We start from the raw sequence: 115,343 nt of genomic DNA, 5'->3' as shown, positions 1-115,343 counted from the left end.
CAAAGAAACCCTCAGTACGATACCCACGTCGTCCGGGAACCGTTGGCGGAAAACTCCCTTGGAATGATTGGCGTAACGCCTCAACATGGCGGAAAGTCGTGCAAATCACGCTCTTGGCGATCAACATTTATATCGGCATTACCTTCTATTACTGGGTACGCTATTACGAAACTGGCGGTGCGACGCTCTATCTTCCGCGTCCAGGAGGCATCGAAGGCTGGCTGCCTATTGCGGGGTTAATGAACTTAAAGTACGCCATTGAAACGGGTGGATTGCCTCCTATTCATGCCGCAGCAATGTTTCTCTTAGCTTCCTTTATTATCATCAGTTTATTACTGAAAAAATCCTTTTGCTCATGGCTATGCCCGATAGGCACAATATCGGAATACATCGGGAAAATAGGACAGAAACTTTTTCGTTTTCAAATCAACGTACCTAAATGGCTCGATATCCCCTTAAGAGGACTGAAATACCTACTATTAGCCTTCTTCCTCTATATCTCGTTATCCATGTCGGCGCAAATGATCCAATACTTTATGATGTCGCCTTATGGGATCATCATCGATGTCAAAATGCTGGATTTCTTTCGCTATATTAGTAGCGCCTCACTCATCACGGTTTCGGTTCTTGTTGTCGCTAGCCTATTTATTCGTAACGCGTGGTGTCGTTATTTCTGCCCTTATGGCGCATTGCTGGGAATATTCTCTCTATTTTCGCCGGTTAAAATTCGCCGAAATGTAGAAAGCTGCATTGATTGCGGAAAATGTGCCAAAAATTGCCCGTCACGTATTCCTGTTGATCAATTAATCAACGTCAGAACGGTAGAATGCACGGGGTGCATGACGTGCGTTGAATCTTGCCCAGTGGCATCAACATTGGCTTTCTCATTACAAACGCCGATCAAAAAACGCCAAATTCCCTTATCGGGAATGATGATGGCCATTTTGACCCTAGGTATTTTATTCGCCACTATCGCGGTTGCGGCTTACTTAGGCGTTTGGGATAGCCCTGTACCGGATAACTACTGGTTTCACATCATACCGAATGCCAAAGGAATAGGTCATTGATTTAAAATTAAAAACTAAAAATGCCCCACGGCACAAAAGTGAGTGGGGCATTGGCTGCTTCATCATGGTTATGATGGTAAGTATTTTAATATTTCGCTAATATTTATTTTCTTATGTGCAGCTTATTGCCACATCAATTTACCGCGTTTTTGACCATGTTTAGCAATTGGCGGACATCCTCTGGGCGGGTATCACCAGTAGTTTTGTCGATAATAGAACTGTAAATATGCGGGATGATTTTCTTCACACCCGCGTCGAGGGCGACTTGCAGGATCTCGGCGAAATTTTCTAAATCAATACCGCCCGTTGGCTCTAAAGAAAAATCAAACTTCGCGCAAGCTTCTGCGATAGCTTTGTATTCCTCAATATACTTCAACCCCTGCATATTAAAGAACTTCACTGAATCTGCGCCCATATCTTTGAGCATCATAATGGCGGTTTCAATCGGCACAATGCCATCTGGTGCTTGAGCGCTTAATGGACCTGTTGAGATTTTCACCATACCCACGGTGCCTGTTGGGGAAATTAACGCATTGACGAACGTTTCATTCTGACCCAGTAGCGCACGGCTAATCGGTGCACCTGTAAATACTTGATTCACATGCTGTGGTTGAACTTCTTTTGAAATCAGAGACACCATGGTGGACTGCTTAGGGTCGCCAGCACCTAAACCGACAGATAACGCATTGTGTACTTCCTTGGCGTACACCTTCATATCCGCAATGGCACTTTCAAGATCAGGATAATTTTTGGATAACACCCCTACCACCACAAAACTCTCCGCCGCGGCATAAATCTCTTTTGCGTTTTGATGGCTCCCCGCTAGGACGTTCAGGCACACACGGTCATGGTAAAAATTTGGTGACAACTTCATGTTAAATTCCTTCTACTAGCGTACGAATTTGCTGCGAAATGACGTCAAGTTGCTCGGTACTGACGCTGCGAATGTCGGCCTCAACCTTACCTTCATTGGCTTTGTACTCACGAAAATAAATCGCGGTATTGCCTTGCTTCAGCTCATCCATGATTTGGTAGGTGGTTTTACCAAGCGCTTTTTCATCGAAACTGATCTCGGCTCTGGCGATATCACGCCCAGCGGCATCCCAAACAATACGGGCTGAAATACCGGCTATCGCATTTAAATCTTTAAGGAATTTATCCATACGGCTAACCATCTGTGCCCCAGTTTCTTTGGTGGCGGTAAGGTACTGCTCGATAGCCAGTGTTAAGCCCAAAATACCTTCTTTACCAACTTTCATCGCACGGCCAATGCCTTGAGATTGGCGTTTAACCCATTCAACATACTGTTTTTTACCAACAACCAAGCCGCTGGTCGGCCCTTCAATCGCTTTGGCACCACTGTAAATCACAAGGTCGCCCCCCGCTTGGTAGTAGGCAGTTAAATCTTCTTCCGCGGCCGCATCCACGATCAACGGAAGCTGGTGGGCATGCGCGATTTTGGCGGCTTCCGCCACAGTTAACATGCTCTTTTGTACGGTATGGTGGGATTTGATGTACAAAATGGCGGCGGTTTGCGGGGTGATTTTTGCTGCTAACTGCGCAGCGCTACATTCATTCGCAAAACCGGCTTCAACCACTTTACCGCCACCTAACGTGACCATCGTGTCCACGGGGGCGCCAAAGTTCACGTTATGCCCTTTTGGTAAAATAATTTCACGAGGAACGGATTTGCTGGAGGAGTGCAAGTTAAGCAGCAAATCCTCATCATCTTGTACAATCACCGCCGCCACCGCTTGAGCAATACCTGCAGAGGCACAGGAAACCACAACCGCAGCTTCAACATTGAGCAGTTGAGCGATGTACTCCCCGGTTTTGTTTACTAAGTCTTTAATTTCAAAATAATGGTTCAACCCATACGTTACACGCTCGATCACTTCAGGCGTTGGGGTAGAAACGCCTAAGATGGTCATACGACCGGAGGCATTAATAACGTGTTTTAACTGATATTTTTCATAGATTGATTGCATGTTCAGATTCGCCTTGTGCAGGAATAATGTGCTTTCCACCAACGATGGCAGCAACAGGAACAAAACGATGGGTACCGATGCGATGCTCGCCGTCGGCATCCGTCAGCTCGGTTGCCTCTTCTTTGAGGTCAAATAGCGTGATGTCAGCATCAAAGCCCGGTCTTAAATAACCTTTAGCAGGAAGCGACAGTAAATCTGCGGCTTTCTCAGTGACACAGCGTAAAATTTGTTCGGCGCTAAAGCCCATGCACAGGAATTTCGTCATCACGAATGCAAGGCTATAAACAGGGCCATTCACACGGTTACGGTGATAGATGTCTGAGCTGATAATGTCTGGATAGGTGCCAATTCGCATGGCTTGCTCTGCGACTTTGAAGCTAAAGCTTTCACCGCCGTGACCCACATCGAGGATCACACCACGGGCGAGGGCGCGGGCAATAGACGGTTTTAGGTATCCATCATCCCCTAAAATTTTATTTGGTTTGCCATTAAAGCAGTGAGTAATGATGTCCCCACGGGTGAGTAAGTCAGCGACTTCATCAATATTAGGCGGGTTATTTCCAATGTGTACCATTAATGGAAGATGGTGCTTTTTCTGCATTTCTTTGGCTTTAACCAAAGGCGCAATACCATTCTCACCAACTACACTTTTGCTCATACGCGCTTTCATGCCCACCACAAAGCTGGGATGGCGCTCAAGTGCGGCTTGAAAACTCGCATCGTCGATATTGTCCATGTTGGACAGCTCATTCTGAGCAATAATGCCAATGCGCGAAATATTCAGCAGAGAGAAGACATTAGTTTTGGATTGAGTGGTTAGCCGATAAAACCTGTCAATATCATCAGCACCCACACTACCCGCATCAACCAGTGAAGTGACACCGCCAGCAGCACCAGCGAGATCTGGTTCATCGAAGTAAATCGGCGACTCGGCAAAACAGTGGGCGTGAGAATCAATCCATCCAGCGCTAACATACAGCTTTCCTTCAAGATTAATGATTTTCTCAGCTTGCTGATTGTGGGAAAGCTCAGGACCCGCTGCTTCGATTTTTCCATCTTTGATTAGGATATCGATAATTGAACCATCGATACGCTTGGCGTGTTTGATTATTAGTGAGTACATAATATCCCTCTGTCATACTCGTCATACTTCAAACCGCAGTGTTGTTGGCTGCTCTTTCGCTACCCTAGTCACATACTTATGTATGCTCCTAGGGATATCGTCGCTTGCCGCCTAGCTGCAGCTTGAATTATTTAGAGTATGCTCAAGTGTTTGTTCTAAACGCTATTAAACTGCGAGTGGGAAGAAATACCCAAATAACATTGCGCCTAAGATAGCGCCACCGGCGACTGGTTTTTGCCATACATAGAAAATCAGTGAACCAATCAGTGCGCCAATACCAATCGGAATAGACGCGGCCATTGCGGCAAGGATAATCAATGGACCCAAAAAACGACCTGACGTGTTACCTGCGCCCATCATGACGTCCGCACCAAACGTTGAGTTCGCTTGTGCAATGGTAAACTTACGGGCGAACACGATAATTAAGCCGATAAGCACACCAAGGAATAAACCTGTGATCAGGGAAATCCAGAAGTTGGTGACTAAAATATCCCAGCCTGCGGCTAAAAATAGGGCGGGAACCCCTAAACCAATACCGGTTTGTAGCGCACCACCGATATCCAAAATCCCCACTAGTGACCCTTCGATAATTCGCGCAAACAGGAAGCTTGCACCAAAGGCGGCGACAGCACCGTAAACCCCAGTATCTAGCCCAGCGCGTAACATGGCGACGAAAGCTACTTCGTTAAATGCGCCAAACCCGTACACGACGTACATATGGGTACCCGCGAAGATCCCTGCAGATAACAGACCAACAAAGATAGGGAAAGACCATTCCGCGTACCAAAAGTCTTGTTTATTAATTTCAGTTGTCATGATTATTTCCCGCTCAGCAGTCCGTGGACATATTCAAGCCACAGTGGTTTGTCTAAGTTGAAAGAGGTGATCATCTTCAGGTCAAACTCGCGGAAGAAGCCACTGAGAACGAACAGCAGAACAACGGTGATCATCATGGTACGAGTGATACGGTTCCAGCCATTGTCATCCACGCCTTTACCAATCAAGATCCCTAACACTAAACCTGGGATAGCGTTACCCATGATTAATTGGGCGCAACCACCAAATAAGGTTGCCCAGAAACCGGAACGACGACCTGCGTCCATCGCGGCTAACCAGAAAATCACGGGCATCACGGTGTTAACCAGTAAGTTAGCCGCCGGAACCAGTACGTTGATCGCGGTGGTTTGTAGCGCGGCGGGTACTGCGGACGCCGTGGTATTTAAGAAGGCGACCACCAATGCCCCGATAATGGCACAGGCAATCGCCATTTTTTTCGGGTTATGCAGGGTATCTGCCACACTGCGGTTTTTAGTTAATAGAGCAGCGGCACCCCAGTTAGGGATGATGCGGTGATCAACGTCTTGGGTGAAGGCACCCGCAGCGACCGATGATGCCCATGCGTTGAAGAAGAATCCTAAGCCGAATGAGAAGTGTGATGCAGGGTCGCCCTCACACGCGTTTAACTCACCAAGGGTGCGGAATGCGCCCATACCTTGAACGGTTGGCGCGTGGAACATACGTGCCGCCCCTGCGCCTAAACCAAAGCCGCAGAGACCGCCGATAATGAGGGACATGCCCAATATTTCTAAGAAAGATGCAGTTTCACTCATGGAATTTACTCCAGACCTGATTGCTTTTATTGTTCTGTAAATGGAATTTCGTTGACAGAAAGTAAGGTAACATCCAGCGAAACGTCGAGAACAACTCGGAAATGTTCACGTTTGCGTGGCAAAAAGAGAAAAAGAAACTTTTCTGTCCGCGAATGAGAGTGAGCACTAACAACCTCAACATCCTTGGGTTCTATCCGCAGAATGATGTCGGTACTGTTCTTAAGTACGGTTTTTTGAATCGAATTTAAGGCGTCAGCAATCGCTTTTTGCTTTGTGTCGCCTTGCCCTGTCACCCGTACAGTCGTTTCGATAGATTTTTTCATTAAGCGTTGCCGTATTTTTTATTAAAAGCTTTAACTAAGCGCTCGCCTAACTCTTCCTTGTCCATAAAACCGAAACCTAAAACATTGCAACCTTCAGCAATGGCGGTTTCTCCCTCTTCAATCGAACGCATCCCATAACGCGCTTTGTAGCCATATTTGGTTTGAGCTGTAATGGCGCCTGCACCACCGCTACCACAGAATGAAATGCCAAGATCAGCTTGTTCTTGGTTCATCACATCCCCCAGTTTCATGTCAGCAGCGACACCGGGAACAACGATGGCTTTTCCGCCGGCAGCTTCAACGCCCACAGCCACTTTTTGCCCTTTACCTAAACGATCGCCGATAACAATAACTATCTGTTTCATAAAATATTCTCCAAGACCGAATGCTAAAAATAAGGTGCTAAAAATTAATCATTAGAACGGGCAACTTCAAAGTGAACTGAGAGCAAATAAGTCTCTTCTGGCGCAAGCCCTGGCAAGGTATCGACAACGCGTTGCGCTAATGCAATGGAGTGACCCGAGATTTCATCAAATAAACTGATATCCACTTCCGGTAAGGCTTCACCGGTTTTGGCTCGAGCGACCATGGCACGTAGATGAGACTCCAGCATTTGTTGCTGTACATCTGTGGTGTAGCAACCCTCCAGTTTGAGCCAGTCAGTAATCACTGCTAGCAGTTCTTGTGTGACCTGATGGATATCAAGATCGTCTTCTAACATTTTGAAAACTACAACTGATTCATTCATAACTGTTTAAAATCCAAGGTAATATTTCAAATCAAATCACTTTTTTCTTCATGACTAATACCTTAATCGCTTCTTGAATAATTTTGCAGACAGGGAATTTCCAGTTCAAAGTGGAAATATTTTGGAAGTGAAACTGGAAGGGTGGCGATTAATTTTCGCTCTAAGAGGAAGTTAACTGGAAAAACTAACACATTCAGAGGGTGAATTGGGATGATTGGATAATGAGTAATATAATAAATTTATTATATTTCAATTTATTAAAGACATTTTTGGAATAGTGGAAATAGCTCTTAGGTTAATAAATAAAAGTGGAAATGAATTTGTGGAAATCTATATAGAGTGGAAATCTTCACTTCCACTTACGTTGGTTTACGCATGAAGTGGACAATTTGGACTAAAAATCATTTGGTGGAGTTGTGGTTAGGATCACGTAAATAGTTCCCACCTCCCTTTTTCCACAAGGAGGTGGAAGTAAAAGGAAACTACAAAATTCGCGCGAGACTATCTTTGGCGATAGCTTGGAACTCATTGAAATTTTTGACATTCACAAGACGGCGGGTGGTTTTCTCTTTGACGAAGGTGACAAACAAATCATAAATCGCCATCGCTTCTTCATAGTCAGTTTTGCTGATTGCCAATAAGAAAATCACATAGGCGTTCTCTTTGGTCTCTTTGTTCCACTCGATGCCTTGCGGGGCAAGGATAGTGGTCACGATGGTTTTATTGGCAAGTAACCCTAAAGAGTGAGGAAGGGCGATCCCTTCGCCCAGCAATGTCGAGACAATCGATTCCCGTTCTTGCAATGAAGGATAAAAATCTGCGGTGACATAGCCTTCTAATTGCAGTTTCTGGCAGACAGTTTTGAACAGCGTCTCTTGGCTAATTTTTTCATTGATAACCATAAAGAAACGTTCATCGAAGAAGCGTTCAATAATATAGGGACGGGTCTGATCCACCATCGCTAAGCGACCCACTTGTTCGAGCTGGTAGGGGGTTGGAAAGGGTGCAATTTTAATAACGGGTTTATTTTTCTCTGAGATCCGTACGGTGGTGATCACAAAGTTTTCTGCGACTTCATCCAACGATTCATACTCTTGCAGCGTTAGCCCCCGGCTAAATTTGAGCTGCGGAAATTCACGCATAATTTTGGATTCCACCACGCGAAAGGTGGAGTTACCCGCATCCGTGACCACTAACACTTCCGTCTGGCGTGCGGAACCTGCCCCATAATTTCGTTCAAGGCTAACCCCAATGTGCACCGCTAAGTAACCCAGTTCATCTTCATTAATGGGATGTGGAAGCAGCTGCTTACTGGCACTGGTTAAGGCGCTTAACGTGACATCATAAGCAAATGGATAATACTGTTTAATGTCTGAAAGCAGCGGGTTTGGGGTGGAAATATGGTATTGAAGGCGAGTCATTAAGGCTGAAAGATGGGTATTCAGATCTTTCTTTAGCTTTTCATCATTCCGCAAATCATAGTTATACAACTCATTGATATAATTTAAGATATATTCAGATAACTCATTGTGATGATGATGTTTTTGTGTTGATGCATGCTGGTTACTAATACGCTGCGCGATGATTTGGTCGTGTAAAAAGCTCAATTCAGCTGCGGATAAATCATTACCAAGGAAGTAAATTAGCCCTTTAGAAATTTCATCACTGGCTTGAGTAATGATTTCTTCTAACTCTTCGTTGTTGACGCTGGCAGTGAGTTCATGGCCGCGGGTAATACGCAAAATGGTGACGGCGCAGTTAAATACAAGATAAAGATGGCCTTCATTGCTGATACGAATATCAAAGCGATTCAAACTGTTATGAACCACTTTATCGATATAGGTTAAATCGAGATTGTCCAGACTTTCCGGGGTGAATGTGGCGAGGTCGGGAGTGATTTGCTCGCTAAACTGCCGCCAGAGTGCTTCAGTCATACAAGCACGAATAGCCCACTCACTACCATTTAAGCGGATCCCTTGATGGGGGATGCTCTCCAATTGCACTTGATAGCGATGAAGATGCTCACGAACGGCTCCCATATCTTGCTGAATGGTACTGCGGCTAACAAACCACTCTTCGGCAATATCATCGAGCTTGACAGGTAGGGACAGCATTAGCAGCTTGAGTAATAGGGCATCAATACGCTCTTTGCTGGTGCGTGGGATTTGGCTGTTTTTATCATTAAGTTTGGTAAATGTAGAAAAAACTTCATCATTTTCGATTTTTAATCGATACCCCCGCCCGCGTTCATACATAATATGAGCGCTATGATCTTTGATTAATTCGTTGATTTCATTGATATCTGAACGAATAGTGCGGGTGGAAACGGAAAACTGTTTCGCTAATTCATCTTGAGGGACAACCTCATTGAGGATCCGAGAGAAAATTTGATTGTGTCGCTGCAAAATGAATAAAGCCACAAGAACCCCTTTAAAATCAAAAAATAAAGTTCGGAGTTAAAAACTGATGGTTTTTTAACTGTCTTATGGCTGGACTCTAACACAGTGGTATCAGGATAGCGGAAATAGAAATGATGAAATTTGCGAATCTATTCGCAAATTTTGCGCGATCTACGGATTAAATTCACTTTTTCCGCCCCTGAATAGAATTAAAACGATTCACCTAAATCAATTAACAAACCTCTAAATGCTCGGTCGCTGGTGAGCGTTAGGGAATTTTCATCTTGGATAAATAAACCATCGTTACAGCTCATTGATAAAGATTGCGATTCTTTTCCGCTAACCTGTAAACCACCATGAATGGATTGCAGGTAGGCATTTTTACCTCGTAATACGAGGGCTTTCGACTCATTAGGTTCAAGATAAATCTGGCTTATCCAAATTTTTTGGCGAAGTTGTAGGCTATTATTGTCCCCATCGGGTGACGCGATAAGCTTGTTATCTTTCTCCGCTAATGCCAACTTTTGGGGAGGCATAGATTCCTGTTGTGGGCACGCATTTAGCCACAACTGAAGCCGTGTTAATGGCGTTGTCTCACTGATATTGTGTTCACTGTAGCTCAGGTCAGGACGAGGTGAAAAACTGACGCATTCCCCTGCTTTTGCACTGACGGTATTACCTACGTTATCGCGGTATTCAGCTTGGCCTTGCAGGATGATGTTCACAATATCAACATGAGGATAAACTCTTGGTTGAAAAGCATTATCTGGCGCAAGCACTTCTTGATTTAGCACTTTTAGGGTTTTAAAGCCCATTAAGTCTGGATCAAAATAGTGACCAAACGAAAAAGTATAGCGTGCCTGTAACCAACCGTAGTCTGCTTTCCCACAATGGTTAACTGATCTTAATTTCATCATAATGGTTAACCCTCACTCAAAATATATAGCTAGTAATATATTGTTATAATAAATATCTGGACGTTGAATTGTTAGCCAGTTAATCTGTTTCCATCATTCAAATTTCCTGAAAGAGATACATCATGAGCAAAGAGAGAGCATTAACACTTGAGTCGTTAAGGGTGATGGATGCAATCGATAGGCGTGGCAGCTTCGCGGCAGCGGCGGAAGAGCTGGGTCGCGTTCCTTCGGCATTGAGCTATACCATGCAGAAGTTAGAAGAAGAACTTGATGTTATTTTGTTTGACCGTTCAGGACATCGAACTAAATTTACCAATGTGGGGCGCATGCTGTTAGAGCGTGGGCGGGTGTTACTTGAAGCCGCCGATAAACTCACCTCGGATGCGGAGGCGCTGGCTAAAGGTTGGGAAACTCACCTGACGATTGTGTGTGAAGCGCTGGTTCCGGCAGAGTCTTTATTCCCGCTGGTGGATAAACTGGCTGAGAAATCCGACACCCAACTCTCTTTAATTACTGAGGTGCTAGCAGGGGCATGGGAGCGACTCGAATCCGGGCGTGCGGATATTGTTATCGCACCAGATATGCATTTCCGTTCATCCTCTGAAATTAACTCCAAAGTGCTGTATACCCTGAACCATATTTATGTGGCAAGCCCAAACCATCCTATTCACCAAGAGCCCGAGCCGCTTTCTGAAACCACACGCGTGAAATACCGAGGTATTGCGGTGGCAGATACTGCCCGTGAGCGCCCAGTGATCACCGTGCAACTGCTGGATAAGCAGCAAAGATTGACGGTATCTAGCATCGAAGATAAGCGCAAGGCGCTGATTGCAGGGCTAGGAGTGGCGACAATGCCATATTCGCTGGTGGAGCAAGATATTAAGGAAGGGCGCCTGCGAGTGGTGGGGGCGGAGTTTAGTCATGAGTCGAATATGATTATGGCGTGGCGACGCGATAGCATGGGAGAGGCAAAGTCGTGGTGTCTCCGAGAAATTCCCAAATTATTTAGAGGGTGATCTCGTCATACTTTAAGTTGTAGCTGTGTTGGTTGATCTCGTCATACTTTGCATTGTAGGGGGGTTGGTTGCTCTCGGCTACTCAAGTCACATACTTATGTATGCTCCCCGAGATATCCTCGTTGACCGCCTACCTACAAGACAAATTATTTAGAGGGTGATCTCGTCATACTTTGCATTGTAGGGGTGTTGGTTGCTCTCGGCTACTCGAGTCACATACTTATGTATGCTCCCCGAGATATCCTCGTTGACCGCCTACCTACAATACAAATTATTTAGAGATCACTCGTAACCTATTCTTTAATTCTTTTTTAAAGCGAAAAGCGAAAATAAAAAGAAAGCAACGATAAAAGCAAAAAAAAAGCACCTCGGACAAGAGGTGCAAAGGCATTTAACTTATGGAAAAGGATGTTGACTTGAGGGTACTATTGACTCCCTGCCTATAGGTCGCTATAGGCGAGGAGGTTGGAGCTCATTACCATTTTTTATTTAATAAATGGTCGATACTGAATTTGCCTGGGCCAGTCACTGCTAACAGAATGTAGCCGCCTGCAATGGTCATATTTTTCATAAACATCAAGCTGTTTGGCTCAACGCTGAAGTTCGTGTGGAACAGCATCGCAGTTAAGAATGTGAACACTGCAGTGAAAATTGCGGTTGTGCGTGTTAACAGACCGAATAACACCGCCAGACCACCACCTAACTCAAGTAAAATTGTCAGTGGTAGTAAAAAGCCTGGGACGCCCATTGCTTGCATATATTGCTGAGTGCCTTCATATGCCCCACCTAATTTACCGTAACCTGCAACGATGAACAGAATTGGCATCATAATACGTGCTAATAAAATAGCTCCACTTTCTAAATTTTTCATTGAGTCTCTCCAGATAATACGGTCATTAAATATAAATAAAGTGCGATATTTATCGCGTTATAAGCTAAGTTTCAGCACGAAAAGGCTAGAAATCTTGGATGTGCGTATCTTATTACTTAGCTCATTCAATAAAAAGCTAAGCTTATTAACAAAGATAGACAAAAAAATTGAATGTGTGTGATTGAGTATGAAAAAAAAGTGCCCAAGGGCACTTTTATCTATCATATTGACAAATAATGACTATTTTTATCTTAAGGAGATGGGTTATTTCTGACTTGAACTGTTTAAGCTGCTTCTTAGGGTACGAATAAGTCCCCAAGTTGCAATGGCTTTCTTGCTCAGTGAAATAAATCGATTGGGGTGTTTTAAGGTAAAAATAGAGATAAGACCCGTCGCAGCGATAACAATTGGGCGAAAGGTCATCAGGGTTTGCCAAGCGCGGTCATAAGGCGCTGTGGCTTGTAGCCACTCTTTCTTACTGGCCGATAACTGGATGCGCTGCAGCTCAATATCAGAGACTAAGCGTGACTTTCTTTCTGCAAGTAACTGACGTTTACTTTTGCTCATCATCGGTTCCTGCCAGTGCTTTAGCGTCATTACGAAGTTGTTCACGGGTTGCGCTTAGTAGCGTGGACTGTTTCGCTTTTTTTAACGTCCAAATAGCAAAGATAATCGCGAGTAAAATCAGTGTTCCGGTCGTGATAGCGAAAGCTTGATAACGATAGACGGGATCCACAGACCAAAAAATAAGCCCGATAAGGCACATCAGACCAAATGCAGAAAATAGAAGAGTCAGCCCTGCAAGTAATAATAACTGAACAAGGTTGAGTTTCTCTTCTTCTAATTCTACTGCAATAAGTTGAATGCGGGTTTCAACCATATTAACGGTGATACCCGCAATTCTTTGCAGAGAATCTAGAACCCGCTTAGCGGGTCCTTGACGTGGCGACTGTTCCATAAGCGATGATTAGCGCTTGCTGAGCAGCATGCCTAAGACTACACCGACGGCTGCACCGATACCCACGCTTTTCCATGGATTTTCACGCACATAGCAATCTGCTTGGCCTGCAATTTCTTTGGTTTGCTCGGTGATTTTATCACTGGCTTGACCGAGTTTAGCTTTTGAAGAGGAGAGGGCTTCACGGGCTTTAGCCTTTAAGTTTTCGATCTCTTCTTTTGATTTATCTTGAGTACTATTCAGAATGGATTCGAGAGAGTCTGCGAGTGATTTAAGTTCAGCACGTAGATCTTCAGAAGAATGATTGGACGACATAGTAGAACCTCCTATCAATAGAAAAATAACGCAATACCTTAATAACGTATGACCTTAATAGCCTATGACATTAATAATAGTACAATAGCTTTTTTTAGCTTAAGTGCAATCACTAATTGGCATAGATTTCGAATTGAGATAGAGGAAAGCGGGAATTGCGATACATTCCCGCTGTTCGATTTGATTCAGTGACGGCTATTTATTTGCGGGCGAATTTTTTCTTGATGACAACACCAATGCTGCCGATCAGACCCAAAATTAATAACCCAACTGGAATAAGCATCAAGACATTCATAATTTGATGCTCATATTGCTGGAAAATAGGGCTTTTACCGAATCCATAGCCGATAGCGGTCAAAATTAGCACCCAAAGGAGCCCACTTAACCAGTTAAACAGTTGGAAACGCCCATTTTGCAAGCCCGCAAGCCCTGCGATGGTTGGTAGTAATGTTCTGACAAATGCAAGGAATCGACCAATCAGTAGCGCAGCTAAGCCGTGACGATGGAATAGCCCATAGGCACGCTGGTGATAGTGTTCAGGGAGGTGTGATAACCAGCCTTTGACAATTTTTGTATTACCTAGCCAGCGACCTTGGATATAACCCACCCAGCAACCAATACTGGCGCCCGCAGTTAAAATCACTAAGGTTAATGGGTAGCTAAGAGCACCTTTTGCGATGAGTACGCCAACAAGGATCAGTAAACTATCACCGGGTAAGAATGCAGCTGGGAGCACGCCGTTCTCCAATAATAGGATCATGAACAGCATAAAATAAATCGACCATATCAACGATGGGTTAGATAAGGTTTCGTAATCTTGGTGCCAAAGGGCGAAAAAAAGTTCTCTAACTAATTCCATTAATGTTTCCTAAACGGCAATCACAGCAACAAACATGTTGTTGAGCAGAAATGGATTAAGTAAATGCCGGAAGAAAACGACTGTTTCTTCGGGCTGTTAGTGTAAAACCCGATCACTTTAACAAAACAGAAAATAACTAAACAGTAAATTTTAAGCTTATTTTGAGAATTCATTTAAATTGCGGCTGATTTTTACATTTTAGGTTCTTAACCACTGCCTTTCTAAAATAACAAAAAATGGGAATGGCGCTGAATAAGAGGATTTAATCTGACTATTTACCAGTTTATTTACGTTTAGGTAACGAAAAATAGCATGAACATATTGGTAGCTAATCATTGCTTTTTAAGATTAATTACCTTATTGTGTGCACATAGCAAAGGGGAGTAACTTCTTCTGTCGGATTATCGTCATTACGATGCACACAATTGCATCCGGTAACCGAGCACCACAATTTCCTTATCTTAGGTGATCTGTGTTGTAAGTGAGACCTTGCCAGAAGGCGAGGTTTGCTCATCGTTTACAACCGTATAGTGATTACTTAGGGTGAAAACAGTTTAAGCGGCTGATGTCTTCTGGATATCAGCCGTTTTTTGTTTTTTAAAGGAATCAAAATGAACTCTGTTGGAAATCCCGTTTTATGGGGCAGCTTTGCTGTCATGATCCTTGTGATGTTACTCATCGATATGTTTTGGCAAGGTAAACATAAAGGTCAGGCGATGTCGATGAAGCAAGCGGCGGGCTGGAGCATCTTGTGGGTGACTCTATCGCTGATTTTTGCGGGCGGCCTGTGGTGGTACTTTAATGATACCGTTGGACCTGAAGTCGCGAACACGCAAACTATGGCGTTCTTAACCGGTTATCTGTTAGAAAAAGCCCTTGCCGTGGATAACGTGTTTGTTTGGTTAATGCTATTTGGTTACTTCGCTATTCCAGCAAACTTACAGCGTCGTGTACTTGTTTACGGGGTACTTGGGGCTATCGTCCTGCGTACCATTATGATTTTTGCAGGTAGCTGGTTAGTCACGCAATTTAGCTGGATCCTCTATATTTTCGGTGCGTTCTTACTGTTTACGGGGATCAAAATGGCGTTTGCTAAAGAAGATGATTCACCGATAAATGAAAAGCCATTAGTTAAATGGGTTCGTTCACATTTACGGATGACCGATGAGTTACACGGCGAAAAATTCTTTATTAAAAAGAATGGATTGCTGTTTGCTACCCCATTAATTTTGGTTTTAATCTTAGTGGAAATCAGTGATGTTATCTTTGCGGTAGACAGTATTCCCGCTATCTTTGCTGTGACCACTGACCCGTTTATCGTATTAACGTCTAACCTGTTTGCAATTTTAGGCTTACGAGCAATGTACTTCTTATTAGCCGGTGTTGCTGAGAAATTCTCAATGCTTAAGTACGGTTTAGCTATTATTTTAAGCTTTATCGGCGTGAAAATGTTGCTGATGGATATTTTCCATATTCCTACTGCGGTTTCGTTAGGTACTGTTGCTGCAATTTTAATTCTGACGCTGGTGGTTAATACCATCGTGAATAAGCGCAACGAAGCGAGAAAATTGATTAAGTCATAATGCTGTTGAGATGGAAAAATCCGCGTCACTGAAGCGTGATTATCTGGTCGTGATTTAACCGATCGTTAAATCTTATTCGTAGTAATCGATACAATTTTAAAAAACACCTTGGATTTATCTGAGGTGTTTTTTTATTTTAACTATCTGAAAACCCTCACTCATTTTCTATGTCCTCTGTTTCCTATAAGAAACAAAACTCTATTACGATCACAGATATGTAAAATTAATGTTAACTGTAATCAATCATTGTGTATATTTTGAATAATAGCCTTTTCAGGAGATTAATATTCCTTATACTGGCTCGGCAAACACATTTAATTCCTAAAAAAGATAAATTATAAAGGTCTATTATGGATACAAATAAAGCAGGGTTATGGCGAGTAATTAGTCAAGGTAGTTTGGTCAAACAAATCCTAGCAGGCTTGATTGCAGGTATCTTATTGGCATGGTTATGGCCGTCGGCAGCAAAAAACGTAGGCTTACTGGGTGACCTGTTCGTTAGTGCGTTAAAAGCCGTTGCCCCAATACTTGTTTGGGTGTTGGTTATGGCGTCCATTGCTAACCATCGCCAAGGGCAAAAAACCAGCATTCGCCCAATTTTAGTACTGTATATTTTAGGGACATTCTTCGCGGCTGTTGTGGCGGTGATTGGCTCATTTATGTTCCCATCAAGCTTGATTTTAGCTGTAGGCGATACGCAATTAACGCCTCCGGGTAATATTGCTGAAGTGCTTAAAGGCTTACTGATTAATATTTTCGCTAACCCAGTCGATGCACTGATCAAAGGGAACTATATCGGTATCTTGGCATGGGCGATTGGTTTAGGTATTGCATTGCGTCATGCCAATGAAACCACCAAAACCATGATCCACGATTTTTCGTTAAGCGTGACTCAGCTGGTTCGTGTGGTTATTCGTTTAGCGCCATTAGGTATTTTCGGTTTAGTGTCTTCAACAATTGCGACAACCGGTTTTGAAACCTTAAAAGGTTACTTCCACGTATTGGCGGTATTACTGGGCTGTATGATTATTGTGGCATTAGTGGTTAACCCGCTGATTGTTTACTGGAAAATCAAACGTAACCCATACCCATTAGTGTTCGCTTGCTTACGTGAAAGTGGCGTAACCGCCTTCTTTACCCGTAGCTCCGCAGCTAACATTCCGGTGAACATGGGGATGTGTCGCCGTATGAATCTGCACGAAGATACCTATTCTGTTTCTATCCCGCTAGGTGCAACTATTAACATGGGCGGTGCTGCGGTAACCATCACCGTATTAACACTGGCAGCGGTGCATACACTGGGGATCCCTGTTGATATCCCGACGGCGCTATTATTAAGCGTGGTTGCGGCGGTTTGTGCGTGTGGCGCATCTGGCGTGGCAGGCGGTTCATTATTACTGATCCCACTGGCATGTAATATGTTCGGTATTTCGAACGAAGTCGCGATGCAAGTGGTTGCAGTGGGCGTGATGATTGGCGTACTGCAAGACTCTGCGGAAACAGCACTGAACTCTTCAACGGACGTGCTTTTCACTGCGGCGGTATGTTTATCGGAAGACGATAAACTGGCTCAAGCGGATGCTGAGTTATCTCAAAATCAAGACTAAGCTTTCACGTCTTTCAAAAAGAAAACCCGCTGAATTAGCGGGTTTTTTTTATGGGGCAGTAAAACTTACAGCTGATAAGCCACTTTCATACCTTGTTCAATGGCACGGCGGGCATCTAACTCGGTAGCCACATCTGCCCCTCCAATCACATGAGGGTGAATGCCAATTTCTTCGAGTTGCTCTTTCAATGGGCGATAAGGTTCTTGTCCAGCACAAAGGATGACATTATCAACGGTAAGGCAGATATTTTCATCTTGATAGCGAATATGCAGCCCATCATCATCCACATTCATATATTCGACACCATTAAACATCTGAACGCCGCGTTTCATTAACGATAAGCGGTGTACCCATCCTGTGGTTTTTCCAAGCCCTGCGCCGACTTTGCTGTTTTTACGCTGCAATAAATAGAGGTGGCGAGGTGTTGGTTCTAACTGTTTTTTCGTCGGGAAAAGCCCGCCTCGCGTAGTGATGGCGGTATCGATATTCCATTCATGATTAAATTTATTATCATCTAAACTGCTGCTGATCCCTTGCTGAGTAAGGAGTTCTGCAATATCGAACCCAATCCCTCCAGCGCCAATAATCGCGACATTTTTACCGACATTATCGGGCTGTTTTAAAGCCTCAAGATAGGACATGACTTTGCGATGATCAGCGCCAGCGAGGTTGATAGCGCGGGGGATAACGCCTGTGGCGATAATGACTTCATCAAATTGCGTTAAATCATTTGCTTGTGCAAGCTGCTCGAGTCGAACCTCTACATTGAGCAGTTGTAGTTGTCGCGAAAAATAACGCAAAGTTTCATAAAACTCTTCCTTGCCAGGGATCTGTTTAGCGAGATTAAATTGTCCACCAATTTGGTTGCTGCGTTCAAATAGCGTGACTTGATGGCCTCGTTTGGCGGCATAGATTGCACAAGAAAGCCCCGCTGGACCCGCGCCGACAATCGCCACTTTTTTAGGTTTATCTGCTAATTCATTGGGATAGTCCATCTCGCGTACTGCTTGTGGATTGACCAAGCAGCCTGCCAGTTTGCCATTAAAAATCTGGTCAAGGCAGGCCTGATTGCAGCCAATACAGGTGTTTATTTCATCAAAGCGACCATCTTGGGCTTTCAACACAAACGCTTCATCGGCAAGGAAAGGGCGCGCCATGGAAACCATATCAGCTTGACCGCTAGCAATGATTTGCTCCGCTACAAACGGGTCATTGATGCGGTTGGTGGTAATTAGCGGAATATTCACCTTGCCCATTAATTTTTCCGTCACCCAGCTGAAGGCTTTGCGGGGCACCAACGTCGCAATGGTCGGTACTCGGGCTTCATGCCAGCCGATCCCCGTATTGATCATGGTGGCACCCGCACTTTCAATCTCTTTAGCCAATAGCTCGACTTCATCCCATGTTGATCCCCCTTCGACAAGATCAAGCATGGATAAACGATAGATAATAATGAAATTTTTCCCAACCGTTTGGCGAATACGTTTAACGATTTCTAGCGGAAAACGGATACGATTTTGGTAGCTTCCACCCCATTCATCAGTTCGATGATTGGTGCGGGATGTAATAAATTGGTTGATTAAATAACCTTCCGATCCCATCACTTCGACCCCATCGTAGCCTGCTTGCTGGGCAAGTTTAGCGGTGTTCACGAAGTCATCGATGGTTCTCTGGACTTCATCGGCAGTTAATTCGCGAGGGGGAAATGGGGTAATTTCGGATTTAATCGGGCTAGGCGCTACCAACGCTGGGTGCAGGGCATAACGACCTGCGTGCAAGATCTGCAACGCAATTTTGCCATCCGCCTGATGCACCGCATCGGTGATTTGCTGATGAAATGGCAATTGGTCTTGATGATTCAATATAGCGCCATGAGGTGCTAAAGCCCCTTCAGGGTTCGGGGCTATCCCGCCGGTAATAATCAGGCTGACCCCATTCTCTGCACGAAGTCGGTAAAAGTGGGCAAGGCGCTGGCTTCCTTGAGGATGCTCTTCTAAGCCGGTGTGCATTGAACCCATCAAAATACGGTTTTTAAGAACGGTATGCCCCAAATCAAGTGGGGTAAAAAGATGTGGAAAATTGCTCATATTGGCTCCCATTTGGGACTATTAATAACAGGTCAGATGAGTTAACTGTAGCCTAATGGACAATTGAATTAAGAATAATGTTAAAAAATTGTGATTTTTATCATATGTTTTACGAGGAATAATTAAACTTACAGGACTATTTCTTTTGTTTTATTTTTCTGTCATAAAAAATGGTTACAACAAAGAAGAATGGTTATTTACATCATAATTTGATGGTTTTTCACTCCACACAACCGAGTTATTCAGGAAATACGCCGATGAAAGAGATTTGCCAAGCTGTCACCTTAGAAGGCAACCATGTTCGATTAGAACCATTAACCCATCACCACGATGCTGTTTATGCTGAGATTATTGAACGAGATAAGCTGCATCACCTGTGGTATACCTCGGTACCTGAACCGGAAAATGTCGCGAAAGATGTCGACATGCGCCTTGCGCGTTTTGAGCAAAAAGAGATGGTGCCATTCGCGATTATTGACAAGCGGACAGGCAAAGCCGTTGGTATGACGTCGTATATGCGTATCGATCAAGGGGTTCGCCGTGTAGAAATCGGGGCGACATGGTATGGGACGGAAGCGCAGCGCACACCGATCAACACAGAAGCTAAGTACTTGTTATTAAAACATGCATTTGAAGAGTTGGAGTGTGTTGCTGTGGAGCTAAGAACGCACTTTTTAAATCATCAAAGCCGCAAAGCGATTGAGCGCTTAGGGGCAAAACTTGATGGGATTTTACGTAACCATATGCTAACTCGTACGGGGGAGCTACGAGATACCTGCGTTTATAGCATCTTAAATAATGAGTGGCCGGCAGTGCGTCGTCACTTAGAATGGCAGATGACAAAGCCTCGCTAAGTCAAAAAATAGCCCACGGGATGTAGGCTATATAATTAATATTTAATTAAATCAGTTAATTATAAATATTCGTGTATTGGTTTGGTCATATACACGTTATTTGGCATTTTTTCCGTGGTGGTGTAGCCAGCAGGGCTGTTGATCAGCGCTGGTATACGATTAACCAAGTTTGCGCAGGTTAATTCCACAGTTGCTGGGTTATTCACTTCAATCGCCGTATCTGGCTCACCAATTAGCTGCCAACTGTTTTTGTCGCACTCATCCGCCGTTAAAATTTTGCCGATACATTCGGTTTCTAAGGTGACGCCTTCTGCCGTTTCAGTGATTACCACCGCAGATAACCCTAATACATCGCCTTTTTTCACCGTCATTTTTAAGGTGTCTGAATAGATATCTTCTTTGGCAATTTGCGGTACGCAGCGCTGAGTTTGATTGGTAATAGTCAGACCTAAGCGGCTACACAGCCAACCATTTTGTGTCCACATGTACGGTGGCGCATATTCACCGCTCTCGATTTTCTCAGCGATAACCGCGTATGGCAGGTCGTTATAGTTACCAATTTGCTGATTGAATTCGTCAACAGTCAAGCCTGCACCGTGACCTTTTGCCAGGGCGATGCCGTAATCTTCCACGTTGTAGCAGCTAGAGCCTTTGATTTTGACCAGTTTGTGCATAGAACCCGCCAAGGTATCGATAAGCACGCCCCAGAACATATCTGGGTAGCCGCTGCCCGCTAAAGTGCAGTTATTCGCTTTCGCTAAAGCATCGAGTTTTTCAGTAATTTCAGGGGAAGAGTTCCACGGATAGAGAGCTTCTTCACCTGTTGAGATTGCATTCACGCCATGGCGAGCGAAAAGGGAGAATGCATCTTCTAAGTCTGCCATGGTGCTGAGGGTCGCAATAATCCCCACGTCAGGTTTTAAGGTTTCTAGGGCTTTATCGGCTTCATTCAGTGGCTGGATTTTTACGCCAGTTGGTGCTGTTCCCGCGATTTCACCAATGTCTTTGCCAATCACGGCAGGGTTGATATCAAAAGCCGCCACAACTTCAGCACCGTGTTCTTGTAGGTAACGGATGAGAAATTTGCCCATCTTTCCACAACCATATTGAACTGCACGTACTTTTTTCATCATTATCGTCCTATAACTGTTTGTCTAATATCATCATGTTCTATATGAAGTATAAAATTATTGTTTTATATCAATCAATTGAACAAAGAATGCTTAATAAATTAGAATGGGAAAACTCAATTTTTACGCCCGATTATTTACTATAGGGTAGTTGTTAACGCAGGTTTGTTCATAAATGGCGTTCTAATAAAGAATGGAATCCTAGATTAAAATCCGATAATTAAGATGGGAATGATGGCTTTTGATGATGTTATGCCATTGAATTATAGGCTGATGCTATGGCTTGGATACAAATTCACCATATAGTTTTGAAATACTAGACCTTCACCAAAACAGCACGTATAATCGGCACCACTTTGGCCCCTTAGCTCAGTTGGTTAGAGCAGGCGACTCATAATCGCTTGGTCACTGGTTCAAGTCCAGTAGGGGCCACCAAATTTTAGCTGTTAAATCAGCGCATTAAGCCACTTCGAAAGAAGTGGCTTTTTTGTGTCTGAAGCACGGGTAAAAACTACCGCCCAACAAACCCTCTTCCCGTAAACTCTTCAATCAACCGCTCGCCCTCATGCCATTCGCCATATCCTGCATCGGTATTTAAATGCTCGCCGCCTTTAACCAACATAAGCTGGCTGCCCCACATTTCGGCAAGCTGATGGGCTTTTTCGGCGCCAAGATGTGGATCATTATCGGTATAAATAAGCAAAGAAGGACTTGGAAGCTTTTTATTGGGTAGTGGTCTCTGCTGTTGAATATCGAGTAGGGCAGAAGGGGAATCAACATCCGCGGGGGTGGCGAGGATCATCGCTTTTACTCGATGGGTGGGAAATTGGCTCGCCCATTGCGCCACACAAACAGCTCCGCAACTGTGTCCAATCAATACCAATTCACCCTCTGTATTTTGAACTACCTCGTTTAGGCACTCTATCCATTTATGGTTAGGGGCGTTCCAGTCATCCTGAATGACTCGCACAGTATTATGGTATTTTCTTTCTATAAAGGATTGCCAATGTTGAGAGCCGGAATTGGTATAGCCGGGAACAATAATAAAAGTGGTCGTCATCTTGCTTCTCAGGTTGTCTGGGAAAATTTAATCTTAATCTGTACGAACTAAAGTTAGCTAGCAATTTATCGGCTAGCGTTAAATCAAAATGTTATTTAAGTAAGCCATTCGGAATAATACGAAATAGCTTCTGATGGTTTTGTTTTTAACGCATTTAATGCGTTTTTCATGAGTTTGTAATGACTTAAAGTCAAATTATCTAAGGTAGGAAGAGTTTAAATTTAACTTATAGAAATATTACTCATATAAAGGATAATGCTTCACTAGATAATGAATTTTCGGGCTTCAATGCATTTCATCTGATTTGATAAAGGCTCAATGAATGCATTTGAGCCTTTTTGTTTCTTTTTACCTAAAGAGCATTTGCCATTCTAATTTCCTACCTAGCTATTTTCCCAATCCACCCCAGAAATAATCACTATGGTAATTATATTTGAGTGTGAAATAGTACCTTAATGAAACACTGATTAGATCAGAATATATTTTATTCACATTGAATAATTCTCATTAGGCATAACAAATGAGACTGAGTTCTTATTTATTAGGGAGTATGGCGAGCTGAGATAAATTTGAATTAATAATTTTCTTTTTGGCGTATATAAATTTTGCATTGAAAATACAAAAAACTATTACGCTGAATAGTGGTAATTGGATAATTACAGATAATAATACACGTCAAAGATGTAACGAATTGCAAAAAAGTAATGTCCGATATATGTGAAAGAAATGTTGTTAAGTATGAATCAATGACACATTATCTGTAACTAATTGATTTTTACAGTATCGGAATAATCGTAATATGAGTAAATGTATCAAAAAATAACTGCCTATTGAACTTCTTATTTTCGATAGGTGATGGCGACTTTACAGCTTTTAAGTGTAATTATAGTATTTGTGTGAACCAAAGCTCAAAAGGCAAAAAGATTTAATTAACGTATTTATAAATATATCGTGGTTTTACCTAAGTATATTTAACTATGTCTCGTATCTGAAATTTAAGACTCTATTGTAATTAATAATTAATTACAGGACTTCTTATTACCTTTTTTCTTTAAATTACGACTTAATTGAGGATTTACCAAATGAAATTAAATAAAACTCTTATGGCTATCGCAGCAACGACATTAATTAGTTTTGGTGCAAACGCAGCACCAGTTAACCACGGTAATGGTAAAGTCACTTTCACTGGTAGCATCATCACAGCACCTTGTTCTATTGACCCATCTTCTATTGACCAAACTGTAGATTTAGGTCAAATCGCTGATGTGGTGTTAAAAAATGGTGGTACTTCAGACGGTCAATCTTCACCAGTTATGTTCGATATTAAATTAATTGACTGTACTGTCGAAACAGGTGATTCCGTGAATATTACATTTTCAGGCGCGGCCGCTACAAATGATCCTAAATCACTATTAGCTATTACAGGTACTGCTGCAGGTGCAGGTATCCAGATCGTAGATAGCAACAATGACCCAATCGTATTAAATGAAGTCACTAAATCTGAGCACAAACTGCAAGGCACAACTAACACCCTGCAATTTGCTGCATACGTAAAAGGTTTAGGTAGCCAAGGTAAACCAGAAGCTCCGGTTGATATTGTTGCGGGTGAATTCCAAGCGGTAACTGATTTCGTATTGTCGTATAACTAATTTAATGGATTAGTTATTAACGGTAAGCTGAAGTAATGAGACTAATCATTACTTCAGCTTAGAAAATTTATTAAAATTTAAGGGCATCGTAATGAAAAAAGTTAATAATAAAATTATGTGTTCTGTGTTTTTAAATGTTAATAAAAAATAAAGTCATGAAAAAACTCATCACGGTATCTTTATTGTTGCTGAATCCATTAATTGCTCTCTCTGAAGAGGCTGTGGACTTCAATATTAATATATTGAACGCAGAAGATAGAGAAAATATTAATTTGGCAGTTTTTTCACAAGATCTTTATATTGTTCCTGGCATTTACCCCTTTAAACTAAGTATAAATAACGCGTATATACCTGAGCAGAAAATAACTGTTGTGAGTTATGAAGAAAAATCACAAGCGTGTTTAACGGATGAAATTGTCGAGAAATTTGACTTAAATTCAGAAGCTGAAAGTGTATTACAGTGGAATACTATTGATGGCTTAGAGTGTTTAGATATTGTTAGCTTAGAAGGAATATCAGTAACACCTAATTTATCAACCGGAACATTAATTATTAATATTCCTAAAAGCTACCAGGAATATTCAGCCAACGACTGGGAATCAGCATCTCGTTGGGAAGATGGCATTAAAGGTATTATTTTTGACTATAATCTGACCTCACAATATAACCGTAGTTTAGGTGATAACAAATCGAACAATACTTTTTTCCTTTCAGGATTAGGGGCCGTCGGCGCTAACTTTGATAGCTGGCGTTTACGAGGTTTTTGGCAAGGTTCATATAACCATGCGCAGAATAGTCGAGTTGATGATGCTCACGAGATTAAATGGACCAATATTTATGCTTATCGAGCTATTCGCAGCTTAAAATCGAAATTAACCCTCGGTGAGGATTTTCTGCAAACAGATTTGTTTGATAGCTTCAAGTTTATTGGGGTTTCATTACGTTCTGACGACAATATGTTGCCACCAAGCTTACGTTCATATGCGCCAGAGGTAACGGGTTTTGCAGAAACGAACGCGGTAGTCAAAATTAGCCAAGATGGACGCGTTATTTACGAAAGTTTAGTTCCTGCGGGTCCATTTAGAATTCAAAATTTAAATAGCGGTATTTCAGGGACGTTACAAGTCAGAGTTGAAGAGAGCGACGGGCGTGTTTCGGAGTTTGAAGTTGAAGCTGGGAATATTCCTTTTTTATCTCGCCCAGGTTCTGTGCGCTATAAAGTGAGTGCGGGTAGACCAACAGATATGGATCGTCATGTCATGGGAGATGCTTTCACGCAAAGCGAGGTTTCATGGGGTATTAGCAATGGTTGGTCAGTTTTTGGTGGTGCGCTAAATAGTAGTCGATTTAACTCTTTTGCTGCTGGTGTTGGACGTGATTTATTTCGATTTGGTGCAATTTCGTTCTCATTCAATCATTCAATCGCCGCACTGATAGATGGGCCGACCTTAAAAGGCAAAGCATTTAAAGTCGATTATTATAAAAGTTTCGAAGGAAGTAATAGTCAAATTCAATTATCCGCTTACCGTTTTATGGATCGTGAATTTATGACGATGAGTGACTTCCTCACTTATAATGACCAAAAAGATATTATGTATGCAGGACACAATAAAGGCTCTTATTCTGCATCACTAAGTAAAAACTTTACTGATTGGCGTTCATCCATAAATTTAAATTACACGCACCAAACCTATTGGAACCGCCCAAATAGTTATCGCTATAACATGACGTTCTCGAAGTATTTTGATACTAGCAAGTTTCATAATATCGGTCTGTCTATCAATATGTTTAATAGCAAAATGCAGGGTTATCAAGATAATGGAGTTTATATCAGCCTTTCAGTTCCATTAGCATCAGGAACTTATGTCAATTATTCAACGTATAACGGTAAGAATGATAATACGAATAAAGTGACAATGAATGAGCGTCTTGAAAATAAAGATAACCTTTCACTTTCTGTCGGTAATAATCGACATAGCGGGATATTTAGTAGTTATTATAGCCACAAAGGTAATATGAATGACTTTAATACCAGCTATAACTATATAAGTAATAACTCTATGTCATTGTCTGCGAATGTTCAAGGTGGCATGACATTGACGGGGTACGGAATAGGCATGCACCCAGTTACATCAACGGGTGGAACGCGAGTTTTTGTTGATACAAATGGCGTTAAAGATGTTCCTGTCAAATATAATGGTACACATTTACGCTCAAGTGGTTCTGGAAAAGTCGTTGTTCCTGATATTAATAGCTACTATAAGACAGACGTTGTTGTTGATATTAATAAATTACCTAAGAATGTTGAGATTGCGGATTCCGTAACACAAACCACACTCACTGAAGGTGCAATAGGTTATCGTAGTTTTGATGTTATTTCTGGGATCAAAATGATGGTGACGTTGAGATTACAAGATGGAAGTTACCCACCATTTGCTGCGGATATTAAAAATAATTCAGGCAAGACAACAGGTATTGTGGGTGACCAAGGTGAAGCTTACATCGGTGGAATAAGACCGGGTGAGACAATGAAAGTATTATGGCAAGGTTCTGAATGTACGATTACATTCCCACAAAATATTGAAGAGCACAATATTTACGACAAACTGCTCTTACCATGTAATTAATTAATAATAATCTTAAAAGAAGGCTAATGTTTATGATGAAAAAATTATCCGTATTATTACTTAGCTGCTTCGTGACCGCGAATGCTTATTCTGCAATTTCAATGGACAGAACGCGTATTATTTATAATGGCGATAGCAACTCTGTTTCATTAACGGTAAGTAATAAAAATAACCAACTGCCTTATTTGGCACAAGGTTGGTTTCAAGATGAAAAAGGCGAAAAGTTAACCTCTTATTTTACGATTTTACCGCCAATCCAAAGAATTAATGCGGGGCAAACAAGCCAATTGCGTATTGAAGCTTTACCAGACATAGTGAAATTACCTCAAGATAGAGAAAGTTTATTTTTCTTTAATTTAAGAGAAATTCCACCTACAAGTAAAAAATCTAACGTACTGCAAATTGCATTACAAACACGCGTGAAGTTGTTCTATCGTCCAGCTTCTTTAGCGGTTGATTCCACTCAAATGAAAAATGCGCCGTGGCAGAATAAATTAGTGTTAGTCAAAAAAGATGGCGCTATTTATGCCAAAAACCCAACGGCTTACTACGTGGTATTAAACAACATTAGAAAAAGTGCTAACTCAGAGAAAGCAAAAAGCTTTGTTGCTGTAGACGTTGCGCCATTTGCTGAGCAAAAACTGTCAATTACCGCAGATCAATTAGGTTCATCGCCAGTGATTAACTATATCAATGACTACGGCGGTCAGGTTGATGTTCCGTTTGTCTGTTCTGCAACAGAGTGTCACGCGCAAGCGGCTAACTAATCCCATAAGCAAATGAGAGAAATGGATAAATCGAATGTTTAAATTTAAGAACCTGTTTTGTCTTAGTTTACTGTTTTTTTTATCTGTGACTGCATTTGCGGATGGGAAGTTTGTGACCGTCAGAGTGAATGTTTTATCTGGCGGATGTGTATTGAATGATAACGAAGATATCTATGTGGATTTTGGCGATGACATTGTTATTGGGCAAATTGAGTCAGGTAAATACACAGAGGAAATTCCTTATAGTTTAAGTTGTGATTCGCGATTTGATGAGCTGTATATTGCTTTTGAAGGCGTTAAAGGGGAAACCTCAAACAGCCTGAAAGTCGCGGATACACCGGGTTTGAATATCAAACTGTATATTGATAACAAACCTATGGATATCGGTTCTCAATATGAGATTGATAACATCCAATATTTGCCTTCTTTAACCGCAGAACTGGCACTGGCTAATGGGATAAGACCTGTTGGGGGTGAATTTTCTACTGCTGCAACACTCACTGTAGGATATCATTAAGGTATTATCTTATGAAAAAGCTCTTGTTATCATTCGTTTTATTTCTGGCATACGCAAGTACCGCACAGGCTGTCAAAGTGAACTTTAGAGGAAATTTGATAGAGGGTACGCCATGTGTCATCAATAATAATCGCCCGATTGAGGTGGATTTTGGTGATGACTTAGTGGTTTCGTTAGTGCCAACTAAAGATGGTACAAAATATATAGAAGATATCGATTTTGAGTGGGAATGTGACAACATCTCTTCAGGAACGGATGTCGTTTTTAGTTTTGAAGGCTCCCGCTCTTCCTTTGATAATGATTTGCTGAGAATCAATGAGCAAAAAGATATCGCTCTACAAATTTATTATGATTCAAACACATTAAGAGTGAACGATACGTTTGTATACACCTATGAATCGGACTATAGAACGCCTGATCTGAAGGCGGCATTAGTAAAAAATAGCTCAAGTTCTGCTCGTGTCGACCCGGGCGAATTTACCGCTAGCGCAACATTAACGGTTGCTTATCCATGAAGATAATCTTCTTTACTCTATTACTTTATTTCTCTGGGAATGCGTTCGCGGATGAGGTGAATTTTTCTGGAGTATTGAGGCACGCCATTCCTTGTATCGTCAATGGTGGCGAGGAGCTTGTGGTGCCATTTCATGAGGTCAATGATAAAGACCTTTATCGTCAAAGAGATATCTCCGAAGTCTTTGAAATTACACTCTCTGAGTGCGAATTTTTACCTGATTTTTCATTTTCGATGTCATTTACGGGGATCAGTAACCCGAAAATTAAAGGCTCGTTACGAATTGATGGTGACCCCGGTGATCTGGGTTATGCCATCGTGTTAAGTAGCGATAATGGCAATGTGGATATTAATAGCCAATACCCTATCGTTGGAATGAATGGCAATAAATTCCCTAGCGTGATCCCACTTAAAGCTTCCATTTTGGGGGAAGAAGACGCAATCAAAAATAAAAGTATTAAACTCGGGGATTTTAGCGCCACCACTACTTTTAATATCTATTACGAATAACTCGGTTGTTAAGGATATTATGAAAAAACTTATTCTTATCTGTTTGTTAGCGATATCGTCCTTTCAATTTGCGCGGGCTGAATTTGCGGCGCAAGGTGAGCTTGTTACTGACCATGGCGCATGGATGGATACGCGATATATTTTACGTGGAGATTTACAGCACGATAATCGCCCGATGGCTGTTCAAACGACAGGTAGTTGCCCTTGCGATATAGAGTTAGGATCATGGGGAACCTATGCAGATGGTGGGTATGGTGCAGGTAGCTCACACATTGTTAACTTTGATACTCACTCAGTGAGATTAAGAGAACGAAGTTCATGGGATGAAAGCCCAGTTACGTTCAGTGAAGTGGCTAGAGCATTAGAAAAAGATAACGTTTTAAATAGGCAAATTCCGGGACGTTGGCAGTTTTATCCGAGAAGGCCTGGAGTTGGATATTGCTTCAATTTAGGTATTTTGTATCGACAAAAAATGCAGCGTGAGCAAACCGCAGATAACCCAATAATTCTTTGTTCACCGTTAGACCCTGCTATTACTAACTGTGATATTGAAGGTCCAGACTATATCGACCACGGCACATTATCCAATAGCTCGATGAATGGTCATACAGTGAGAGAAAACTTTACGATCAGCTGCACAAATCCAACGGATGTTAAAATTTCTGCTGTCGCAGGATTAGATAACGATAACTTCATTTTTATGGCTGATGGGCTAGAGTCTGAAATTAAAGTCAATGGTGCGCCATCAACTGTACTTTCGGTAGATTCGTTTGTGAAACAAACTTTTGATGTTTCCAGCACATTAAGAAAAACCAAAGATCTCGCTCCGGATGAGTATTCAGGTATTTTCCTGTTATCGGTTGAGCTCCCTTAGTATTCAAGCATAAAAGACAATGGCAGGGTTTTGGTCAATACATCGAGACTAAAACTCTGCCATTTTTTGATCTGAACTCAGGTTATTTATACGTAGAAGCGCGAGAATAGAGCCTTAGTCACCAGAGGGCATTTGAGTGAAAAACGGCATACAGTTACGTATCAAAGGAAAGGTTCAAGGGGTTGGATTCCGACCTTATGTTTGGCAACTCGCCCATCAATGTGCCTTGAACGGAGACGTCTGTAATGATGGCGAAGGTGTACTGGTTCGCCTACTAGAGACTGCGGATATTCCTTTATTTACCCAACTTTTATACCAACATTGCCCACCGCTTGCACATATTGAGTCTATTCAATCCCAGCCTTTTCAATGGGATGAGTTACCAGAAAAATTCACGATTCGCCACAGTGGCGCAGGACGCATGGATACTCAAGTTATTCCCGATGCTGCAACTTGCAAAGCCTGCCGCGACGAACTGTTTGACCCTGCGAACCGTCGCTATCATTACCCATTTGCAAACTGCACCCATTGCGGTCCCCGTTTTACGATTATTCGTCAAATGCCCTATGACCGACCCAATACCTCAATGGCGGCATTTCCTTTATGCCCTGAATGTCAGCAAGAATATGAAAACCCAGCAGACAGACGTTTTCATGCTCAGCCAAATGCTTGTGCAGCTTGTGGTCCAGAAATCCAACTGTGTGACAAGAATGGCAAGATTCTAGCGGTTCACCATCAAGCCTTAGAACAAACGGCAGCGGATTTATTGAATGGCAAAATTGCTGCTATTAAAGGGCTTGGCGGTTTTCATCTTGCTTGTGATGCCACTCATTTCCATGCAGTTGAACAATTACGTCAACGCAAACACCGTCCCAGCAAACCTCTGGCGGTAATGATCCCGTCCATCGACTGGCTAAAAGCTCAAGGGGTTGATGTTACTGAAGGTTTACGTGCGTTACTTGACAGTGCGGCGGCGCCGATAGTGCTTATTCACGGATGGGAAAATAGCGTATTAAGCGAAAATATTGCGCCACATCTACGAGAAGTCGGGGTGATGCTACCTTCCAATCCGCTGCAACATTTGCTGATGGCGCAGGTGAATAAGCCATTAGTGATGACTTCTGGGAATGCATCGGGCAAACCCCCCGTACTCGCGGAACAAGCGGCTTTCACGGATTTAGCGAATATCGCAGATATTTGGCTGATGCATAATCGCGATATTGTTCAACGGGCGGATGACTCTTTAGTGCGTTACCATGCCGGAAAAGCGGAAATGTTACGCCGAGCCCGAGGTTATGTGCCAGATGCCATTGGCCTTCCGGCGGGCTTTGAAAACTCACCGTCTATTTTGGCGCTAGGTGCGGATTTAAAAAATACCTTTTGTCTTCTTAGAGATAAAAGCGCGGTGATGAGCCAGCATTTAGGTGACTTAGACGATATCGATATTTACCAACAATATCAGCAATCCATTGCACTGTTTGAGTCGATTTATCGATTTAAACCTGAATATTTAGTCGGGGATATGCACCCCAACTATGTGAGCCACCGTTACGGTAATTCGTTAAGTGAGCAGCTGAATATCCCGATGATCCACGTTCAGCATCATCATGCCCATATTGCGGCGGTGATGGTGGAACATGGTATCCCGTTAGGTAATGAAAAAGTGATTGGTTTGGCACTGGATGGTCTCGGTTTCGGTGATGATAAGCGGCTGTGGGGCGGTGAGTGCTTACTTGTCGATTATGCCTCTAGCCAACACCTTGGCGGATTACCACCAGTTGCTATGCCGGGTGGGGATTTAGCGTCTCGCCAACCATGGCGTAATTTATTGGCTCATCTAGAAAAATTTGTGCCTGATTGGCAAGCGAAGCCCATTGCTTCGGAGCTTGCTCCTTTTGCTTATCCACTATTACAAAAAGCGATTGCTAAAAAGCTTAACTGTCCAAGCGCTTCGTCGGCCGGACGATTATTTGATGCTGTCGCAGCTGCGTTAGGGATCTGCCCTGCGCAAACCAGTTGGGAAGGCGAGGGTGCTTGTCAGCTAGAAGCGTTAGCATTGCAAAGCTCAGTTCAGCAGCATCCTGTCACAATGCCGGTGGTGGGTAATCAATTGGATCTAACCACTTTCTGGCATGAATGGCTGGCTTATGGTGCACCGAGAGCTGAACGTGCCCATGCTTTTCATCAAGCATTAGCGCAAGGATTTGCAGATTTAGCATTGCAACAAGCGAAATTGCACAACATTCAACACGTGGTGCTGTCTGGTGGTGTTCTGCACAACCAATTATTACGTCATTTACTAATAGAGAAATTGCAGCCTCTTGAGGTATTGCATGCTCGTCAATTACCGATGGGAGATGGTGGACTTGCATTGGGGCAAGTTGCGATCGCTGCCGCAATATTGAAGAAAAATAACCAAGAATAATAGTCAGGCTTTATTTGTTTTAATTAGATATATATTAATAAATACATTTATCTTTATTTATTTTTGATATTCATTCGTATTTAATTTAATTGATATTAATTCTTATTTGTTTTCACCATAATGGTCATTATTGGAATAATTCGTTACTCGAAATTCGGTTAATTATACTTGTCTATAAAACCTTACGAGTGGTTTTTATTTTAACATCATGATATGGCAACGTTTTGTTATCGTTTTTAACATTTTAACTCTCATTTTTTTAAATAAATTGAAAACAGCATGAAAAGTTAAATAATCTTTTAACTCGTCACTGAATCGATTTTTCTATCATAAATTTAAAAAAGACCAAATTTCTTATTGGCTCTTGATGAAGATCAAGTGATTAAAAAGCGGTAGGACTAGGATCTCATTTATATTTACACATCAGGTAATTCTAATAAGGCCTCAGCTTATTAGGTGTAATTGGTGAAGCGATTTTGAATACAAATAATACCTAAATTCTTATTCACATTTCTAATATGTGGGGGATTTTATTTATTTTTTGAATGCAAAATCGTAAAGAAAAATAGCCTAATAAATAGGCTCTAAGCCACTCATAATAGGAAATAGAAATGGCAGGAGATAACTCTATTCTTTCTCCCCATGGCATTAATCGCCGTGACTTTATGAAGTTGTGTACAGCGCTTGCTGCGACAATGGGGTTAAGTGGAAAAGCCGCCGCTCAAATGGCTGATGCGGTGAGTGATCCAGAACGTCCACCCGTCATTTGGATTGGTGCTCAAGAGTGTACAGGATGCACAGAATCGTTGCTGTGTGCGACTCACCCAACCCTAGAAAATTTAATTCTCGATACCATTTCTCTCGAATATCACGAAGTTCTCTCTGCGGCTTTTGGTGAGCAAGTTGAAGAGAACAAGCATAATGCTATTGAAAAATATAAAGGTAAGTATGTTTTAGTGGTCGATGGTTCGATTCCACTGAAAGATGATGGCATCTACTGCATGGTGGCCGGAAAACCTATCGTTGAGCATATCCGAATGGCTGCTGAAGGTGCGGCTGCGATTATTGCTATCGGATCTTGCGCTTCTTGGGGCGGGGTTGCGGCAGCTGGGGATAACCCTACCGGCGCGGTTGGCTTAAATGAAGTTATCAAAGATAAAACCGTTATCAATATTCCAGGTTGTCCGCCAAACCCACATAACTTCTTAGCAACAGTTGCCCATCTGATCACCTATAACCGTCCACCAGCATTGGATAGCAAAAATCGTCCAATGTTCGCGTACGGTCGATTAATTCATGAACACTGTGAACGCCGTCCACACTTTGATGCGGGGCGCTTCGCAAAAGAGTTCGGTGATGCTGGTCACCGTGAAGGTTGGTGTTTATACCATTTAGGCTGTAAAGGGCCAGAAACTTACGGCAATTGTTCAACCTTGCAATTTTGCGACGTTGGCGGCGTGTGGCCAGTGGCTATCGGGCATCCATGCTACGGCTGTAATGAAGAAAATGTGGGCTTCCACAAAGGTATCCACCAATTAGCGAATGTGGAAAACCAAACACCACGTTCCGAAAAACCGGATTTGAATAACAAAGAAGGTGGACAAGTTTCTGCAACTGCCGTGGGCTTAATCGGTGGTGTGGTCGGTTTGGTGGCGGGTGTCAGTGTGATGGCTGTACGTGAGTTAGGGCGTCAAAAGCGTCAAAATGATACCAACTCACGGGGAGAATAACCGTGGATAGACGAAATTTCCTTAAGCTCTCAGCAGGGGGAGCGCTGCTTGCAAGCACCACTTCACCGAGCTTGGCGGGAGCGGAAAATAGACCGCCAATTCCGAATGCGTTGGGTATGTTGTATGACTCGACACTCTGTGTCGGTTGTCAGGCGTGCGTCACCAAGTGTCAGGATATTAACCATCCTGAGCGCAATCCTGTTGGGCCTCAAACATGGTCAAACAATGACAAACTGACGCCATACACCAACAACGTGATTCAAGTTTGGAGCGATGGCTCAGGCTTACATAAAGATCAGGAAAAAGACGGTTACGCCTACATTAAAAAACAGTGTATGCATTGTGTTGATCCTAACTGCGTCTCTGTTTGCCCTGTTTCTGCGCTCACCAAAGATCCGAAAACAGGCATCGTGCATTACGACCCAGATATCTGTACGGGTTGTCGTTATTGCATGGTGGGCTGTCCATTCAACATTCCTAAATATGCTTATGACGACAAATTTGGTGCAATTCATAAATGTGAACTGTGTAACCAAAAAGGCGTAGAGCGCTTAGATAAAGGCGGTTTACCGGGTTGTGTTGAAGTGTGCCCAACGGGAGCTGTGATTTTTGGTACCCGTGAAGAGCTTCTCGCTGAAGCGAAAAAACGTTTATCCCTGAAAGTGGGCGAAGAGTACGGCTTCCCTCGCCAAACAGTCCATCACAATGATCCAAATGTGATGCCAGCACCAAAATACCAGCAGCATATTTACGGTGAATTGGAAGGCGGTGGTACTCAGGTCATGGTGCTTTCTGGCGTGCCATATCAAAATCTGGGACTGCCAGAGTTAGACGAACTGGCAACGGGTGCACGTTCTGAGAATGTTCAGCACACCTTGTATAAAGGCATGGTTTTGCCTCTCGCGGCATTAGCGGGACTGAGTTTCTTAGTGTATCGCAATACCAAGAATCATGATTCTCATGACGATAAGTCTCATGACCATAAAACGCATGATGACCAAAATCATGACGACCAAAATCATAAGGACAAGGGGGACGACGCTAATGGCAACGCATGATAAAGAGCAGCCGCTAGGTGGGCGTTTAGTCAGTTGGCCAGTGATTGTCTTCGGACCGTTTGTCATCTTGTGCCTGATTTTGATTGTAAAACGTTTAGTCTTTGGGCTGGGTTCAGTTTCTGATCTGAACGGTGGATACCCATGGGGGATCTGGATTGCCTTCGACTTACTGATTGGTACTGGTTTTGCTTGTGGTGGATGGGCACTAGCGTGGGCGGTGTATGTCTTTAACCGCGGTGAATATCATCCGTTAGTGCGTCCTGCACTGCTGGCAAGTCTGTTTGGTTATTCTCTCGGTGGTTTGTCCATCACCATCGACGTGGGTCGCTACTGGAACCTGCCTTATTTCTATATTCCAGGATACTTTAATACTAACTCCGTGCTGTTTGAAACCGCGGTGTGTATGACTATCTACATCGGTGTGATGGCGCTGGAGTTTGCCCCTGCAATTTGTGAACGTTTTAATTGGAAAGTGTCATTAAAACGCCTGAATAAAGTGATGTTTTTCATCATCGCATTGGGCGCGTTACTGCCAATGATGCACCAATCTTCCATGGGTTCACTGATGATTGCTGCAGGGCACAAGGTTCATCCGATTTGGCAAAGCTATGAAATGTTGCCGTTATTATCGCTACTGACCGCCTTCATTATGGGGTTCTCCATTGTGATTTTTGAAGGCTCCTTATTGCAGTCAGCGTTAAAAGGGCAAGGGGCTGATGAACGGCCTCTGTTTGTTAAGTTAACCAATATCCTTCAAGTATTCTTAGTACTGTTCTTGGTTTGCCGTTTCGGCGAACTGATTTACCGCGGCAAGATGCACTATGTGATGGCGATGGATTTCTACGCCATGATGTTCTGGATTGAGACTGCATTAATGGTGATCCCGCTGATTATCTTCCGTATGCCATCTCTGCGTACTGACTCAAGATGGTTATATATCAGTGGATTAAGCATGTTACTGGGTTCTGCGCTATGGCGTATGAGCTACTCACTGATCGCCTTCAATCCTGGCGGTGGATATGACTATTTCCCAACCGCAGAAGAGATATTAATTTCCATCGGTTTTGTGGCCATCGAGGTGTGCGCATACATCTTGTTAGTTCGCCTACTGCCGATTATTCCAGCAATAAAAAAATCTAATTCAAATCCTTCTCAGGCCCGAGGTAAAGCATGAGCCAACGTATAACTATCGACCCGGTAACTCGTATCGAAGGTCACTTACGCATTGATTGCGAAATCGAAGATGGAAAAGTCACTAAAGCGTGGGCATCCGGCACCATGTGGCGTGGTATGGAAGAGATCGTAAAAGGGAAAGATGCCCGCGATGCATGGATGATCATGCAGCGTATTTGTGGGGTATGTACTACGGTTCACGGGATCATTTCTGTGCGTACTATTGAAAGCGCACTAAATCTTGAAGTGCCTGTTAACGCACAATATATCCGTAATATGATTTTGGCGGCGCACACTATCCAAGACCACATTGTGCACTTCTATCAATTATCTGCGCTGGACTGGGTAGATATTACTTCAGCACTGAAAGCTGACCCAAACAAAGCGGCGAATATGCTCAAAGGGGTCTCAACATGGTCGCTAAACAGCCCTGAAGAGTTCACCCGCGTTCAAAACAAAATTAAAGATCTAGTTGCCAGTGGTCAGTTAGGTATTTTTGCCAACGGCTATTGGGGTCACCCAGCGATGAAATTGTCGCCTGAAGTGAACTTAATTGCGGTGGCTCATTACCTGCAAGCATTGGAATGCCAGCGTGATGCTAACCGCATCGTGGCTCTGCTGGGTGGTAAAACACCGCATATTCAAAACTTAGCGGTGGGCGGTGTTGCTAACCCAATCAACCTTGATGGTCTTGGGGTGCTTAACCTTGAGCGCTTAATGTACGTGAAATCCTTTATTGACCGTTTAGGGGATTTTATCGAGCAAGTATACAAAATCGACGCGGCGGTGATTGCATCGGGTTATCCAGAATGGTTAGAAATGGGTAAAGGTGCCAAACACTATATGTGTGTGCCTGAAATGCCAATGGACAACAAAAATGGCAGCTTCTTGCTACCGGGTGGTTATCTGGAAAATGGGGATTTCAGTACTTATCGCCCAATCACTAGCCACACTGACGAATACCTGATTAACGGTATTAAAGAGAGCAGCAAGCACGCTTGGTACAAAGATAATGAGCCGCAAGCCCCTTGGGAAGGTACCACTATTCCTGACTACACTGGCTGGGAAGATGACGGTAAATACTCTTGGGTTAAAGCGCCAACTTTCTATGATAAAACCGTGGAAGTGGGCCCATTAGCTGACTTGCTATGCAAACTGGCAGCGAAACATGAACCAACTGAAAAACACTTTAATGATGTCGTCGGTTTATATCAAACCTTAACGGGTAACACGATCACCAAAGACCAACTCGAATCAACATTAGGTCGCATTATCGGTCGTACTGTTCGTTGCTGCGTATTAAACGAAACCCTGTCGATTCAATGGCAAGCACTGGTAGATAACATTGGTAAAGGCGATCACACCACTTTTATCAAGCCAAACTTCCCACAAGATACGGTGATCAAAGGGGTTGGCTTCGGTGAAGTCCCTCGCGGCCTGTTATCCCACTGGGTTGTCGTAAAAGACGGTAAAATCGAAAACTATCAAGCCGTTGTTCCATCCACATGGAACTCAGGCCCACGTAATTTCAATGATGAGCCGGGTCCTTATGAGCAAGCGCTTGTGGGAACTACGGTGGCTGACCCATCTAAACCATTGGAAGTCGTCAGAACGATCCATTCCTTCGACCCATGCATGTCTTGTGCTGTGCATATCGTCGATACAGAAGGCTCCGAAGTGACCAAGGTGAAGGTGCTGTAATGCGTATATTAGTCTTAGGTGTTGGTAATATTTTGCTGAGTGATGAAGGCATCGGCGTGCGCATTGTTGAAGCACTCGAAGAACGTTATCACTTACCAGAATGTGTTGAGGTATTGGATGGTGGAACGGCAGGTATGGAGCTGATTGGCGCCATGGCGGATCGTGACCATCTGATTATTGCGGATGTAGTGCTGTCGAGTCAGCAGCCTGGCAGCATTTTAGTTCTGCGCGATGCTGAAGTACCCGCGCTGTTTACCCGTAAAATCTCACCCCATCAGTTAGGGCTTTCCGATGTGTTATCGGCGTTGCACCTAACCGATGAGTTTCCAAAGCGTCTGACACTGGTGGGGATTGTGCCTGAATCGCTAGAACCGAATATCGGTTTAACGGCGACGGGGCAAGCTGCATTAGAGCCTGCACTGCAAAAAGTGATCGAAGTGCTACGTAGTGAAGGGTTAGAGATTATCGCAAAAGAAGAGTGTCTCCATGCCTAATGAATCCATGCCAAAAGAAATCCAAGGTTACTCTCAAAATCCGCAGCCTCTGGTTCAGGCTGCTTTTGAACGAGTTGCCCAGCAATCGATGCATGATTTGTCTTTCTTGCATCCGACGATGGGCATCTATGCCAGTGCATTTTCGTTATTTGAAAATCAATGGGTAGGGGCGGTTATCACCCCTTGGATGTTGAGTGCGATCATCCTGCCGGGTCCTGACCAATATTGGGAGCATCGTGTTGTTGGGGAGAAACTCGGTTTGATTCTCCCTTATGGCGAAATGACTTACACCGTTGGGGAACTGGAAGGACTAACTCAATATTTGGCGTGTTCATTAATGTCGCCATTAGACAGAAAGCTAACTGCAACGCAGGGTGAGCATCTGGCTGATGACTGCGCGCGGATGTTGCTCTCTTTACCTGTGACGGATCCTAATGTCCCTAAATCACCGGAACGTCGCGCTGTGTTCGCTCGTTATCTGGGAGACCAATAATGCATGAAGTCTCTTTATGCCAAAGTGCTGTCGAGATCATTGAACAGCAAGTAAGACAGCATCAGGTGAAAAAGGTGACCGGCGTTTGGTTGGAAATTGGCGCGCTCTCTTGTATTGAAGAGAGCGCCCTTCGTTTTTGTTTTGATATCGCGTGCCGCGGAACTGTGGCACACGGTAGTCAATTGCATATCCTGTATCGTCCTGCTCAAGCATGGTGTTGGGATTGTAGTGAAAGTGTTGATGTTCACACTCACGACGCCGCTTGTCCTAAATGTCACGGTTTTAATCTTAAAGTTGAGAACGGTGACAGCCTGCGAATCAAAGAATTAGAAATCGAATAGATTTTTGATCTAAGAACCTTTTGTGTGATTTAGAGCGAAAATTGTGAATTGACCTTGCGGTGAATCAACCTATTTTTCTGATGTTGCACTAAGCTAACTTCATCACTCACTTATGGAGTAATCATTATGTGTAGTACTTGTGGCTGTGCTTCGGGAGAGCGCAGAATTGAAGGTGATGAGCACCAACATCACCATGATCATGACCACCACCATGGACATGATCACCATCATTCTCATGAGCATGATCATCACCACGATCAACATTCTCATGGGCATGACCATCATGACCACGACCATCATCACCATGACCACAGTCATGCGGAAGAACATAGTGGTAAAACGGTGATTATTCATCACCATTATTACCACCAAGGTGATGTGAACCACTACTATCAATCTGAGCCCGAAACCTGTGGCGTGAAGATTGAAAAACATAAGCATAAACATAAGCACGAGCATCCGCATTCCCATGAACATGCTCATGATCATAGCCATGAAGCGGAATCCACTTTTGCCCCTGCAGGTGACCACCATGACCTCGATTATGGTCAAGGTGAAGCGGGAACCCATGCGCCGGGTATCAGCCAAAAACGCATGTTACAAATTGAGATGGATGTTCTGGATAAAAACAACCATCTAGCCGAGCATAACCGCGAAGATTTTGCGGCAAAAAATATTTTAGCATTGAATCTCGTGTCGAGCCCTGGCTCCGGTAAAACCACCTTACTGACTGAGACCTTGTTGCGTCTGCGTGACAAATTGAACTGCGCGGTGATTGAAGGGGATCAGCAGACCACCAATGATGCTCAGCGTATTCGTGAAACGGGCGTACCTGCCATTCAGGTTAATACTGGTAAAGGCTGCCACTTAGATGCGCAAATGGTGCATGATGCGGTTGACCGTTTAGGTTTGGATGAGAACAGCCTGCTATTCATTGAAAACGTTGGGAACTTAGTCTGTCCGGCGAGTTTTGATCTGGGGGAACGTCATAAAGTTGCGGTGCTGTCTGTCACTGAAGGTGAAGACAAACCCTTAAAATACCCGCATATGTTTGCGGCATCAGACATTATGATCCTCAATAAAATCGACTTGCTGCCGTACCTGCATTTTGATGTCGAAGCATGCATTGCCAATGCAAAACGGGTGAATCCGAATATCCAAGTGATTAAAGTCTCTGCCACTAGCGGTGAAGGGATGGATGCTTGGTTAGCATGGCTGGAGACTCAGCTATGTGCTTAGGAATACCGGGTAAAATCGTTGCGGTGGGCGAAGATGTCCACCAATTGGCGCAAGTTGACGTCTGTGGAGTAAAACGCGACGTGAATATTGGGCTAATTTGTGAAGGTGACACGGCGGATCTGCTAGGTCAATGGGTCTTGGTACACGTTGGCTTTGCAATGAGTGTGATTAACGAAGAAGAGGCTCAAGCCACCCTTGATGCGCTAACGGCGATGAGCCAGTTAGACCATGAAGTGGGGGACTTTACAGGGCTAAATTCGGGAGCAACAGATGCAGTACGTCGATGAGTTTCGCGACCCTGCCTTGGCAAAAGCCTTATTGGCGCATATCCGCAAGCGTATTGCGGATATCCCAAGAGCCAAGCAGCGCCCATTGCAGTTAATGGAAGTGTGCGGTGGTCACACCCACGCTATCTTTAAGTTTGGTATCGACCAGCTTCTTCCTCCTGAAATTGAATTTGTGCACGGACCAGGCTGCCCTGTCTGTGTACTGCCGATGGGACGTATTGATGGCTGCATTGAAATTGCTGAACGTCCTGAAGTGATTTTCTGCACCTATGGCGATGCGATGCGTGTGCCGGGTAAAAATGGCTCTTTACTGGACGCGAAACGCCGCGGGGCGGATGTGCGGATCGTTTATTCACCTTTAGACGCGTTAAATCTTGCCCAGCAACACCCTGAACGTGAAGTGGTGTTTTTCGGTTTGGGGTTTGAAACCACGATGCCGAGTACCGCACTGACACTACAACAAGCGCGTTTACGCCAAGTGAAAAACTTTTCGGTATTTTGCCAACATATCACTATTATCCCAACCCTTCGTAGCCTGCTTGAACAGCCTGATGTGCGAATTGATGGCTTCCTTGCGCCGGGGCACGTCAGTATGGTGATTGGGGCTCATCCTTATCAATTTATTACCCAAGAATTCCATAAACCGCTGGTAGTTACAGGGTTTGAACCCCTCGATATTTTGCAATCTCTTGCCATGCTGGTGGATCAAATTGCGGATGGTCGCTGTGAGGTAGAAAACCAATATAAGCGCATTGTGGCGGATGAAGGCAACTTGCTGGCACTGAAAGCCTTGGATGATGTGTTTGAACTGAAAGCCACCAGTGAGTGGCGCGGATTAGGCGAAATTGCGGGTTCAGGTGTGCAGTTAACTCTTGATTACCAAACCTTTGATGCGGAGCTGCGTTTTAATATCCAGCCTCATCAAGTGTCGGATGACCCTCAAGCACGTTGTGGTGATGTGCTTACGGGGCGCTGTAAACCAAATGAATGCCCGCTGTTTGGGCAACGTTGCACACCACAAACGGCATTTGGCGCGTTGATGGTCTCTTCTGAAGGAGCCTGCGCCGCGTATTACCAATATCGTCGGGAGGCGTAAAATGAGCTCGGATTCTAAAAACGTGGTTACTATGGCTCATGGTAGCGGTGGCCTAGCCATGCAGCAGTTGATTGAACAGCTGTTTTTACAGGCTTTTGCTAACCAAGCTCTCGATGAACGTGAAGACCAAGCGCGCCTTTCTCTCGCAGACATGACGGCATTAGGCGACCGTTTAGCATTCAGTACCGATAGCTACGTGATTGACCCTATTTTTTTCCCCGGTGGCAATATTGGGAAACTGGCGGTTTGCGGTACGGTGAATGACGTAGCGGTTAGCGGTGCTGTTCCAAAATACCTCTCTTGCGGTTTTATCCTTGAAGAAGGTCTACCACTGTCAGATTTGCAAACCATTGTGGAATCCATGGCGGCAACCGCTAAAGCGGCGGGAGTGCAGATCGTGACAGGGGATACCAAGGTTGTACAGCGTGGCGCGGCGGATAAAGTGTTTATCAATACGGCAGGCATTGGTGTGATCCCAACCGAAATTCATTGGGGCGCTCAGCAAATTCAAGTGGGAGATAAAGTGATTGTCAGTGGAACACTGGGCGATCATGGTGCGACCATTTTAAACTTACGTGAACAGCTCGGTTTAGAAGGGCAACTCAGCAGTGATTGTGCGGTTTTAACCCCGATTATTGAGCCTCTACGTGATATTGACGGTGTTCGTGCACTCCGTGATGCTACTCGTGGCGGTGTGAATGCCATTTTGCATGAGTTTGCTCAGGCCAGTGGCTGCGGTATTTCCATCAACGAAGGGGATTTACCCGTTTCTTCCGCCGTTCGTGGCGTATGCGAATTATTAGGCCTAGAACCGCTTAATTTTGCCAACGAAGGCAAATTAGTGATTGTGGTGAAACCTGAAGCTGAACAGCAAGTTTTAGCCGCACTACATCAACATCCATTAGGCGTTAATGCCAAAACCATTGGCAGTGTGACAGAAAATAAACAGGTGAAGCTGGTGGGCATTTTTGGTGCTTCCCGACTGTTAGATTTGCCACATAGCGAGCCATTACCTCGAATTTGTTAGTTATTTGTACCCTAAAAACGGTACCTGAAAACGGTACCGAAATGAAAAAATCACCGATTAGAGGGATATATGATTAAAAAATTAGCGGTTGCCATGTGTTTAATGGGATTAACCCTGCAAGCACAAGCAGCTGAGCCCGCATCATCGACACACACTTTACGACTTGCCATTGGCGCAGAACCTACAGAAGGTTTTGACCCAATGTTGGGTTGGAGCCACGGCAGTTATTTGCTTCTGCATAGCCCACTCTTAAAGCAAAAAGCAGATCTGTCTTGGCACAGTTATATGCTCGAAAGCTACACGCATAATGCAGATGGTAAAGAGTGGATACTGACCTTGAAAAAGGATCTGAAATTCTCGGATGGCTCATCGTTAACGGCAAAAGATGTGGTATTCAGCTACAACAATGCGGCGGCGAGCGGCGGTAAAGTGGATATGGGTAACTTCGCGAAAGCAGAAGAAATCGACCCGCTGACCGTTAAAATCACGTTATCCTCTCCGCAAAGTACGTTTATCAATGTGTTGGGATCGTTAGGGATCGTCTCTGCGGATAAGTATGATGCAAAAACGTATGCTCATAACCCGATTGGGGCAGGTCCATACCGTTTAGTGGCTTTCCAACCGGGTCAACAACTGATTGTTGAGCAAAACCCATACTATGCCGGCCCTAAAAATGATTACGACAAAATGGTGTTTGTGTTCCTTGATGAAGATGCCGCATTTGCTGCTGCACAGAGTGCTCAGCTTGAGGTTGTACGCATTCCACCAGCAGTGGCAAGCAACGCCAATAATGTCCCTAATATGAAGCTGATTGAACGTTACAGCGTGGAAAACCGTGGGATCTCCTTCCCTATTCCACCTGCTGGCGAAAAAGATGCGCAGGGTAACCCAATCGGTAACGACATCACCTCCGATGTGGCTATTCGTAAAGCCATTAACTATGCATTAGACCGCAAGCTGTTGGCAGAATCTGTTCTTGAAGGCTTTGCTGTTCCGGCTTATACCGGTGTCGCTGGGTTACCTTGGAATAACCCTAAATCGTCATTCAAAGATGGGGATTTAGACAAAGCGAAAGCGATTTTGGAAGAGGCCGGCTGGAAGCTGAATAAAGACGGCTTGAGAGAGAAAAATGGTAAAGTGGCGAAACTCACTCTGTGGTACGCCAGTGGGGACACAACTCGCCGCGATTTAGCTCAAGCGATCCGCTCAAGCTTAAAACCGCTCGGTATTGAAATGGATTTGAAATCAGGCAGTTGGGAAACGGTTGAATTGCATATGCATGCCAATCCGACCCTGTTTGGTTGGGGCAGCCTCGACCCAATGGAGTTAGTCCATAACTACAGCAGCAAAGCCGCGGGTGTCGGCTTCTACAATGCGGGTTACTATAAAAACCCAGCGGTGGATGAAATTATCGAAGAAGCGCTACGCCAACCAGACCAAGATGCCGCTATCCCGTTATGGCAACAAGTGGACTGGAACGGCAAAGTGGGTGTGGGCATCCAAGGGGATGCGGCATGGGCTTGGTTGATGAATGTTCAGCATATTTACTTATCAAATCAATGTGTTGATTTAGGTAAAAGCGCCCCCGAAATTCACGGTTCCTGGTCTGTGTTGAATAACGTCGATGAATGGAAGTGGACTTGTAAGTAATGCGAACGACCTTTGGGCTTTTATTGCGATTTATCTGCTTATTAACGGTAACCGCGCTGGGGATTTTTATCCTGCTAAGTTACTCGCCGATTGATCCGATCAAAGCCTATATTGGTAACGACTTGATGCATGTGCCCCCTGAGCAATACCCGCTGATTGCGGCGCGTTGGGGGCTTGATCAACCGCTCTGGATGCAGTTCTGGCGCTGGTTTTCACAAATGCTTCAAGGGGATTTGGGGTATTCGATGCTATATAATACCCCTGTTTTACAAGTGATTTCTGACCGTATTGTTCCTTCACTGGCATTGCTCGGCAGTGCGTGGGTATTTTCCGGTGTGGTCGGGTTTGGGCTTGGGTTAGTCGCTGGGCGCTACCTAAACCGCTGGCCTGACAAAGTTATTTCGGCATTTTGTTATCTACTCGCCTCAATCCCTGTCTTTTGGATAGGTTTATTGCTGCTTTCCCTGTTTGCGGTTTCCTTAAAATGGGCACCAATTTGCTGTGCATGGCCGATTGGCCTCGATGAACAGACCGCCACATTTTCACAAAAAATTCAGCATTTAATTTTACCGGTCATTGCCCTTGGCATGTTGGGCGTGGGCACCATTGCCTTACATACCCGCGCAAAAGTGGCTGAAGTGATGAACAGCGAGTTTATTCATTACGCACAAGCGCAAGGGGATAAAGGCTGGTCAATGATGGGCTTCCATGTGCTTAAACACGCTATTACGCCTGCGATTTGCTTGCAGTTTGCCTCTGTTGGCGAGCTTTTTAGTGGCGCATTATTAGCAGAGAAAGTGTTTGCGTACCCGGGGTTAGGGCAAGCCACCATTGATGCTGGCTTACGCGGAGATGTGCCGCTGTTAATGGGGATAGTGATGCTGTGCGCTGTGCTGATTTTCTTCAGCAATACAATGGCAGATTTGCTATTAAAACGGGTGAATAAGGGAGTGATAAGAGAATCATGACTTATAATCCGAATCGCGCTCTGATCAAACTACTCCTTTCATTAAGTTGCCTGATTTTATTAGGTAGCTACGCCTTTTGGCTGCTCTCTTCTGATATTGAAATGAGCTTGCTTGATAGGCGACAAGCGCCGTCATTGTTGCATTTATTTGGAACAGACAATTTAGGGCGCGATTTATTTGAACGTACATTTCAAGGGCTAGCCACCAGTTTACAAATTGGTTTAACCGCCTCGATCACCAGTGGCATTATCGCCTTGGTGATGGCGGGGTTATCTTCGCTCAATAAAAGCATGGATTATGTCGTGCGCGGCATTATTGACGCGTTACTCGCTCTACCACATTTACTGTTATTGGTACTGATTTGCTTTACGCTAGGCGGCGGGAAAATGGGCGTGATTTGGGCGGTAGCATTAACCCATTGGCCTAAATTAACGCTGATTCTACGTTCTGAACTGCTGCGGGTTCAGCAAACGGATTACATTATGTTATCCCATCGTATTGGCAACAGCGCATTTGAGCGTTTACGCTACCATTACTTACCGATGTTGCTTCCTCAATGGATGGTCGGGACATTATTGATGTTTCCGCACTCCGTGTTACACAGTGCCGCATTAAGTTTCCTCGGGTTTGGGTTAGCACCCCATGAGCCATCGCTGGGCATTCTGCTTTCTGAAGCGTTACGTTACTTGAGTACCGGTGCGTGGTGGATGGTGGTTTTCCCCGGTGCGGCATTGATGGGGTTAGTTCTGCTATTTGACCAATTTGCGAAATCGGCTCAACAATTGTGGTTAAGGGGAGCAACATGCTGAAATTTGAAAATCTGACCATTGATGTGGCGCAATATCGTTGGTTGGGCAAAAAGCAATGGTCTCCATTACTGCAAGATATTTCGCTAGATATTCAACCTGGTGAAATGGTGGCGCTGATTGGCGGTAGTGGTGAAGGTAAAAGTTTATTGCTACAAAGCGCATTAGGATTATTGCCAGACAATATGCGCTGTAAAGGGAATATCGAACTGAATGGTCAAGCCCTGACAGAGAAAACCAAATCCCAGTATCGTGGGAATTCGTTGTGTTACGTGCCTCAAGGTGTGAGCGCGTTAAATCCATTAATTCAGATTGGTCCTCAGCTAGAACGCGCCGCGGTACTTAGCGGGAAGCATATAAAAATGCACGATGTCGCACGACATCTACAAGAGTACAGTTTGCAATCGAGCCTTGTGAATCACTACCCAAGCCAGCTCTCAGGGGGAATGGCTAAAAGGGTACTGGCGAGCAGCGCCACGCTTTCTCGCGCGGAATATATTCTCGCTGATGAGATCTCTTCATGGCTGGATGACGAACATGCGGTGCAATTGCTCGATAATATTAAATCTCTGTGTCGCGATGGTCGCGGTGTGTTATGGGTGACTCATGACCTTTCTATGGCGGTGCGTTTCGCCGATCGCGTGGCACTACTGCGTAATGGTGCGCTTGAAGAAGTACTGAGTAGTCAAAAACTCAAACAAGGTGGTGGCGGACAATGGATCCAATCTCTATGGAATGCTCTGCCGGAACATCAATTTATGATGTTGGATGAATGGAGGTAGCCAGATGCTAGAGATTCAAAATCTGCGTATTGAGCAAGCGGGTAGGGCACTGTGGGATAACCTGAATTTGTCATTGGCAGATAATGAACGGCTTGGCATTTCCGCTCCCAGTGGATTTGGGAAAACGACGCTGGGACGTGTACTCGGTCAGTGGCAAAAGCCCACTGATGGGCAAGTTTTATTGAATGGTGAACCTGTTCCTCATCGCGGTTATTGCCCTATTCAGCTAGTCCCGCAGCACCCAGAAAAAAGCTTTAATCCTTATCGTACCGTAGGTTCCAGTGTTCGTGATGCGTGGGAACCGGATGCCCAATGGTTAGATTACCTTTCTATTAAACCGCAATGGTTAGAGCGGCGCCCCAGCGAGTTATCGGGCGGAGAACTAGCACGGGTAGCTTTACTTCGTGCTCTCGATCCTCGTACTAAAGTGTTGATCGCCGATGAAATCACGGCTCAATTAGATGCCCATCTTCAAAAGGAAGTGTGGCAGCATTTGATCCGTATTTCACAGCAACGCCCCCTCGCGATGATTATTTTTAGCCACAATAAAGCGCTGCTGGAAAAAGTGTGTACCAAGGTGTGGACGGTGGATCCACAATAGCGGTATTAGTGGTCTCGATATTGATTGGATTTCTCTAGAAACAAGTTGGAAGAGCTGTTCAAGGCATTGCCGCCGCGGCGCTGATCCCTGGGGCGTTATCCATTATTACTCAAGCATTTAGTAATGATATCGAGCGAATTAAAGTGATTGGTATCTGGTCAGCAGTTAGTGCGTTATCACTGATTATTGGCCCTATTTTAGGCGGCTTTTTGGTGGATACCTTTGATTGGACAACCATTTTTATCATCAATATTCCGATTGGCTTGTTGACTTTGGTATTGGGTGGACTCGGGATCACGGAAAGTGCCGATCCAGATAAGGCGGCATTAGATCCGGTTGGTCAGTTGTTGAGTATTGTTGCTCTTGGTGGGATCACTTATGGGTTAATTGAAGCCGGGGATCTCGGTTGGGATAGCCCATGGACTCTGGGAAGTTTAGCGCTTGGCGCTGTGGCATTATTGAGTTTTGTTGCCGTAGAGCTGAAGGTGGCTCGCCCCTTATTACCGTTGTATCTATTCAAGAAAAATCCTGATTTTTTTCAATACAATATGGCATCATTTGCCCTCGGGTTTGCTACCTACAGTAATGTGTTTTTTATCGCGCTGTTCTTACAGAAAGGGCAAGATTGGGGGGCGTTTGAAGCAGGCTTACGGATGGCGCCAGAATTTATCGCAATGGCATTGTTTTCATTCGGTTTCGGTCTGCTTTCTCGGCGATACAGTGTCCGTAATATTATGATTATTGGTTTTCTGCTGATAGCTCTGTCGTCCATGCTTTTAACACGAGTTAATGCTGATACCGACTATTTCCCTATTGCGGCCACGTTATTTATTTTGGGGGCGGGCATGGGAATGGCAACACCGGCAATAGGCGCATTGGTGATGTCGAGTGTAGAAAAAGCCTATTCAGGGATGGCATCTGCGGTGATGAACGCATTGAGACAAACAGGTATGACTCTGGGGATCGCCTTACTGGGTACGCTAATGATCCATCGAGCCGTTGATTTATTGCTGAGTAATCAAAAGGTTAATTTACATCTTTCTGATGAGCAGATTGTCGAATTAGTGAATCATCATGGGGTTTTTTCGTCGACGATAATTGAGCAAGCAACCCGCTCAGCCTTTGTTTCGGGTTTTAATTTAGCGATGTTTGGTGGAGCATTAGCCATTTTGCTTTCATTAGCGTTAATGTTTAAACGCTAGCAAAAATTGAGAGTGAGTGACCGATAAAAAAACACCTGCCGAAGCAGGTGTTTGATTTTGTAGATTTGAAGACGTTTACGGCTTATTCGTCTAAGAAGCTGCGCAGAACTTCTGAGCGGCTTGGGTGACGTAATTTACGCAGCGCTTTCGCTTCAATCTGACGGATACGCTCACGGGTAACATCAAACTGTTTGCCCACTTCCTCTAAGGTGTGGTCAGTGTTCATGTCGATACCGAAACGCATACGCAGGACTTTCGCTTCACGTGCGGTTAAGCCAGCCAGAACCTCATGAGTTGCCGAACGTAAGCTTTCTGACGTTGCAGAATCTAATGGTAACTCTAATGTGGTATCTTCAATGAAATCGCCTAAATGTGAATCTTCATCATCACCAATTGGCGTTTCCATGGAGATTGGCTCTTTCGCAATCTTCAGTACTTTACGGATTTTATCTTCCGGCATTAGCATGCGTTCTGCCAGTTCTTCTGGCGATGGCTCACGGCCCATCTCTTGCAGCATTTGACGAGAGATACGGTTCAGTTTGTTGATGGTCTCAATCATGTGAACCGGAATACGGATTGTACGTGCTTGGTCAGCGATAGAACGGGTAATAGCCTGACGGATCCACCATGTTGCATAAGTTGAGAACTTATAACCACGACGGTATTCAAACTTATCAACCGCTTTCATCAGACCGATGTTACCTTCTTGAATCAAATCAAGGAACTGCAGACCACGGTTGGTATATTTCTTCGCGATAGAAATAACCAGACGTAAGTTTGCTTCAACCATCTCTTTCTTCGCACGACGAGCCTTAGCTTCACCGATAGACATACGACGGTTGATGTCTTTAACCTGTTCGATTGTCAGGCCAGTTTCTTCTTCGATTTGACGCAGTCTTTGCAGACAACGCAAAACTTCTTCTTCCACTTCCAGCAGTTTTTCAGACCACGGCTTGTTCATCGCTTTTGCTGCGGTTAACCAAGTTTCGCTGGTTTCATTGCCACTGAATAAGGTGATGAAGTTCTTCTTAGGCATTTTGCACTGTTCAACACACAGCTTCATGATGGTACGTTCTTGCAAACGAACTCTGTCCATCATTTCACGCATGTTGTTGACCAGATAGTCAAACTGCTTAGGTACTAAACGGAACTCTTTGAAAACTTCGGATAATTGCTCGATAGCTGCCGCAGTTTTCGCATCGCTACGACCATATTGTTTAATATGGGTGCGAGTTTTTTCATATTGTTCGCGAAGATCAGAGAATTTCTGACGCGCTAACTCAGGATCGATGCTGTTATCGTCATCGCTATCGCTGTCATCGCCGTCTTCATCTTCTTCGTCTTCGTCGTCTTTATCTAACTCTTCTTGTGGAAGTTCAGAACCTACGTGGGTTGCTGTAGGGGCTAAATCTTCTTCCGCATTTGGGTCAACGAACCCAGTGATGAGATCAGATAAGCGGCTTTCGCCAGCTTCGACGCGGTCATACTGTTCAAGTAAGTAGGTGATAGCCTCAGGATATTCAGCAACAGAGCACTGAACCTGATTAATACCATCTTCGATACGTTTTGCTATGTCGATCTCACCTTCACGGGTAAGAAGTTCGACAGTCCCCATTTCACGCATATACATGCGCACTGGGTCAGTGGTACGGCCGATTTCACTTTCAACACTGGACAATACTTGAGCTGCAGCTTCAGCCGCATCTTCATCCGTGTCGGAAGTATTTTCAGCCAAAATTAAATCATCGGCATCAGGTGCTTCTTCCATGACCTGGATGCCCATGTCATTAATCATCTGGATGATATCTTCAATCTGATCCGAATCGACGATATCTTCCGGCAGATGGTCGTTTACCTCAGCATAGGTTAAATAACCTTGCTCTTTACCCTTGGTGACGAGTAGCTTAAGCTGTGACTGCGGGTTTTGCTCCATAAGACGGTATCCACACTTCTGAGTATTTAAATTGGTGTCGGTCGGCGAAACTAACGGCCAACAAGAACATTTAAAGGGACATTTGACTACGCGCTACGCCCTTTATATTTCGTAGCATTTACAGGCATTTGCCTTGTTATTTGCGGCACTTAAGCCGTTCTGTATACTATTTTTTGGATGCTTTACGTTTTCACTCGTGAAAGAGTGATTAGACGGACTTCTTCGCGCTCTTCAGGTGTCAGCCTTTGTGTTCGTTCTTTCGCTATCAGATAGTCGAAACGCTCATCGAGGGCGCTATTAAATAGATGATTTAGAGCATCTATAAAGGTATTTTCCGCTATTTCCTCTATTTCTATATCGTTCCATGTTGCGAGTTTTTCAAGTTGTTTCGCGAAATTATTATCGCGATAACGTTCTAGCAACTGCCCAGTGGTCATTCCGGGGGTGGAACGGCAAACTTCAACCAATTCCTGAAATAGAGAAAGCCCCGGCATTTGGATATGGGCAATTCCCTCTAGCGAGGGAACAAGCTCCGAAAAGTTCGGATTTTGCACCAACAACGCGATAAGTATACGCATTGTTGTTGGTTTCAGTTTGGGTGCCTGATAGTTAACTGGCTCAGTACTCTCTCTATCAATCATAGCAAGAACTTGGGAAATATCCGGTATACCAATGAAATTTCCTAGCTCTTGTGCCATATAGAGGCGCAGAGTTTCACCCGGAATCTGTTTTATCAATGGGATAGCAAGTTTACTAATTTTTGCTCGACCCTCTTGGGTTTTTAAGTCCACTTGGGGAACTAAAGAGTCAAACAAAAAGGTGGAAAGACTTTGCGCATTTTCCATGCGTTGCTCAAAGGCGTCTTTTCCTTCTTTGCGTACCAATGAATCTGGGTCTTCGCCATCAGGTAAAAACATAAAACGGAGTTGGCGACCATCGGTTAGATAGGGAAGGGCGTTTTCAAGTGCACGCCAAGCGGCATCTCTTCCTGCTCTATCTCCGTCATAACAGCAAATTACGGTATCTGTTGAACGATAGAGCAATTGAATATGCTCAGAGGTTGTAGAGGTGCCAAGTGATGCAACCGCATAGCGGATGTCATACTGTGCGAGTGCTACAACGTCCATATAGCCTTCAACAACAAGTAATTTTGCAAGCTCACTACTATTTTGCGTGGCTTCATAAAGGCCAAAAAGTTGGCGTCCTTTATGGAATATATCGGTTTCTGGGGAGTTTAAATATTTTGGCAATGCATCGCCTAACACCCGTCCACCAAATGCAATTACGCGACCGCGACGATCCCGAATAGGGAACATGATTCGCTCTCTAAAGCGATCATATACGCGACCATTATCATTAGTGACCAGCATACCCGCTTCATCAAGTTGCTGACGGCTTTCTGGATTCACTGCAAATTTCTTTAAAAGGTTGTCCCAGCCTGCGGGCGCAAAACCAATCGAAAAATGCGAGATAATATCTGCACTTAAACCACGTTGGCTTAAATAATCTTTGGCTTTATTGGCCGATGGATGATTTAAGGCAGCGCAGTAAAACTGATTTATTTTTTCCATCAATTGGTACAAATTTTGACGCTGATGGAGTTCAATTTGGCTGGTTCCGGTTCCTTTTTCGTAAGGAACATCCAGACCGTGTAATGCGGATAACTCTTCTATTGCTTCGACAAAATCTAATTTGTCGTAATTCATCAGAAAATCGATGGCGTTACCATGGGCACCACAACCGAAACAATAGTAAAATTGTCTCTCACCATTGACAGTAAATGATGGTGTTTTTTCGTTATGAAAAGGACAGCAAGCGTGATGGTTCTTACCCTGTTTTTTTAACGGGACTTTTGCATCGACTAAATCAATGATATCGGTTCGAGCGAGTAAGTCATTGATAAATGAACGCGGAATTCGTCCAGCCATAAGCCTCTTTTTCGCCTGTTGATGAACGATAATAAGCCGCGCTTCCGTTAGGAAAGCACGGCCTTTAACTGCTAACTACTTACTTGTCTGTATTGGCTGCGATTAAAATCGCAATCAATTAGTACAGACGAGTACGGCGTGCGTTTTCGCGAGCCAGTTTTTTAGCGTGACGCTTTACAGCTGATGCTTTAGCGCGTTTACGTTCAGTCGTTGGTTTTTCATAGAATTCACGACGACGAACTTCTGCTAAAACTCCTGCTTTTTCACAAGAACGTTTGAAACGACGCAGTGCTACGTCGAATGGCTCGTTTTCACGTACTTTAATTACCGGCATGTGCCTCTCACCTCAATAGAAATCGGTTTGTTGCTGGTTTTTGTTCACCAGCCGTCATTTAAAATGGTGCGGAATTTTACTTCAATGAGTACGGGTTTGTAAAGTGCCGTATAAAATTGAATCACGCAAGATCACCTGTTTTGCCTCAGCTTTAATCAATAAAGTGAGAAAAACCAGATAATAATGAGAATTTGCCACACGAAATTTTTATTACAGGGGTCTGATTATAGACTATACAACTTGGAAAGTCAGCCTTTTGCTGGGATTAATTGTGGGATTTCATGACTTTTTATTACGCAATGACGCAAATTTAGGCGCGATGGTGCAAATTTAGTGATAGACTTGCCCTCATGCAACAAACAAGGGTAGTGCAATGCGTGTTTTAGGTATCGAAACATCTTGCGATGAAACTGGAATCGCAATCTATGATGATAAACTGGGTCTACTTGCGAACCAGTTATACAGCCAAATTAAAGTTCATGCTGATTACGGCGGTGTCGTACCCGAATTAGCCTCTCGTGATCATATCCGCAAAACAGTACCGCTGATTCAAGCGGCACTCAAAGAAGCCAATTTAACCCGCGAAGATATCGATGCCGTTGCGTACACCGCAGGTCCCGGTTTAGTGGGTGCATTGATGGTGGGAGCGACGGTGGGTCGTGCGCTGGCGTTTGCGTGGGATGTACCTGCGGTTGCTGTGCATCACATGGAAGGGCATTTGCTCGCTCCTATGCTGGAAGAAAAAAGCCCAGAGTTCCCATTTGTGGCATTGCTAGTGTCTGGTGGTCATACCCAGCTAATTAGCGTGACGGGCATTGGTGAATATGAACTTCTCGGTGAATCCATCGATGATGCAGCAGGCGAAGCATTCGATAAAACGGCGAAATTACTCGGTTTAGACTATCCGGGGGGGCCTGTGTTATCACGCATGGCGCAGCAAGGCGTTGCAGGGCGTTTTGTTTTCCCTCGCCCGATGACTGACCGTCCGGGGCTGGATTTCAGTTTTTCCGGCTTGAAGACGTTTGCGGCAAATACGATCCGCGATAATCCTGATGATCCTCAAACTCGCGCTGATATCGCTCGTGCTTTTGAAGATGCAGTTGTGGATACGCTCGCGATAAAATGTAAGCGCGCGCTTGAGCAAACTGGCTTTAAACGCTTAGTGATGGCCGGTGGTGTGAGTGCTAACCGTACTTTACGCGCCAAAATGGAAGAAGTTTTGAAACAGCGTGGCGGCGAAGCATTTTATGCACGCCCTGAGTTTTGTACCGACAATGGTGCAATGATTGCTCTCGCGGGCTTAATTCGCTTAAAAGGCGGTGCAAATGCAGATTTAGGCGTGACCGTTCGTCCTCGCTGGCCGCTTGCAGAGTTGCCACCGTTAGATGAAGGCGCTGTTAAATAATTAATTATGTTTTGAACATAATTAAAGTGAGGGCTAGCGTATTACGTTAGCCCTCTATTTTTTAATGTAAAATGTTTTTAGTGCAAGATAGTCACTGCATCTTCTAAACGAATGGAACGATCTTTAACGTGATTTGCGGTCTCGGTGCTCTGCTCAACGAGTAAGCTGCTTTGTTGAGTGATGGATTCCAGTTCACTGACGGCTTGTGTGATATCAGAGATCCCAGAGGCTTGCTCCGTTGTAGCATGGCTAATATGGGTAATTAGCTGTGTTACGTTTTGCACTTGATCCACAATCTCTTTCATTGTGTTCCCCGCCGCGTAGACTTGGTCTTTACCGGAGCTCACTTTCTTCTCACAGTTATTGATAAGTTCGCGAATATCGTTCACTGCACTGGCACTGCGGCTCGCTAAGCTACGAACTTCATTGGCGACGACCGCAAAGCCTTTACCTTGCTCACCGGCTCTAGCGGCTTCCACGGCAGCATTCAGTGCCAAAATATTGGTTTGGAATGCAATATCTTTAATCACATCGGTGATGGAGTTAATTTTACTGGTGCTATGGACGATTTCATCCATGGTGGTGACGACCGCATCCATCATTTCTCCCCCATTAACGGCCGTTTCACTGGTTTCGTTCGATAGCACATCGGCTTTATGCGTGTTGTCCGCATTCATCTTAACGGAGACCGCCATTTGATTCATGGTAGCGGCGGTTTGCTGCATATAGCCTACGGTACGCTGTGTATGACTATCGAGTTCACCACAATCGCTCACTAACGATTGGCTTCCTTTACGGACGTTATCTACTTGCTCAGAGACATCGTTAATCAGCCAGCGACACACTAAGCCTAGCTGGCCAATGGAGCGCAGTATCTGCCCAATTTCATCAACGCGGTTCATGTGATCAATGCTATTACGGTTACCTCGCGCTACGCTTAATGCCTGAGACATAATATTTTCGAGCGGCTTCGCAAAACTACGTTCTAACATCACATTACCGAGTAGCAGGGTTATTAAGGTGAATAAGCTGGTCAGTAGTAGTGCATTGCCGGATAGACCCGATAAACCCGCCATCGCCATCCACAGAACAAATAAGCTGCTGGAAATTAAACGGCAACGCCAGCGAACAGATAGGGTTGAAAGTGAGAATCGGCGGCGTTTTGGCAGCACGATCCCCTTATAAATTCGGCGATTGCTACGATTTTCGACTAGAGTTTTATACAGCGGCTCAACCGCGGCGATTTCCTCTCGGGTCGCGCGTAGACGAATGGACATATAACCGGTGATGACACCTTTTCGCTGCATAGGGATGATATTAGCGCGAACCCAGTAATGGTCGCCATTTTTACGGCGATTTTTGACGATCCCAGTCCAAGGCTCTCCCATTTTTAAGGTACGCCACATATCCGCAAAGGCGGCTTTAGGCATATCTGGATGACGAATAATACGGTGTGGTTGCCCCATTAATTCATCGAGGTCATACCCGCTGACTTGCACAAAAAAATCATTAGCGTGAATAATATTCCCTTGAAGGTCGCTTGTGGTCATCAAGGTGATATCTTCATCTAAGATATGCTCATTTTGGGTTACATAAGGAGTTCTGCTCATTTTATATTCACTTTTATAGTTAAGTTTTCCTTTATATAGTCGACAGTTTTTAATTATTCATTAGTAATAAATTTGCAATCTTTTAACTATTTTTTAAAAGTGTGCGCTAAGTTATACGTAGGTGTAAATACGTACAAAAATAAGTGAGATTTTGTGAGTGAGCGAAGTAAAAAATAGGGGGAATTTTTGATAATAGAGTGGGTTTTGGCTGAATGTAAAAGGCGGGTTAGTCACAACAAAAAAGGCTAAAAATTAGCCCTTATTGTTGGTGATTTTTATAGCTCATGTTTAGTGATTATTCATCATGATCGTCACGTTGTTCTTGAGCAATCTCTTTGGCGGTCTTTTGTTTTTTGTTTTTCAGTTTTTGCCAAATCCGGCTCTCTTGCCCACGCCATAAGCGTTGGATATTTGCATGATGACGGACTAACACTAAGCACGAGAGCATGGCTACAGGGAACGTGAATTCTGGTTTAAACCACCACACATAAAATGGCGCCATTAGAGCACTGACAATCGCCCCAAGGGATGAGTAGCCACTGAGCAATACGGTGAGCAGCCAAGTGCCTGCCACCAAACCTGAAAGATCCCAACCGATTGCCGCGATGGATCCAAATGCGGTAGCAACGCCTTTTCCACCTTTAAAGTGAAAGAAAACCGGATAAATATGTCCAAGGCAGGCTGCAATCGCGACCAAGCCAAGATAGAATGGTTGCACATTTAAATAATAAGCAAGCCATACAGGGATCATCCCTTTCAGTACGTCACAGACCAGTACTGAGGCAGCGGCAGCTTTGCCACCGACGCGTAAGACGTTAGTTGCACCGGGGTTACCAGAGCCGTGTTGACGAGGGTCGGGTAATCTTGCCAGACGGCAGATCAAAATAGCACTCGATATTGATCCGCAAAGATAGGCGAAGATTATCATGCCAAGCGCGATAGCACTCATAACTAACTCCAAAAACGGTTTAAGCTATTTATATGTAATTCACTTCAGTCTTGGATAATACGCATATTTTTCCTGAAGTGGTATCAATTCAGCACATAAACGAGAAAATGACGTGATGGATATCGTATTTATTGAACAATTATCAGTCATCACCACCATTGGTGTATATGACTGGGAGCAAGATATTGAACAAAAACTTTTGCTCGATATCGAAATGGGATGGGACAATAAACAGGCCGCGATGAGCGATAATGTTGAATTATGTTTGAATTACGCTGAAGTTAGCGAACGTGTTGTTAGCTATTTAGAACAGAATAAATTTGGGTTAGTTGAAAGAGTTGCAGAAGAGGTTGCTCAACTGCTGATGAATGAATTTTTCACACCTTGGGTACGTATTCGAGTGTCTAAGCCAGGGGCTGTTGCTCGTGCTGCCAATATGGGCGTATTGATTGAACGTGGTACAAAAACCAGTTAGTGGGGATTGTTGCGTGGATGTTGGCGGTTGAAGTACCGCCAATATTTTCAGTTATTTTAAATCATTACTCTTTGTATTTTTAGCCACTCTTCAACTGCTTGAATACGCTGCTTAGTCAGTTCCTCTCGGATTTGTGCGCCTTGGAAACCCTGCTCAATAATCGATTTCACCGCGACCGCTTTGGCTATCTCATAGGATTGACGTAAAAATATCCCTTGAGGATAAGCTTGGTTTTCTAACCCTCCGCGACCTCTGGCATCAGCCTCACTCACTAAACTAAGCTGAGAAATACGCTCAGGTTTACGCCAGCTATCTAATCCATCAAAGATCCCCACAATATCGGCAGCGCTGAGCTTGTTAATCACATGGATCATATCGTGATATTTTGCAGCAAGGCAGGCGAGGTCTTTAGTGCTGGTTGGGATCTTATACCGCTCACACATGTCGATGATCAGGGGGATCCCTGCTTCTCCATGCTGCGGATGACTCGGCCAGACCGCTTTAGGCGTAAGTCCTTTACCTAGGTCATGGCATAACGCAGCAAAGCGCACATCAATATCTTTCGATAATGTTGCCACCACGCGCATTACCATCAAAATATGGATCCCTGTGTCCACTTCCGGATGCCATTTTTCAGGGGCTGGTACGCCGAATAGGTTATCAATTTCAGGAAATAGAACGGCAAGTGCGCCGCATTCACGTAAAACTTCAAAGTAAACTTGCGGTGAATTGGACATTAGCGCTTTGTGCGTTTCTGTCCAGACGCGCTCTGGAGTGAGATGGGATAGCTCTCCCGATTCCGACATGGACTGCATCAACGCCATGGTTTCTGGGGCAACTCGAAAGCCTTGAACATAATAGCGAGCGGCAAAACGTGCCACACGCAATACGCGCAATGGGTCTTCCAAAAAAGCATCAGAGACATGGCGCAGAACGCGATTTTTGAGATCACGCACACCATGATGGGGGTCGACCAATTCCCCTGTATCGCTTTGAGCGATAGCGTTGATGGTTAAATCTCGGCGCAGTAAATCATCTTCGATAGTGACGTCTGGCGCGCTATAACAGCTAAACCCTGTGTAGCCAGAACCGATTTTTCGTTCCGTTCTGGCAAGGGCATATTCTTCATGAGTCTTTGGATGCAAAAAGACAGGAAAATCTTTGCCTACCTGTTGAAAGCCTTGGGCTAGCATCGCCTCTGGCGTGGTACCCACCACCACATAATCTCTATCTGAGATAGGTAATCCAAGTAATTTGTCACGTACCGCTCCACCGACGAGATAGACTTTCATTTAGGCTCTCTTACATCCAACCATCATTACGTTTTTTACGGCGTGGAATAATGTGAGGCAGAAGTAGCCCTAAAATTAAGCCTGCACCCGCCACGCCACCACCGTACATAAACCACTGTAAAATTAACTCACGGCGACGATCATCCAGATTCACTTCAGCAATGTCTAACTTTTTACCCGCTTTGATGAGTTCGTTTTTCAGTTTTTCATTTTCTGCTTTGAGCTGACGCACTTCACTATCATTATCAGCCACTTTTTGCTGCATGTCTGCGGTGCGGGTATTCCAAGTATTGTCAATGTTATCTAACTGTTGACGAAGCTTTTGATTTTCAGCTTCTAACTGCGGAATTCGGCTTTTCATACTTGGGATGTCGCTAAGCTGATCCGTTGGTATCCAAACGGTGCGGCCTTTGCCATCTTTAATTTGAGCAAATTTATTATCCACTGAAATCAGTTCAACGGATTCACCTGCGTTTAGCGAGCCAACAATGCGGTAGTTGGTGCCTGGGCCACTACGGACATAAGTCGATAAATCTTCAGAAACGTAGCGTGTTTCAGCGTTTGCTGTGATTGAAAGGCCTAACCCCATGATTGAAACAAGTAAAAGTGGAATTTTTCGCATAGTGTTTTTATCTTTTCACGGTGAATGAGTGTCGTATTAATTAAATACTAATAAGTAAAGCCTATTGGTGCAAACGTTAAAGCATAGAGTTGTGTAAATGTTGAATGAGAATGAGAACCTTCCTAAGTCACTGGATAATACAATTTTTAAGCATGTTATTGAAACAACCCTCTAAGGGAATTTATATTTGTAGAATTTTTGGTTTCCGTGCGGTTTCTTTTCTCTGCTTTCAGGGATTGGGGTAATATGGATGCAGTAAAATTATTAAATAAGGAAATGTATGAACCACATAGAAGTTGAACTCAAGTTAGCGGCTCAGAGTTCTGCTATTGATGCTGTTCGTCAGTGTATTTCGACGCTTTCACCACAACATTCTGCGCCTCGCAAGCTGACTAATATCTATTTTGATACGGCACAAAGACAACTACGCCAATGGGATATGGGGTTGCGTATTCGGGGTTGTGATGGTCGTTATGAGATGACGATGAAAACGGCTGGGCAAGTGATTAGCGGATTACACCAGCGCCCAGAGTTCAACGTGGAAATTGATTCCCCTGAAATCAATCTTGCGGCATTTCCAGCAGAAATCTGGCCTGAAGGAACGGATATCGCGCAACTAGAGGATGAGTTGGAAGTTTTGTTTAGCACTAATTTCACTCGTGAAACATGGTTGGTGAAATTCGAAGATAGTGAAATTGAAATTGTTTTCGACCAAGGGGAAGTCTCCGCGGGTGCGAAAGATTTACCGATTCAAGAATTTGAATTGGAACTAAAACAAGGCTTTGTAGCTGACGTACTGAATTTAGCGAAGAAATTCGCAGATATTGATGGTCTGAGTTTATCCTCCCTGAGTAAAGCGGCACGAGGTTACTCATTATTGGCGAGTGAGCCTGTGCCTTTAGTGCGTCCTGAATCTGTGTTTGATTATGAAGAACAACCGATTGAAAAGTCACTGTTGCACATGCAGCAACTTTGCCAGCAACATGAACAGTATTGGCTAGCTGGTGGTGAACATGCGCGTCATGGGCTTAGTGAGTTTTTACGCTTTGTTCAGGCTTTCTTAGTGCATTACCAAAACTCTGCACCGCATTTTGTTCACGATCTCCCTCTGGAACAATTACGTTTGGATGTGACTGATGAAACGGTCAGTGCAGAAGGCTTTTGTTACAGTAGCCAATGGCTAAAATGCAAACTAGCCTTTATTCAGTGGTTAACCGCCTTAACATATACCGATGTCGAATAGGTACTGAATCTATGCCGCTTTCTTCTGAGCTTTTGCAGAACCAACACCAACGTATTATTCAGCTGTTTACGGAGCAATCTTCTGAGCTGCTTCCGCTAAATGAATCTGAACTGAATTTTCTCGCATTCAGTGATTTTGCGTTAAAACAGGTTCTCGCTAATTCCCGATTTTTACAGCATATTCGAATACTGCCCCCGGTAGGTGATGAATGGGCTCGCTATGGGGAATGGCTGAAAGAAGCGCTAGCATCGGTGACGGATGAAGATCATTTGATGCAGGTCTTACGCACTTTTCGTCATCATATGTTAGTGCGTATCGCTTGGATGCAAACCTTAGAATTATGTTCCCAGCGCGATACTATTGTGCAACTTAGCGAACTGGCTGAGGTATTGATTGTTGCAGCGCGAGACTGGCTATACAAAACCTATTGCCTCTTGTGGGGAACGCCGTGTGATCGTACTGGAAACCCGCAGCCACTACTAGTGCTTGGGATGGGGAAACTGGGCGGAAGGGAATTAAATTTTTCGTCTGACATCGACCTGATTTTTGCTTATCCCGAAAATGGAGTTACTCAAGGGGGACGTAAAGAGCTGGATAACGCGCAATTTTTTACGCGCCTAGGGCAGAAGCTGATCCGCGTTCTTGACCAAGTCACCATTCACGGTTTTGTGTATCGCGTTGATATGCGTTTACGCCCATTTGGCGATAGCGGCCCATTGGTCTTCAGTTTTTCTGCTTTGGAAGATTACTACCAAGAGCAAGGGCGTGACTGGGAGCGCTATGCCATGGTCAAAGCCCGTATTATGGGGCCTGACAGCATCCATTATGCGGATACCTTGCGTAAATTATTACGCCCGTTTGTCTACCGTCGTTATATTGATTTCAGTGTTATCCAATCCCTACGTAATATGAAAAATATGATTGAGCGAGAAGTTCGCCGTCGTGGATTGGTCAATAACATCAAATTAGGCGCTGGCGGTATTCGCGAAATTGAATTTATCTCCCAAGTTTTTCAGTTGATCCGAGGCGGACGAGAACCCGCGTTACAGTCACAATCTTTATTTACTGCATTACAAGGCATTGAAGAACTTGCATTATTACCAGCACAGCAAGTTACTCAACTGCAAGACAGCTATATCTTCCTACGTCGGTTAGAGAATTTATTGCAAAGTATCGATGACCAACAAACCCAGACATTGCCCGATGATGCTTTAAATCAGGCGCGTTTAGCGTGGGGGATGGGATTTGCGAATTGGGCTGATTTTTATCAGCAACTGAGTGCAAAAATGGCAACGGTACACCAAATTTTCGCAGAGCAAATTGGTAGCGATGGTGAGGAAGACAAAGTGGAAGAGTGCCATGAAGCGTACATTACGCTCTGGCAGAGTGAGCTTTCCAAAGAGGAGCTGGCAAGTTATTTACCGTCAAAAGATGAACTCGTCGCAGAAAAAATAATCCACGGAATTAACCTGTTCCGCCATGATCTTAATAAGCGCACTATTGGCCCCCGTGGTCGCGATGTTCTTGATGAGTTAATGCCAAAGTTGTTGGCAAAAGTGGGTGAGCGCGAAGATGCAGAGCGAGTGATTGAACGCATCACGCCATTATTGCTGAGCATTGTTAGTCGAACAACTTATTTAGAGTTGATGCTCGAATTTGACGAAGTGCTAACTCACGTTATTCGCTTATGTGCGGCTTCGCCAATGATTGCCGAGCAGTTAGCTCGTCACCCGCTTTTGTTGGATGAATTACTCGACCCGCAGTCCTTGTATCAGCCATTACCGCTCACCGCCTACCGCGATGAATTACGCCAATATTTAATGCGTGTGCCTGAAGATGACGAAGAGCAGTTGCTAGAAGCGCTCCGCCAATTTAAACAGGCACAGTTATTACGTATTGCCGCCGAAGATATTTCGGGGGTGCTCCCTGTGATGAAAGTGAGTGACCACTTAACGTATTTGGCTGAAGCGATTATTGATGCAGTGGTGCGTCAAGCATGGCAAATGATGGTCAAGCGCTATGGGGAACCCGATCACTTAGCTCAGTTCGATGAAAAACAGTACGGATTTGCGGTACTGGGCTATGGTAAATTAGGTGGCTGGGAGCTGGGTTATAGCTCAGATTTGGATTTGGTTTTTCTGTTTGACTGCCCGATGAATGCGGTGACAACAGGGGATCGTTCTATTGAGGCTCGTCAATTTTATCTGCGTGTTGCACAGCGTATTATTCATCTTTTTAGCACCCGCACGGCTTCTGGGGTATTGTACGAAGTGGATGCTCGCCTAAGACCTTCCGGTGAATCGGGCATGTTGGTCAGTACAATCCAATCTTTCGATGACTACCAAAAAAATGATGCATGGACGTGGGAGCACCAAGCGCTGATCCGCGCTCGTATGGTGTTTGGCGACAGTTCGCTACAGCAAAAATTCATGCAAATTCGCCATGAAACCTTATGTCTGCCGAGAGAGCCAGATGTGCTTCGTGAGCAGGTGCGGGATATGCGCCTGAAAATGCATCGGCATTTGGGAAGCCATCAGGAAAATGAGTTTGATTTAAAAGCCGATCCGGGCGGGATCACTGACATTGAGTTTATTGCTCAATATTTAGTGCTGCGTTTTGCGACAGAGAATCCGGCTTTAACTCGCTGGTCAGATAATGTACGCATCTTTGAATTAATGGCGCAGTACGATTTTATGCCAGAAGAAGAGGCTTATGGCTTAACACAAGCGTATGTGACGATGCGTAATGAATTGCACCATCTTGCATTGCAATCTTTACCAAGCCGCGTAGAGAGCCAGCAATTTGCGACTCAGCGAGCGCTGGTGTTAGCCAGTTGGCGAAAATGGCTGGAGTAATTGATTAGGTAGCAAATTATTTAGGCGATATCGTGCAATATGGTAGTATTGGCGGCAATTAATTGTAGATTTTCTTTTCATAACTGGAGTGCGGGATGAAAGTAACCCTTCCTGATTATAAGCAAGCAGGTGTCTTGGTTGTTGGTGATGTCATGTTAGATCGCTACTGGCATGGACCTACAAATCGTATTTCGCCTGAAGCGCCGGTTCCGGTTGTTAAAGTGACCATGGTGGAAGAGCGTCCAGGCGGCGCGGCAAACGTGGCAATGAACATTGCGTCACTGGGCGCAAATTCTCGCTTAGTGGGGTTAACGGGGATTGATGATGCGGCAAAAGCGCTGACCGAGAACCTGAATGGCGTGAATGTACGCTGTGACTTTGTGGCCATTCCTACACACCCAACCATTACTAAGTTACGTGTTTTATCCCGTAACCAGCAGCTGATCCGCCTCGACTTTGAAGAAGGGTTCGAAAATGTGGATGCGCAGCCAATGTTAGAGCGCATCGAGCAAGCCCTGCCTCATATTGGCGCGTTGGTGCTGTCTGACTATGCGAAAGGTGCATTAACCGAAGTTGAAAAGATGATTGCGCTGGCGAATAAAGCGGGCGTACCTGTTCTTATCGACCCGAAAGGCAACAATTTTGAGCGTTATCGTGGCGCGACGCTATTAACGCCAAATATGTCTGAATTTGAAGCGATTGTAGGTCGTTGCAAAGATAATAAAGATGTTGAAGAAAAAGGGATGCAGCTCCTGGAATCTTTGGAGTTATCCGCACTGTTGATTACTCGCTCAGAGCAAGGAATGAGCTTGATCCGCCGTAATGAAGCACCTTTACATTTACCGACTGAAGCACAGGAAGTCTTTGATGTTACAGGGGCTGGCGATACGGTCATTGGCGTATTGGCGGCATCAATTGCATCAGGTCGCCCATTACATGAAGCTTGTGCATTAGCAAATGCCGCAGCGGGTGTTGTGGTTGGCAAATTAGGGACTTCAACAGTTTCCCCTATCGAATTAGAAAATGCTATCCGTGGTCGCGCAGAAAATGGTTTCGGCGTAATGACCGAGAGCCAGCTGAAGCAAGCAGTGGCCGATGCACGTGCTCGTGGTGAGCGTGTGGTGATGACCAATGGTTGTTTCGATATTCTGCATGCAGGACATGTTTCGTATCTAGCAAATGCACGTAAATTGGGTGATCGCCTGATTGTTGCGGTAAACAGTGATGCATCGACTCGCCGCTTGAAAGGGGAAACTCGCCCAGTTAATCCATTAGACCAACGTATGATTGTGTTGGGTGCATTGGGTGCTGTGGATTGGGTTGTGCCATTCGAGGAAGATACACCGCAGCGTTTGATCTCCGAAATTCTGCCTGACATCTTAGTAAAAGGTGGGGATTATCAACCAGATGAGATTGCTGGTAGCAAGGAAGTGTGGGCTGCTGGTGGACAAGTGATGGTACTGAATTTCGAAGATGGTATTTCAACCACTAATATTATTAAAAATATCATGAAAACCAAATAATTAGATTTTAATTGGTTTTAGCAAAAGCCTAGCTTTTCGTCTGCATTTAACTGCGTACAGAAGTTAGGCTTTTTTGTTTGTGACTGAATCAATCTTCTTGTTTTTCTTCAATCACTTTTTCATCTGAAAAACGGGCTTCAAGTGCGCTAACGCGTTGCTCCATTTTCATCAGTTTTTCGCGAGTGCGCAGCAAAACTTGTGTTTGAATATCAAACTCTTCACGGCTAACTAAATCTAATTTACCAAGCTGAGATTGCAGCAGTGAACGAAGCTTTTTATCAAAGTCTTCACCTAAGTCACGCACGCCTTTTGGTAATGCACCTTGAATTTGGCGGGCAACTTGTTCAATTTTTTTCGGATCGAGCATTCGCGGGTCCTTCAGTTTCAAAATAACGTCAGTTTCAAAATAAATAATGTGGGGTAGTGTAATACCTGCGGCGTTACGAATAAACCACCTTCTAACATTATTATAGAAACCTAGCCTTTCATCTTGTTTTTATTGGCGAAAAGTGTGAGTAAGTTTCCACTTTATCGTTTGCTCGTTGCACCATTGAATTATTGGAGTTATATTAATTGCGTAATCTCAGGGCGGGGTGAAAGTCCCCACCGGCGGTAACATGCATCGCGCATGAAGCCCGCGAGCGCTTTGTTATCTTTGGCATTATTGTCATGGATAGGAAAGGTCAGCAGATCCAGTGTGAATCTGGAGCCGACGGTTATAGTCCGGATGGGAGAGAATCACTGTATCTGCATGTTTGTATCTTTTAGGTACAACACTGTTCTACATATTGAATAGCTAAACGGCTAGTAGACCGTGGTGTTTATTCATTTCTCGTACTCCTAAGACTGCCCTGGTTCTGGTAACTCAAATATTGTTAATTAAAGAAGGTTTTTACCATGAATCAGACGCTACTTTCCGAATTCGGTAATCCAACCGAGCGTGTTGAAAATGCAATTGAAGCCCTGCGCCAAGGCAAAGGTATCTTAGTTCTCGATGATGAAGATCGTGAGAATGAAGGTGACTTAGTGTTTGCAGCAGAAACCATGACCACAGAGCAAATGGCAATGACCATTCGCTATAGCAGCGGCATTGTGTGCCTATGCATTACGGAAGAACGCCGTAAGCAGCTTGATATCCCGATGATGGTGGAAAAAAACACCAGCCAAAACCAAACGGGTTTTACGGTCACAATTGAAGCTGCGAAAGGTGTCACAACCGGCGTTTCTGCGGCAGACCGTATCACGACTATCAAAGCGGCGATTGCGGATAATGCAGTGCCTGCGGATATTAACCGCCCAGGTCACGTATTCCCTCTGCGCGCTCGTGAGGGTGGGGTATTGACTCGCCGTGGTCATACCGAAGCGACAATTGACTTAGCTGTACTGGCAGGTTTTAAACCCGCTGGAGTACTGTGTGAGCTGACTAATGATGATGGCACAATGGCGCGTGCGCCAGATGTGGTGAAGTTTGCTCGTGAACACAACATGACAGTTGTCACCATTGAGGACTTAGCTAGCTATCGTCTTCAGTTGGAAAAAAAAGCGAGCTAATTCGCTAAGTTTTTAAAACGCTTTGCCTATAGAGTCATCGGCCACAAAGTTGCACACCTTTGTGGCCTCTTCAAATTTTTTGATGATCATTCTCATAATTCCCCCACTGTGTTTTTTCTAAAAAAGGGTATGCTGATACTCATTATCCTTTTTGTGGAATTGAGGTCATTATGTCGACAAATAACCAACACTTAACCCATCGAATGCCTGCGGTATTTATCGGTCATGGTAGTCCGATGAACGCGATTAACCATAATTCGTACACTGAAGCATGGGAAAAACTGGGCAAAACCTTGCCTAGACCGCGTGCGATTTTGGTGATCTCAGCACACTGGTATACCCGTGGAACGGCGATCACGGCGATGATTAAACCGAAAACTATCCATGATTTTGGTGGTTTCCCTGAAGCTTTATACCAAATAGAGTATCCAGCACCGGGATCTCCAGAACTGGCTAAACAGGTGGCTGAATTATTGTCTCCGGAACCAATTCATCAAGATAAAGAGGAGTGGGGGCTTGATCACGGCACATGGGAAATTTTAGTCCGTATGTATCCTCAAGCGGATATCCCTGTTGTTCAGCTCAGCATTGATGGTACGAAACCCGCAGCTTGGCATTATGAGCTGGGGAAAAAGCTGGCGGTATTGCGCAATGAAGGGGTATTGATTATGGGCAGCGGTAACGTGGTTCATAATTTAAGAGCGATGGATTGGCAAAATGCTAATGCAGCGCCTTATCCTTGGGCGACCTCTTTTGAACAGTTTGTGTATGACAATTTACACAGTCTCGATCAGCCGCATCCGCTCACTAAAGGGTTAGATCGTGAAGATGGTAAATTATCGAATCCATCGCCGGAACACTTTTTACCTATCTTACCTATTTTAGGAACTTGGGATGGCGAAGAAGGGATAAGTACGCCGGTGGAAGGGATTGTTTCCGCATCGCTGAGCATGTTGTCAGTGCAAATCGGCTAATATTTTCGAATCAGTTTATGCTTTCAGGTTGGTTAATACTGATAATAAAAAATAAGAAAGCGGCACGAAATAGTTCGTTGCCGCCTTCTTTTTATCAGATACCCTGTTTTATCAAACTAACAAAATATTAGTCGATAATAATATGGGGGTAAAAACGTGATAAATCCTGAGTAATCAGTTCTTTATCTTCACGAATACAGATGCCCGCAGGTTGATCGTTAACTAACCAGCTTCCCACTAATGTGTAGCTGCCTTCAAATTTTGGCAGTGAGTGGAATTGCTGGATAATCATCCCTTCTTCACCATAAGGACCATCCGCAGAAGCGATTTCTTTGCCATTCTCGATGACGCGAATATTCGCACCTTCACGAGAAAATAGCGGTTTAATCACATAGCTTTCAAGCTCTGGTTTGTTACCATCCGCAAAGTAGGCTGGTAACAAGTTTGGATGATCAGGGAACATTTCCCATAACATTGGCAGCAACGCCTTATTGGAGATAATACTTTTCCAGGCGGGTTCTAACCAACGTACACCCGCATCTTGCAGCTTGGTTGAGAAGATTTCTCTGAGCATAAATTCCCATGGATACAGCTTGAACAGGTTACTGATGACCTGATCTTGTGTATCGGTGAATTCGCCTTTTTCACCCAGCCCGATTTCATCCATATACAGAAATTCGGTCGCTACGCCAGCTTCGTTTGCACAGTCTTGCAGATATTGCACCGTGCCACGATCTTCTTCGGTATCTTGGCAGCAAGCCATATGTAGCAAGCGGAAACCGTATTGATCTTTAAGCTCACCAAAACGCTCAATCAGCTGCTCTTGAATGCTGTTAAACTGGTCTGCATTTTCTGGCAGTTTCCCAGCTTCGATTTGGTCTTCTAACCAAATCCATTGGAAGAATGCTGATTCATACAGTGACGTTGGTGTATCTGCGTTATTTTCCAGTAATTTCGGTGGATTTACGCCATCGTAAGCTAAGTCGAGACGGGAATATAATGAAGGCTGCTCACTTTTCCACGAACTACGGACAAATTCCCAACAGTGTTTAGGAATTTGGAAGCGAGCGAGTAACTCGTCGCTTTCAACAACGCGTTCAACCACTTTTAAACACATTTGGTGAATTTCAGCGGTAGCTTCTTCAATTTCTTCAACTTGTGCTAGCGTGAATTGGTAATAGGCATCTTCAGACCAGTACGGTTCTCCGTACATAGTGTGGAAGTGAAAACCAAACTCATCCGCTTTTTCGCGCCAGTTAGGACGCTCTACAATAGGAACACGTTTCATTACTTATCAACCACCCATTGAACGGGAAGAGGATGAGCTGGATTTTGCGGACGAAGATGAACGTTGCGCTGTCGCTTGTTTGTTGACTGTATCACCGAAACCGCCACGAGTAATGGTGGAGGTAGTCGCTGGTTTTGGTGCCATAGCCGTTTTTGGTACGCTCATTGAACGACCGCCAGCAACGGCTGGACCATAACTTTTACCCGTCGCATCAACAAATTTACCATTTGCTGGGCTGGCTGGGTTTTTAGAGCTAAACAGTGGTTGAGATGGTGCGCTACCGCCCATCATACGGCCCATCATGTAGCCCATCATTAATGGCATCCACATGCTGCCACTGCTTTGTGGTTGAGCAGCTGGCTCACCGGCTGCTGGTGTGCTTGTACCTGCGATGCCTGCTTGAGCTGGCGCCTGAGTACACATCGCTTCACCAAATTCTGCCACGCAATCTGCTTGAGTTGCGTATTTTGGCGCTGTTTTAGCGGCTTCATTCAATGCGTTGTTATAGGCAAGGGTACATTGGTCTGCTTGAGATGGATTGGCTTGGCTACAGTCTTGCGCGTTAGTGTACAGAGACACAGTTTCATCGCTCTCTTCACATGCAGACAGCATAAATACAGCACTGACCGCCACAGCGACAGGGGCTAAACGGTATGAGCGCCAAGACTTACGGAAGGCGTTCTGATTAATATTTTTGGTACGCTTCATGGTCATGGTAATTACCTTGAATGAATAATAAGTAAGGGGGTTTGAGATGTTGCCCTTAGAATAGGGGATATAGGATAAAAATTAAAGTACAAATGCTGCACAAATAATGGGAAATGATGGATTTAGCGAAATTGATTCCATTTTTGCATGTTGTTGGTGAAATCTAATGCTGAGTAATTCCTATTTTTCTTTGATATCAATAAATTAATTATGCTGATTTTTTGACTATGGTTGTAATTAAGTTTAGTCAGAATTGACTGAATTTTAAGAATTAGATGAATAAATAATACGGTAAGTTATTCATTATTTAGAGAACAGACAAATTCGCGTTATTTCAAAATAAGCGCTTGGGTGATAGGGCTAAAAAAATAGCCCGCCATTTGGGCGAGCTATTTTCATCGACTCAATTAAATGATTATTTAATTTTTGGTGCAGTCGAGTTGCGAATAATGCTGTCAGGTGAAGTTTGGATTTCTTTACCTAAGCTGGCATTTAAACGCGCAATATCATCTTCGTTTAACGTACCACGTGCAAATTCGATGTTCAGTTGGTTAATCATATAATCGTAACGAGCGTTAGACAGGTTTTGCTTCGCTTGATACAGCGCAGTTGTTGCTGTTAACACGTCAACGATAGTACGAGTTCCCACTTGGTAACCCGCTTCCATTGCATCTAATGAGCTCTGCGCTGAAACAACAACTTGTTTATAAGCGTTGATGCTACTGATTGATGATGTCACGTTGTTATACGATGAACGAACCAATTGGATAACGTTACGGTAAACGCTTTCCAGTTGTTCGCTTGCACTTTGGAAACCATATTGTGCTTGTTCAACTTTTGAACTTATTGCTCCACCAGAATATAGTGGCAAGCTTAATGTTAAACCAATACTGTTTTGGCCATTGTAGCTGTTATTTGCGCCACCGGTACGATCGTAACCGCTACCGTGTTTATACGTATTTGCTACGCTAGTTGATGCATCTAAATCTACGGTCGGCATATGACCCGTTTCTGCTAAACGGATGTTTTCACGAGACACGTCTTGCGCTAAGCGGGCACTCAGTAAGCTCAGGTTACGTTGCTCAGCTTCTTTTAAGATAGACTCAACATCGTCTGGATTAGCAGTTTTGAAGCGGTCGATATTTAAAGAGGCTAACTGGCTATAGTAAACACCGCTGACTTGGCGAAGTTTTTCAACCGCGTTAACTAAATCATTGCGACCAGCCACTTCTTGTGCAATCACGCTATCGTAATTTGCACGGGCGTTTTGCACGTCAGTGATTGCGACTAAGCCGACGTTAAAACGTTGCGTTGTTTGGTCTAACTGGCGGTAAACCGCTTCTTTGTTGGCTTGGATGTAAGATAACGCATCAATGGCTTTCAGTACGTTAAAATAAGCCGTTGCGGTATCTAAAATAAGCTGTTGCTGGCTTGTCTGATAGGTAACATCAGAAATTCCTGCGGTTTTTTCTTGAAGATCCAACTGACGCCATTTTGACATGTCAAACACAGTCTGGGTCAATTTTAATGACGCATTAAGACCCGTGCTTTCGGTATTGCTTGCATCACGGTAACCGCTGCCATAAGTTGCCCCAGCGCCTAAACCTAATTGCGGTAACAGCGGGCTACGTGCTTCGTTGATTTTCTCAAAAGCTTGATTACGTTCAGCAAATGACTTTCTGAGTTCCGGGTTACTGTCTTTGGACTTTTGGTAAACCTGAAGTAAATCTTCTGCGTAACTATTAGCACTGAGACCCACAAAACTCATCGCAATAAAAAGGGGAAGCAGTTTCTTCATTTGGATTCCTTGATTAAACAGCAAATTATATGGAGCCTGTTGTCTAAAACTTATCATGTTACGGACGATGATAGGCTGTTGGAACGCTGAAAAGAGAGACCGTTCTCAAAACAGACCCTATTGTTGCTCATAAATTTGAATAATGGCGCACATTGTAACAGAGGTGTGGCACGGAAAACGGTAGCCTTTTGTGCCATTTAGTCTCAATTAGTTTAAACATTACCTCATCTAAGGTTAAAAAACCTTAAAAACTGATTTCATCCTTCCATCTTTGTTAGTATAAAAATGAAGGAATTAGGAGACTATCAATGAATAATAAAATCGAAAACCCGATTAAATACAGTAAAAATGATATTGAAATTATATCTAAGCGTAAATTATTTAACGGTTTTTTTCAAATGATTGAATATCGATTTAAACATCGATTATTTGAAGGCGGCTGGAGTAAAGAAATTGTTCGCGAAGTGTTTGAAAGAGGGCATGCGGGGGCAATACTGCCTTATGATCCACAAACCGATAATGTCGTATTAATCGAGCAAATTCGATTTCCTGCCTTTGAATCAAGTGAAACGCCATGGTTGTTAGAGATAGTCGCGGGAATGATAGAAGAGAACGAATCCCCCGAAGAGGTGGTTCGCCGCGAATCAACGGAAGAAGCGGGTCTCACCATTGGACGTATAGAAAAATCGATTAGCTATTTATCAAGTCCTGGAGGCACTAGCGAGCGGATTCATGTTTTTGTTGGCGAGGTCGATAGCTCGTTGGCAAAAGGCATTCATGGCTTGGCCTCGGAAAATGAAGATATTCGAGTGCATGTAGTGAGCCGAGAGCAAGCTTATCAATGGGTTGAAGAGGGTAAAATTGATAACGCGGCCACCGTGATTGCCATTCAATGGCTACAATTGAATCATCAAAAGCTGCATGAAAAATGGGTGAAACTGATTTAAATAACCATTAATCTAGTGAAGTGTGTGCTGATTAGCAGATATTTAATGGATAGTTAGGTTAAAATCAGTGACCTACGCACTTCATGGTTTAGGTGATAATACTTAGCGCTATTTTTAAGGAAAAAGGAAGACTTTGGACAGCCAGCTTAAAGTGACTGCTAATAACCCTAAAGTTATTAGAATATTACAAGTTACTGATACGCATCTTTTTGCTGATACGGAAAACACCCTTTTAGGGATCAATACTTACCGAAGCTATCAGGCGGTACTTGATGCGATTGCAGAACAAAACTTACCTGTCGATTTAATCGTCGCCACAGGGGATCTCGTTCAAGACCAATCACCTAAAGCCTATCAACATTTTGCGGCTGGGATTGAGCGTATTCCTGCACCTTGCGTTTGGCTACCGGGAAATCACGATTATCCGCCTGCGATGGTTGGCACCTTAAAAATTGCGGGTATTTCGAGTGCGAAGCAGGTCTTTATTGGTGATGACTGGCAAATTTTAATGCTAGATAGCCAACTACAAGATGTTGCTCACGGCGAGCTTTCTGATCAGCAACTGGAATGGATGAAACAGTGTTTAGATGAGCAGCCGACACGCACGACACTGATTATGCTGCATCATCATCCATTACCTTCTGGCTGCACTTGGTTAGATCAGCACAGTTTACGAAATTCACATATTTTGGCGGACTATCTTAAAAACTACCCTAATGTGAAAGCGATGCTGTGTGGGCATATTCACCAAGAGATGGATGAGAATTGGCACGGTATCCGTTTATTAGCAACGCCATCGACCTGTGTACAGTTCAAGCCTCACTGTACCAATTTTGCTTTAGATACGGTTGCTCCGGGCTGGCGCTATTTGGAGCTAACGGTGAATGAGCAAGGGGAAAAAGTGATTGAAACCCAAGTTTATCGTTTAAATACTCAGGAATTTAGCCCTGACTTTGACTCAGATGGTTACTAATGGCAACATTACTGTATATCCACGGGTTTAATAGCTCACCACTGTCTGAGAAAGCGAATAATCTGAAACAGTGGTTGGCAGAGCATTATCCTCAGATCAACATGATTGTTCCGCAATTGCCTAATTTTCCTCAGCAAGCAGCTAAGCTACTCGATGATATCCTTGCGGAACATCAGCATGAAACAATCGGTTTAGTGGGTTCCTCACTGGGTGGTTATTTCTCCATTTATTTTTCTGAGCGTTATCAAATTCCCGCAGTATTAGTGAATCCGGCGGTGCGCCCGTTTGATTTACTCAGTGACTATCTTGGAGAAAACACCAATCCATATACCCATGAAACGTATGTGTTAGAACCCAAACATATGTATGAGTTGAAGGCTCTGCATCTCGAAAAGATACGTTCGCCAAACTTACTTTGGTTATTGCAGCAAATGGGGGACGAGGTACTTGATTATCGTCAAGCCGTTGCCTATCTTTCAGAGTGTAAGCAAACGGTGGAACCGGATGGGGATCATGCATTTGCTGGGTTTGAACGTTATTTCCCGCAGATCATTCGCTTTTTGTCTCTGGTTGATAACGCAGAGAAATAGTGCGAAAACGCCAATACACTGTTATTATCAACAGTAATCTACTGATTGAATAACCCCAATCTTCTTGAATTATTTAGGGTATAGTTCAATTAATCATCTATTACCGCAGAATGACAACATGACTCAATCTAGTTATAACGCAGAGGACATTGAAGTTCTCAGTGGTTTGGAGCCTGTTCGCCGTCGTCCTGGCATGTATACCGACACCAGCCGACCGAACCATTTGGCTCAAGAAGTAATTGATAACAGTGTCGATGAAGCCTTAGCTGGACATGCCGGACACATCCAAGTGATTTTATACCCCGATCAATCCCTCGAAGTGATTGATGATGGGCGTGGTATGCCTGTTGATATCCACCCAGAAATGAAAGTCTCCGCGGTTGAGCTGATTTTAGGGCAACTGCATGCTGGGGGAAAATTCTCCAATAAAAACTATCAATTTTCGGGTGGTTTGCACGGTGTTGGTATCTCTGTGGTCAATGCGTTATCAAAGCGTATTGAAGTCACAGTGCGTCGTGATGGTCAGGTTTATCAAATTGCGTTTGAAAATGGCGAAAAAGTCGAAGATTTACAAGTCATTGGTACTTGTGGCAAACGTAACACCGGAACCAGTGTCCATTTCTGGCCTGATGAAAGCTATTTTGATAGCCCGCGTTTCTCTGTTTCGCGTTTAACTCATAACTTAAAAGCAAAAGCCGTTTTATGCCCTGGCGTACAAATTACGTTTAAGGATCTGCTCAATGAAACTGAGCAAAGCTGGTGCTATAGCGATGGGTTAACCGACTACTTGATGGAATCGGTCGATGGCTTTGAAGCACTGCCTACCAAGCCGTTTACGGGTGAATTCTCTGCTGAAGTTGAAGCCGCTCAATGGGCGCTATTATGGTTGCCTGAAGGTGGTGAGCTACTGACTGAAAGTTATGTTAACTTGATCCCAACAGCGCAGGGTGGTACTCACGTTAATGGGTTACGCCAAGGCTTACTCGATGCGATGCGTGAATTCTGTGAATTCCGTAATATTTTGCCGCGCGGAGTGAAGTTATCTGCGGATGATATTTGGGATCGTTGCGCCTATGTTTTATCGGTGAAAATGCAAGATCCACAATTTGCAGGGCAGACTAAAGAGCGCCTTTCTTCCCGTCAATGTGCGGCTTTCGTTTCTGGTGTGGTGAAAGATGCCTTTAGCTTATGGCTAAACCAGAATGTCCAAGTTGCTGAGCAATTGGCTGAAATGGCGATTTCTAGCGCCCAGCGTCGCCTGCGTGCGGCGAAAAAAGTGGTGCGTAAAAAACTTACGAGTGGCCCAGCATTGCCGGGTAAATTAGCGGATTGTAGCTCTCAAGATCTCTCCATGACAGAACTGTTCTTAGTGGAAGGGGACTCTGCGGGTGGGTCGGCAAAGCAAGCGCGTGATCGTGAATATCAAGCCATCATGCCGCTGCGCGGTAAGATCCTCAATACGTGGGAAGTCTCTTCTGACGAGGTTTTAGCCTCCCAAGAAGTTCACGATATTTCTGTCGCGATTGGTATGGATCCTGATAGCGAAGATATTTCTCAGCTACGATACGGAAAAATCTGTATCCTCGCGGATGCGGACTCCGATGGACTGCACATTGCCACATTGTTGTGTGCCTTGTTTGTGCGCCATTTCCCTAAATTGGTCAAAGAGGGGCATGTCTATATGGCAATGCCGCCACTGTATCGTATCGATTTAGGCAAAGAGACTTACTACGCATTAGACGAAAGTGAAAAAAATGCGGTATTGGAAAGATTAAGCCGTAAAAAAGGCAAACCAAACGTCCAGCGCTTTAAAGGACTGGGTGAAATGAACCCGCCACAATTGCGTGAAACGACGTTAGATCCAAATACTCGCCGCCTCGTTCAGTTAACTATCGATGATGATAATTACACAGAAACCATGTCGAAGATGGACATGCTTTTAGCTAAAAAACGCTCGGAAGATCGTCGTAACTGGCTGCAAGAAAAAGGCGATACGGCAGAAATTGAGGTCTGATCATAATCGGATGAATAAGAGTAAGGAACGTATTGAATGAGTGAAATTACTCATGACGGTGTGGAGCGTTTACCGCTTCATGCCTTTACTGAAAACGCCTATCTGAACTACTCGATGTACGTCATCATGGATAGAGCGTTGCCATTTATCGGCGATGGACTTAAACCTGTTCAGCGCCGAATTGTGTATGCCATGTCCGAATTGGGGCTGAGCAACACGGCTAAATATAAGAAATCAGCCAGAACCGTCGGTGACGTATTAGGTAAATATCATCCACACGGTGATAGCGCCTGTTATGAAGCGATGGTGTTAATGGCGCAGCCATTCTCCTACCGTTATCCTCTGGTTGACGGCCAAGGAAACTGGGGGGCTCCGGATGATCCGAAATCCTTCGCAGCGATGCGTTATACCGAATCTCGTTTATCAAAATATGCAGAAGTTCTGTTAAGCGAATTAGGCCACGGTACCGTTGATTGGGTACCTAACTTTGATGGCACATTAAATGAGCCGAAAATGTTGCCTGCCCGTCTGCCAAATATTTTATTAAATGGTACTACGGGGATCGCCGTGGGTATGGCGACTGATATTCCACCACACAATGCCCGCGAAGTGGCAAGTGCGCTGGTGGCGCTACTGGAAAAACCAAAGTTAAATCTTGATGATATCATGCAGTTTATTCCGGGGCCTGATTACCCAACGGAAGCTGAAATTATCTCTTCACCGGAAGATATCCGTAAGGTTTACCAAAACGGTCGTGGCTCAGTGCGTATGCGTGCGGTATGGGAAAAAGAAGAAGGTAATGCGGTAATCACCGCGCTGCCTCATCAAGTTTCCGGCGCTAAAATCCTTGAGCAGATTGCGAACCAGATGCGCGCGAAAAAGCTGCCAATGGTCGAAGATCTGCGTGATGAATCGGATCATGAAAATCCAACGCGTTTAGTGATCGTTCCGCGTAGCAACCGCGTGGATCTTGATCAAGTGATGACTCACTTGTTTGCAACGACAGATCTTGAAAGAAGCTACCGTGTTAACTTAAACATGATTGGCTTAGATAACCGTCCGGCAGTGAAAGGGCTGGTGGAGATCCTCACCGAGTGGATCACGTATCGTCGTCAAACGGTACGTAATCGCTTAAACCACCGTTTAGAAAAAGTATTAAGACGCCTGCATATTTTGGATGGTTTACTCATCGCTTATTTGAATATCGATGAAGTGATTGAAATCATTCGTAATGAAGATGAACCAAAAGCCGTTTTAATGTCGCGATTTAATATTAGCGATACCCAAGCCGAAGCGATTTTAGAATTAAAACTGCGTCACTTAGCGAAACTCGAAGAGATGAAAATTCGCGGTGAACAGGATGAATTAGCCAAAGAGCGTGATGAGTTACAAGCCATTTTAGGCTCAGAAGCTCGTCTGAATACTTTGATTAAAAAAGAAATTCAGGCAGATGCTAAAGCTTATGGTGATGATCGTCGTTCACCACTGCAAGAGCGTGAAGAGGCCAAAGCACTTAGCGAGCATGAAATTCTGCCATCGGAGCCGATTACGGTCGTCCTGTCAGATATGGGATGGGTACGTAGTGCGAAAGGGCATGATATCGAGCCAAGTAATCTGAGCTACAAAGCGGGGGATAGCTTCAAAGGCGCTGCCCGTGGTAAGTCTAACCAAGCGGCGGTATTCCTTGATACCACAGGACGTAGCTATTCTGTCGACCCGCTGGAATTACCTTCTGCACGTAGCCAAGGTGAGCCGTTAACCGGGAAATTAACACTTCCACCGGGGGCGACGATTGAGCATGTGCTGATGGCGCCGGAAGAGCAGAAATACTTAATGGCGTCTGATGCGGGTTATGGTTTTATTTGCACCTTTAATGATTTGGTGACGAAGAATAAAACCGGTAAGGCTTTGATGTCGTTGCCTGAAAATGCAAAAGTCATGGCGCCGATTGAGCTAAATAACGAAAAAGAAGATTTGTTATTAGCCATCACGAAAGCCGGTCGTATGTTATTATTCCCTGTGTCTGACCTCCCTCAATTATCCAAAGGGAAGGGGAATAAAATCATTAACATCACAGGGGCGCAAGCCGCAAGTGGTGAAGACTTACTGGTTTGGTTAATGGTGATCCCACCTAGAGCCTCGATCACACTCTATTTTGGTAAGCGTAAACTGAAATTTAAATCAGAAGACTTACAGAAATATCGTGCAGAACGTGGGCGTAAAGGAACATCGTTACCGCGTGGTTTACATAACATTGAACGTATTGATGTTGATTCTGTGGATACAGAGTAAAAATAACAATAATTCAAGGGCTTGGTTAAAGCCCTTTTCATAAGTTAAGGAATATTATGCTAGCGCTAATTAGAGCTATCATTGTGATCATATTTACGATTTTTGTGTGTGTAGGCGGTAGTATCTACTGCCTATTTAGCCCACGTAATCCAAGACATGTGATGACGTTTGGTCGTATGTTTGGGCGTTTGTCCCATGTGTTCGGTATTAAAATGATTGACCGCGTTCCGGCAAAAGCGAAGGATTACGGTCCAAGTATTTATATCGGTAACCATCAAAATAACTATGACATGGTCACGATGTCGAATGGTGTTCAACCAAGAACCGTTACCGTGGGTAAAAAAAGCCTTGTTTTGATCCCATTCTTTGGCTTTTTGTATTGGATCACGGGAAATATTTTGATTGATCGTGGCAACCGTTCGAAAGCGCATAACACCATTTCCCAAGTTGCTGAGCAGATTAAATCTCGTAAGATTTCAGTCTGGATGTTCCCTGAAGGAACACGTAGCCGTGGCCGAGGCTTACTGCCATTTAAAACGGGTGCATTCCATGCTGCGATTGCTGCTGGCGTACCAATTGTGCCTGTGTGTGTGTCTACCACACAGAACAAAATCAGCTTGAACCGTTGGAATAATGGTCATGTGATTATTGAAATGTTGGATCCGATTGATACCTCGAAATACTCTAAAGACCAGGTTCGTGAGCTATCGGAATATTGCCATGATTTGATGGAGGCGAAAATCAAAGAGTTAGATAAAGAAGTTGAAGAGTTGAATAAACGCTAGTCTCAATAATTTTACTAAACTCAATGATTTTACTAAGTTTACTGGTATTGACAGAGGGACGTTCATTCAAAACTTCCCTCTGTGTTATTTGGGCTATGTCATTTTCACTGTGAGACTTTTATTACCCTATTCCCGCCGTTACTTAATCTCATCCGTAATTATTACCATTCAAATTTATTATATTTCAATTATTGATACATATATTTTTAGAATTCCATGTCCTTTCGCGATATGATGGCTCGCAAATTTGTCGCAAGATAAATTATTGAATTCCAAATAGTGGTATTACCAGCATGCACCTAAAAATAATCGTATAAGTCACTAATTTATAATGATTTATTAAAATAATTTGCTGGTTTTTATTTAGCGGAGAATCTATGTTATTCAGTCGTTGCCGATCATTGCTGATTAGCGGGTTGGCTGTGTGCTTATTGCAGTTATCAACTTATGCGAGTGCAGAAGGAACGACCGCACTCCCTGTTCCACCGTTGCTAGAATCCCGTTCGGGGCAGCCACTCTTTTTAACATTACAAAAAATCCATTGGTCTTTCGATGGTAAATATTCAGCGGAAGTTTTAGGGATTAATGGTTCTTACCCAGGGCCCACTATTCGCGTAAAAAATGGTGATGATCTCAAGTTAATCTATAGCAATAGATTACCTGATGCCGTTTCAATGACGATCAGTGGGTTGCAGATCCCCGGCACGCAAATTGGCGGTGCAGCGAGACAAATTTCACCAAATGCAGATTGGTCTCCCGTGATCCCTATTCGCCAAAATGCGGCCACGCTTTGGTATCACGCGAATACCCAAGGTAAAATGGGGCAGCAAATCTACAATGGTTTACTGGGAATGTGGATCATTGATGATGATTCCACAAAAGAGTTACGTCTACCGAAACATTACGGCGTAGATGATTTCCCGATTATTATTCAAGACAAACGTTTGGATAATTTTGGCGTTCCTGAGTATCACATGGATGAGAATGGATTCCTCGGGGATACATTAGTGGTTAACGGGGTGCAAGATCCCTATATTGAAGTGTCTCGCGGTTGGGTGCGTTTACGATTATTAAATGCCTCTAACTCCAGACGCTATGTGATGAAAATCAGCGACGGTCGTCCTTTCGTGATGATAGCGTCAGACCAAGGATTGCTCACGGTGCCTGCCAGCGTTCAAGAACTTTCACTTGCACCGGGAGAACGCCGTGAAGTGCTAATTGATATGGCGAAAACGGCTGAACTGACCATTACGGCAGGGGAATCTGCTTCGTTGATGGATCGCGTTAAAGGGTTGTTTGAACCGTCGAATAATTTAATTTCCACCAACATATTAACCATTAAAGCGACGGGATTAATGTCATTGGTGACGGACGATGTTCCAAAACAATTAGTCTTGGATACAACACAAATTACCTCTTCGATTACTAACCGTGATATCCAGCTAAATGATCCTGTAGGTATCAATGGCGTGAAATTGGAGACGGGGCGTGTGGATATTACTTCTCGCCAAGGCAGTTGGGAACGTTGGAATGTGAGTAGCCAACAGCCTCAATCTTTCCACATTGAAGGTGTTCGCTTTAAAGTGATCAACTGTAATGGGCAGCCGGCTCAACCAGATAACTTTGGATGGAAAGATACCGTTTGGATTGATGGGCGCTGTGAGCTACTTGTGCAGATGCTACAACCGTCTTACAACCATTTCCCATTCCTATTTTATAGCCAAAACCTCGAAAAAGCAGATTTAGGCTCGGCGGGGCAGTTGGTTATTACACCTGAAGATGGTAGCAACTAATTGAAAGTCTGTAAAAAAGCCCGCAATTAGCGGGCTTTTTTACTTTGAAAATTAGCTTAATGCTACGCGTATACCGAATGCGACTAGCACCACGCCTAGGACTTTATCCACATATTTTTGTACTTTCGCTAGCCCTTTTCTAACGGGTGCACTTTGAATTAAGCACACTAAAATTGGCCAGTAAATCACTGCAAGACCCCAAATAATAAAGGCGAACCAGAGCTTTTCTGAGAATGTCGAATCCACATTAAGCACTTGAGTAAAAATTGCTAAGAAGAATAAAGTTGCCTTAGGATTTAAGACGTTACACAAGAAACCTTGCATAAAGGCTTTTTTGAATGTGACATGCTCATGCTGATTGGCAGTTAAGTCTACGCCTTGTGCTTTTTGCGGCATTAGGCTTTTAATCCCAATCCAGATTAAATACGCCGCACCAGCATATTTAAGAATGTTAAATAACCATGGTGTTGTGGTGATCAACACGGCAAGCCCAGCCACGCAGTAAGACATATGAAGTGCAATAGCAACGATAATACCGAGGGCGGTCATCATGGCTGCGGAACGTTGGTAACGCGCTGCATTCTTGATAATTAAAAAGAAATCTGGACCCGGTGAGATCATGCCAAGGGCGGCAATCGTCGCGACCATGATACTGGTCTGATACATAATGTAATCTCTTTATTTTAGGTTGAACTAAACTGAGTAATAAGGGACTAAAAGCGTTGTAAATATCGTTTATGCATTGACTTGAGTCGTTCGAGTATAAGGGATTGAGTGGTATTTAAGGAAGATTAAATTTAGTCGACGAAGTATGTCTGTTTCCGTATAGTGTGCACAATTTTTATATTTCGTTTCTAAGGTGGTTAGATGAATATTAGCTTAATCGCAGCAATGGCGTTCGATCAGGTTATCGGCATGGAAAATGCGATGCCTTGGAATTTACCAGGTGATTTGGCGTGGTTTAAGCGTCAAACATTGAATAAACCTGTGATTATGGGACGTGTGACTTATGAAGCGTTAGGTCGTCCTTTACCGCAGCGTGTCAACATTGTTTTGAGCAGTCAAGCAGGCACAGAAACTGGCGTTATTTGGGTTAAATCAGTTGAAGAAGCATTAGAGGCCGCGAAGGCAGTTGAAGGTGCTGATGAAATTATGGTGATTGGTGGTGGTAAGGTTTACCAACAATTCCTGCCAATGGCGAATAAACTCTATTTGACTCACGTGGATGCTGAAGTGATTGGGGATACTCATTTTCCTGCTTACGAGCCTGATGAATGGGACTCTATTTTTACTGAATATCATGAAGCAGACGAAGCGAATAGCCACGGTTTCTGCATTGAAGTTCTGACTCGTCGCGTTTAACCGTCGTTGGTCTAGTCAACAAAAATGGCACTGTTAGGTGCCATTTTGCTATCTATCATGCTGGTTTCTAGAGAAAACACTCACTCTTTGCGACGTTTTTGGTGAGATTTCTGTCTATGGAATGTTTTAGTTTCCCAGTGAAGCAGCGTTAAATCCCCTCCCCAGCAGCAACCCGTATCCATTGCATACACATGTTCTGGTGTAAATTTGCCTTCCAGTGATGCCCAATGGCCAAAGAAAATAGCGTAATCTTCAGGGAATTGACTAGGTAGAGAAAACCATGGCTTCAGTGGCGCAGGCGCTTTAGCTGGGCTCTCTTTGCAGATCATATCCAGTTGCCCATTTGGAAAACAATAACGCAGGCGGGTGAGGGCATTGGTGCTGTAGCGCAAACGCGCTAGTCCCATCAAACTTTCAGACCAATTGTTTGGCATGTCGCCATACATAGAGTCAATAAACAGCGGATAGGCATCGCTAGAAAGCACGGCTTCCACTTCGCGAGCGCACATTTTTGCGGTTTCAAGATCCCACTGCGGCGTAATACCAGCATGGGTCATGACCATTTTTTGCTCTTCATCCACTTGTAAAAGTGGTTGACGACGTAACCAGTTGATTAGCTCATCGATATCGGGCGCATTGAGTAGCTCATCAAGATGGTCTTTAGGCTTATTGCGACTGATTTTGCAGTAGATGCCAATCAAATGTAGGTCGTGGTTGCCTAACACTAGGCGTGCTGATGAGCCTAAACTTTTCACATAGCGTAAGACTTGCAATGAATCGGGCCCACGAGCAACAAGGTCACCCGTTAGCCACAATGTATCTTGCTGTGGATCGAAATTCACGCTATCGAGAAGCTCTCGCAGCTCACGATAACAACCGTGTATATCACCTACAATATATGTGGACATAATTAATTAATCAGTGTTGGGATTGCGAGACGAAATGCAGGAATATCAACATGAAAGTGATTTCCTTGATCGCTCAGCATAACGTAATAGCCTTCCATCGTACCCATTGGCGTTTCTAAGATTGCACCACTGGTATAGCGATATTCTTTGCCCGGTAGGATAACGGGTTGTTCACCCACCACGCCTTCACCTTGCACTTCAGTTTTACGGCCATCACTATTGGTAATGAGCCAGTAACGGCTCATTAGCTGTATAGGAATTCGCCCTAAATTGCGGATACAAATAGTATACGCAAAGACAAAACGAGCAATGTCGGGCTGGGACTGGCTTTCTATGTAGACACTTTGAACTTGGATGCTCACATTGGGATCATTCAGCATAGTGCCTCCTCAGATTCTCTATTCCGATAAATTACACAGATAGTTTGCCATCTTACAATAGTGCTCAACGGAGATATTTTCAGCACGCGTTCCTGGATCGATACCCAGTTCGGTTAACTGCTCAACGCTGAATAAATCCCCAAGACTATTGCGGATAGTTTTACGACGTTGGTTAAATGCTTGAGTCGTAATACGGCTCAATACTTTAATATCCTTCACTGGGTATGGATTTTCCTTGTGAGGGATCAATCTTACTACTGCAGAGTCTACTTTTGGTGGTGGTGCAAAGGCGGTAGGGGGGACTTCAAGCACAGGAACAACATTGCAGTAATATTGCGCCATTACGCTTAAACGACCAAAAGCTTTACTTCCTGGACCTGCCACCAATCGATTAACCACTTCTTTTTGCAACATGAAATTCATGTCGGAAATTTGATTGGTGAATGTAAACAGGTGGAACATCAACGGTGTTGAGATGTTATAAGGCAAATTACCAAATACGCGTATTGGCTGTCCAGCTTGTTTCGCCAGTTCACCAAAATCTACGGTCATCGCATCTTGCTGAATGATGGTCAGTTTGTCTTTCAGTTGTGGATGGACGTGCAGACGAGCGGCAAGATCGCGGTCAAGTTCGACAACCGTCATTTTATCCATGCGGCTACCAACAGGTTCAGTTAATGCACCAAGACCCGGACCAATTTCTACAATGGCTTGTCCTGGTTGTGGGTGCATTGCATCTACAATGCTGTCGATAATAAATTGGTCAGTTAAAAAGTTCTGCCCGAAACGTTTGCGGGCAAGGTGCCCCTGATGGACTCGATTATTCATGAATTCTTTTGTGTCATTTGGATAGCTAATTTCAATGCGGTGATGAAACTGCCCGCATCGGCTTGACCCGTACCTGCTAATTCAAGCGCTGTGCCGTGATCGACGGAAGTACGGATAAATGGCAGACCAAGGGTAATATTTACCGCTCTGCCGAAACCTTGATATTTTAACACAGGTAGCCCCTGATCGTGATACATCGCTAATACGGCGTCTGCATCGGTTAAATACTTAGGTTGGAAAAGCGTGTCTGCGGGTAAAGGCCCGATTAAGTTAATGCCTTGTTTACGTAAGGTTTCTAGGGCTGGAATGATGGTTTCAATCTCTTCCATTCCCATATGTCCGCCTTCTCCGGCATGAGGGTTAAGCCCACAAACATAAATGTGCGGGTTTTCAATGCCAAACTTGGTTTGCAGGTCATGATGCAAAATGGTGATCACTTCATGCAAGCTTTGTTGGGTAATTGCCTCGGAGACATCTTTTAGCGGCAGGTGCGTAGTCGCTAAAGCGACACATAATTCTTGTGTGGCGAGCATCATTACAACGCGGTCGCAGTGGCTTCTATCTGCGAAAAATTCGGTATGCCCACTAAATGGAATACCCGCGTCATTAATAATGCCTTTGTGAACAGGCCCCGTTACGATGGCAGAAAATTCACCATTCAAACAGCCATCACAAGCGCGAGCTAAAGTTTCAGTAACATACTCACCATTACGCACATCGAGTTTTCCAGCTTCTGCCGGTACACTCAGTGAAACGGGAACAATCGACAATTGTCCAGCGACAGAAGTCTGTGGCTGTTTTGCATCATATCCACGTAAGGTTAATGGTAAATTGAGTGTTTTAGCGCGTTGAAGAAGTAGGTCTGGATCTGCGCAAGCCACAAGCTCGACAGGCCATGCCTGCTGAGCAAGTTGGATCAGAAGATCTGGACCTACCCCGGCAGGTTCGCCGGGGGTGATGACGATTGGCTTATTTTGCTTGTTCATCATTAGATTGGCTTTGGCGACCATCAACGATATTCACATAAGCCGCAGCGCGTTGTTCTTGCATCCAAGTCTGCGCTTCTTCGTTAAACTTACGATTGAACAGTAAACGGTACGCTTGATCTTTCTTCGCGGCATCGGTTTTATCGACACTGCGAGTATCTTCTAACTGAATTAAGTGCCAGCCGAAACTTGAAGGTACAGGTTGGCTGATTTCACCTTTTTTCAGTTTCATCAGTGCATCACGGAATGCTGGATCGTAAACATCAGGCATATTCCAGCCTAATTCCCCACCTTTTAATGCACTACCTGGGTCTTCGGAGTTCTCTTTAGCCGCTTCTTCAAATGAAATTCTGCCGTTACGGATCTCTTGAGCCAGTTGAGTCAGTTTTTGTCTTGCCGTTGCATCATCCATAATTGGTGATGATTTCAGTAAGATATGACGCGCTTTCACTTCGGTGACAGAAATTGGCTGGTGAGTATCACCAGTAACGTCATTAACACGTAAAATATGGAAGCCTACACCAGAACGAATTGGACCGACGATATCGCCTTTCTTCGAGTTTTTCAGTTGATCAGCAAAGACCACTGGCAGCTCTTGCAGACGTGACCAACCCATGTTTCCACCTTTCAGTGCTTGAGGGTCAGCAGAGTAAGCAATCGCTAATTTACCGAAATCAGAGCCTTTTTTCAGGTCAGTTAAGATTTTATCAACTAACGATTCTGCTTTTGATAACTGTTCAGGCGTTGGGTTCTCTGGCAGTGGGATCAGAATGTGACTTAAATTTACGCCTTTCTGAGCATTCATTTGAGAATCCATTTGCTCAGCTAATGCATCAACTTCCTGAGGCAAAATGGTGATACGGCGGCGAACCTCGTTGTTACGCACTTCCGCTAACAGCATTTCCTTACGGATTTCGCTGCGGTATTTGCCCATATTGATGCCATCCGCAGTCAGGCGTTTTTCCATCTGCGGTAAGGTTAAATTGTTTTGGCGAGCAATATCCGCGATAGTCGCATTCACGGCTTCTTCAGGGATGTTAATCTGCATTTGGTTAGCCATCTGCAACATGATGTTATCCATAACCAAACGGTCGATGATTTGCTGGCGCAGGGTTTGATCATCAGGAACTTGTTGATTTGCATTACGTGCATTCAACTTCACTGTATTGATCATATTCTGGACGTCGCTTTCAAGTACAACTCCGTTGTTGACAACCGCAGCCACTTTATCCATTTGCTGTGGCGCAGCTAAACTTGCAGAGCTTGCGAACATCAGTCCCAGAATAAGCGTTCTCCAATTCTTCATAATGGTCCTATAAAATTGACTTTTATTCCGCATATGCGGGCTAATCGTGATCGTTATGTTGTTTGTTATCAGAAAGCACGTTGATAAGGAATAATACCTTGTTTCAACATCTCCTGACTACCTAAACTATGATTGTTATTTAGGCCTCTAAGTTCCACGTTGATTGACCATTTATTATCATATTCGCTGTTGAACTTCTCTTTTTGCCAACCCACAATCTTACGTTCATACCCTAAATTCACCGCCCAACAGCAGGCATTGTACTGTAATCCGACAAGCTGGCTGGCGGATTGTTGCTGTTTGGTATCGTAATAATAAGAACCGACAAAGCCCCAGTTATCACTTAATGGCCAACTTACCACGGTGCCTACTTGTGAAATACCTTGTTGGTATTCTGGTAATGTGTAGGTATAACCACCCGCAGTATCTTCACGGCGGAACGTTGCTTGAATATAGTCACGGTCAACAAAACGGTAATTCAGTTGAATCAGTCTATCAGCATCAAAGCGATATTCAGTAACGGCGTTCCCCATGGTGACGCTACCAAGGCGACGGTCATACTGTAATCCACCGCGTACGCCCCAGTTTTCATCAATGTGCCACATGGCATCAGTTGCCCACATTAAGGAGCCAGTATCACTCTTATCATCAATTTTCAGGTTTGAATTACCTGCACGTGGGCGCTCTAAATAGTAAATTTGCCCAACAGAGAAGTTGAATCGCTCTGCTAAGTTGTCATCATAAATACGGGTGGTTAAACCAGTGGTGAACTGGTTCGCAGAAGCAATACGGTCTAAACCACTGTAAATACGGTCGCGGAACAGGCCTGTATAGTCAGACTGTAATAGTGCGGAGTCGTAGTTATTTATATTGTCTTGATCTTTATACGGAATATACAAATACTGGACTCGTGGTTCTAATGTTTGAACAAAATCACTGCCTTGGAATAAGTCACGCTCAAATACCACTTTCGCATCGCTCTTAAACATTGGCAGCACGCGGGTGACATTTTTTTCTAAGCTACTATTTTTTTTGACATCAGGAATATCTTGGTCGTAATGCGTTGCCATCAGCTTGATGCTGTTGTTCATTTGCGCCCAGCCGTTAGACAACGGCATGCTGACTTCTGGCTCGATATGCAAACGTGTCGCATCTGGATTATTTTCCCCTACGCTGGTAAAGCGGGCCGCTTGAGCATAAGTATGGAAATCCAACATACCGACGTTATTTTGGTAATAGTTAAAATCGATTTGCGGTTCAGCTTTATAAGCACGACGGTTCGGGTCATCAACAAAGACTTGGAACTGCTTGTGAGACACTTTCATGTTCCAATTGGTATCCGAATAGCCGACGTTAAATTTCTGCGTGGCATAACCATCAGTGGTGCTACCGTACTGAGAGCTAAAGTCAGTAAAGTATTGGCGGTCACTTACTTTGGTGTAGTCGGCACCAAAGTTCCAGTGCTGAGCAAAGGTACCTGAGTGGCGCCAGTAGAATAACCAACGGTCATCGCTGTCACGAGCATCACGCTTACCATTTTCTTTATCTTTAATATAAGCACGATCGTGATTAATAAAGTCGAATGCTATGGTGCCCGTACCTGGTGTGATTAAATAACGGAATTCATTATTTAATTTAACGCCTCGGTGGGTCATAAATTGAGGTGTGATTGTGGCATCGTAATTTGGCGCGATGTTCCAATAATATGGCAGCGTGAACTCTAACCCGTCGTTGTTTGAATAGCTGCCCATGGGGATTAAGAAACCAGAACGGCGTTTGCTACCAATCGGTAACTGCATATATGGGCTATAGAACACCGGCACATCGGCGATACGGAAACGAGCATGCCAAATTTCTGCGACTTCCTCTTCACGGTCAATAATCACTTCAGAGCCAGCAACGCTCCACGTATTACTTCCCGGTAAACAGCTGGTGAAAGTCCCGTTTTCCATAATGGAATAGCGGTTTTCACCCCGCATTTTCATTTTTTTCGCTTCACCGCGACCTTGACGACCTACCATCATGTAGTTACCGTCATCAACGTCAGTGTTTTTATTATCTAAGTTTGACCACGCGGAAGGGCCTTTCAGGATAATTTGAGGGTCATCGTAATGAACATTCCCCGTCGCCGTCACTTCACGAACCGGTTCTTCACCCGCTTTTTGGGTTTGTGTCAGTTTAACGTTATCTGCTGTGAGAGTCTGGTTGCCCTGCTGAATATCAACGTTACCAGTATATTCGACAAAATTAGGGTATTCCCCTGTGACGTCGTTAGCTTGAATCTCAATCGGTAAGCTATTTGGATCACCAGAGATAATAGGTTTGTCATAAACAGGCACCCCAAGCATACATTGTGCTGCAAGATCAGCATGCGCTTGCTGGCTATAAATAGCCGCCCATACCATGGTGGCGATTATTGTGGGATAACTTTTCTTCATCATTAAATAGGGAGTCCGTCAAATGGGCACAGTCGGCAAACGCTCAAAGACTATCTTAGCCAACCCGTTTTCGCCAGTATAATATCAAAACTGGAATAAACGTAGTTAGCAACTTGTTAGGCTCTTTATCGTTATGCACAAAAGCAGAATGGATAGTATGATAATGCAAAATTGCATTCTGAGCATTGAAGAATTGAGGGATATATGCACTATTGGGGTAAAATTATTGGGGTAATACTCGCTATTGTCTCCGGTTTAGGGTTTTGGGGAGCATTAGCTGGCTTACTGATTGGGCACGGTTTTGATAAGGCTTCGGCTCAACGTAAGTTCGCTGGCGCCTTCAATAAGCGTGACAGACAAATTATTTTCTTCGCGAGTACCTTTCAAATATTAGGGCATTTAACCAAGTCAAAAGGGCGTGTCACCGAGACTGACATCCAGTTAGCCTCGAACCTGATGGACAGAATGCAACTGCACGGAGAAACTCGCAAAGCCGCTCAACAAGCCTTTAGAGAGGGGAAATCCCCAGACTTTCCACTGCGTGATGTTCTTAAACAATTACGTATGGCTTGTTATGGCCGTTTTGACCTTGTTCAGATGTTTCTGGAAATTCAATTACAAGCTGCTTTCGCGGATGGAACCCTACACCCTAACGAAAGAAAAGTGCTATTTATCATCGCAGAAGAGCTGGGTATCTCCAAAATTCAGTTTGAGCAATTCTTAGATATGATCCAAAGCGGTCGCCAGTTTGGTCATGGTTATTCCCAGCAGCAGTCCGGGGGCTATTATCAACAAAATAATGGGCCAACGCTGGAAGATGCCTGCAAAGTACTTGGGGTTGCCGTCGATGATGACCCAACGAAAATTAAGCGAGCGTACCGTAAACTGATGAGCGAACATCACCCTGATAAGCTCGTTGCGAAAGGGTTACCGCCAGAAATGATGGAAATCGCCAAGCAAAAAGCGCAGTCAATTCAGGCAGCTTATGATCTTGTTAAAAAAGAGAAGGGTTTTAAATAACTTAAGCTTTTAAATAATTGAAGCGCTTAAATTGCCTAAGCGCTTCAATAAGATTAAAAATCAGGTGGGCAAGTAAAATGCATTGGTGTGCCATACTCAGGGTGAGTGATATACAGCTCCTGAGCATGTAGCTGCAAACGCGGCGCTAATGCTAAAGCTTCTTCATGGGCATAAAATCTGTCACCAAGAATAGGGTGCCCTAACGCAAGCATATGCACACGTAGCTGATGAGACCGTCCCGTAATTGGCGAAAGTTTGACTCGCGTTGCCTGCTCTTCATATTCTAAAACTTGGTATTCGGTTTGCGCCGATTTCCCCGTTTCAAAACAGACTTTCTGCTTAGGGCGATTCGGCCAGTCACAAATTAGCGGTAAATCCACCAAACCTTCCGGCTTCTCCAAACGCCCCCACACGCGAGCCACATAGTGCTTTTTCGGCTCCCGCTCCCTAAACTGACGCTTAAGCTCACGCTCAGCCGCCTTATGCAGCGCCACCACCATAACACCACTGGTTGCCATATCTAAACGGTGAACAGACTCCGCTGCAGGGTGATCCCGCTGAATACGGCTCATGATGCTGTCATGGTGCTCAGGGGCTTTCCCCGGCACAGAGAGTAAGCCGCTAGGTTTGTTGACTACAATAATATGCTCGTCTTGGTAGAGTATGTGTAGCCATGGTTCCGTAGGGGGATTATAGGGTAACATTTTTTATCCTTCATTCTTCACGCTGTAGCGGTGTTGGCTGCTATCAGCTACCCTAGTCACATACTTGAGTATGCTCCTAGGGATATCTTCATTTGCCGCCTAGCTACAACGCGAATAATTTTGGCTAATAATAGAGATATAAAGTCAAAAGCCAGGCTATAAATATCTACTTTTTGTTCTTCATTCTTCACGCTGTAGCGGCGTTGGCTGCTATCAGCCAGCACCGCTAGTGCCGAGCAACATTCTCTACTGATGCGTGACAACCACTAAGCGGATAGCGTCGAGGCGCCATGAAGCTTGGTCGATGTTGGTCATCAATTGGCGACGCTCTTCCTCGATAATGTCGAGTTCTTCATCACGGATATTTGGGTTAACCGCTTTTAGCGCTTCCAAGCGAGATAGCTCCAGAGTCAGGGCTTTATCCGCCGCTTCTTTAGCATTCTCAATAATGGATTTCGCTTCTTTCTCGACCATCGGCTCAGAGAGGCGTAATACAGAATGCACCTCGTTTTGTACCGCATTGACCAACTTGCTCGCCATATGACGGTTGATGGCATTTAATTGGCGGTTAAAACTCTCAAATTCCACTTGTGAAGAGAGGTTATTGCCTTTTAAATCAATCAATAGACGAACAGGAGTTGCAGGTAAGAAACGGCTGATTTGCAGCTGTTTCGGTGCTTGCGCTTCTACCACATAAATCAGTTCGGTCAACAAGGTACCCACTGGCAACGCTTTGTTTTTCAAAACAGAAACCGCACAGCTACCCGTATCGCCGGATAATACTAAATCTAAACCGTTACGGATAATTGGATGTTCCCAGCTAATAAACTGCGTATCTTCGCGGGAAAGTGCTTGTTCACGGTCAAAAGTGATAGTGCAGCCATCTTGCGGTAACCCTGGGAAATCAGGCACTAACATATGGTCAGATGGCGTGAGGATAATTAAGTTATCGCTCTTATCTTCTTGGTTGATCCCAACGATATCAAACAGGTTCAATGCAAAGTTAACCAGCTCGGTTTCGTTATCACCTTCACCAATCTCTTCGGCTAATTTATTACCTGCTTCACCGCCATTTGAGTGCATTTCCAGCAAACGGTCACGACCTTGCTCTAACTGCGCTTTGAGTGCATCGTGCTCTTCGCGGCAGGTTTTAATAAATTCATCAAACCCGTCAGTGATAGTTGGCTCTGCCATAAACTGCAGCAGTTGTTGGTAATATTTATCGTAAATAGTTCGACCAGTAGGGCAAGTATGCTCGAAAGCGTCTAAGCCTTCATGGTACCAACGGATCAACACAGCTTGTGCGGTGTTTTCCAAGTAAGGCACGTTGATCACGATATCGCGGCTTTGACCAATACGATCCAAACGACCAATACGCTGCTCAAGCAGGTCAGGGTTGAATGGCAGGTCAAACATCACTAATTGGTTAGCAAACTGGAAGTTACGGCCTTCTGAACCAATTTCAGAACACAGTAAAACTTGTGCACCTTCTTCTTGTGAAGCGAAATAAGCTGCCGCGCGGTCACGTTCTAGCAGGGATAGACCTTCGTGGAATACCGCCGCGCGGATCCCTTCACGTTCACGCAGAACTTGCTCAAGTTGCAGTGCGGTGGCAGCTTTGGCACAGATAACCAGTACTTTTTCATGGCGATTCGCGGTTAAGAAGCCCATCAGCCATTCAACACGCGGGTCGAAGTTCCACCAAGTCGCGTTTTCGCCTTCAAATTCTTGATAAATTTGTTCTGGATACAGCATCTCTTTCGCGCGAGTTTCCACATCCTTTTTGGTACCCATAATGCCAGCGACTTTGATTGCCGTTTGGTATTGAGTTGGAAGTGGCATTTTTAAAGAATGCAATTCACGGCGTGGGAAGCCTTTGACACCATTACGGGTGTTTCTAAATAACAGGCGGCTAGTACCGTGTCTGTCCATCAGCATATGGATCAGTTCTTGGCGAGCGGCTTGACTGTCATCGCCTTCAAGATTAGCGGCTTTTAATAACGGCTCAATATCTTGTTCTTTGATAAGCTCGCTGAGCAGGTTTTGTTGGTCATTCGTCAGCTTATCACCAGAAAGTAGCAGTGAAACCGCATCAGCGACAGGGCGATAATTTTCTTGTTCAGCTAAGAATTCTTGGTAGTCATGGAAGCGGCTAGGGTCGAGGAGGCGCAAACGCGCAAAGTGGCTCTCTTGACCTAATTGCTCCGGTGTTGCTGTTAACAGTAAAACGGAAGGAATATGCTCTGCTAAGGTTTCAATCACTTGATATTCACGGCTTGGGGCGGTTTCGCTCCATTGCAGATGATGAGCTTCATCGACCACCATCATATCCCAGCCCGCTTCGACGAGTTGGTCAAAACGCTGTTTATTACGACGAACAAAATCCAGAGAACACAGGACTAATTGCTCAGTTTCGAATGGATTATCGCTGTCGTGTTGGGCTTCGCTGTAGCGGCTATCATCAAACAGGGAGAAACGCAGGTTAAAACGGCGCAGCATTTCCACCAGCCACTGATGCTGTAAGCTATCAGGGACAATAACCAGTACGCGCTCAGCACGACCTGCCATCAATTGTTGATGGATTATCATACCCGCTTCGATGGTTTTCCCTAAGCCCACTTCATCCGCCAGTAAAACCCGAGGGTTGTGGCGTTTACCGACTTCGTTAGCAATATGCAATTGGTGCGGGATCAAACTCGCGCGGATACCACGCAGCCCCGTAGATTGGTGTTTAACTTGTTCGCTTTGGAATTTACGTGCACGAAAACGCAGAGCAAAACGATCCATACGATCGATTTGACCGGCGAACAGTCTATCTTGTGGCTTATTAAACGTTAGCTTGCTATCAAGGAACACCTCTCTCAGGCTGACATCCGTTTCTTGGGTGTCTAAACGCGTTCCTGTATAGGTCAATAACCCTTTATCTTCTTGAATACTTTCAACTTTTAGCTGCCAACCTTCGTGGCTGGTGATGGTATCACCTTCGTTGAACATCACTCGGGTAATTGGGGCATCACTACGTGAGTACAGTCGATTTTCTCCAGTGGCAGGGAAAAGCAACGTCACCATACGGGCATCAATAGCCACGACGGCGCCTAACCCAAGTTCGCTTTCTGTGTCGCTGATCCAGCGTTGACCAAGAGTAAATGGCATAGGTTTAATTTAATTCCATAATTTTGATTGTTTATTTTTAGATGTTTAAGACAACTAACCGGTGTCTTTGCCCAGTGTTGATATAACGGTTATATACCAAGGGTGATGCGAAATTTTTTAATCGTTTTGCCGTTTGGCAATTATAGCTCTTTTCTCTTTCGAGTCGCGTTGCTCGAATTATGATGAGTATAGCCGATTTTCTCGCCAAGCTGTGCGTATAACAGGTCGAGATATCAAAGGGGCGTTATATTAATTCAACATTCGCTTATCGTCACCTGTTAAAAATGCGGCAATTGTAATAAGAATTGTACAATTCTCGCTGTTCGTTAGGCTTTAAAACAAAAGATTAATTTGCCCTGTCAAAATGGCGTCAAACTCATCTTGCAGAAATGGCAGAATTCCATCGGCGATAGGTTTGATTTGCTTAAGAATATAATGCTCATAGTCAGGCTTCGCAGTCACGGTCTCTAATGGCTCAGGACCCGCTTGAGTGATGATATAACTGATCCACCCCCCATTTTGATATTGTAATGGGCGCTTTAATTGCAAATTGTACTCATCGGCTTGACGTGCGGCTCGTACATGAGGTGGCACATTACGTTGATAATCTGACAATTTACGCCGTAGCCGCTTGCGGTAAATCAAGCGATCGTCATATTCTCCAGAACGGATGGCATGAATATAATCGCGAATAAATTCCCGATAAGGCTGGCGATAAAAAATGCGCGTATACAGCTCTTTTTGGAAGTTTTGAGCGAGGGGCGTCCAGTCAGAGCGAATGGTTTCTAAGCCCTTAAAAACCATCGTATCTTGGCTTAAACCCGCATAGCGTTTCTTACTACCTTGGTCTGTACCTCTAATTGTTGGCATCAAAAAGCGCCGATAATGGGTTTCATACTCAAGTTCGAGCACGCCATCAAGTTGCCACTCTTCTTTAAGATGCTGTTTCCACCAATTATTCACATGGTCACGCAGTTGATAACCCACTTTTTGAGCTTGTTCATCGGTGTGGGGATCTCGCAGCCAAACGAAGGTGGAGTCGGTATCCCCATAAATCACCTGATATCCTTGGGATTCAATCAACTGTTTGGTAATTCGCATAATTTCATGACCGCGCATGGTAATTGACGCGGTTAATCGCGGATCAAAAAAGCGGCATCCATCGGCACCCAAGACCCCCGCAAAAGCATTCATAATAATTTTGAGGGCTTGAGAAAGTGGGGCGTTTTTTTGTTGTTTGGCTTTATCACGACCTTGCCAAATGTGGCTAACAATATCGGGTAAGCAATGGGTCGTACGGGAAAACCAAGCACCGCGAAACCCTTCAACAGAGTGTTCAGATTCTGGGTGTGCAAGCCCTTCAATCATGCCTGCAGGGTCGATTAAAAAGGTGCGAATAATTGAGGGATACAGGCTTTTGTAATCAAGCACCAAAACGGAGTCATACAAACCCGGCTGAGAATCCATGACAAATCCACCGGGATTTAGCTGAAACTTTTGCTCACAGAGCGTAGGGGCAACAAACCCTAAGCGGTGTAGCCGAGGAATATATAAATGGGAAAAGGCGGCTACTGAGCCTCCCATGCGATCGGCGGCGAGCCCCGTGACCGTCGAACGCTCTTGCAAGAACGCCATTAAATCGGTTTTCTCAAAGATGCGATGCACCAAAATACAGTCTTGAATATTGTAATGGGCGAGGGCGGGTTTATCGTGAGCAAAGCGGCGGTTAATTTCATCCATGCGATCATAAGGGGTATCGATGGCTTTCCCTTCCCCAAGTAGCTGCTGAGCAACGGACTCCAAACTGAATGAACTAAAACTCCATGTTGCCGATTTTAACGCATCAATACCATCGATAATTAAGCGACCTTCAGCGGAGGCAAAAAAAACGCCTTGCTTAAAGCCGTGTTCTCGCCATTCGAGTTTTTTCCCTTGCCGACCGAGTAACAGGGGGATTCCATAGCGCTCCGCATGCTTTTGTAAGACTTGCAAATCAAACTGGATCAGGTTCCAGCCGATGATGGCATCGGGATCATATTGCTGAATCCAGTCGTTTAATTGTTCGAGTAACTGAGGGCGACTGTTTGCGTACACTAGCCGATGTTCATTGTTGAGGGCTGGACCTTGTTCAGGTCCCAGCATAAACACGACATTATCACCGCAGCCAGATAACCCAATCGAGTAAAGCTCTCCATGTTGGCTAGTTTCAATATCGAGGGAAACGGCGTGTAGTGTCGGGCGATAACCTTCACAGGGTTTGAGTTGATATTTTCCCTGATGATTGCGAGAAAACCACACGGGAGCGGTAATAAAGCGCTCCATTAAATAACGCTCACAAGGGCGAATATCGGTTTCCAGCAGCTCAACACCTAGCGTTTGGCAGTTTTTATCCAGATTTTGTAATTGACGATATTGCTGGCAATAGATGGCATAGACTTTTTCGCGTTTAAAATCCCGCAGTTCAACGGCGCGATAACTGATATCGGCTTGCCCTTCAATTAAATGGCGTACGAGCGGAAACTTGGATTCAGGTAAAAAACCGACCGCTTGCTGATAGGGAACAATAACTTTTTGCGGTTGATTATCCGTAAGTAACCAATAGCTTACCTCGACACCGTATCGGGTATCTCGCCAATGGCGGCTAAGAATAAAGCCTTTTTCAGCGGGGGTATTTGACTGAGGCATAAAGGAAACTCGCGTAAATAATCTGCAAATTAATATACGCGAGTAGTGGGAATTTATACAGTATTATTTATCGAGCTAATAATTAGAAATGCCCAATAATGCAGAAGCGTCGGTTTTGCCTTGTAACAGTGTTTCAGTATCGCCGTCATACACAATCGCGCCATCGGCAACCACTAAGCTGCGAGGGGCGATTTGTAGTGAGTCTTCAATACTATGGGAGACCATCAATAACGTGATGGATTTATTAACGCAAATGTCATTGAGTAATTGCAGCATTTCACTGCGCAGCGCAGGGTCAAGGGCGGAAAACGGTTCATCCAGCAATAAAATCGGTTGATTGCGAATGAAACAGCGGGCGAGCGCGGCTCGTTGACGCTGCCCACCGGATAATTGCGCCGGTGTTCGGTCTAAACAGTCGGTTAAACTAACTTGCTGTGCCATTTGTTCGACGTCAGCCATTTGTGATGAGCTGAGCCGTAAACTAGGTTGTAGACCTAATCCAATGTTCTGCCTAACCGTCAGATGAGCAAACAGGTTATTTTCTTGAAATAACATGGACACAGGGCGCTTAGCTGGAGGCGTAAATGTATGGTTTTCATCATTTAAGGTGATAGTGCCGCTGCGAGGAAATTGAAACCCACTAATTAGGCTGAGCAGCGTGCTTTTGCCTGCGCCACTGGGACCCATTACGGCAACTCGTTCCCCCTGAGCGACCGCAATATCAAAATGCATATTCAGGCTATCGTATTGATAATCTAGATTTTGTAATTCAATCATGAGTTTTTCCCGATAGGCGTTCGAGTAAGCTAAACAGGCAGAAACAGAGTAATAGCAATAACATTGCGGTCACTGCGCCGTCATTGGTTCGATAAGCCCCAATTTGCTGATAAAGATAGTATGGTAGGGTGCGGAACTCTTCATTTCCGAACAAGGCAACCACACCAAAATCCCCAATTGAAATCACACAAGCGAATGCCAAAGCTTGGGCGATAGGTTTGCGTAATGCACGCAATTCAATGATTTTAAATCGGTTAAAACCGGTAATTTCGAGTGATTGGCATAACGGGTTATAGCGTTGAGCCAGATCTCGCATAGGGTTATCCAGCACTTTGAGCGCGTAAGGGATCGCAAGTAAGGCGTTAGTCATGATCACCAACGGATAAGGTGTTTCGGGTATTCCAATGGTTTCATTGAAAAAGATAAAAAAGCCTGTCGCCAGCACAATGCCCGGCATCGCCAGAATAATCAGCCCGCTTAGCTCAATAGCTTGTCCAAGTTTTAATGCATTTCTTAAACGCAGTTCACGGCTACTCCACAGCAGCATTAGCGTGAGGATCACACACAGAACCCCCGCACAGAGTGCAATAAACAGCGAGGTGGACGTGGCTTGCCATAGGGCTGATTGCTGTAAAACATCCAGTAATTGACCGTTGAGTCCATCAACAATAACGGCTAATAACGGCGGGATTAATAGCAAAATCGCTGCTGCGATCACCAGCCAGTCACGTAGACGGCGAAACAGGTTATCGGCAGGATCAAACCACGATGTTTGATGGCTAAACCCAACGGAAAAAGCATGGTTAATACGTTGGCAAATAAGCATTAATCCCACGCAGCATCCCAACTGAATCAACGCAAGCAGTGTGGCACGCCCTAAATCAAAGTCATAGCTTAGTGCTTGGTAAATTGCGAGTTCGATAGTGGTCGCTGCGGGGCCGCCACCCAGAGCGAGTACCGTCGCAAAGCTGGCAAAGCAAAGCATGAAAATCAGCGCCCCTGTTGGCAACATCTGACGGCGTAAATAAGGCCACTCTAGAATGGTAAATTGTTGCCACTCATTAAACCCAAGTTGAGCGGCACTTTGTCGTTGTTCAATCGCAATATTTTCAAGGGATTGAAGTAACATACGGGTGGCGAGCGGCATATTGAAAAAGATATGCGCCAACAAAATGCCCCGCAGACCATAAGGCGAAAATTGATAATCTACGCCGAGCCATAGGCACAGTTTTGCTAGCCATCCGGTTTGCCCATATATCGACAAAATACCGAAAACAGCGACGAGAACCGGCAAGACTAAGGTCATTGCACACAGGCGGAGCAACAGTGAGCGTCCCCAAAAGCGCCGACGATACAGAGCTCTTGCAAGAAAAATCGCGGGAATAATAGAAAAAATCGCGGAAAGTAATGCCTGCCAAAATGTAAAGCCGATGACATGCCATAAATAATCGTCGTCGATTATCTCACTGAGGGAAATTTCAGGGGCGAAAAACCACAGTGCCCCAAAAGCAAGTAGGGCAACGACGATTAAAAGACCGGAGGCTATCACCCCCGGTAATAAGGTTAAATTGATTAACGACTGACGGCGGTTTGCCATAAACGCGTCCACGTTTGACGTTCTTTAGCCACTTCCGCCGCACTAAATTGCAGAGATTTAGCAGGCAGCGGTAGCACGTTATACACTTCAGGCAACGGCATATCGATAACTGGATACATCCAGTTGGTGGTCGGTAATGTGCCTTGGAATTCAGGGGTTAACATAAACTGTAAGAACTGTTTTGCCAGTTCAGGCTGCGGGCTGTGTTTCAATCTTGCGGCCACTTCGACTTGCATATAATGCCCTTCATCGAACAGTGCCGCTGCGTAGTTGTCTTTCTTATCATTTAAAATTTGATAACCCGGCGAGGAGGTGTAGCTCAGGACAAAATCCCCCTCGCCTTTTAAGAACAAGCCATAAGACTCGCTCCAGCCTTTGGTTACGGTCAGTGTTTTGGCCGCCATTTTCTTCCATGCATCGGCAGATTTATCGCCGTAGATTTTCTCAATCCACAACATTAATCCTAAACCAGGGGTGCTGGTACGTGGATCTTGGTAAATGATTTTCCAATTATTTTTGCTATCAAGCAGTTCATCCATGCTTTTTGGCGGTTGTTTGATTTTATTGGTGTCATAGATAAAGGCGAAATAGCCATAATCATAAGGAATGAATGTTTTGCTTGTCCATTCGATAGGTAATTTAAGCGCATCCGTTTTGATATCGGCAGGGGCAAATAATCCTGTTTTTTCTGCGGAATCGAGTAAGTTGTTATCTAACCCTAAGATAATGTCGGCTTTGCTTTTGGTCCCTTCCATACGTAGGCGATTCAGTAGTGCAACACCATCCCCTAGAGAAACCAGTTTTAACTCACATTCGCATTGTGCTTCGAAATTCTTTTTGATTTGCGGGCCTGGGCCCCATTCCGCAGCAAAGGAATCATAGGTATACACCGTCAACGTTGGTTTTTCGGCAGAGGCGAATGCAGCGAAACTTAAGGTGGTTAAAGCAATGAGTGAGGTAAAGAGTTTATTTTTAGTCATTGTAATTCCTGCGTAAATCATAAAAAAACACAGGATTTGAGGAGGGACCGATACAATAATTTGTAGGCGGTAGCTCAAATCCCTACGCCGGTATTAGCCGGATCAGGTTCTACGGGTTATTTCTCAGCCCAAATTGGCACCCCGTTGAGACGCAGACTATTGTAATTACTTCAGACATATCTGCAAACTGTATTGATATAGGTTTACCAGTTTGGGTATGTGTGAAACAATTAGGCATCTTTCAAATTTGGTTATTGAGGTAGTCTAGTGATCGATGATGATGGCTACCGCCCGAATGTAGGAATTGTAATTTGTAATCGGCAAGGCCAAGTCTTATGGGCTCGCCGTTATGGTCAGCATTCTTGGCAATTTCCTCAAGGTGGGATTAACCCTGGGGAATCGCCAGAACAAGCGATGTATCGTGAGTTATACGAGGAAGTCGGACTACAGCGTAAAGATGTAAGGTTACTTGCATCTACCCGTAATTGGTTACGCTACAAATTACCTAAGCGTTTGGTGCGTTGGGATACAAAACCTGTTTGTATTGGACAGAAACAACGTTGGTTTTTACTTCAACTCCAATGTAATGATGCCGATATAAACGTGCAGCGCAGTAAATCGCCAGAATTTGACGGCTGGCGGTGGGTCAGTTATTGGTATCCTGTTAGGCAAGTGGTCTCTTTTAAGCGCGAAGTTTATCGCCGCGTGATGAAGGAATTCGCTCCCGTAGTTATGCCTTTGCAGGAACAGAAATTACCACAACGACCTGTTTTTAATAATCGTAGGCGCGGAGTTAAGTAAGCCTATGTTGACGCGTTTACGTGACATTGTCGAAAAAGTCGCGATGGCGACCAGTCTGACTCAAGCTCTTGAAGTTTTGGTCAATGAGACGTGCAAAGCGATGCGTACCGATGTGTGCTCGATTTACTTAGCCGATCATCCTCGCCAATGTTATTACCTAATGGCAACCCGCGGGCTGAAAAAGCCTAGCGGGATTGCTATTCGTTTAGGGTTCGACGAAGGGGTTGTTGGCGCAGTGGGTCGACAATCGGAAATGTTGAACCTCGCCGATATTCGCGAACACCCGCAATTCAAATATCTTCCCCAACTCAAAGAAGAACAGCTCAAAGCCTTTCTCGGCGTGCCTGTCGTTTATCGACGCCAATTGCTGGGCGTGCTGGTGGTTCAACAGCGAGAAAAACGGTTATTCAGCGAAACCGAAGAATCCTTTATGGTCACGCTATCGATGCAGTTAGCGGTGATATTATTCCAAGCGCAAACAAAAGGTATTTTCGGGCAATATCGGCAAAACCGTTTCAAAGCTATTCCTGTTTCTCAAGGAATTTCGATGGCTTATGGTTGGCAAGATACCTCCCAACCTTCTTTAGACAATGTGTATCAAGCGACCACATTAAATATTGATGAAGAGCATCAACGCTTGGTGATTGCGCTGGAAAGTGCGGCAGCAGAATTTCGTCGTATTAGTAAGCGGTTTATGGCGAGCTCATCTAAAGAAAGCGCAGCTATTTTCGACCTGTATAACCATTTACTTAATGACCCTCAACTGAAAAAGCGGTTATTTACGGCGATTAATCAAGGTGCGGTGGCTGAATGGGCGGTGAAAACCGTCATCGAAGATTACGCTTTGCAATTCTCACGTTTACGTGACCTCTATTTAAGAGAGCGCGGCTCCGACCTTCGTACCTTAGGGCAGCGCTTATTATTTCATCTCGATGATTCACTGATACCAACCAGCCAATGGCCAGACCGTTTTATCTTAGTGGCTGATGAGCTAAGTGCGAGCGTTCTTGCAGAATTACCACTTGAACAATTAGCGGGGGTGATTGTGCGCGATGGTGCAACGCACTCCCACTCTGCGATTTTGATCCGAGCAATGGGGATCCCCGCGATTATGGGGGCGGATATTGAGCCTTCTTTATTACATAATCGCCATCTGATTTTGGATGGTTATCGTGGCGAAGTGTTTATTGAGCCGGAAAACTTCATCGCTCAGGAATACCAGCAAATTATTGAAGAAGAAAATGTGCTTAGCAGATTAGCGGAAGGCACACTTTCTCAAGATGCAGTACTCAAAAACGGTGAGCATGTGGATATTTGCCTCAATGCCGGATTGAGCCCTCGCTATGAACAGCAAATTCATGATGGGGTGGATGGTGTTGGACTCTACCGAACCGAACTGCCATTTATGCTGCACAACGGTTTCCCATCTGAGGATGAACAGAAGCAGTTATATCGGGATGTACTGCAACTTTTTGCAACGAAACCGGTGGTATTAAGAACTTTAGATATCGGCGCAGACAAACAACTGCCTTATATGCCGATCAGCGAGGAAAATCCTTGCTTGGGGTGGCGCGGGATCCGCGTGATGCTGGATCAACCTGAAATATTTTTGATCCAGTTGCGTTCTATGCTGAGAGCTAACCAAGATACGGGCAATTTACGTATTTTATTGCCGATGATCACGAGCATTAATGAAGTGGATGAGGCGATCGGGCTGATTAATCGCGCCAGAAATGAAGTGAGCCAACAACTCGGAAAATCGATTAATTTACCTCCAATTGGCGTGATGTTGGAAGTGCCTTCACTCCTGTTTTTGCTGCCAGAGTTAAAGCAGCGAGTTGATTTTATTTCGATCGGTACCAACGACTTTACACAATATTTACTCGCCGTCGACCGTAATAACACTCATGTGGCGGCGCTCTATGATAACCTGCACCCTGCGGTGGTGCGTTTTCTATCCATGGTACATATGGAATGCCAGCGTATAGGTTTGCCGATTAGTGTGTGCGGTGAAATGGCGGGGCAACCATTAAGTGCTATGGTGCTGATTGCATTAGGTTATCGTAGTTTGAGTATGAGTGGGCGCAGTGTTCCTCGCATGAAATATTTAATTCGTCAGCTTGATCCTCAATTGATGGCTGAGTTAGTACCTGATTTGCTCGGTGCAGAAACCAGCGAAAATGTCCGGCATAAGATCAGCGAGTTTATGGAGAGAAATGGACTTGGTGGTTTTGTACGTGGCGGGATCTAGTTTGATCTTCTATGTTATTAATATGTAATTATATGCGGACAATAACCTCGTGTTATTATGCGGCATAATTTTTGACTCAATTATTTTAAAGTGGGGAACGATGAGTAACAGCTACTTAGCATTTCCGGAAATTGATCCCGTAATGTTCTCGATTGGCCCAGTCTCTTTGCACTGGTATGGTTTTATGTACCTTGTCGGATTCGTTTTTGCGCTATGGCTAGCGGGACGTCGCGCTTCTAAGCCAAACAGCGGTTGGACAAAAAATGAAGTCGAGAACTTGTTGTACATTGGCTTTGTCGGTGTATTTGTGGGTGGGCGACTTGGCTATGTTTTCTTCTATAACTTGCCTGTTTTCTTAGATGACCCTCTGTATCTGTTCAAGGTATGGGATGGCGGTATGTCCTTCCATGGCGGTTTGATTGGGGTTATCTGTGCCATGATGTGGTTTGCCTATCGCACGAAACGCCGTTTCTTACAAGTTTCTGATTTTGTTGCACCTTTGATTCCTTTTGGTCTTGGAATGGGACGTATCGGTAATTTTATTAATGGCGAGCTGTGGGGACGCGTTACCCTAGATACACCATGGGCATTTCTATTCCCTCATTCAAGAAGTGAAGATATCCAACTTGCGGCACAAGACCCGTCTCTGTTGCCTATTCTCGAGCAGTACGGTGTATTGCCAAGACACCCATCCCAGCTATATGAGATGGTTTTAGAAGGCATTGTTTTATTCCTGATATTGAATTTATTTGTACGTAAACCTCGTCCAATGGGTAGCGTATCGGGTCTGTTCCTTATCGGTTATGGGGCATTCCGTATTATCGTTGAATTCTTCAGGCAGCCAGATGCGCAGTTAGGTTTATTCGGTGGTATCAGTATGGGGCAAATTCTCTCGATTCCGATGATTATTATCGGTGTATTGATGATTATCTGGGCTTACAAATACGGTAAAAATATCCCTGCCCATAAGCCTGCTAAAAGTGTTGATAGCAAGTAGTGTATATAGCTAGTCACGTAGGCAGTAAATAACGTAGACAGCAAATAACGCAGACAGTAAATCTCGTTAATAAGCAGTAAATTCAGTCATTTTTGGTTTGTGTTATTGAGGGATATTTGATAACACAAACCGCCTGTATTTCGGAGTAAGAGAGCCACTATGAAGCCGTATCTTGAGTTATGCCAACGTATTATCGATGAAGGTCAATGGGTTGAAAATAAGCGCACAGGTGTCCGCTGTTTAACCGTGATTAATGCCGATCTCGAATATGATGTGGGCAACAATCAATTTCCTTTAATTACAACGCGCAAAAGCTTTTATAAAGCCGCCATTGCCGAGTTATTAGGGTACTTACGTGGCTATGATAATGCAGCGCAGTTCCGTGAAATTGGTTGTAATACTTGGAATGCCAATGCTAATGAAAACCAAGCATGGTTAGATAACCCGCATCGTAAAGGTGAAGATGATATGGGGCGCGTTTATGGCGTCCAAGGTCGCTCATGGCAGCGCCCTGATGGCTCTCATCTTGACCAATTAAAGAAAGTGGTTAATAACCTGAAAAACGGTATTGATGACCGCGCCGAAATCGTGACTTTCTATAACCCCGGAGAGTTCGAAATGGGCTGCTTACGTCCTTGTATGCACACCCATACGTTTTCACTACTTGGCGATACGCTGCATTTAACCTCTTATCAACGTAGCTGCGATGTGCCTCTTGGTCTCAACTTCAATCAGGTTCAATGCTTTGTTTTACTGGCTTTAATGGCGCGTATTACGGGTCATAAAGCAGGTAAGGCTTATCATAAAATTGTGAACGCACATATTTATGAAAATCAACTGCCTTTAATGCGTGATGTTCAATTAAAACGTGAACCATACCCATCTCCAAGCTTAACGATTAACCCTGCAATTAAATCATTGGAAGATCTTGAAACGTGGGTAACAACTGATGATTTCACCTTAGACGGTTATCAGTGCCACGAAGCAATAAAATATCCATTTACGGTCTAATTCGGGTGGATTGATATAAAGGCATAGATACGCATAGCCTCTGTAAATAATACGGTTTATGCCTTTATTTTTATTATCTTTACGGCTCACTCGATTTTCTAAGTTGCTCCATACCTTTACATCCCTGTTAACTCTTACTCTCGTTCACCCTTATTACTTCCGCTATTTCCCATTTTTGCCTTATCCCCGAAAGCTATTCTGACCTGTCTCTCTTATTTTGGGGGAACACTTTTTTATCTTTACGATTAATTTTGCGAAGCCGTTTCCAAAAGCATTCAAGGAAAATGCAAAAGTGACATTTTGCTGGGAAGCGCTACGAAGAATGGTAAATGAGGTCTGTTGGACTGAGAAGTTTTCATCCAAGCTCCCCGTAGATAACGGTTGAGAGAGATAAGGAAATGCCAGAACAGACAAATTTGGTACATGGAAAAATAAAGTGGCTAAAGCGCAACATTGATGAGCAGGGATTCACTTTAATTGAAATACTGGTTGTTCTGTTTCTGTGCTCAATTGTTGCTCTGCCTGCGTTTTATCAATGGCAACAGCAAGTGAAACGGCTGCAACTTATTGATGCTGCTAGGCAAACTGCCGAATTTATCTACAGTAATCTAATGGAAGGCATTTATTTAAATCAGCACCGTATTATGACAGTAAGTTTCACATCAAAAGAGTGGCATTTAGTGGTTACGGATGCAGATACAGCGCAACAAATTAGCCAATTTAAGGGTGACAAATTTGAGCGTATTGAGCTCAAGCACGCGTCTAGACAATCGATTCATTTTTACGGTAAGCAAGGGACAAGTAGCCCTTTTCGAATTGAGCTCAACAATGAAAGTGACCAAATATCCGTGATTATTTCATCTGCGGGTCGGGTTCGCAGTTGCAGCCCACAAATATTAGCAGGTGTGCCCAAATGTTGAGTCACATTAAAAAGTATAAAGCAGAAAAAGGTTTCTCTTTGCTAGAAACACTGATTGCGATGCTAATTGGTTGTCTAGTCTGCATTGCAGCGATGAATACGATCCCCGTGTTATTTAAGCAACTATTTCAGGCTTTTTTTCAATATCAATTGGATAGAGAGGTCAGGCAGGTGTTGATTAATATGGAAAAAGATTTTCGTCGAATTGGTCATTGCAGCCAGTCACCTTCCAAACCTCATTGTGAAGGAAAGGCAATTACCATCAGCACTAAGTTCTTAAGTCGTCAGGCTAACTCCTGCATTATTTTTGCCTATGACCAAGATTTATCTGGGGGATGGATTATAGGGCCAAGTCATTCATTACATTCCGATTTCTTTGGATTCAGGCTCCATAACAATAAGCTGGAATCTAACCGTAATGTGACAAATTGCGATGGTACCCGTTGGCACTCGTTGTTTGACCCGAACATGGTGAAAGTTAATAAACTGACCTTTGATTGGCGGCCTGCAACAAAAGTTTTAGACATGTCGATGACAGTTGAAAGTATTTTATTGCCGAATAGAACGTTTGATTATCATTCCTCCGTGATGTTAAGGAATGTGCCATGAGGGAAACAAATGCGCAGCGAGGCAATATTGCCTTAGTCATGGTGATGGTACTAATGAGTGTCGGGCTTATCTTGCTGAAAGCACTAAATTATTACCAAGCGCGGGCTAGCCATGAATTAAGCCGCGAAGAAAAATACTATCAATCATTCAATTTGGCAGAATCAGCATTGTCATGGGGACTCGCTCAACATTGGAAATTAAAAGCAGAAAAAGCGAGTCCTTGGGTATGTCAACGAGAAACAAATCACGGGTGGGTGAGTTGCCTTAAGCATTATAAAAATAACCAATTCATTTTATCGGGTAAAGGTGAATTATCGAAAAACCAATCGCTAACGGTATATCGATGGGTTGTGCCGATATGGAATGAAGGGCGCTTACAAGCGCGAGAAAATGGCTGGATTGATTATTGTCCTGTGGCGATTAAAGGATTTTGCCAATGAAGAATTCACAGCAAGGATTTGCGCTGGTAGAGTCGATGATTGCGGTGGTTGTTTTTGCTATCTTGCTGATAGCTCTGCTAAACTACAGCCAATATATCGCTTTGAATTTTAATCAAATATACCAAGGTTCACAGGCAGTTCGGTCTCTACATGGTACTTTAGAAGGTAAACGCTCTTCTAATGATAAAGTTCCATTGGAAATAGGGTATCAGCCGCAGAGAGAACAGATAAAAATCGTGCATTCTACAATCCTTGGGAACTGTAGTGAATCTAAGGTGTCCTTGTTAGTGGGCGGGAAACTGTATTCGATAAGTCGCTGGATGTGTGCAAAAGGAGAGAGTCATGTTTCAGGTTTATCATTCTAACCAATTAGATCTACTCAAAGAGCTAATTGCACACTTAATGGAGAATGACCCGCTACCTCATCCTTTTGAGCAAGAAATTGTATTAGTACAAAGCCCCGGTATGTCTCAATGGCTACAGATAGAGCTCGCTAAACGCTTTGGAATAGCCGCCAATATTAACTACCCATTACCTGCTACGTTTATCTGGGATATGTTCCGGCGAGTACTTCCAGATATTCCTAAAGAGAGCGCCTACACTAAACAAGCGATGACATGGAAGTTAATGACAATTTTACCCAATGTCATTAATGAAGCTGAATTTGAGCCTCTACGTCACTATCTGCAAGACGATTCAGACAAGCGTAAGTTGCACCAATTATCAGGGCGTATTGCCGATTTATTTGACCAATATTTGGTTTACCGACCGGAGTGGATTGCTCTGTGGCAACGTAATGAGTTGATTGATGGGCTCAGCGAAAATCAATTGTGGCAAAAAAGATTATGGCTATGTTTGGTGGAATATACAGAGCAGCTGGGTCAATCTCCTTGGCACCGAGCAAACCTCTATCAGAGTTTTATCGATAAGCTTAAAGTATCGCCAGAGTTAGCTAAAAATTTACCATCGCGCCTATTTATTTGTGGTATTTCCTCGTTGCCGCCTGTGTATTTACAAGCGCTTAATGCAATTGCCGAACACTCAGATATCCATTTAATGTTTACCAACCCGTGTCGCTATTACTGGGGAGACATTCAAAGCAGTACCTTTTTAGCACGATTACAGCAACGAAAATTGCGCCACTATTTGGATAAGCACGAAATTTCCCGTTTTAAAATTGATGAGCACGCTATCAACTTATTCAATGCTGAAGGTGAACAAAATTTAGCAAACCCACTGTTAGCATCGTGGGGCAAGCTTGGTCGGGATAACTTATATTTTATTTCTCAAATTGATGCCGCCAATGAAGTCTCTGCCTTTGTTGATAATGGGCGAAATAACCTTCTCGAAAATTTACAGCAAGATATTCTCGATCTTGAAAATCACGCACAGCTAGGCGTGACATTAGATGAGTATGAAAGTAGCTCCCAGAAGCGCTCACTCCATCCAAGCGATCAATCCGTGACATTTCATTCATGTCATAGTGCTCAGCGTGAAGTTGAAGTTTTGCAGGATCGCTTATTGGCTCTATTTGAAGAAGATCCTACATTAACCCCCCGTGATGTGATTGTCATGGTCGCTGACATCGACAGTTATGCGCCTTATATTCAAGCTGTGTTCGGTAACACTAGCTCATCACACTATATTCCATTCTCTATTTCAGATAGAAAGGCACTACAAGCCCATCCAATCTTACAAGCTTTTATTATGTTATTGGATTTGCCTCAAAGCCGCTTTTCAACGGAGCAAGTACTGGCGTTATTAGAAGTTTCAGCGTTTGCCGCGCGTTTTGATATTGATGAAAGTGAACTGAGTTTATTAAGGCGCTGGGTCAATGAATCCGGTATTCGTTGGGGGCTTGATGACGATAACGTACAAGCACTATCTTTACCCGTTATTGGGCAAAATACGTGGCAGTTTGGTTTAAGCCGAATGTTACTTGGCTATGCGATGGATAGCCGTAATGGCCCGTGGAATGGTGTGCTTCCGTACGATGAATGCAGTGGGCTCGCAGCTCAATTGGCAGGCAAATTAGCATTACTCATCGATACACTTAGAGAATGGCGAACAGGCTTAGAGCAAGAACGTACACTCGATGAGTGGAAAGAGATCTGCCAGCAATTAATTGATAGCTGCTTCAAAGTCGATAGTGAAACTGAAATCGTCTTAACCTTACTCACGACACAATGGCACAAAATTATTGAAAATGCCCTGACTGCCAATTATCAAGAAGCTATTCCATTACGTTTAATTCGTGACGAGCTATCGGTTTGCTTTGACGACGAAAAAATCAGCCAGCGTTTTCTTGCTGGTGCAGTGAATTTCTGCACGCTAATGCCAATGCGTTCTGTACCGTTTAAAGTCGTTTGTTTACTGGGTATGAACGATGGTGCATATCCACGTAATGTACCGCCCCTCGGTTTTGATTTAATGGCAGAAAAAGTCCAGCGAGGGGATAGAAAGCGCCGTGATGATGACCGATATCTATTCTTAGAAGCATTAAATTCAGCGACGAAGCAACTCTATATTAGCTACATTGGACGTTCAATTCGAGATAACCAAGAGTGCAATCCATCGGTGCTAGTCACTGAATTATTGGAGTATATCTGTCAGAGTTTCTGCTTACAGGGCGACCAATCATTGAACATCGATGAAAGTTCACTGCGGCTAAAACAGTATTTAGTCACTGAGCATAATCGAGTGCCATTTGCGAAAGAAAACTTTATCCCTAACACGCTTTATCAAAGCTTCGCACAAGAATGGCTGCCAGTCGCAAAAAGTGCAGAGCAAACGGCTAAGTCGTTTACGTCAGTATTAGAACAACGTGAACCTATTACAGAGTTATCGTTAGAACAGATTTTACGTTTTTATCGACACCCTATACGTGGCTTCTTTCAACAACGCTTAAAAGTGCATTTTTCAATTGAAGAGACTGAACTCCCAGAGGAGGAGCCATTTGTATTGGGGGGATTACAACGCTATAAAATCAATGACCAAGTGCTAGATTTATTAGTCAAAGATGAAGACCCAAATCCCCTTTATCATGCATTAAAAGCCTCAGGGCAATTACCCGCCAAACAATTTGGCCAGCTATTTTGGGAGAAGCAATTGAATGATATTGCTCCATTAGCTGAAAAAGTGAAAGAGTACGGCGATCGACGTGTCGATTATCCGATTGAGTGTGAAATACATGAGATCAAAATTACAGGCTTATTGCGAAATGTTCACGAGTCAGGAATATTGCGTTATCGACCAGCTTATCTTACTGCCAATGATGGCGTGCAATTATGGATAGAACATTTGTTTTTTAATGCGTTTGTTGGTGAAGGTGAAAGCATCGCATTAGGGCGAGAAAACAGTGTTTGGCATTTTTCTGCCATATCCTCAGAGTGTGCAAAAGTACACTTGAATACGCTTATTGAAGGATATTGTGAAGGAATGAATACGCCGCTAATACTGTTAAATCAGAGTGGTTGGAATTGGATTTCGGCGTGTTTTGATAAAAAAACAAAGGAATATGACTTTACGTCAGAAGATGTGCAGCAAAAGGCGTTATCGGCGCTACTGCAAAGCCTACAAGGAAGCCAAATGAAAGTGGGTGAAATGGAAGATGATTATGTATTGAGAGCTTGCAGAAGCATAAATAGTTCGTTGATTGAATCGCTGCTGAGTAATACTCGGCGCTTCTTACTGCCGATGGCAGAGTACTTAAAATAAGGGAGAGCATCTAAGAATGTTACGATTATCGAAACATATCGCTCATTTATTCTTGTTATCACTACTGTTTGTCGGTAGTGCCATTGCTGCGCAGCCACTTTGGCAAGTTTTGCCAGAGACTATCAATAAAAGCGTCAGTGATCCGCGAGAATATAAAGCAATCAAACTTAATAACGATATGACTGTTTTACTGGTTTCAGACCCTAAAGCAACTAAGTCGTTAGCGGCAGTTTCATTACCCGTAGGGAGTATTGAAAACCCGAGTAGCCAGTTAGGGCTTGCTCACTACTTAGAGCACATGGTGTTAATGGGTTCTAAAAAATACCCTGAGCCAAGTAGCTTCTCTGAGTTTTTACAAAAACACGGCGGAAGCCATAATGCCAGCACGGCACCACATCGCACTGCTTACTATTTTGAAGTTGAAAATGGGGCTCTTGAGGCTGCTACGGATAGACTTGCGGATGCACTCGCGGAGCCGTTACTTGACCCCGTGAATGCAGACAAAGAACGTAATGCTGTCAATGCTGAACTCACCATGGCTCGTGCGCGTGATGGTATGCGTATTTGGCAAATTCGTTCTGAAACGCTAAATCCTGCCCATCCAAACTCTCGCTTTGCAGGTGGAAATCTGGAAACGTTGAAGGACAAACCCAATAGCAAACTTCAAGATGAGTTAGTGAGCTTCTACAAGCGTTATTACTCAGCAAACTTGATGAATGGCGTGTTGTATGGCGACCAATCTATTGAACAATTAGCGAAAATTGCCAATGAAACCTTTGGTCGTATTCCTAATTTTAATGCTTCAGTACCAGAGGTTACGATCCCTGCAGTGACGGATAAAGAAAAGGGGATTGTGATCCACTATGTTCCCTCTCAGCCACAAAAAGCATTGCAAATCGAATTTAGCATCAAAAATAATATGGCTGATTTTCGTAGCAAGAGTGATGAATACATCGGCTACTTAATTGGAAATCGTAGTCCGGGAACATTATCTGATTGGCTTATATCCCAAGGATTAGCAGAAGGCATCAGCGCATCTGCGTCGCCAAATGCAGATCGTAATTATGGTTCATTCTCTATCTATGTCACGTTAACGGATAAAGGGTTAGCGGAACGAGATCAAGTTATCGCGGCTATTTTTGCTTATATTGATTTGATTAAAAAACAAGGCGTTAACCAAGATTATTTTGATGAAATAGCCAAAGTGCTCAATCTATCATTTCGTTATGGTTCCATTGTTAGAGACATGAATTATATCGAATGGCTTTCTGACCAAATGATCACAATGCCTGTTAATCACGTTCTAGATTCTGATTATGTTGCAGATAAATATAATCCTGCAGCGATAAAACAGAGACTTTCTGAACTGACAGCACAAAATGCACGTATTTGGTTTATTAGCCCGAACGAACCGAGTAATAAAAAAGCTTACTTTGTCGATGCGCCTTATCAAGTCGATAAAATCAGTGAAAAACAGTTCACGGAATGGGCTGATTTAGAGTCAAAAATGAACTTTAAATTACCAAAATTAAACCCTTATATTCCTGATAACTTATCACTGATTAAAACGGATAAAGCGTATAAACACCCTGAAATGGTTTATCAGGAAGGGAATACACGTGTGCTGTATATGCCAAGTCAGTATTTTGCTGATGAACCGAAGGCGAGTATTACGTTAGATTTGCGCTATAACGATCAAGATGAAACAGCAAAATCTCAAGTGGTAGGTTCTTTACTGCAATATATTTCATCGTTAAAAATGGATGAATTACAGTATCAAGCTTCCGTGGCTGGGATGTCCGTCTCCGTCTCTCAAGGGGTTGGGTTACAGTTAAATGCGAGCGGTTATACTCAGCATTTATCGGAGCTGTTTTTATCCATGACCAAGGAGTATTTAAGTTTTGAGCCAACAGAAAGAGAGTTGATTCAGGCAAAATCTTGGTACAAAGAACAAATCGAAGTGGCAAACAATGCGAAAGCATATGAGCTAGCCATGCAGCCATTACAGCGCCTTAACAGTGTTCCGTATTTTGAACAGGAGCAACGGTTAGCCGCTTTAGACACGATCACTTTGAAAGATATTACGGACTACCGTAGTTCCGTCGTTGAAGGTGCCGCCTTACAAGCATTAGTTGTGGGTAACATTACTCAGCAGCAAAGTATTCAAACTATCCAAGATGTCAGTAAGCTGTTAAAGAGCAAAGGTAAAAATTGGTGGAGTGGTGACATCGTTGTGGTGAATAAAACCTATCTAGCCGATTTCCATAAGCAAGGTAATAGCAGCGATAACGCATTGGCCGAGTTATTTATTCCTGATGGTTATGACCGTATCGATGGTGCGGTTCTGTCTGGTATTTTATCTAAAATTGTTCAGCCGTGGTTTTACGACCAATTACGAACCAATGAGCAACTAGGTTATGCCGTATTTGCTTTCAAGGTGGGGCTTGGTGATCAGTGGGGTATTGGCTTCTTGCTGCAAAGTAATGCCAAAGCCCCCGATTATCTCAATACTCGCTATCAAGATTTCTATAAAGTCACTCTGGATAAGCTGAAGAAATTACCTTCTGCTGAATTTGAACAATATAAACAATCGATTATTACGGAAATGAAACAGCCGCCACAAACATTCTATGAAGAAGTGGGGCGCTATGGTTCCGATTTTTCTCGTAATATTTTCAGTTTTGACTCTAGAGATAAAGTGTTATCGAGATTAGCGACAGCCACTCAAGCTGAAGTGATTGCATATTATGAAAATGCAGTTTTAAAACACCAAGGTTTAGCAATGGCATCTCAAGTGATTGGTCAGGGTGTTGATGAAAAATCAGGGTATGCAAAACTGAAAAATTGGGTGTTGTACCCACAAGCGTCAGATCTTCAGAAGATGTTACCTATCAAGGAAAATGTTGAGTGAATAAGGTGCAGATGAGTTCCCAATTGTTAGATGCTTATACACTTCCGTTACGTGGACAGCGGTTAATTGAAGCATCGGCTGGTACAGGCAAAACCTATACGATAGGGATCCTCTATCTGCGCCTATTATTAGGTTTAGGGAATGAAAATGCATTCCCTCGACCTTTAAGTGTTGAGGAAATTCTGGTTGTGACCTTTACCGAGGCGGCGACCAATGAATTACGTGGGCGTATTCGTGAGCGTATTCATAAGATGCGCTTGGCGTGTTTACGAAATGGCTTGGGATTCGAATCGGAACCAGAATATCTCACACTGTTAACAGAATTATCGAGCGAAGAACAACGCGCTTTTGCGGCGAATTGGCTATTAGCTGCTGAGCGTCAAATGGATGAAGCGGCTATTTATACCATTCATGGTTTTTGCCAACGAATGTTAGCGCACAATGCATTTGAGTCAGGCATTTTGTTTGAACAAACCATGATCCAAGATGAATTTCCTATCCAGAAACAAGCATGTGCGGACTTTTGGCGTCGTCATTTTTATCCCCTGGATTATTCGATGACCAAAGTGGTTCATGCCGAGTGGAGTGGACCTGAAGCACTATTGAACGATATTAAACCGTTTTTGCAAGGGGATATTCCTGCCATTATCAATCAGCCGGAATTACCTGAAACTCTTGAAGAGCGCCATCAACGTTTGATTGGTTTAATTCAGAATTTAAAAGATTTATGGGCAAAAAATGTCGCTGATTTTGAAAAGCTAATTTCTAATTCTGATGTAGATAAACGCAGCTACAGCGCACGTTATTTACCAGCGTGGCTAGAAAAAATAACCAGTTGGGCAGAACAAAGCACCGATGATTATCAATTGCCAAGAGATATTTTAGAGCGTTTTGCTCAATCTCGATTAGATGAAAAATCCAAAAGCGGTTCAGGGCCTTCGCATGCTGTTTTTAGATTAGTGGATGAGTTGCTCACCCAAGCGTTGACGATCAAAGATTTGATTATTCCTCAGGCGATCACTGAAGTGCGCCAGACCATCGCCCATGAAAAGCAAACGCGCGGTGAATTAGGTTTTGATGATTTGCTGACTCGACTGGATAGAGCGCTGCATCAAGATGGTGGGGCATTACTTGCCGAAGCGATTGCTAAGCGCTTCCCCGTGGCGATGATTGATGAATTTCAAGATACCGACCCCCAGCAATACCGTATTTTTCAGCGTATTTATCGGAAAACTGAAGGCACTGCATTGCTGTTTATCGGAGACCCAAAGCAAGCTATTTATGCATTCCGTGGTGCGGATATCTTCACGTATATTGCGGCGAAAAAGCAAGTTAGTGCTCACTATACGTTAGAGACAAACTATCGCTCATCCCAGAGTATGGTTGAGGCGGTTAATCAGGTTTTTCACCATGCTGAAAACCCATTTATTTTTGAGCAAATTCCATTTCAAGGCGTTAATTTTGCGGTTCATAATAGCCACAAAAAACTGATCCATAACGGGAAAGAAGTGAAAGCGCTCACTTTCTGGCAGCAGCAAGCTGAAGCTGTTTCCGTTTCTGAATATGAACAAGCCCTTGCGCAGCAATGTGCGGCACAAATAGGACGATATCTTGCTGGTGGTTTGAAAGGGACCA

General features: G+C 44.1%; 98 protein-coding genes, 1 tRNA gene, 1 pseudogene and 2 riboswitches (2 of these 102 cut by a window edge). Of the genes and pseudogenes, 58 read left to right on the top strand and 42 right to left on the bottom strand.

Annotated features, from left to right (window positions below; all coding sequences use genetic code 11):
* A protein-coding gene (locus tag GKR48_RS08280; RefSeq protein ID WP_154627730.1) for a 4Fe-4S binding protein crosses the window boundary here: on the top strand, nt 1-1,067 show its 3' portion. Its footprint begins 4 nt before the window's first position; only the last 1,067 of its 1,071 coding nucleotides appear in the window; its start codon lies off the left edge, out of view; its stop codon occupies nt 1,065-1,067.
* Nucleotides 1,068-1,200: 133 nt separating this feature from the next.
* Here GKR48_RS08280 and dagF read toward each other — a convergent pair whose 3' ends face one another.
* The 10 genes from dagF to GKR48_RS08230 form a co-directional block, all read right to left on the bottom strand.
* A complete protein-coding gene (gene dagF, locus GKR48_RS08275; protein WP_154627729.1) occupies nt 1,201-1,941 on the bottom strand; it encodes a 2-dehydro-3-deoxy-phosphogluconate aldolase in 741 nt (246 codons plus the stop codon).
* Nucleotide 1,942: 1 nt separating this feature from the next.
* Entirely contained in the window at nt 1,943-3,055 is a 1,113-nt protein-coding gene (locus GKR48_RS08270) for a DgaE family pyridoxal phosphate-dependent ammonia lyase (RefSeq protein ID WP_154627728.1), read from the bottom strand.
* Nucleotides 3,039-4,178 (bottom strand): amidohydrolase/deacetylase family metallohydrolase, encoded by a 1,140-nt coding sequence (locus GKR48_RS08265; protein ID WP_154627727.1) that lies wholly within the window; start codon nt 4,176-4,178, stop codon nt 3,039-3,041. Before GKR48_RS08265 ends, GKR48_RS08270 begins: the two co-directional genes overlap by 17 nt.
* A gap of 165 nt (nt 4,179-4,343) precedes the next feature.
* The gene (locus GKR48_RS08260; protein WP_154627726.1) at nt 4,344-4,994 is read right to left on the bottom strand and encodes a DUF4310 family protein; all 651 of its coding nucleotides are present in this window, start codon (nt 4,992-4,994) and stop codon (nt 4,344-4,346) included.
* Nucleotides 4,995-4,996: 2 nt separating this feature from the next.
* Nucleotides 4,997-5,788: a DUF4311 domain-containing protein gene (locus GKR48_RS08255; RefSeq protein WP_004258184.1), complete on the bottom strand. Its 792-nt coding sequence runs from the start codon at nt 5,786-5,788 to the stop codon at nt 4,997-4,999.
* Nucleotides 5,789-5,814: 26 nt separating this feature from the next.
* Nucleotides 5,815-6,111, bottom strand: coding sequence for a DUF4312 family protein (locus tag GKR48_RS08250; RefSeq protein WP_006659132.1), 297 nt, complete (start codon nt 6,109-6,111; stop codon nt 5,815-5,817).
* Nucleotides 6,111-6,476: an SFCGS family glycine-rich protein gene (locus tag GKR48_RS08245; protein WP_154627725.1), complete on the bottom strand. Its 366-nt coding sequence runs from the start codon at nt 6,474-6,476 to the stop codon at nt 6,111-6,113. Before GKR48_RS08245 ends, GKR48_RS08250 begins: the two co-directional genes overlap by 1 nt.
* A gap of 44 nt (nt 6,477-6,520) precedes the next feature.
* Nucleotides 6,521-6,859: a transcriptional antiterminator gene (locus tag GKR48_RS08240; protein WP_154627724.1), complete on the bottom strand. Its 339-nt coding sequence runs from the start codon at nt 6,857-6,859 to the stop codon at nt 6,521-6,523.
* Nucleotides 6,860-7,341: 482 nt separating this feature from the next.
* Entirely contained in the window at nt 7,342-9,279 is a 1,938-nt protein-coding gene (locus tag GKR48_RS08235; protein ID WP_336431134.1) for a BglG family transcription antiterminator, read from the bottom strand.
* Nucleotides 9,280-9,467: 188 nt separating this feature from the next.
* Nucleotides 9,468-10,175 (bottom strand): pirin family protein, encoded by a 708-nt coding sequence (locus tag GKR48_RS08230; protein WP_154627723.1) that lies wholly within the window; start codon nt 10,173-10,175, stop codon nt 9,468-9,470.
* 122 nt (nt 10,176-10,297) lie between these two features.
* Here GKR48_RS08230 and GKR48_RS08225 point away from each other — a divergent pair, with 122 nt between their 5' ends.
* Entirely contained in the window at nt 10,298-11,191 is an 894-nt protein-coding gene (locus GKR48_RS08225; RefSeq protein ID WP_154627722.1) for a LysR family transcriptional regulator, read from the top strand.
* Between the two features lie 475 nt (nt 11,192-11,666).
* Here GKR48_RS08225 and GKR48_RS08220 read toward each other — a convergent pair whose 3' ends face one another.
* From GKR48_RS08220 to GKR48_RS08200, 5 genes are all read right to left on the bottom strand, one after another.
* Nucleotides 11,667-12,062 carry a DoxX family protein gene (locus tag GKR48_RS08220; RefSeq protein WP_132496578.1) on the bottom strand — a complete coding sequence of 132 codons (396 nt, stop codon included), beginning with the start codon at nt 12,060-12,062 and terminating at the stop codon, nt 11,667-11,669.
* A 264-nt stretch (nt 12,063-12,326) separates the two neighbouring features.
* Nucleotides 12,327-12,629: a YqjK-like family protein gene (locus GKR48_RS08215; protein ID WP_230086679.1), complete on the bottom strand. Its 303-nt coding sequence runs from the start codon at nt 12,627-12,629 to the stop codon at nt 12,327-12,329.
* A complete protein-coding gene (locus tag GKR48_RS08210; RefSeq protein WP_154603425.1) occupies nt 12,616-13,020 on the bottom strand; it encodes a phage holin family protein in 405 nt (134 codons plus the stop codon). The genes GKR48_RS08215 and GKR48_RS08210 overlap by 14 nt, the downstream gene beginning before the upstream one ends.
* A gap of 9 nt (nt 13,021-13,029) precedes the next feature.
* The gene (locus GKR48_RS08205; protein WP_154603424.1) at nt 13,030-13,335 is read right to left on the bottom strand and encodes a DUF883 family protein; all 306 of its coding nucleotides are present in this window, start codon (nt 13,333-13,335) and stop codon (nt 13,030-13,032) included.
* 199 nt (nt 13,336-13,534) lie between these two features.
* Nucleotides 13,535-14,194, bottom strand: coding sequence for a DedA family protein (locus tag GKR48_RS08200; RefSeq protein WP_154603423.1), 660 nt, complete (start codon nt 14,192-14,194; stop codon nt 13,535-13,537).
* Between the two features lie 611 nt (nt 14,195-14,805).
* On the opposite strand from GKR48_RS08200, the gene GKR48_RS08195 reads away from it, so the two are divergent.
* Both GKR48_RS08195 and sstT read left to right on the top strand, forming a co-directional pair.
* The gene (locus GKR48_RS08195) at nt 14,806-15,777 is read left to right on the top strand and encodes a TerC family protein (protein ID WP_154627721.1); all 972 of its coding nucleotides are present in this window, start codon (nt 14,806-14,808) and stop codon (nt 15,775-15,777) included.
* A gap of 350 nt (nt 15,778-16,127) precedes the next feature.
* Complete coding sequence (gene sstT / locus GKR48_RS08190) at nt 16,128-17,384, top strand: serine/threonine transporter SstT (protein WP_154627720.1); 1,257 nt, start codon at nt 16,128-16,130, stop codon at nt 17,382-17,384.
* A gap of 65 nt (nt 17,385-17,449) precedes the next feature.
* On the opposite strand, the gene GKR48_RS08185 is transcribed toward sstT, so the two are convergent.
* On the bottom strand, nt 17,450-19,471 hold the full coding sequence (locus GKR48_RS08185; RefSeq protein ID WP_154627719.1) for an NADPH-dependent 2,4-dienoyl-CoA reductase: 2,022 nt from the start codon (nt 19,469-19,471) through the stop codon (nt 17,450-17,452).
* Between the two features lie 257 nt (nt 19,472-19,728).
* On the opposite strand from GKR48_RS08185, the gene GKR48_RS08180 reads away from it, so the two are divergent.
* A complete protein-coding gene (locus GKR48_RS08180) occupies nt 19,729-20,325 on the top strand; it encodes a GNAT family N-acetyltransferase (protein ID WP_154627718.1) in 597 nt (198 codons plus the stop codon).
* A gap of 59 nt (nt 20,326-20,384) precedes the next feature.
* Here the strand turns inward: GKR48_RS08180 and GKR48_RS08175 are convergent, their stop codons facing one another.
* A complete protein-coding gene (locus tag GKR48_RS08175) occupies nt 20,385-21,458 on the bottom strand; it encodes an NAD(P)H-dependent amine dehydrogenase family protein (RefSeq protein WP_154627717.1) in 1,074 nt (357 codons plus the stop codon).
* Nucleotides 21,459-21,813: 355 nt separating this feature from the next.
* Here GKR48_RS08175 and GKR48_RS08170 point away from each other — a divergent pair.
* Nucleotides 21,814-21,890 (top strand) — tRNA-Ile (locus GKR48_RS08170).
* A 76-nt stretch (nt 21,891-21,966) separates the two neighbouring features.
* Here the strand turns inward: GKR48_RS08170 and GKR48_RS08165 are convergent.
* Complete coding sequence (locus GKR48_RS08165) at nt 21,967-22,515, bottom strand: RBBP9/YdeN family alpha/beta hydrolase (protein WP_154627716.1); 549 nt, start codon at nt 22,513-22,515, stop codon at nt 21,967-21,969.
* Between the two features lie 1,082 nt (nt 22,516-23,597).
* Here GKR48_RS08165 and GKR48_RS08160 point away from each other — a divergent pair.
* The 25 genes from GKR48_RS08160 to GKR48_RS08040 all read left to right on the top strand — a co-directional run bounded on the left by GKR48_RS08160 (nt 23,598) and on the right by GKR48_RS08040 (nt 49,046).
* Nucleotides 23,598-24,164, top strand: a complete 567-nt coding sequence (locus GKR48_RS08160; RefSeq protein ID WP_154627715.1) for a fimbrial protein — start codon at nt 23,598-23,600, stop codon at nt 24,162-24,164.
* Between the two features lie 155 nt (nt 24,165-24,319).
* Nucleotides 24,320-26,791, top strand: a complete 2,472-nt coding sequence (locus GKR48_RS08155; protein ID WP_154627714.1) for a fimbria/pilus outer membrane usher protein — start codon at nt 24,320-24,322, stop codon at nt 26,789-26,791.
* A 26-nt stretch (nt 26,792-26,817) separates the two neighbouring features.
* Nucleotides 26,818-27,558 (top strand): fimbria/pilus periplasmic chaperone, encoded by a 741-nt coding sequence (locus GKR48_RS08150; RefSeq protein ID WP_154627713.1) that lies wholly within the window; start codon nt 26,818-26,820, stop codon nt 27,556-27,558.
* Nucleotides 27,559-27,592: 34 nt separating this feature from the next.
* Nucleotides 27,593-28,075 carry a fimbrial protein gene (locus tag GKR48_RS08145; protein ID WP_154627712.1) on the top strand — a complete coding sequence of 161 codons (483 nt, stop codon included), beginning with the start codon at nt 27,593-27,595 and terminating at the stop codon, nt 28,073-28,075.
* A gap of 11 nt (nt 28,076-28,086) precedes the next feature.
* On the top strand, nt 28,087-28,590 hold the full coding sequence (locus tag GKR48_RS08140) for a fimbrial protein (RefSeq protein WP_154627711.1): 504 nt from the start codon (nt 28,087-28,089) through the stop codon (nt 28,588-28,590).
* A complete protein-coding gene (locus GKR48_RS08135) occupies nt 28,587-29,099 on the top strand; it encodes a fimbrial protein (RefSeq protein WP_154627710.1) in 513 nt (170 codons plus the stop codon). Before GKR48_RS08140 ends, GKR48_RS08135 begins: the two co-directional genes overlap by 4 nt.
* A gap of 19 nt (nt 29,100-29,118) precedes the next feature.
* Nucleotides 29,119-29,973, top strand: a complete 855-nt coding sequence (locus GKR48_RS08130) for an MrpH family fimbial adhesin (protein WP_154627709.1) — start codon at nt 29,119-29,121, stop codon at nt 29,971-29,973.
* Nucleotides 29,974-30,109: 136 nt separating this feature from the next.
* Entirely contained in the window at nt 30,110-32,398 is a 2,289-nt protein-coding gene (hypF, locus tag GKR48_RS08125) for a carbamoyltransferase HypF (protein ID WP_336431133.1), read from the top strand.
* Between the two features lie 611 nt (nt 32,399-33,009).
* Nucleotides 33,010-34,128 carry a hydrogenase 2 small subunit gene (hybO, locus tag GKR48_RS08120; RefSeq protein ID WP_036956217.1) on the top strand — a complete coding sequence of 373 codons (1,119 nt, stop codon included), beginning with the start codon at nt 33,010-33,012 and terminating at the stop codon, nt 34,126-34,128.
* Nucleotides 34,129-34,130: 2 nt separating this feature from the next.
* Nucleotides 34,131-35,186 carry a hydrogenase 2 operon protein HybA gene (hybA, locus tag GKR48_RS08115; RefSeq protein ID WP_336431132.1) on the top strand — a complete coding sequence of 352 codons (1,056 nt, stop codon included), beginning with the start codon at nt 34,131-34,133 and terminating at the stop codon, nt 35,184-35,186.
* The gene (gene hybB, locus GKR48_RS08110) at nt 35,173-36,360 is read left to right on the top strand and encodes a Ni/Fe-hydrogenase cytochrome b subunit (RefSeq protein ID WP_154627708.1); all 1,188 of its coding nucleotides are present in this window, start codon (nt 35,173-35,175) and stop codon (nt 36,358-36,360) included. Before hybA ends, hybB begins: the two co-directional genes overlap by 14 nt.
* Nucleotides 36,357-38,060, top strand: coding sequence for a hydrogenase 2 large subunit (gene hybC / locus GKR48_RS08105; RefSeq protein ID WP_154627707.1), 1,704 nt, complete (start codon nt 36,357-36,359; stop codon nt 38,058-38,060). Before hybB ends, hybC begins: the two co-directional genes overlap by 4 nt.
* Complete coding sequence (locus GKR48_RS08100; protein WP_154627706.1) at nt 38,060-38,554, top strand: HyaD/HybD family hydrogenase maturation endopeptidase; 495 nt, start codon at nt 38,060-38,062, stop codon at nt 38,552-38,554. Before hybC ends, GKR48_RS08100 begins: the two co-directional genes overlap by 1 nt.
* A 7-nt stretch (nt 38,555-38,561) precedes the next feature.
* Nucleotides 38,562-39,047 (top strand): hydrogenase-2 assembly chaperone, encoded by a 486-nt coding sequence (gene hybE, locus GKR48_RS08095; protein WP_108478511.1) that lies wholly within the window; start codon nt 38,562-38,564, stop codon nt 39,045-39,047.
* Nucleotides 39,047-39,388: a hydrogenase maturation nickel metallochaperone HypA gene (gene hypA / locus GKR48_RS08090; RefSeq protein ID WP_154603408.1), complete on the top strand. Its 342-nt coding sequence runs from the start codon at nt 39,047-39,049 to the stop codon at nt 39,386-39,388. The genes hybE and hypA overlap by 1 nt, the downstream gene beginning before the upstream one ends.
* Before the next feature lie 126 nt (nt 39,389-39,514).
* A complete protein-coding gene (gene hypB, locus GKR48_RS08085; protein ID WP_154627705.1) occupies nt 39,515-40,627 on the top strand; it encodes a hydrogenase nickel incorporation protein HypB in 1,113 nt (370 codons plus the stop codon).
* A complete protein-coding gene (hybG, locus tag GKR48_RS08080) occupies nt 40,618-40,914 on the top strand; it encodes a hydrogenase maturation factor HybG (RefSeq protein WP_036956233.1) in 297 nt (98 codons plus the stop codon). The genes hypB and hybG overlap by 10 nt, the downstream gene beginning before the upstream one ends.
* Nucleotides 40,898-42,010, top strand: a complete 1,113-nt coding sequence (gene hypD / locus GKR48_RS08075; protein WP_154627704.1) for a hydrogenase formation protein HypD — start codon at nt 40,898-40,900, stop codon at nt 42,008-42,010. The genes hybG and hypD overlap by 17 nt, the downstream gene beginning before the upstream one ends.
* Nucleotide 42,011: 1 nt before the next feature.
* Nucleotides 42,012-43,037: a hydrogenase expression/formation protein HypE gene (gene hypE, locus GKR48_RS08070; RefSeq protein ID WP_154627703.1), complete on the top strand. Its 1,026-nt coding sequence runs from the start codon at nt 42,012-42,014 to the stop codon at nt 43,035-43,037.
* A gap of 69 nt (nt 43,038-43,106) precedes the next feature.
* Entirely contained in the window at nt 43,107-44,687 is a 1,581-nt protein-coding gene (locus GKR48_RS08065; protein ID WP_154627702.1) for an ABC transporter substrate-binding protein, read from the top strand.
* Nucleotides 44,687-45,655 carry an ABC transporter permease gene (locus GKR48_RS08060; RefSeq protein WP_154627701.1) on the top strand — a complete coding sequence of 323 codons (969 nt, stop codon included), beginning with the start codon at nt 44,687-44,689 and terminating at the stop codon, nt 45,653-45,655. The genes GKR48_RS08065 and GKR48_RS08060 overlap by 1 nt, the downstream gene beginning before the upstream one ends.
* Nucleotides 45,652-46,464: an ABC transporter permease gene (locus tag GKR48_RS08055; protein ID WP_154627700.1), complete on the top strand. Its 813-nt coding sequence runs from the start codon at nt 45,652-45,654 to the stop codon at nt 46,462-46,464. Before GKR48_RS08060 ends, GKR48_RS08055 begins: the two co-directional genes overlap by 4 nt.
* Nucleotides 46,458-47,243 carry an ATP-binding cassette domain-containing protein gene (locus GKR48_RS08050; RefSeq protein WP_154627699.1) on the top strand — a complete coding sequence of 262 codons (786 nt, stop codon included), beginning with the start codon at nt 46,458-46,460 and terminating at the stop codon, nt 47,241-47,243. Before GKR48_RS08055 ends, GKR48_RS08050 begins: the two co-directional genes overlap by 7 nt.
* A 4-nt stretch (nt 47,244-47,247) precedes the next feature.
* Nucleotides 47,248-47,844: an ATP-binding cassette domain-containing protein gene (locus GKR48_RS08045; RefSeq protein ID WP_154627698.1), complete on the top strand. Its 597-nt coding sequence runs from the start codon at nt 47,248-47,250 to the stop codon at nt 47,842-47,844.
* A gap of 65 nt (nt 47,845-47,909) precedes the next feature.
* On the top strand, nt 47,910-49,046 hold the full coding sequence (locus GKR48_RS08040) for an MFS transporter (RefSeq protein ID WP_442959364.1): 1,137 nt from the start codon (nt 47,910-47,912) through the stop codon (nt 49,044-49,046).
* A gap of 82 nt (nt 49,047-49,128) precedes the next feature.
* Here GKR48_RS08040 and rpoD read toward each other — a convergent pair.
* From rpoD to rpsU, 3 genes and pseudogenes are all read right to left on the bottom strand, one after another.
* Nucleotides 49,129-50,997, bottom strand: a pseudogene (gene rpoD / locus GKR48_RS08035) (RNA polymerase sigma factor RpoD); the annotation flags it as partial.
* Nucleotides 50,998-51,161: 164 nt separating this feature from the next.
* Nucleotides 51,162-52,907, bottom strand: a complete 1,746-nt coding sequence (gene dnaG / locus GKR48_RS08030) for a DNA primase (RefSeq protein ID WP_154627695.1) — start codon at nt 52,905-52,907, stop codon at nt 51,162-51,164.
* Nucleotides 52,908-53,025: 118 nt separating this feature from the next.
* Nucleotides 53,026-53,241, bottom strand: a complete 216-nt coding sequence (rpsU, locus tag GKR48_RS08025; RefSeq protein WP_001144069.1) for a 30S ribosomal protein S21 — start codon at nt 53,239-53,241, stop codon at nt 53,026-53,028.
* Nucleotides 53,242-53,614: 373 nt separating this feature from the next.
* Between rpsU and tsaD the strand changes: the two genes are divergently transcribed.
* The gene (gene tsaD, locus GKR48_RS08020; protein ID WP_036956254.1) at nt 53,615-54,646 is read left to right on the top strand and encodes a tRNA (adenosine(37)-N6)-threonylcarbamoyltransferase complex transferase subunit TsaD; all 1,032 of its coding nucleotides are present in this window, start codon (nt 53,615-53,617) and stop codon (nt 54,644-54,646) included.
* A 77-nt stretch (nt 54,647-54,723) separates the two neighbouring features.
* Here tsaD and GKR48_RS08015 read toward each other — a convergent pair whose 3' ends face one another.
* Both GKR48_RS08015 and plsY read right to left on the bottom strand, forming a co-directional pair.
* Nucleotides 54,724-56,256, bottom strand: coding sequence for a methyl-accepting chemotaxis protein (locus GKR48_RS08015; RefSeq protein WP_154627694.1), 1,533 nt, complete (start codon nt 56,254-56,256; stop codon nt 54,724-54,726).
* Between the two features lie 295 nt (nt 56,257-56,551).
* On the bottom strand, nt 56,552-57,205 hold the full coding sequence (plsY, locus tag GKR48_RS08010) for a glycerol-3-phosphate 1-O-acyltransferase PlsY (RefSeq protein WP_154627693.1): 654 nt from the start codon (nt 57,203-57,205) through the stop codon (nt 56,552-56,554).
* Between the two features lie 115 nt (nt 57,206-57,320).
* On the opposite strand from plsY, the gene folB reads away from it, so the two are divergent.
* A complete protein-coding gene (gene folB / locus GKR48_RS08005; RefSeq protein ID WP_154627895.1) occupies nt 57,321-57,680 on the top strand; it encodes a bifunctional dihydroneopterin aldolase/7,8-dihydroneopterin epimerase in 360 nt (119 codons plus the stop codon).
* A 56-nt stretch (nt 57,681-57,736) separates the two neighbouring features.
* Here folB and GKR48_RS08000 read toward each other — a convergent pair whose 3' ends face one another.
* Nucleotides 57,737-58,972 (bottom strand): multifunctional CCA addition/repair protein, encoded by a 1,236-nt coding sequence (locus GKR48_RS08000; RefSeq protein WP_154627692.1) that lies wholly within the window; start codon nt 58,970-58,972, stop codon nt 57,737-57,739.
* Nucleotides 58,973-58,982: 10 nt separating this feature from the next.
* Nucleotides 58,983-59,594 (bottom strand): TIGR04211 family SH3 domain-containing protein, encoded by a 612-nt coding sequence (locus GKR48_RS07995; protein WP_154627691.1) that lies wholly within the window; start codon nt 59,592-59,594, stop codon nt 58,983-58,985.
* 280 nt (nt 59,595-59,874) lie between these two features.
* On the opposite strand from GKR48_RS07995, the gene GKR48_RS07990 reads away from it, so the two are divergent.
* The 3 genes from GKR48_RS07990 (at nt 59,875) to hldE (ending at nt 65,215) form a co-directional block, all read left to right on the top strand.
* Nucleotides 59,875-60,837 carry a CYTH domain-containing protein gene (locus tag GKR48_RS07990; protein WP_154603391.1) on the top strand — a complete coding sequence of 321 codons (963 nt, stop codon included), beginning with the start codon at nt 59,875-59,877 and terminating at the stop codon, nt 60,835-60,837.
* 11 nt (nt 60,838-60,848) lie between these two features.
* Nucleotides 60,849-63,692 carry a bifunctional [glutamate--ammonia ligase]-adenylyl-L-tyrosine phosphorylase/[glutamate--ammonia-ligase] adenylyltransferase gene (gene glnE, locus GKR48_RS07985; protein WP_154627690.1) on the top strand — a complete coding sequence of 948 codons (2,844 nt, stop codon included), beginning with the start codon at nt 60,849-60,851 and terminating at the stop codon, nt 63,690-63,692.
* 95 nt (nt 63,693-63,787) lie between these two features.
* Nucleotides 63,788-65,215 carry a bifunctional D-glycero-beta-D-manno-heptose-7-phosphate kinase/D-glycero-beta-D-manno-heptose 1-phosphate adenylyltransferase HldE gene (gene hldE, locus GKR48_RS07980; protein ID WP_036956264.1) on the top strand — a complete coding sequence of 476 codons (1,428 nt, stop codon included), beginning with the start codon at nt 63,788-63,790 and terminating at the stop codon, nt 65,213-65,215.
* A gap of 88 nt (nt 65,216-65,303) precedes the next feature.
* Here hldE and ubiK read toward each other — a convergent pair whose 3' ends face one another.
* On the bottom strand, nt 65,304-65,582 hold the full coding sequence (gene ubiK, locus GKR48_RS07975) for a ubiquinone biosynthesis accessory factor UbiK (protein ID WP_006662951.1): 279 nt from the start codon (nt 65,580-65,582) through the stop codon (nt 65,304-65,306).
* A gap of 208 nt (nt 65,583-65,790) precedes the next feature.
* A riboswitch (FMN riboswitch) is annotated at nt 65,791-65,958 on the top strand.
* A gap of 154 nt (nt 65,959-66,112) precedes the next feature.
* On the opposite strand from ubiK, the gene ribB reads away from it, so the two are divergent.
* Both ribB and ygiD read left to right on the top strand, forming a co-directional pair.
* The gene (gene ribB, locus GKR48_RS07970) at nt 66,113-66,766 is read left to right on the top strand and encodes a 3,4-dihydroxy-2-butanone-4-phosphate synthase (protein ID WP_154627689.1); all 654 of its coding nucleotides are present in this window, start codon (nt 66,113-66,115) and stop codon (nt 66,764-66,766) included.
* 170 nt (nt 66,767-66,936) lie between these two features.
* Nucleotides 66,937-67,740, top strand: coding sequence for a 4,5-DOPA dioxygenase extradiol (gene ygiD, locus GKR48_RS07965; RefSeq protein WP_195848232.1), 804 nt, complete (start codon nt 66,937-66,939; stop codon nt 67,738-67,740).
* Nucleotides 67,741-67,867: 127 nt separating this feature from the next.
* On the opposite strand, the gene GKR48_RS07960 is transcribed toward ygiD, so the two are convergent.
* The 3 genes from GKR48_RS07960 to tolC all read right to left on the bottom strand — a co-directional run bounded on the left by GKR48_RS07960 (nt 67,868) and on the right by tolC (nt 71,534).
* On the bottom strand, nt 67,868-69,028 hold the full coding sequence (locus tag GKR48_RS07960) for a glutathionylspermidine synthase family protein (RefSeq protein WP_154603388.1): 1,161 nt from the start codon (nt 69,026-69,028) through the stop codon (nt 67,868-67,870).
* Nucleotides 69,029-69,034: 6 nt separating this feature from the next.
* Nucleotides 69,035-69,742, bottom strand: a complete 708-nt coding sequence (locus tag GKR48_RS07955) for a DUF1190 family protein (RefSeq protein WP_154627688.1) — start codon at nt 69,740-69,742, stop codon at nt 69,035-69,037.
* Nucleotides 69,743-70,151: 409 nt separating this feature from the next.
* Nucleotides 70,152-71,534, bottom strand: coding sequence for an outer membrane channel protein TolC (gene tolC / locus GKR48_RS07950; protein WP_154627687.1), 1,383 nt, complete (start codon nt 71,532-71,534; stop codon nt 70,152-70,154).
* A gap of 308 nt (nt 71,535-71,842) precedes the next feature.
* Here tolC and nudF point away from each other — a divergent pair, with 308 nt between their 5' ends.
* The 7 genes from nudF to ftsP all read left to right on the top strand — a co-directional run bounded on the left by nudF (nt 71,843) and on the right by ftsP (nt 80,928).
* Nucleotides 71,843-72,481 carry an ADP-ribose diphosphatase gene (nudF, locus tag GKR48_RS07945; RefSeq protein WP_154603385.1) on the top strand — a complete coding sequence of 213 codons (639 nt, stop codon included), beginning with the start codon at nt 71,843-71,845 and terminating at the stop codon, nt 72,479-72,481.
* A gap of 133 nt (nt 72,482-72,614) precedes the next feature.
* Nucleotides 72,615-73,454 (top strand): 3',5'-cyclic-AMP phosphodiesterase, encoded by an 840-nt coding sequence (cpdA, locus tag GKR48_RS07940; RefSeq protein WP_154627686.1) that lies wholly within the window; start codon nt 72,615-72,617, stop codon nt 73,452-73,454.
* Nucleotides 73,454-74,044 (top strand): esterase YqiA, encoded by a 591-nt coding sequence (gene yqiA, locus GKR48_RS07935; protein ID WP_154627685.1) that lies wholly within the window; start codon nt 73,454-73,456, stop codon nt 74,042-74,044. The genes cpdA and yqiA overlap by 1 nt, the downstream gene beginning before the upstream one ends.
* Before the next feature lie 118 nt (nt 74,045-74,162).
* Nucleotides 74,163-76,058 carry a DNA topoisomerase IV subunit B gene (parE, locus tag GKR48_RS07930; protein ID WP_154627684.1) on the top strand — a complete coding sequence of 632 codons (1,896 nt, stop codon included), beginning with the start codon at nt 74,163-74,165 and terminating at the stop codon, nt 76,056-76,058.
* A gap of 36 nt (nt 76,059-76,094) precedes the next feature.
* Complete coding sequence (parC, locus tag GKR48_RS07925; protein ID WP_154627683.1) at nt 76,095-78,350, top strand: DNA topoisomerase IV subunit A; 2,256 nt, start codon at nt 76,095-76,097, stop codon at nt 78,348-78,350.
* Between the two features lie 56 nt (nt 78,351-78,406).
* Nucleotides 78,407-79,135, top strand: coding sequence for a 1-acylglycerol-3-phosphate O-acyltransferase (locus GKR48_RS07920; protein WP_154627682.1), 729 nt, complete (start codon nt 78,407-78,409; stop codon nt 79,133-79,135).
* A 377-nt stretch (nt 79,136-79,512) separates the two neighbouring features.
* Complete coding sequence (gene ftsP / locus GKR48_RS07915) at nt 79,513-80,928, top strand: cell division protein FtsP (protein ID WP_154627681.1); 1,416 nt, start codon at nt 79,513-79,515, stop codon at nt 80,926-80,928.
* Nucleotides 80,929-80,979: 51 nt separating this feature from the next.
* On the opposite strand, the gene GKR48_RS07910 is transcribed toward ftsP, so the two are convergent.
* Complete coding sequence (locus GKR48_RS07910; protein ID WP_154627680.1) at nt 80,980-81,594, bottom strand: LysE family transporter; 615 nt, start codon at nt 81,592-81,594, stop codon at nt 80,980-80,982.
* A gap of 201 nt (nt 81,595-81,795) precedes the next feature.
* Here GKR48_RS07910 and folA point away from each other — a divergent pair, with 201 nt between their 5' ends.
* Complete coding sequence (gene folA, locus GKR48_RS07905) at nt 81,796-82,290, top strand: type 3 dihydrofolate reductase (RefSeq protein WP_036956287.1); 495 nt, start codon at nt 81,796-81,798, stop codon at nt 82,288-82,290.
* A gap of 80 nt (nt 82,291-82,370) precedes the next feature.
* Here folA and apaH read toward each other — a convergent pair whose 3' ends face one another.
* The 6 genes from apaH to lptD form a co-directional block, all read right to left on the bottom strand.
* Complete coding sequence (gene apaH, locus GKR48_RS07900) at nt 82,371-83,198, bottom strand: bis(5'-nucleosyl)-tetraphosphatase (symmetrical) ApaH (protein WP_154627679.1); 828 nt, start codon at nt 83,196-83,198, stop codon at nt 82,371-82,373.
* Between the two features lie 2 nt (nt 83,199-83,200).
* Nucleotides 83,201-83,578, bottom strand: a complete 378-nt coding sequence (gene apaG, locus GKR48_RS07895) for a Co2+/Mg2+ efflux protein ApaG (protein WP_036956291.1) — start codon at nt 83,576-83,578, stop codon at nt 83,201-83,203.
* An 18-nt stretch (nt 83,579-83,596) separates the two neighbouring features.
* A complete protein-coding gene (gene rsmA / locus GKR48_RS07890; protein ID WP_036956293.1) occupies nt 83,597-84,406 on the bottom strand; it encodes a 16S rRNA (adenine(1518)-N(6)/adenine(1519)-N(6))-dimethyltransferase RsmA in 810 nt (269 codons plus the stop codon).
* Nucleotides 84,403-85,395, bottom strand: coding sequence for a 4-hydroxythreonine-4-phosphate dehydrogenase PdxA (gene pdxA / locus GKR48_RS07885; RefSeq protein WP_154627678.1), 993 nt, complete (start codon nt 85,393-85,395; stop codon nt 84,403-84,405). Before pdxA ends, rsmA begins: the two co-directional genes overlap by 4 nt.
* Nucleotides 85,376-86,698: a peptidylprolyl isomerase SurA gene (surA, locus tag GKR48_RS07880; RefSeq protein WP_154627677.1), complete on the bottom strand. Its 1,323-nt coding sequence runs from the start codon at nt 86,696-86,698 to the stop codon at nt 85,376-85,378. Before surA ends, pdxA begins: the two co-directional genes overlap by 20 nt.
* Nucleotides 86,699-86,766: 68 nt before the next feature.
* Nucleotides 86,767-89,136: an LPS assembly protein LptD gene (lptD, locus tag GKR48_RS07875; protein WP_195848236.1), complete on the bottom strand. Its 2,370-nt coding sequence runs from the start codon at nt 89,134-89,136 to the stop codon at nt 86,767-86,769.
* Between the two features lie 204 nt (nt 89,137-89,340).
* Here lptD and djlA point away from each other — a divergent pair, with 204 nt between their 5' ends.
* Entirely contained in the window at nt 89,341-90,156 is an 816-nt protein-coding gene (gene djlA / locus GKR48_RS07870) for a co-chaperone DjlA (RefSeq protein ID WP_154627675.1), read from the top strand.
* A 53-nt stretch (nt 90,157-90,209) separates the two neighbouring features.
* Here djlA and rluA read toward each other — a convergent pair whose 3' ends face one another.
* The 6 genes from rluA to thiB all read right to left on the bottom strand — a co-directional run bounded on the left by rluA (nt 90,210) and on the right by thiB (nt 100,052).
* Entirely contained in the window at nt 90,210-90,860 is a 651-nt protein-coding gene (gene rluA / locus GKR48_RS07865) for a bifunctional tRNA pseudouridine(32) synthase/23S rRNA pseudouridine(746) synthase RluA (protein ID WP_154627674.1), read from the bottom strand.
* A 246-nt stretch (nt 90,861-91,106) separates the two neighbouring features.
* Nucleotides 91,107-94,013, bottom strand: a complete 2,907-nt coding sequence (rapA, locus tag GKR48_RS07860) for an RNA polymerase-associated protein RapA (protein WP_154627673.1) — start codon at nt 94,011-94,013, stop codon at nt 91,107-91,109.
* 333 nt (nt 94,014-94,346) lie between these two features.
* Complete coding sequence (locus GKR48_RS07855; protein WP_154627672.1) at nt 94,347-96,698, bottom strand: DNA polymerase II; 2,352 nt, start codon at nt 96,696-96,698, stop codon at nt 94,347-94,349.
* Nucleotides 96,699-96,773: 75 nt separating this feature from the next.
* Nucleotides 96,774-97,475 carry a thiamine ABC transporter ATP-binding protein ThiQ gene (gene thiQ, locus GKR48_RS07850; RefSeq protein ID WP_154627671.1) on the bottom strand — a complete coding sequence of 234 codons (702 nt, stop codon included), beginning with the start codon at nt 97,473-97,475 and terminating at the stop codon, nt 96,774-96,776.
* Nucleotides 97,468-99,072 (bottom strand): thiamine/thiamine pyrophosphate ABC transporter permease ThiP, encoded by a 1,605-nt coding sequence (gene thiP / locus GKR48_RS07845; RefSeq protein WP_154627670.1) that lies wholly within the window; start codon nt 99,070-99,072, stop codon nt 97,468-97,470. Before thiP ends, thiQ begins: the two co-directional genes overlap by 8 nt.
* Complete coding sequence (thiB, locus tag GKR48_RS07840; protein WP_154627669.1) at nt 99,048-100,052, bottom strand: thiamine ABC transporter substrate binding subunit; 1,005 nt, start codon at nt 100,050-100,052, stop codon at nt 99,048-99,050. The genes thiP and thiB overlap by 25 nt, the downstream gene beginning before the upstream one ends.
* Nucleotides 100,053-100,113: 61 nt before the next feature.
* A riboswitch (TPP riboswitch) is annotated at nt 100,114-100,206 on the bottom strand.
* A gap of 113 nt (nt 100,207-100,319) precedes the next feature.
* Here thiB and rppH point away from each other — a divergent pair.
* From rppH to recB, 11 genes are all read left to right on the top strand, one after another.
* Entirely contained in the window at nt 100,320-100,853 is a 534-nt protein-coding gene (gene rppH, locus GKR48_RS07835; RefSeq protein ID WP_006659219.1) for an RNA pyrophosphohydrolase, read from the top strand.
* Between the two features lie 4 nt (nt 100,854-100,857).
* Nucleotides 100,858-103,104, top strand: a complete 2,247-nt coding sequence (ptsP, locus tag GKR48_RS07830; RefSeq protein WP_154627668.1) for a phosphoenolpyruvate--protein phosphotransferase — start codon at nt 100,858-100,860, stop codon at nt 103,102-103,104.
* A 100-nt stretch (nt 103,105-103,204) separates the two neighbouring features.
* Entirely contained in the window at nt 103,205-104,101 is an 897-nt protein-coding gene (lgt, locus tag GKR48_RS07825) for a prolipoprotein diacylglyceryl transferase (RefSeq protein ID WP_154603370.1), read from the top strand.
* A 159-nt stretch (nt 104,102-104,260) separates the two neighbouring features.
* Nucleotides 104,261-105,112, top strand: a complete 852-nt coding sequence (locus GKR48_RS07820) for a thymidylate synthase (protein WP_154627667.1) — start codon at nt 104,261-104,263, stop codon at nt 105,110-105,112.
* A gap of 398 nt (nt 105,113-105,510) precedes the next feature.
* Entirely contained in the window at nt 105,511-106,032 is a 522-nt protein-coding gene (locus GKR48_RS07815) for a prepilin-type N-terminal cleavage/methylation domain-containing protein (protein ID WP_154627666.1), read from the top strand.
* A complete protein-coding gene (locus GKR48_RS07810) occupies nt 106,026-106,640 on the top strand; it encodes a prepilin peptidase-dependent protein (protein WP_154627665.1) in 615 nt (204 codons plus the stop codon). The genes GKR48_RS07815 and GKR48_RS07810 overlap by 7 nt, the downstream gene beginning before the upstream one ends.
* Nucleotides 106,637-107,080, top strand: a complete 444-nt coding sequence (locus GKR48_RS07805) for a DUF2509 family protein (RefSeq protein WP_154603366.1) — start codon at nt 106,637-106,639, stop codon at nt 107,078-107,080. The genes GKR48_RS07810 and GKR48_RS07805 overlap by 4 nt, the downstream gene beginning before the upstream one ends.
* On the top strand, nt 107,077-107,445 hold the full coding sequence (locus GKR48_RS07800; RefSeq protein WP_154603365.1) for a type II secretion system protein: 369 nt from the start codon (nt 107,077-107,079) through the stop codon (nt 107,443-107,445). Before GKR48_RS07805 ends, GKR48_RS07800 begins: the two co-directional genes overlap by 4 nt.
* On the top strand, nt 107,423-110,797 hold the full coding sequence (recC, locus tag GKR48_RS07795; RefSeq protein WP_154627664.1) for an exodeoxyribonuclease V subunit gamma: 3,375 nt from the start codon (nt 107,423-107,425) through the stop codon (nt 110,795-110,797). Before GKR48_RS07800 ends, recC begins: the two co-directional genes overlap by 23 nt.
* Before the next feature lie 16 nt (nt 110,798-110,813).
* Nucleotides 110,814-113,708, top strand: a complete 2,895-nt coding sequence (ptrA, locus tag GKR48_RS07790) for a pitrilysin (RefSeq protein WP_154627663.1) — start codon at nt 110,814-110,816, stop codon at nt 113,706-113,708.
* Nucleotides 113,705-115,343, top strand: partial view of an exodeoxyribonuclease V subunit beta gene (recB, locus tag GKR48_RS07785; RefSeq protein WP_442959363.1) — the beginning only. Its footprint extends 1,973 nt past the window's final position; only the first 1,639 of its 3,612 coding nucleotides appear in the window; it begins with the start codon at nt 113,705-113,707; its stop codon lies beyond the right edge, outside the window. The genes ptrA and recB overlap by 4 nt, the downstream gene beginning before the upstream one ends.

The sequence above is a fragment of the Providencia sp. wls1943 genome (assembly GCF_009706275.1).
GTDB lineage: Bacteria > Pseudomonadota > Gammaproteobacteria > Enterobacterales > Enterobacteriaceae > Providencia > Providencia zhijiangensis.
Note: the sequence above shows the minus strand (reverse complement) of the source record. Positions and strands in the feature narration are given on the sequence as shown.

Coding starts and splice junctions, on each gene's coding strand:
- GKR48_RS08200 (WP_154603423.1), bottom strand. CDS start 14,194: ATGGAATTAGTTAGAGAACTTTTTTTCGCCCTTTGGCACCAAGATTAC.
- tsaD (WP_036956254.1), top strand. CDS start 53,615: ATGCGTGTTTTAGGTATCGAAACATCTTGCGATGAAACTGGAATCGCA.
- tolC (WP_154627687.1), bottom strand. CDS start 71,534: ATGAAGAAACTGCTTCCCCTTTTTATTGCGATGAGTTTTGTGGGTCTC.
- apaH (WP_154627679.1), bottom strand. CDS start 83,198: ATGTCCACATATATTGTAGGTGATATACACGGTTGTTATCGTGAGCTG.
- GKR48_RS07820 (WP_154627667.1), top strand. CDS start 104,261: ATGAAGCCGTATCTTGAGTTATGCCAACGTATTATCGATGAAGGTCAA.
- parE (WP_154627684.1), top strand. CDS start 74,163: ATGACTCAATCTAGTTATAACGCAGAGGACATTGAAGTTCTCAGTGGT.
- ftsP (WP_154627681.1), top strand. CDS start 79,513: ATGTTATTCAGTCGTTGCCGATCATTGCTGATTAGCGGGTTGGCTGTG.
- sstT (WP_154627720.1), top strand. CDS start 16,128: ATGGATACAAATAAAGCAGGGTTATGGCGAGTAATTAGTCAAGGTAGT.
- GKR48_RS08150 (WP_154627713.1), top strand. CDS start 26,818: ATGTTTATGATGAAAAAATTATCCGTATTATTACTTAGCTGCTTCGTG.
- rpsU (WP_001144069.1), bottom strand. CDS start 53,241: ATGCCGGTAATTAAAGTACGTGAAAACGAGCCATTCGACGTAGCACTG.
- GKR48_RS08230 (WP_154627723.1), bottom strand. CDS start 10,175: ATGATGAAATTAAGATCAGTTAACCATTGTGGGAAAGCAGACTACGGT.
- GKR48_RS08245 (WP_154627725.1), bottom strand. CDS start 6,476: ATGAAACAGATAGTTATTGTTATCGGCGATCGTTTAGGTAAAGGGCAA.
- dagF (WP_154627729.1), bottom strand. CDS start 1,941: ATGAAGTTGTCACCAAATTTTTACCATGACCGTGTGTGCCTGAACGTC.
- rluA (WP_154627674.1), bottom strand. CDS start 90,860: ATGTTACCCTATAATCCCCCTACGGAACCATGGCTACACATACTCTAC.
- GKR48_RS08205 (WP_154603424.1), bottom strand. CDS start 13,335: ATGTCGTCCAATCATTCTTCTGAAGATCTACGTGCTGAACTTAAATCA.
- ribB (WP_154627689.1), top strand. CDS start 66,113: ATGAATCAGACGCTACTTTCCGAATTCGGTAATCCAACCGAGCGTGTT.
- GKR48_RS08250 (WP_006659132.1), bottom strand. CDS start 6,111: ATGAAAAAATCTATCGAAACGACTGTACGGGTGACAGGGCAAGGCGAC.
- lptD (WP_195848236.1), bottom strand. CDS start 89,136: ATGAAGAAAAGTTATCCCACAATAATCGCCACCATGGTATGGGCGGCT.
- GKR48_RS08270 (WP_154627728.1), bottom strand. CDS start 3,055: ATGCAATCAATCTATGAAAAATATCAGTTAAAACACGTTATTAATGCC.
- pdxA (WP_154627678.1), bottom strand. CDS start 85,395: ATGATGAACAAGCAAAATAAGCCAATCGTCATCACCCCCGGCGAACCT.
- thiP (WP_154627670.1), bottom strand. CDS start 99,072: ATGGCAAACCGCCGTCAGTCGTTAATCAATTTAACCTTATTACCGGGG.
- rsmA (WP_036956293.1), bottom strand. CDS start 84,406: ATGAATAATCGAGTCCATCAGGGGCACCTTGCCCGCAAACGTTTCGGG.
- thiQ (WP_154627671.1), bottom strand. CDS start 97,475: ATGATTGAATTACAAAATCTAGATTATCAATACGATAGCCTGAATATG.
- lgt (WP_154603370.1), top strand. CDS start 103,205: ATGAGTAACAGCTACTTAGCATTTCCGGAAATTGATCCCGTAATGTTC.
- GKR48_RS07995 (WP_154627691.1), bottom strand. CDS start 59,594: ATGCGAAAAATTCCACTTTTACTTGTTTCAATCATGGGGTTAGGCCTT.
- dnaG (WP_154627695.1), bottom strand. CDS start 52,907: ATGGCTGGACGAATTCCGCGTTCATTTATCAATGACTTACTCGCTCGA.
- GKR48_RS08145 (WP_154627712.1), top strand. CDS start 27,593: ATGTTTAAATTTAAGAACCTGTTTTGTCTTAGTTTACTGTTTTTTTTA.
- yqiA (WP_154627685.1), top strand. CDS start 73,454: ATGGCAACATTACTGTATATCCACGGGTTTAATAGCTCACCACTGTCT.
- djlA (WP_154627675.1), top strand. CDS start 89,341: ATGCACTATTGGGGTAAAATTATTGGGGTAATACTCGCTATTGTCTCC.
- GKR48_RS08185 (WP_154627719.1), bottom strand. CDS start 19,471: ATGAGCAATTTTCCACATCTTTTTACCCCACTTGATTTGGGGCATACC.
- GKR48_RS08255 (WP_004258184.1), bottom strand. CDS start 5,788: ATGAGTGAAACTGCATCTTTCTTAGAAATATTGGGCATGTCCCTCATT.
- GKR48_RS08165 (WP_154627716.1), bottom strand. CDS start 22,515: ATGACGACCACTTTTATTATTGTTCCCGGCTATACCAATTCCGGCTCT.
- GKR48_RS08240 (WP_154627724.1), bottom strand. CDS start 6,859: ATGAATGAATCAGTTGTAGTTTTCAAAATGTTAGAAGACGATCTTGAT.
- GKR48_RS08175 (WP_154627717.1), bottom strand. CDS start 21,458: ATGATGAAAAAAGTACGTGCAGTTCAATATGGTTGTGGAAAGATGGGC.
- recC (WP_154627664.1), top strand. CDS start 107,423: ATGTTTCAGGTTTATCATTCTAACCAATTAGATCTACTCAAAGAGCTA.
- GKR48_RS07800 (WP_154603365.1), top strand. CDS start 107,077: ATGAAGAATTCACAGCAAGGATTTGCGCTGGTAGAGTCGATGATTGCG.
- GKR48_RS08220 (WP_132496578.1), bottom strand. CDS start 12,062: ATGAAAAATTTAGAAAGTGGAGCTATTTTATTAGCACGTATTATGATG.
- plsY (WP_154627693.1), bottom strand. CDS start 57,205: ATGAGTGCTATCGCGCTTGGCATGATAATCTTCGCCTATCTTTGCGGA.
- hypA (WP_154603408.1), top strand. CDS start 39,047: ATGCATGAAGTCTCTTTATGCCAAAGTGCTGTCGAGATCATTGAACAG.
- GKR48_RS07910 (WP_154627680.1), bottom strand. CDS start 81,594: ATGTATCAGACCAGTATCATGGTCGCGACGATTGCCGCCCTTGGCATG.
- GKR48_RS08155 (WP_154627714.1), top strand. CDS start 24,320: ATGAAAAAACTCATCACGGTATCTTTATTGTTGCTGAATCCATTAATT.
- GKR48_RS08160 (WP_154627715.1), top strand. CDS start 23,598: ATGAAATTAAATAAAACTCTTATGGCTATCGCAGCAACGACATTAATT.
- GKR48_RS07990 (WP_154603391.1), top strand. CDS start 59,875: ATGAACCACATAGAAGTTGAACTCAAGTTAGCGGCTCAGAGTTCTGCT.
- ubiK (WP_006662951.1), bottom strand. CDS start 65,582: ATGCTCGATCCGAAAAAAATTGAACAAGTTGCCCGCCAAATTCAAGGT.
- GKR48_RS07810 (WP_154627665.1), top strand. CDS start 106,026: ATGTTGAGTCACATTAAAAAGTATAAAGCAGAAAAAGGTTTCTCTTTG.
- GKR48_RS08100 (WP_154627706.1), top strand. CDS start 38,060: ATGCGTATATTAGTCTTAGGTGTTGGTAATATTTTGCTGAGTGATGAA.
- GKR48_RS08215 (WP_230086679.1), bottom strand. CDS start 12,629: ATGAGCAAAAGTAAACGTCAGTTACTTGCAGAAAGAAAGTCACGCTTA.
- ptsP (WP_154627668.1), top strand. CDS start 100,858: ATGTTGACGCGTTTACGTGACATTGTCGAAAAAGTCGCGATGGCGACC.
- surA (WP_154627677.1), bottom strand. CDS start 86,698: ATGAAGAATTGGAGAACGCTTATTCTGGGACTGATGTTCGCAAGCTCT.
- folB (WP_154627895.1), top strand. CDS start 57,321: ATGGATATCGTATTTATTGAACAATTATCAGTCATCACCACCATTGGT.
- parC (WP_154627683.1), top strand. CDS start 76,095: ATGAGTGAAATTACTCATGACGGTGTGGAGCGTTTACCGCTTCATGCC.
- GKR48_RS08055 (WP_154627700.1), top strand. CDS start 45,652: ATGACTTATAATCCGAATCGCGCTCTGATCAAACTACTCCTTTCATTA.
- ygiD (WP_195848232.1), top strand. CDS start 66,937: ATGTCGACAAATAACCAACACTTAACCCATCGAATGCCTGCGGTATTT.
- GKR48_RS08065 (WP_154627702.1), top strand. CDS start 43,107: ATGATTAAAAAATTAGCGGTTGCCATGTGTTTAATGGGATTAACCCTG.
- GKR48_RS08210 (WP_154603425.1), bottom strand. CDS start 13,020: ATGGAACAGTCGCCACGTCAAGGACCCGCTAAGCGGGTTCTAGATTCT.
- GKR48_RS07855 (WP_154627672.1), bottom strand. CDS start 96,698: ATGCCTCAGTCAAATACCCCCGCTGAAAAAGGCTTTATTCTTAGCCGC.
- rapA (WP_154627673.1), bottom strand. CDS start 94,013: ATGCCATTTACTCTTGGTCAACGCTGGATCAGCGACACAGAAAGCGAA.
- GKR48_RS08180 (WP_154627718.1), top strand. CDS start 19,729: ATGAAAGAGATTTGCCAAGCTGTCACCTTAGAAGGCAACCATGTTCGA.
- GKR48_RS07920 (WP_154627682.1), top strand. CDS start 78,407: ATGCTAGCGCTAATTAGAGCTATCATTGTGATCATATTTACGATTTTT.
- apaG (WP_036956291.1), bottom strand. CDS start 83,578: ATGCTGAATGATCCCAATGTGAGCATCCAAGTTCAAAGTGTCTACATA.
- GKR48_RS07960 (WP_154603388.1), bottom strand. CDS start 69,028: ATGAAACGTGTTCCTATTGTAGAGCGTCCTAACTGGCGCGAAAAAGCG.
- hypE (WP_154627703.1), top strand. CDS start 42,012: ATGAGCTCGGATTCTAAAAACGTGGTTACTATGGCTCATGGTAGCGGT.
- GKR48_RS08140 (WP_154627711.1), top strand. CDS start 28,087: ATGAAAAAGCTCTTGTTATCATTCGTTTTATTTCTGGCATACGCAAGT.
- hldE (WP_036956264.1), top strand. CDS start 63,788: ATGAAAGTAACCCTTCCTGATTATAAGCAAGCAGGTGTCTTGGTTGTT.
- hypB (WP_154627705.1), top strand. CDS start 39,515: ATGTGTAGTACTTGTGGCTGTGCTTCGGGAGAGCGCAGAATTGAAGGT.
- GKR48_RS08130 (WP_154627709.1), top strand. CDS start 29,119: ATGAAAAAACTTATTCTTATCTGTTTGTTAGCGATATCGTCCTTTCAA.
- hypD (WP_154627704.1), top strand. CDS start 40,898: ATGCAGTACGTCGATGAGTTTCGCGACCCTGCCTTGGCAAAAGCCTTA.
- folA (WP_036956287.1), top strand. CDS start 81,796: ATGAATATTAGCTTAATCGCAGCAATGGCGTTCGATCAGGTTATCGGC.
- GKR48_RS08060 (WP_154627701.1), top strand. CDS start 44,687: ATGCGAACGACCTTTGGGCTTTTATTGCGATTTATCTGCTTATTAACG.
- GKR48_RS08015 (WP_154627694.1), bottom strand. CDS start 56,256: ATGAGCAGAACTCCTTATGTAACCCAAAATGAGCATATCTTAGATGAA.
- GKR48_RS08195 (WP_154627721.1), top strand. CDS start 14,806: ATGAACTCTGTTGGAAATCCCGTTTTATGGGGCAGCTTTGCTGTCATG.
- GKR48_RS07805 (WP_154603366.1), top strand. CDS start 106,637: ATGAGGGAAACAAATGCGCAGCGAGGCAATATTGCCTTAGTCATGGTG.
- GKR48_RS07815 (WP_154627666.1), top strand. CDS start 105,511: ATGCCAGAACAGACAAATTTGGTACATGGAAAAATAAAGTGGCTAAAG.
- ptrA (WP_154627663.1), top strand. CDS start 110,814: ATGTTACGATTATCGAAACATATCGCTCATTTATTCTTGTTATCACTA.
- nudF (WP_154603385.1), top strand. CDS start 71,843: ATGAATAATAAAATCGAAAACCCGATTAAATACAGTAAAAATGATATT.
- thiB (WP_154627669.1), bottom strand. CDS start 100,052: ATGACTAAAAATAAACTCTTTACCTCACTCATTGCTTTAACCACCTTA.
- GKR48_RS08265 (WP_154627727.1), bottom strand. CDS start 4,178: ATGTACTCACTAATAATCAAACACGCCAAGCGTATCGATGGTTCAATT.
- GKR48_RS08135 (WP_154627710.1), top strand. CDS start 28,587: ATGAAGATAATCTTCTTTACTCTATTACTTTATTTCTCTGGGAATGCG.
- GKR48_RS08225 (WP_154627722.1), top strand. CDS start 10,298: ATGAGCAAAGAGAGAGCATTAACACTTGAGTCGTTAAGGGTGATGGAT.
- hybO (WP_036956217.1), top strand. CDS start 33,010: ATGGCAGGAGATAACTCTATTCTTTCTCCCCATGGCATTAATCGCCGT.
- hybG (WP_036956233.1), top strand. CDS start 40,618: ATGTGCTTAGGAATACCGGGTAAAATCGTTGCGGTGGGCGAAGATGTC.
- glnE (WP_154627690.1), top strand. CDS start 60,849: ATGCCGCTTTCTTCTGAGCTTTTGCAGAACCAACACCAACGTATTATT.
- GKR48_RS08050 (WP_154627699.1), top strand. CDS start 46,458: ATGCTGAAATTTGAAAATCTGACCATTGATGTGGCGCAATATCGTTGG.
- hybC (WP_154627707.1), top strand. CDS start 36,357: ATGAGCCAACGTATAACTATCGACCCGGTAACTCGTATCGAAGGTCAC.
- GKR48_RS07955 (WP_154627688.1), bottom strand. CDS start 69,742: ATGACCATGAAGCGTACCAAAAATATTAATCAGAACGCCTTCCGTAAG.
- GKR48_RS08045 (WP_154627698.1), top strand. CDS start 47,248: ATGCTAGAGATTCAAAATCTGCGTATTGAGCAAGCGGGTAGGGCACTG.
- hybB (WP_154627708.1), top strand. CDS start 35,173: ATGGCAACGCATGATAAAGAGCAGCCGCTAGGTGGGCGTTTAGTCAGT.
- GKR48_RS08000 (WP_154627692.1), bottom strand. CDS start 58,972: ATGAAAGTCTATCTCGTCGGTGGAGCGGTACGTGACAAATTACTTGGA.
- hybE (WP_108478511.1), top strand. CDS start 38,562: ATGCCAAAAGAAATCCAAGGTTACTCTCAAAATCCGCAGCCTCTGGTT.
- GKR48_RS08260 (WP_154627726.1), bottom strand. CDS start 4,994: ATGACAACTGAAATTAATAAACAAGACTTTTGGTACGCGGAATGGTCT.